Here is a 102,742-nt window from a genome sequence, read left to right on the forward strand (position 1 = left end):
AGAGATTTCTCCACTACCTTATTGCCATCTTCCGCCTGGTTTAAAACTTGACGTGCGCCTGTGGCTCCTTCCTCCGCCTGGTTTAAAACTTGACGTGCGCCTGTGGCTCCTTCCTCCGCTAGGTTTAAAACTTGACGTGCATTATCCAGTGCTGATTCTGCTTGCTCTGCTGATTGGCGCGATGATGCTCCCAATTCATCCATTGTGGAAGTAGTTTCATTCACCGCCGTTGCTTGCTGATTGACGATCCGTTCTTGCTGCTCAACTGTAGCGGCAATTTGGCTGGAAGAACTGACTATCATATTGACAATGCCTTTGAGGGCTTTGTCGATGGGCTTGGCGATCGTAATGCTCAAGAATATTCCCAAAATAATCGCTGTCACCGGACCTAGAATCATCCCCACAACAACCCAGAATCCAGTCTGATGTAGATCCAGATCGGCTGATTGCTTAGTCTTGTCTGCAATTTCTTGATTGAAGGCTATAACTGATTTAATTGAATCTGTAGCTCTCTTAAATAAAGGCTCCTCTGTACTTGAGCCATAGTCATCCATCTTGGTACGGAGTTCCAGGGCTGTTTTAACTGCCGCGATTTCTGGTGAATTTCCCTTACCCTGACTGATTAGCTGAACCTGCCTTTTCCAGGGATTGCGGATGCCAAGTTGGTTGTAGTCTTGTTCTATATTCAGCAATTTTTCATGGGCTTTCTTCCAAGCATCCCAGTTTTGTTGAAATTCTTTGTAGTTTTTATCTTCCTCTGAGGTATTCGGGATCTTTTCGTATTTTTGAAAGTTTTCGTTGATTTGTTTCCAGGCATTCTGAATTCTAGCTAATGCCTCTTGCCTTTCTGGATTAGTCATTTCGGGATCGAAGAGTAATTGCTCTGATGCCTGAATTTGGGTCTTTCCTTCGTTGATATTCCACAATGCAGTCACACTTGGCAGGCTATCCTCACCGAGGGTATTGATGTGTACACTTAGCTTGGAAACCCCGCTCCACCCTACCGCAGCAAACACGAAGACGATCAACCCCATTAATATAAAAGCGCTGATTAGTTTTGTTTGTAAGTTCATGTTGCGAAACATAGTTGTTCTCCTGGCTGTGGCTGGCTATAGCTGAATTAAATTATAAGCTTAAGCACAATGATCGTATTAATATCCATAATTTATCTTTACAGATTAGAGATTAGAGGAAAAAAAATATTTTTTCCGTACATTCCTGCTCCCATAATCTCTCTATTTAGCACTCAATGCTTTAAGATTTTGAGCCGCACCGTCTAGTAGTTGAGTACCTATCTTAGTTTGATTAATGCCACTAGCAGTTTGTTTAGCTCCAGAATTGATAGTATTCATTGCTTCAACTACTTGTTGGACGGCTAATGCTTGTTGCATGGCATTGAGGTAAATTTGTTGATTCTTCAAAACGATATTGTTGATAGCAGTTATCGTCATTTCCTGATTTTTCAAAACGATATCATTGATCGACTGTGTTACCTCTTTAAAAGCTTGGGCTGTATCTTGAGAAAGTTTGATACCTTCTTTGACAGTTTTCGTGCCTTCATCTGTAGCAATGACTGTGGAATTGATCGCGTTCTGGATATCAGTAATGATGGTATTAATTTTCTCGGCAGATTTTTTACTCTGATCTGCGAGCCGGCGAATTTCATTAGCTACAACTCCAAATCCTTTACCGTGTTCTCCAGCTCGAACAGCTTCGACTGAGGCATTCAAAGCTAACATATTCGTCTGATTAGCTAAATCTGTTACAGTGCTTGTAATGCTGCCAATCTGAGTAGTCTGCTCGCTCAATTTCATAATCTGTGCGGCGATCGCCACCACTTTTTCTCTCAACTCAGACATTCCCTCTAGAGATTTCTCCACTACCTTATTGCCATCTTCCGCCTGGTTTAAAACTTGACGTGCGCCTGTGGCTCCTTCCTCCGCTAGGTTTAACACCGCACGGGCATTGTTAGATGCTGATTCTGCTTGCTCTGCTGATTGGCGCGATGATGCTCCCAATTCATCCATTGTGGAAGTAGTTTCATTCACCGCCGTTGCTTGCTGATTGACGATCCGTTCTTGCTGCTCAACTGTAGCGGCAATTTGGCTGGAAGAACTGACTATCATATTGACAATGCCTTTGAGGGCTTTGTCGATGGGCTTAGCGATCGCCACAAAGAATATTCCCAAAATAATCGCTGTCACCGGACCTAGAATCATTCCCACAACAACCCAGAATCCAATCTGATTTATATCCCGATCGGCTGATTGCTTAGTCTTGTCTGCAATTTCTTGATTGAAGGCTATAACTGATATAACTGAATTTGTAGCTCTCTTAAATAAAGGCTCCTCTGTACTTGAGCCATAGTCATCCATCTTGGTACGGAGTTCCAGTGCTGTTTTAACTGCCGCGATTTCTGGTGAATTTCTCTTACCCTGACTAATTAGCTGAACCTGCCTTTTCCAGGGATTGCGGATGCCAATTTGGTTATAGTCTTGTTCTATATTCAGCAATTTTTCATGGGCTTTCTTCCAAGCATCCCAATTTTGTTGAAATTCTTTGTAGTTTTTATCTTCCTCTGGGGTATTCGGGATCTTTTCGTATTTTTGAAAGTTTTCGTTGATTTGTTTCCAGGCATTCTGAATTCTAGCTAATGCCTCTTGCCTTTGTGCATTAGTCATTTCTGGATCGAAGAGTAATCGCTCTGATGCCTGAATTTGGGTCTGTCCTTCGTTGATATTCCACAATGCAGTCACACTTGGCAAGCTATCCTCACCGAGGGTATTGATGTGTACACTTAGCCTGGAAACCCCGCTCCACCCTACCCCAGCAAACACGAAGACGAGCAACCCCATCAATATAAAAGCGGTAATTAGCTTTGTTTGTAAGTTCGTGTTGCGAAACATAGTTGTTCTCCTGGCTGTGGCTGGCTATAGCTGAATTAAATTATAAGCTTAAGCACAATCATCGTATTAATATCCATAATTTATCTCCATTGTTAGTCATAAACTACGAATCCCACTGACTGCCATTCACGCTGACATCCCACACCTTAAACTTACCCGTTCAGCTACAGCAAGAAGCTGAAAAATTGGTGACACTCCAAGGCATTTCCTTCGATCGGTTTATCCTCTGGGCTGTAGCCGAAAAAGTCGCTACCCTCAACCAGCGGAATGACGATCGCGCTTTTCCTGAAATTATCTATGTGCGCGGCGCTAGCGGCGAATTCGTCCCCGTTTTGCGCGGCACTCGGTTACGGGTGCAAACAGTAGTAGTTGCAGCCAAAAAATGGGTTTTTTCGCCAAACCAAATTGCCGCTGAGTATGATTTAAGTGAACGATGTTCTCGCTTTTTATGCAGTCCACTGTCAGGAAATAGACGCATCTATTGCCGCTGAGCGAATTATCAAAGCTGCCAATGTGTAAACCGCTATTGCATCTGGATATCGATTATGACCATCAAAGAACAACTTCTCCATACCATTGGAACACTGCCTGATGACTTGCTAGCACAAACCCTGCAATTCGTTCAAACCCTTCAACATCCCATTCACAAAACTCCAGGAATTTGTGGCGGTGCAGCGCGAATTCGCGATACCCGCATTCCCGTCTGGACGATTATCGCCTACCAACAACAGGGCGCAACTGAAGCCGAACTTCTCTATAATTATCCAGGACTCACCCTTCAAGATTTGCAAGCGGTTGCGAACTATTACGAACACAACCGAGAAGAAATCGAGCTGTGGCTTGCTGAAAATGAATAACTGCCGATGCTAAAGTTTTACTCAAATGAAAACTTCGCTATGGCGATCGCCCCAACCAACTTATCAATCTCCGCCTCAGTTGTAAAATAGTGAACACAAGCCCGCACACAATCAGGATTAAGAATAGTCCGCACCATAATCCCCTGTTTTTCCAACAAATTAACAAGCTTGTTGTGCGGCATCTTATTCATCAATCGAAACGAAACCAAACCAGCTTCCGGCGCAGATTTTCGCAAACATTCCACATCGGAAAGTTCCGACAAACGCTCCCAGAGATACTTACTCAAACGGCAAATTTCTGCATACCTTTCCTCGATCGTACCCCATTCATGTTGCAGGGCGATCGCACTCCGCAAACCCGCATACAAAGGATAAGCCGAAGTCGCAATTTCATAGCGCTGCGATCCAGGCTTCCAACCAAGGACTTTAGCATTAGCATCCGTCACAATTCCCCGCCAACCGATAAACACCGGATGCAAATCTGCCAAAGCTTCAGCACTCACATAAAGCCCGCCCAAACCTTCCGGGCCGCACCACCATTTGTGACCAGTAAAAGCATAAAAATCAACCCCAGATTCAATCAAATTTAAAGGCAAAACCCCCACAGATTGAGCCGCATCAACTAACACTCTAACTTTGGAATTATTGGCAGGCAATTCCTCTTGTTTCTCCCCTTGAATTAGGGACAATTCCTCTTGCCCCTCCCCTTGAATTAGCGGAAAATCCTCTTGTCCCCCCCCTTGGCAAGGGGGGGTTAGGGGGGGTTCATGACATACTTTAACAATCTCAGCCAGAGGCAAAACTTGGCCGGTATTCCACAAAATGTGACTGATTACCAACAAGCGAGTATTTGGCTGCAAAGCATTAGCAATTACCGCCACCGCATCGCCCTCATTCAAAGTAGCCGCCAACGGACAAACCGAAACCTCTATGTTGAAACGGCGCTGAAGTTCCATTACACTGGCTACAATGCCGGGGTGTTCGCAATCAGAAAGCAGCAAATGGTCGCCTGCTTTCCAGTCAATGCCCCACAGCGCAATATTGCAGCCGACGGTGACATCTTCTGTCAGGGCGATGGTTTCAGGAGGTACCGCCAACTCAGATGCGATCGCACGTCGCGTCAGCATCGCCTCCTGAGCCACCCAAGCCCCCACCTCCCCCGAAAACGGCCCCCCAAGCTGCACCCGTTTGTAAGCCTGATAAATCGCGTCTAAAGCAGGCTCAGGCAGTGGCCCTTGTCCGCCGTAGTTAAAATAAGCTTTATTGGCCAAAGCTGGGAATTGTTGCCGGTGATTGTCCTTTGTCATTTTTTTTGGGGAATTATTGATAGCGTTAATATTGAATAACTAATGCTGTGAATTTTATACCTTTTGCTTGATACTCTATGCCTTGCGAATACTAAATGTTAATAACTGACAAACTACTACTTTCCTATCAGCGATGCCATCTCCGAGCATTTTTAGACACCTGCGGAGACTGGAAACAACTAGATCCCCCCAGCGACTTTTTGCTGAAACTGATGCGCGACAGCGCGACATACCAGCAGCAAGCTTTGGAACACGAGACTTACCAACAACCATATTATCCTAGAGGGGATTGGGAAGCCGGCGCGGCCGCTACATTGAGTTTAATGCAGCAAGGAGTCGATCGTATTTACCGAGGAGTTCTGATCCAGAGCGAATTCGGCCAAACCAACGGCCAAACCAACGGCGCAACAACTTCTCTGGTAGGAATTGACAGTCAATATTTCCCAGAATTTGGCGAACTCCCCGAAACTCCGGTTCATCTTTCATCCTCCAATCTTCACTCTTCAAACATTACCCTGATCGGCCGCCCCCATTTATTAATTAAACAGCCTGGACAATCAAAATTTGGCGATTGGAGTTATATTACTGCGGATATTTGGCTTAGCAAGCGGCCAAAACAAGAGTATCAAATTATCGCAGCTTTTCACGCCCAAGTTTTAGCTTCCGTGCAGGAAACAAGACCCGAGATTGCGTGGCTGATGCTGCGAAAAAAAGGGCTGTGGTCGGTGAATCTAGACCAGCGAACTCCTCAGATGTTCGAGATTTTAGACAACTGCATTCAGATGATAGAAAATCGGGATAAACCAGAGGTGTTCATTTCTCGGCAAAAGTGCAATCTTTGCGGTTGGTATAGTATCTGTCACGCCGAAGCCGAATCTATTAAACATCTTTCGTTATTGCCGGGAGTTACTGCCAGCCGCTATGCTAGACTAAAAACTCTCGAAATTACTGATGTAGAAGCTCTCGCTAATGCTAGTTCCGAACTGCTAGCTGAGTATCCAGAATTTCCGGACAGAGTTGCTTTTGATGTGGTGCAGCAAGCTCAATCGCACTTGCTAAATCAACCGCTGTTGCGGGAAGAAGGAAGAAGGAAGAAGGAAGAAGGAAGAAGGGAAGAAGGAAGGCACGACACGGAGTTTGACACGGATACACTGATTAACGATCGAGAAGAAGGTAGAAGTGAGAATTCAGAAGAACTTAACTCATCTGAAATAGTACCAGATATTGTAGACAATATCTTGAATGACATCGCAGTTGAGGAAGTAAAAATTAGAGAAAATAAACCTGCGACATCTTCTATACCTGGGCCAATTCTCCGCAAGAAACCAATTCCCTATTCCCAATCTGTGTTTTTGCCGATCGCCCCAATCGAACTCTACTTTGATATTGAAGCCGAACCCGAGTTAAACTTGGATTACCTCCACGGAGTCTTAGTTGTTGACAGGTACAACAATACGGAAAAATTCCACGGTTTTTTAGCAGAATCAGCAGCAGAGGAAGGTGCAATCTGGGAGCAATTTTTAGAATTAATGTGGGCTTATCCTATTGCTCCGATTTTCCACTTTTGCGACTACGAAGTCAAGACTTTTAAGCGACTGGCTAAACTTTACAATACTCCAGCTTATTTGTGGAAACCCGTGCTGAAACGGTTTGTAGATATTCACAAACAAGTGACGCAAAAAGCGATTATGCCGGTGGAAAGTTACGCACTCAAACCAATTGCCCGCTGGCTGGGTTTTGACTGGCGAGATGCTAAGGCTAATGGTGCTCAGTGCGTCTGCTGGTACGACGATTGGCTCAAAACCGGCGATCGATCGCTCTTGGAGGCGATCGTCCGCTACAATGAGGACGACTGTCGTGCTACTTATGTAGTTAAAGATTGGTTGACCAATTTTTTGCTAAATCATGAGCCGTGATTTTCAGATTTAACGAACAGCGAAGACGCGAATGGCGCGAAGGAAGAAAGGGAAAAAGTAGATAGGTAATCATGTATTTATTTGTAAAATGCGAAAGCTAGCAAAAGCAACTATATTTATTGTCTGTTTTTTGATGGCAGCAACTGTTGCTATTTGGTTAAACCAGTCAGCCAAATCTTTCGCCGTTACCAAAATAGATTTTATCGGCAGAGCAATATTTCCTACAGGTTCTCCTTTTCAGGGTACGGAAATTGGCGGACTTTCGGGCATTACTTATGATGCCGACAAACAAGTTTATTATGCCATTTCTGATGACCGCAGCAGCAAGGCTCCGGCGCGCTTCTATACTCTCAAAATTAACTTGCAATCTGGTAAACTGGAAAAAGAGCAAATTGCTTTTACTGGTGTCACTACTTTATTAGATGAAAAGGGTAAAAGTTTTTCTGAATTAAGTTTAGATCCGGAAGGGATAGTTTTTACTGGCAATAGCGTATTTGTTTCTTCTGAGGGAGATGTCGATCGCCAAATAAATCCTTTTATCAAAGAGTTCTCCCTTGATGGTAAACTCCTGAAAACGCTGGCAATTCCAGAACTGTTTTTGCCGGATGACAAAGGCAGTAAAGGCATCCGCAACAATCTATCATTTGAAAGTTTAACTTTAACGCCAGATCGCAAATACCTATTCACCGCCACAGAAAATGCGTTGGTTCAAGATGGCGCTGTACCTTCCCTGGAAACCGGGAGCCCGTGCCGGATTTTGCGCTACGATGCGGTGAGCGGCAATCCCGAAGCATCGTTTCTCTACATCACCGAACCGCTACCCGCTGGTGCGAATCCTGTGGGAAAATTAACTAGCAACGGTTTAGTGGATTTGGTGGCGATCGACGATAACCGGTTGCTGAGTTTAGAGCGTGCTTTTTCCCTGGAAACCGGCGTTACTGTTAAACTATTTGAGATTTCCTTGGAAAAGAGCGATCGTATTGAAGCACTCGAAAGCCTCCAAAGCCGTCTCAGCGAGGTTTCTCCCGCTCAAAAACGCCTGCTGCTGGATTTGGAAACCCTGAAAATTCCCCTAGATAACATTGAGGGGTTGACATTTGGCCCGGTGTTAGGCGATGGTAGCAGAGGTCTGATTTTGGTGAGCGACAACAACTTCAGTCCCCTGCAAGAGACTCAAATTTTGGGCTTCCAAATAAAAGTTCAACAAACCTCTTGACAAAAGGTGAAGTTATAGGCATAATAGAAATTGTGCCTGAAAAAACGGCAAAACGAGGGACAGTAGTTCAATTGGTTAGAGCACCGCCCTGTCACGGCGGAAGTTGCGGGTTCGAGCCCCGTCTGTCCCGTTCTCTCGTAAATAGAAAGTTTAAACCTTTCATAAATCTCTTTCTAAATAGAGTGCGTTTGTAGTCAGGACTTCATTGCTTCTGCGGATAAAAAAGGACTAAAGTCCTGACTGCGAATCTTATGCTATTTAGATAGCAGGACATGATTAAGGAGCGGGAAAACATGACCGTTACGAACATTAAGCCCTCACCGGAAGAAAGTACACAACGGGTAGTATTATCTAATATCAGTTGGCAGACTTACGAAAGCTTATTAGCAGAAGCAGGAGACAAGAGATCCTCGCGATTTTCATATTCTCAAGGAGTCTTAGAAATTCTCATGCCATCCGACTTGCATGAAACTATTAACTGTTTGCTCAAACGGATTGTTACAGCTTTGACTGAGGAGTTGGACTTGAAGATTAAGGGATTTGGTTCGACGACTCTCAACCGTGAAGATTTAGAACAAGGTGCAGAACCAGATTCATGTTTTTATATCCAAAATGTCGATCGCATTCTAGGAAGAAGGCTTGACATCTCAACCGATCCTCCCCCAGACTTGGTAATTGAAGTTGATATTACCAGTCCTTCTTCTAATCGATTTGTAGTTTACACACAGCTAGAAATCCCTGAAGTTTGGCGGTATCGGGCACAAACTGTACAAATTTATCAATTGCAAAATCGGGAATATATTACTTGCGATCGCAGTCCGACATTTCCCATCCTTTCTGTAGCAATGCTCAATCAATTCTTGCAGATGGCAGAAACTCAAGATGACAATGCCATAATTCGGTCTTTGCGTCAATGGGCGAACGAGCAGTTGCGATCGCCCGAAAATGAGCAATAATACTAAACTTAATTTAACTAATTCCTTTCTCCCACGGACGATCGACTCCAAGCAGCGCTCAAAGGTGTTGGATAATAAACGGGCGCGCTATCTGATAAGTCAAAACTAGAACGATGGGCACTAGGATCGGAATAGCCACTAACAATCCCCATTTGCCAAAGCTAATTTTTTGACCGTCCGATTTGAATAGGACAATCACAGCGACAATTCCCATAAGTACCCAGAGGCCGCCGAAGCCAATGAAAACTGTATAGCCTGCATCTTGCATTTTCTTTCCCGCTTATGATAGTAGTCGATCTTTAATGTTAGTTGCAGTCTGTTTATGCTGACATCTTCTGATAGACCGATCGAATTTACCAACTATGACTTATTTCGAGTTTTGCCGGCACCGACCTTGACTTTCGCACTCGATCCGCTGAGTTCGATCGCTCATAATTGTTGCTAAATCCGGTCTTCCCGTCAGCATCAGCCGCCAGTCTGCCCAAATTCCGTACAGCCAATTGGCGATCGCCCCGATCGCTGGTAACTTAGTCACAGCATAAACCCATCCCATACCTAAAATCTCGTAAGTGCGGCGAAAAACCTCCACATTTTTAACCGTCGTACCGTCGGGTAATATCGCGTGAATCCGACCCATCGCCGTTTCGTAGTCGATTCCGCCGTGGGCCTCCGGGTTGTAGCCATCCTCCGCAATATCCACAAACGACACTAAACCTCGCCCCGCATCGCGTTTTTTTAAGAAATTAACCTCCCGCACGCACAGAGGACATTCACCGTCGTACAGCAACTCAATCTGCCAAGCAGGGGCAGCAGACTCGGGTGATGGCGCAACAGATTCGGAAAACTCAGTTTTAGCAGCAGACATAGGGAAATATATTTGAATGTCGTCGATCGCACACAAACATTTTACAAGAATTATTTGGGTAGCCCTACGACAGTTATTTGTGCTTTGAAAATAGTCCCAAAGGTGAATCCAGTCTGGGCCGCCCGCAATGCTAATATCATCAAGATGACCTCTGCTGCCTTGCCGGAGACTGTAGCCCGATCGCCTATTATCAAGCAATTCGAGGCAAAACACCTGCCAAGGACAACTTTTAAGTCGGCAACAAAATATAATAAAATTTGAAGTCTTAAACATCAGCTATTCGCCCAACCAGCAAATCGACCCCAATCTAAAAGCAAAAATCTACATGAATGTCAGAGTCCGTCTAGCCCCCAGTCCCACCGGAAACCTACACATCGGTACCGCCAGAACCGCCGTATTCAACTGGCTGTTTGCCCGCAACCAAGGCGGCACATTCATCCTGCGGGTAGAAGACACAGACGTAGAACGTTCTAAGAGCGAATACACCGATAACATCCTCGAAGGACTCACCTGGCTGGGTATGGAGTGGGATGAAGGCCCGAGTTTTCAGTCGCAGCGTCTGGAAATATACCGCCAAGCAGTCCAAACCCTTCTCGACAATGGACTCGCCTACCGCTGCTACACCACGTCGGAAGAACTCGACGAAATGCGGGAAGCACAAAAAGCCAACAAACAAGCCCCCCGCTACGACAACCGCCACCGCAACTTGACAAGCAAACAGCGCGCAGCTTTTGAAGGCGAAGGGCGACAAGCTGTGATTCGGTTTATCATCGACGACGATCGCACAATTTCTTGGAACGACATGGTGCGCGACACCGTAACCTGGAAAGGTAGCGACCTCGGCGGCGACATGGTAATTGCCAGGGCATCCAGCGGCGGCGTCATCGGCCAACCACTCTACAACCTCGCCGTAGTTGTCGATGACATCGACATGGCCATCACCCACGTCATCCGCGGCGAAGATCACATCGGCAATACTCCCAAACAAATATTGCTCTACGAAGCTTTGGGCGCGACAATCCCAGAATTTGCCCACACGCCGCTGATTTTAAACTCCCAAGGGCAAAAGCTTTCTAAACGCGACGGCGTAACCTCGATTTCTGACTTCAAAGATATGGGCTACCTGCCCGAAGCTTTAGTTAATTACATGACTTTGCTCGGTTGGACTCCGCCGGATTCAACGCAGGAAATATTTACACTGTCGGAAGCAGCAGAATTATTTACATTCTATCGAGTCAACAAAGCCGGTGCAAAATTTGATTGGGATAAACTCAATTGGCTGAACAGTCAATATCTGCACAAAATGCCAGTGCCGCAATTGACAGATTTGCTGATACCTTATTGGTGGCAGAAAGGCGGTTATGAGTTTGACTTGGAGGCAGACCGCCCCTGGCTCGAACAAATATCTGCTTTAATCGGCCCGAGTCTCGTTCGCTTAACCGATGCTGTGGATATGTGTAAGGTTTTCTTCTCCACCACGGTGGAATACGAAGAAGAAGCACTCGCACAATTGCAGCAAACAGGGGCTGCACAGGCTTTACAAGCAGTTGTAGAAGCGATGGAAAGTCATTCGTCCCTGACATCAGCGGAAGCTCAGAAAATCACTAAAAAGCTCAGTAAAGAGAAAAATCTTAACAAAGGGCTAATTATGCGATCGCTCAGAGCCGCTTTGACAGGTGCAATGCACGGCCCCGACCTGATAGAATCTTGGGTAATCCTTCACCAGCGAGGAACGGCTAAAACTCGCTTGCTTGATGCCATTAGCAACTTGAATTTGCCGGCTGTTGGTGTCGCGGCCGAAACTCCTACCCCAGAACAGCAAAACGCGGAAACTGCAACCGAAACTTCTGTCGCACAACAGCCGGCAGCGTCCGTTTCACCAGCCGAAATACCGACTTCAGCACCAGAGGTTTCAGCAGTCGAAATATCGGCTCCTGAAGCAGCGGCGGCGCCCGTTTCAGCAGTCGAAATACCGACTTCTGAAACAGGCGAAGTGTCGGCTCTTGAACCAACCGACGGCGAGGTTGCAGCAGTCGAAATACCGGCTCTTGAAACAGCCGCAGCAGCAGTTGAAATACCTGCCGCCAACCAGCAAAAAACTATTGCGAGTGGAGAAATGACTTCATCAAACGAACCAGAAACAACCGTTATCGTCACCGACATTCCTGCCGGAAATGAAGCAGACAGTTCGCTCGGTACAACAAAAGTCATAATTACCGACGAACCGCCAAGTCAGACCCAGCAGATCAAAGAACAAATTATCTCAATTTTGTCCGAGTTTCCCGCTTACATCGGCAGCTTTTACGAGCAATACAAAAGTCCCCTGACTGTGATCGGTGTAATTGTAGCCTCGATTATCTCTTTGAAAGTGCTTTTGGGGATAATAGATGAACTCAACGACATCCCCCTGCTAGCACCCACATTCGAGCTAATTGGTATCGGATACACCGGGTGGTTTATCTACCGCTATTTGCTGCGATCGTCCAACCGGCAACAATTAGGTCAAGAAATTCAAGCCTTGAAAGAACAAATTTTAGGCAAAAAATCCTAAACTTTTGCTGTAATTTGTTGAATTATTACCCGACATTGACAACTTTAAATAAGTTGTTAGTGCCGGGTTTTTAAATGACTAATGACTAATAATTGATAACTAAACCCCAGCCGCAGTAAAAGCCGCCCAATAATAAGGATTGGCAAAAGGATAGGGTTTGCGGTTGCGGATTTGCTGCAAAGAAGCCTCCGCAATCAGGCGAGAACTTTGAGAAAGCCGATCGAACATTTGCGAAATTTGAGGTTGAAAATCCGCCAGCAACACCTCCAATTGCTCGCCAGTCAAATCCCGCAGCCACCTTTGAGCGTCCGCCAGCGCGATCGCCGCATCTCCCACCTGCAACCTAGGAAACCGTCCGAGATTTTCATAAAACTTGCTCGTCAGTAGCAGCGTAGAAACATCGTTCACCTTCCAAAGACTGCTGACCACACTAGACGTGCCAGCATACAACAAACCCGCCGACAAACCGACAAAATCTCCTCCTGCACCGCTAACTCCGCCGGCCGCAATTTCGCAACCCGATAAAGTAACTAAAAAATATTGCCGAAAATCCAAATTAAAAATTTCTTCCAAACTCAGAGACTCATTCCTAAAAAACACGCCAGATTTCAGCGGCAAAGCCAAATTCAGCAAACTCAAACAAGCAAAATGAGCACATTTTTTCTGCTGCCACTGCCCTATTGGCTGGGGGAAATCCTCATTATTCGCAGACATTCCTAGTGAAAAAGCCTTTTTAATTGCCGGCTTCTGGCGCACAACTTCTGCACTAGAAAAATACTGGGAAATATTGCCGATTTCAATGTTGCTGTAGAACGAATCTCTGGTGAAAGTTGGAACTGCCAAAAGGTGCTGCAAACGGGGTCTGTACCGACCAATAGCTGCTTCGCGCGCACTTTGTCTCAACAGCAATAGCTGACAGCTAGGAGCATAGCGAATTCCTCCAGCAAATCGATCGATCAAATAAGCAGCAGGCGCTGGAACCTCGCCAAAAGCCGAACTTTGAGAAAAATCCGAAACGCTGTGAGTCTCCAGATCTAAACCGCTGCGATCGCTCAACCCAGACCTAAAAATTCCCCCACCCTCCTCAAACCCGTCTCTCACCCCCAGAGGCAAAGCGTGGAGCGGCAAAGCGTGCAAAAATCGGTGCGGCACAAAAATCAGCCGATCGCAATTCTCCGGAATCAGCGCCACCACTCGATCGATTTCCAGCAGCGCGGCCAAGCGTTTGAGGCGAGCCGGGAGATGATTGATCCAGCGACCTTTTTGTTCGGAATAAGCGCTGAGGTACTCCTGGGCCCAACTTTCGGCAGCCAAAGCATTTGCCTGCGAACACAGGTGAACGGCCGGATATTGTGCACTCTTGACCACCACAAAAGCAACTAGCACCTCCCCCAAACTCCCCCAGACCACCGCAGCACAATTGGCACCAGGCAACAATTGGCGAATTTGCTCGAAAGCGATCGGTTCAACTTTGCGAGCTAGGCTGAAGAAAGGGTCGTTTGCCTGCACCTCCCTAGCAATCAACCCATCAAACTGCCGCCACAATTGATTTAAGTACACGAAGTCGGAGTTCGGAAGCAGACAAGCGCTGTTTAAACCTTGGCTGTCGCCTTCAGAAATCAAGGTAGTGCTCGGCTCGATCTCTCGCTGTTCTTGGTGCCGCAGTTCCCTGGCTATTTCAAGTTGCAGCGACTCCAATTCGCTTCGCACCGCTGCGGGAATTTCGGCTTTCGGAGTCAATTGGCATTTAACTAGCAGTTCTACCAAATTTCGATTTTTGTGGCGTTCGGTGTATTCCAGGGCCTTAGCGCAATACTCAGGTTGGGTGGCGCCGAGATCCAGGCAAACTTGCACCAGGCATTTATAGAGTCCAGCCCAGGTGCGGGTTAATTTGACTTTTGCGGTGCTCGTCACATCGCCCAAATCGGTCACATCAACCTCTGGTTCGGATCGCAAGAATTCAACAGTATCGACAGCAGCAGTAAAAACGCCGTAGGCGCGAAGCAACTCGCCTCGAACTCGGTAAGCTTGACCCAAATAAAATAAAATTTCAGCCCAGCGGTGAGGATAGGTTTCGCGAGTGTAGACTTCGGCGGCACGGTGATAGCAGCCGATCGCACTTTCCAGGTGGGACGAGTTTTCCGTCTTCGTCAGTTCGGAAAAAGCCCTACCGAGATAAATTTGCAGCATTGCCCAGCGCTTGGGAGATCCCTGTCTGGTGTAGACTTGGCCGGCATTTTGATAGCAGGCGATCGCGCTTTTGAGGTTGCGGTTTTTTTCCCCTTTCAGGTGTTCGCAGAAAGCGCGGCCGAGGTAGGCACACAGCATCGCCCAGCGTTCGGGAGATTTTTGGCGGTTGCAAAACAGCAAAGCATTTTGATAGCAGGCGATCGCCATTTCCATATTTTCGGCTTTTTCCCCTTTGAGCCGGCGACTGTAGATCCTACCGAGGTAAGTTTGGATCGAAGCCCAGGCTTCGGGAAATTTGATGCGGGTGTAGACTTGTAAAGCATTTTGATAGCAGGCGAGCGCCATTTCCACATTTTCCACGGGATCGCCTTTGATGCGATCTATAAACACCCGGCCCAAATTCCTTTGAGTCGTCGCCCACTGCAGCGGAAAAGCTTCCCGAGTCCGCACTTGCAAAGCTCTCTGATAGCAGGTAACCGCGTATTCGAGATTTTCGGCTCGGTTGCCCCGCAGGAACTCGCAGTAAGCATTTGCCAAATTATTTTGAGTCGTCGCCCAGCGCCGGGGAAACAGCTTGCGGTTGTAGACTTGCAAAGCATTGTGGTAGCAAGCGACAGCCAGTTCCAGATTTTGGGCTTTGTCGCCTCGCAGGCGGCGGCTGTAAGCGCGGCCGAGATTGTTTTGAGTGCTCGCCCACTCTTCCCCGAAAGTTTCGCGGGTGCGAACTCGCAGCGCGTTTCGATAGCAGGCGATCGCCTGTTCTAGATTTTCTGCCGGATCTCCCCTGAGGCGCTCGCTGTAAGCGTTGCCCAGATTGTTTTGCAGCGTCGCCCACTGTTCCGGGTACTGTTCGGGAGTGCGCACTTGTAGGGCATTTTCAAAGCAAGCGATCGCCTGTTCGATATTTTGAGCCTTATCACCTTTGGGGCGATCGCTGTAAGCGTTGCCCAGATTGTTTTGCATCACCGCCCATTCTTGGGGAAAGTATTTGCGGGTAAAAACCTTAGCAACTGTTTCGTAACCGGCAATTTCGATTTCCAAGTTATTAGCCTTGCTGCCGAGGGGAAACCGCCCAATTTTGTTGCTCAGATTGCCGATTAAAGCTGCAATGCGCCTTGTCTCGGATTCTTTGGCAGCAGAAAACACCAAAGTAGCCCAGTGGCGCAGCAGTTCTGCAAAATTCTGGTCGAGTTTGTCTAAATTGTTTGTCAGCAGCGAGTACAGGTGCTGCGAATCAGCGCCGCGCGCCACTGCCTGCAATACTTCTGCTAAAAAAGTCAGATATGCTGCCCCGGTTGCGGGCAATTTATAATTGCCCTTTGCAGCTTCTAAGGGTGCGATCGCCTTTTGGAAAAATTTTGCAGCTTTCAGCAAACTTTCTCGCGTCAGTGCCGGCTCTTCCAAATAAAGCGTTTGCACGAACCCAAAGTCGATCGACTTTGGGTTCATGCTCAAAATCAAATCTATTCCTGAGTCCCCAGGATTTTCCAGCAGCGCTTGGAGCATATTAACATCTGTTTTGCGACGCTGTTCGTCCATCGTGCATTCCGCCAAACTATTAACCATAGGAGCGCTGCTTCCGTGCAACCAAGTGAACTACCCACCGCTAAATCGGAATACCGAATATAGTAGGGGCTTATGTACTTATAGGCGAGTGCCTCAGCTTAGACTTTCGTCCCAGCTTTGGTCTTACCTCGCCTTCTAAAGCAGAGACGGCTGCACCTTCCGCCTTTAGTATAGTGATATCTTCTGCTATCATACTTATCGCTGCGTTCGCCTCCCGATCGCGACGATCGGTCGCACAGTTAGGACAAGTCCATTCCCTCGCATCTAAGGGCATCTCGGTCATTTGATGGAAACAATTAGAATATAGTTTAGAACTGGGAAACCATCTATCAATCTCAAGTAAGTTCCCGCCTTTGCGTTCCAACTTGTAGGCTAAGAAGTTGGTAAAAGTTCCCAAATCTTCATCCGATATTGGTTTCGCCAAATTTGGATTGCCAACCATGCCCAAGACACTAAGGTTTTCTACTATGACTGCGAGGCGATCGCTGACAAACTTATAACTAAGTTTATGTATAAAATCTTGCCGCGAACTCTCAACCCGTTCGTATACCTTGGCAACAACTTTTCTATATTTGTACCTAGAATTACTTCTTGTCTGCTGGCGCCTTAACTTTTGCTGCTGGCGCTTCAAGTTCTTCTTGTGCTTGGCAAAGTGCTTGGCATTGTCATATTTAGATACTTTTTTGCCCTCGTTGACAATACCAAAGTGTTTCAATCCTAAATCAATGCCATAAATCCTAGCTTCTTTTGTTGTCTGGTTCTCACCCTCAATTTCACTCTGTATAGATGCCAGATATTTCCCTAAACAATTTTTACTAATAATTAAATTCTGAATTTTCCCCTCAATTAATCTATGTATTTTGGGTTTTGGTATTCCCGCATTGCCGAAAATTTTGACATTTTTATCTCCAAAATAGGATGTTTGACGATACTTAAATAACAGTTTTTTATCCTGAAGATTGAATTTAGTAAGCCCAGCCCATGTATCAAAAAAAATTGTAGGCAGCGGTTAATGTAAGCATTAGCTGGCACAAATTGGCTGTAACACTCATCTAACGATGCACTGCCATCTGATTTTTTGAGAGCAAGAAAAAGTGTGTTGAGCCTGGAGCAGCCAAGTTTTTTACGAGTTGTCTTATCAACTTCAATTGATTTATTTAGACCAGAATTCCACCACCAACGCGCACAACCTAAAGTGGTAACTACTTGTATTTGTTGATTTTGGGTAGGATACAAACGAACTTGGATAGCTTTGTGTAGCAATCAACATCACCTCCTCGGTTCTTCTATTCTCTCACAATATACAGTTGATGAGCAAAGAATTATGGAAAAGTTGGGTGACGGCGATTGCATTTTTCCTCTCTTGAAAGCTGTTCCAATAATTGCTCAAAGATGCAATGGTCGTCACCCGCGCTTCCCACTAAACGGAGTACGGTGATAGTGGGAAGCGCGCAAAATAGTTAAACCAGGATTCACAAGTCCCAACAGACACGCGGATAGCGCAACTAGCACCTAGAATCGCTAATAGTATTATGTTGCGCGCTTCTCTTGAGTAAAATCCCGGTAAAAAGCGCCGTCAGTCTGTCGGGGCGGTTTTCATATCGTTTCCGGTTGCATCAATATTGTTCAAATGTCCAAATGTCCAAACAGTAAACAGTCAATAGTCATGAAGAGTGCAACCGGAATTGATATCCCAGACAGTTCTAAATTTGACAAACCCGCCCCGACAGATTTGCAGCGGGACGGGTTTACTTTTACCTCGATCGGACTTAGGCTAAGAAACCGGGCTTCTGGGAAACTATTTGGTTTGGTAACGAGAAATCTCGAAAGAAACCCGGTTTCTGAGGAAGAGTGTGTCCTGGACTAAGTGAGTTATCTAGGATATTGCGCGAGTTTCAGCGCTACAGCTAACAAAAATCAACTAACTAGATTTACTGTACCGCTTGAGAGCGCAGCGCTGATTCCACAGCCAGCAGAGCTCGATCGACTTCAGCGGCAGTGACAATCAGCGGCGGGACAAACCTCAGCACTTTCGGCCCTGCGGGAACCAACAAAACTCCTGCGGCGATCGCAGATTTGACGATATCAGCGGATGTAAGTTCGATGTCAGCCTGCAATTCCATCCCGACAATCAAACCCCAGCCGCGCACTTCGGCAATTAAATGCGGATATTCGGCCGCCAGCTTGTTGAGCCCTGCTTTCAACTGTTCCCCGCGCTGCTGCACGTTTTCTAGAAGGTTTTCCCGTTCTAAAGTTTGGCAAACGCACAAAGCTACAGCGCAAGCAAAAGGATTGCCGCCGAAAGTGCTGGCGTGACTTCCTGGTTCAAATACATCGCAGTCAGATTTGCACAGCATAGCGCCGATCGGGATACCGCCGCCCAACCCTTTCGCCGACGTAAAGATATCCGGTTCAATGCCGAGGTTTTCGTAGCCCCAGTATTTGCCGCTGCGTCCCATCCCGACTTGCACTTCGTCGAGAATGAGCAAAATGCCTTTTTCGTCGCAAATTTCCCGAATTCGCTGGAAGTAGGCGATATCTCCGGGGCGAACTCCGCCTTCGCCTTGCAGCGCTTCCAGCATAATTGCAGCTACTTGGCGTTCGTCTTTGTCGAGTTGCTCGATCGCACTTTCGATCGCACTAATATCGTTGTAGGGCACGTAGTGAAATCCCGGCACCAACGGGCTAAAACCCTTCTGATATTTAGGCTGTCCCGTTGCCGTAATTGTCGCCAAAGTCCGCCCGTGGAAACTCGCAACAGCGGTAACGATTGTCGGATTCGAGATATTTAATTTTTCGTGGGCGTATTTGCGGGCGAGTTTAATTGCCGCTTCATTAGCTTCCGCGCCGGAGTTGCAAAAGAAGGCTCTGTCCGCGCAAGAATGGTCTACAAGCCACTTCGCTAGCTCGCCCTGTACGGGGATGTAATAAAGGTTAGAAACGTGGTGCAGGGTCTGAATTTGCTGAGTTACCGCTGCAATCATTGCCGGGTGGGCGTGTCCCAGAGTGCAGGTAGCAATGCCCGCCACAAAATCGAGATATTCGCGGCCCTCGGTATCCCAAACGCGGCAGCCCAGGCCCCGTTCTAGGGCGATCGCAAAACGCCCGTAAGTTGTCATTACATAGCTGTCGAAGCTCTCAGAACTGAAGGGACTGGCTTCGGCTTGCACGGTTGGTTCTTTTAGTAAGGTTTCTGGACTCACGAATCGCTCCTTAACACATAATATGCAGACCTCGATTGTACGGTAAAAATCCAGGTTAGCGGTGCAGGCTGTTAGTTTTGTCATAAAATCATAACAGTAACAACAATTAATCCCTCACAAATCTACTGATGAGTTATTACATTTCTCCTAACTTTCTCGATAAAGTTGCGGTGCACGTCACTAAGAACTTTTTAAATTTGCCCGGGGTAAGAGTTCCCCTAATTTTGGGAATTCACGGCCGTAAAGGAGAAGGAAAAACTTTTCAAACCGAACTGGTTTTTCGGCGGATGGGCTTTGAACCGGTGATGATATCAGGTGGGGAATTAGAAAGTCCGGATGCAGGAGATCCGTCGCGTTTAATTCGCTTGCGCTACCGGGAAGCGGCGGAGCAAGTTCGCGTGCGCGGCGAGATGTGCGCCATCTTTATTAACGATTTGGATGCTGGTGCTGGCAGGTTCGATACTACTACTCAATATACTGTCAATACTCAGATGGTCAATGCCACTCTGATGAATATTGCTGATAATCCAACTAACGTGCAGCTACCGGGAAGTTATGACAGCACGCCGCTGCACCGAGTGCCGATTATTGTCACTGGAAATGATTTTTCTACGCTTTACGCGCCGCTGATTCGTGACGGGCGGATGGAAAAGTTTTATTGGGAACCCAGCCGGGATGATAAAATTGGCATTGTTGGGGGAATTTTTGAGTCGGACAAATTGTCAAAAACCGATATTGTGGCGTTAGTGGATAATTTTGCCGATCAGGCGATCGACTTTTTTAGCGCTTTGCGATCGCGCATTTATGACGAACAAATCCGCGAATTCATTCACAAAGTAGGAATCGAGCGAGTTTCCAAGCGTTTGGTAAATACTTTGGAAGCAGCGCCAGATTTCCATAACCCGAATTTCAGTCTCGCTCATTTAATAGAAATGGGCAGTTTGATGGTGGGTCAACAAAAGCGGATTCAGGAAATGCGCTTAGTAGATGAATACAACCAATCGCGGCTTTTTAACGTTAAAGGAACCCCAAATGCTCCTGCTGCTGCGCCAACGCAAAGTCAATTAAACGACCCGTCATCCAAATATTATAAGGCTTACGATGAGCCAAGTTCTGAAGGTGGTAACGGTCATGCGGCGCGGCTGAGTTCCGAGGTATTGGAACAAGTAAAGCAGTTGTTAGCAAGAGGCTGCAAAATTGGTATGGAATATGCAGATAATCGCCGATTTAAAACTGGTTCTTGGCAAAGTTGCGCGACGATTCAAACTGCACAGGAAAAAGATGTGGTTGCATCTTTAGAAACTTGTTTGGCGGAACACGGCGGCGAATACGTGCGGCTGATTGGTATCGATCCAAAAGTCAAGCGCCGGGTAGTTGAAACAATTATTCAGCGGCCGAATGGTTAAAGCTAAAGTAGTCCGCCAGGGAATGAATTCCCTGTCTAATAGCTAAAGTCCTCTGAAGAGGACTAATGAGTTTAAAAGTTTTTCTTCTCAGTCCTCTTGAGAGGACTTTAGCTTTGAGGCAGGGGTTTCAACCCCTGTCGGACTATCGGTTTAACGTTAAGTTGACACAAATGAACACTGTTGTGTCCCTACAGGCAATATCCTCTTACTCTCGCCGTAGACTACTGGACAGACAGAGATGATGCAAACCAGCGGCGAATTAATTCAACTTGGAAACGGTAGCCCTCACTAACTTCCTCAATCAATTCGCGTTGCAGAAGTAAATTGAGAGCATCGGATTTATCGGGAAAGTTTTGCAAAATAGTTAATCGGCTGACTGTTGCCCCTTCTCCTTGTGCGGCCAAAAACTGCAAAATAGCTAATCCTGCTGCATCTACTTGATTGCTTTGAATATCGGCAAAAAAGAAACGACCAACACTTAAAGCGTCTGGTATTGCTGCTTCTACATCGGCTAAAGTTGCCAGTCGGCGGATAGATGGATTTTGCTCGTTTTTTAGTGCGATAATTTCAGCGCAGAGGAGTTGTATTAGGAAAGGGTGACAGCGGGTGAGTTGCAAAACTCGATCGACCGCATTGGGTTCGTAACGCAGGGTAAAATCTTGGACGGGGTGCTCAATTAGTTGACGCGCTTCGGGTTGTTTCAGGTAGCTGATATGAACGACTTGGACATTGATTAAATAGCTAGCCCAACGCTGAAATTCTTCTATTGTATGGGAACCAGCTAGCAGCACCTTGAAGCGGGGACGATGTTGAATCAGGTGACGCAACATTCCCAGAACATCCTCCTGATCAAAGCGTCCTTTTGTGATGGCATTATCTAGCGCCTCGAATTCATCCAAGGTAAGCAGGGCAATATTTTCTTGTAGCACTTCTTCTACTTTGTCCAGCCATTCATCAAAGCGGGTGAAAGGGTCATCTTCCAGTGTTTTGCGGTCAAGAGATGGGAGAGTGAAGGCACTTTGGCGCTTGGCTGAGTCTGCCATACTCCTAGCGATATTGTAGAGAAAACCAGCATAATCAGTCGTTGATGAAACTGGGCCTTGCAAGTCTACAAACATGGGAATGATAGTGCTGGGTAGCAAGCGTCCCAGGTTGTTGAGGAGGGATGTTTTGCCCATGCGCCGCTGACCGTAGAGTAGCAAGGGAGGGCGGCGGCGGTCTAGGAGTAATTGCTCGATACGCGTACCAATGTCAGCACGTCCGGTGAAGATTTCCTGTTGTTCTGTCAGGGGTACGCCGATGATATAAGGGTTGTCGATTTCTTGTCGTAGTTCAACTGCTTTCGCCTGTTCTTGCAAATAGTTGGTGACAATTTCATACCAACTATTTGCAATAGGGCGAAAACGTACTGCATATTTGTCACCACTGCGGGTCAATTCTCGAATTAAACCATTTAATCTTTCTGCTACAGCACTGAGGGCTAAACGCTGGTTGTAAGCACTATTTTGGTTGAGGGCTGCTGCTACATCCTCGCTGATGCTACTAAAACTACTTAGGAGGGAACTAACTGGACTATTCAGTTCTCCAATGGCTAGAGTGCGGTAGGCGTTAGGGATAGCAGCTACATCCGTACAACGTTCTAATTCCCGTGCATCAAGTTCAATTTGTACAGCTTGTGCAGCCCAACGCTGACGACTGGTACTTAAATAGTTGAGTGCAGCTTTGCCCTCTTCTGGGTTACGCTCTATTACGAAGAGAACGTGGTGGTCTAAGCCTTGCAGGGGAAAGCGCTGCCACTCATCCCAAAAAGCAGAATGGCAACGTAAGAAACTGGGTTTAGTAGTTGTGCGTCGTGTGTCTAGTTGGTAAAGCAGAATATTCCATCCCGTGAGGAAAGGATACAGTACCACTGGCAGCCATAAGTTAATAGTTATTCCGACGCCCAACACCACGCCCGACGCCACGCCCCACCCCACGCCCGACGCCACGCCCCACCCCACGCCCCACCCCACGCTCAACACCACGCCCAACACCACGCCCAACCCCACGCTCCGCACGAGATCCCACACGAAGCGCAACCCCACGCGCAACCCCACGCCCAACGCCACGCCCGACGCGACGCCCAACGCCACGCCCAACGCCACGCCCGACGCCACGCCCAACGCCACGCCCGACGCCACGCCCAACGCCACGCCGAACGCCACGCCACGCCGGACGCCGGACGCCACGCCGAACGCCACGCCATAGGCCACGCCCGACGCCACGCCCGACGCCACGCCCGACGCCACGCCCGACGCCACGCCTGACGCAATCTTTTCTACTGGCGCGCCTAGTAGCCAAAGCACTAAGGCAACAACAATTGAATTAGCTAGGACAGGCAAAACCAGGAATGCTTGTATTAGTAGCTTCCACAAAGCTGGATTTTGCCATCTTAAACGTCTTTTAATCTTAGATTCGGTGTCTAAAGCAGGGTCAATACGCTTGAGATGATTTTGCCAAGCCGAGGGACGAAAGAAAAGCCAGAACAGCAGTTGCAGGCTACCCAGAATTAGGTTGGGATGCTGTTCTGGTGAATCGGTGTAGGCGTTGCGCGGCACATTTGGCGAGGTCATCCGATTTTAGATTTTAGATTTTAGATTGAACCCACAGATAAATGCGAGGGCTGGCTATCAAATAGCTTTACGTACTTAATTTTGAGTAGTTTCATAAATATAACGATCGCTAGACAAATTTCTCAAATAAATGAGTGAAGGGCTGCATCTGTTGTAACCCTTCTTCACGCCACTTATCCCCCATTTTCCCCTCTTCCAGACTAAATAATCGTTCTCGACAAAGAATTTGCAGCAGCAGAGGCCAGCATTTACTTTGAGTCAAAATCCACTCGACATCCTCAGCCGGAAAAGGCATGGGCGAACTGGCTATCAACTCGCGCGCTTCAGCTTCAGTCAAAGCACCCAGAGTTGTGGTATATCCAAAAATATTGAAAAAAGGCGAACTATGTCCGGTGCTACGCGCTAATTCGATCGGCGAGTCTGGAGTTGCCAAGACAAAGCCTAAATTCCCATTGGTTTGGTTTGTTGCCAAAGAGCGTAAACTCTCCCAAAACCCATCATCTAATTCGGGACAGCGTTGCAATCCTGCGCCAATTTCATCTAATAGGATGACTGTAGGGTGACGTAAATTACTGCTAACCGCATCCATAAATCTATCTAAGTCGCAAGGGTTAGGTACTGACATTTTTAGGCATTCTAAAATGTAGCGCAGCAGCCCTTCCCGACTCTGCCGTCGCGCATCTTGAAAATCTACGAAAATCCAACGATAGTTTTCTGGAGAGGGCAACCAGTCAGATTTTTGACCGCGGCGCAACTGTTCTGTTGGGGTGGTGGTAATATTTTTCAAGTATTGCAGCAAAGAAGTCTTGCCACTGCGCCTCTTGCCGATAATCGCAGCATTTTGCAGGGGACGGCGTTTCAGTAAGTCGAATAGGCGTTTTAGTTCCTTCTGCCGCCCGAAAAAGTAGCGCGGATGGGTGATGGGAGTGCCAGTGATGAAAGCGGAGGTTTCCTCAAAGATTTGCTTAGGGATAGTTTCGTCTTGATGCGCGATATTTCTCCATTCATACCCCAATCTTTCGCTAATTTCCAGAAAATTTATATAATCAACAGGTTTACCCACAAGAAAGTTCTTGACTGTGGATAGCCCAATGCCCAATTCTTCAGCCAAAGCCTTCTGACTCGGAAAGCCGTTGCGTCCTAAGGCCGATTTGAGTTGTTCGATACACCCTGGAGAAACTTTGAGCGATCGCCCCATGATGCCTCTACAGAAAATTACTCATCCGAATTATAGATTTAATCTCAACTACAAGTCAACCAACAAGTCAACCTCACTCGACTCTGAACTCAACCTTGCTTGATTTTTAATAGAATAGTAGCGTTGAATTTACACCTATGTCGGACAATAAATTACATCCCAAGCAAGCACCATCCTCCGATGATTCTGCCAAGCTCGATCGCAAGATTATTCAAGACGGTCGGCGTCAAGGGCGTTGGATTTCTAACGCAACTCTTGCATTCATCATTGCCAGCAATTTTGTCAATATTTTATGCATCGGATTGTTGTTTTTTGGCAAAGTTCCAGAAGGAACAATTACCGCGACTAGCGGCTTAACAACAAATATTGTTAGCTTGCTGGTCATGTTTGCGAAAGAAAATAACGATCGACTCGATCGCCTAGCCAAAGAATTCAAAGACGACGATTAAATAAAAATCGTTAAAGTAGGGTGCGCCTTCCGCACCTGACAAGTTACAAATTCAACTAATGCGCGCTTTACAAGTCAAAGTAGGGTGCGCCTTCCGCACCTGACAAATTCAACTAATACGCACCTGACAAATTCAAATTAAATTATGCAAAAATTTCTCAAAAGTTGCGCGCTCTGGCATAGCACCTTGAGCACCCACTTTAGTTGTGCACAGAGCGCCCGCTGCTGCGCCCCACCGCACCGCCTCTGACAAGGACAGACCGGCATCTAATGCAGAGGCCAACCCGCCGTTAAAAGCATCGCCAGCAGCCACAGTGTCGATCGCCTCCACAGCAAAAGCGGGTACAAAAAAGGTTTCATCCGCCGTAACAGCCACAGCCCCGCGATCGCCCAATTTGACAATAACATTCTTGACACCGCGCTCCTGCAAGTGTTTGGCAGCTACAATCGCTGTTTCCGTGTCATTCACCCGAAAACCCACTAACTGGCTGGCTTCCACTTCATTCGGCGTGATAATGTCAATTAGCGGATAAAGTTCGATCGGCAAATCCGCCCTAGCCGGTGCTGGATCGAGAATAACTCGCACCCCCGCTTCACGAGCAGCTTTCGCAGCTTTTTGGACAACTTCCAGGGGAATTTCTAACTGTAACAGTAAGGATGTAGCTGCTGTTAAGAGTTTTTTGAGACGTTCTAGATCTGCTTCACCGACATTGTTATTCGCACCCGGAATCACAATAATATTATTTTGACCTGTCTCGTCTACGGCGATAATTGCCACTCCTGAATGAGTGTTTTGGTCGATTAATACATTGTCTGTATTTACCCCATAAGATTGTAAATTTGTCAATAATTCTTCAGCAAATTTATCTTTGCCGACGCGGCCGATGATGTGGGTGGAAATGCCGAGACGGGCGGAGGCGACAGCTTGATTTGCTCCTTTGCCGCCGCCGGCCGTGAAAAAATTGCTACCGATGATTGTTTCGCCCGGCTGCGGCAACCGGGGAGTTTTTGCTGCTAGGTCGATGTTGATACTGCCGAATACGATGATGGTCATAATTTAAATTGGGAATTGGGCATGGGGCATGGGCCATGGGGCCTTATAGAATTGGGAATGGGTAATGGGTAGCAACTCGCAAATAACCCATAACGAATAGACATCTCCCATAATTATCGTGGAACAGGCAGGAGGCCTGTTCAAAATCTGCTTTTTAGGAGAAGTCTAATAACAACAGTCAACGGCCAACAAACAACAGCTAACAGCCAACACTCAACAGCCAACACTCAACAGCCAACAACCAACGGCCATCAAACGTGCTAGAACAGTTATGGTCTCCACCGGTCAATTCAATGGCTGCAATTACTCTCGATCGCAATCCCTGTGTCCTGCTAGTTGAAACAGACGAAGTTCTCGCCGGACACTTGAGTCTCGACTTAAAATCCTCCGGCTACGAACCGGTAGTGGCTTCTAATACCGCCACCGGCCAACATTTAGCCCATGAATTGCAGCCAGCTTTGATTGTAATCGATCGGATACTTGGCCCTGAGTCGGGGCTGTCACTGTGTTCTTACCTCAGAAGTATTGGCAATCGGGTGCCGGTACTGCTATTGGTCGGTCGCGATACAGTTGACGATCGCGTAGCTTGTCTGGAAGCTGGCGCGGATGATTATTTTCTCAAACCTTACCGCACTGAGGAGTTTTTGCAGTTGGTGCGCTTGTATTTGCAGCCGGATAACACCAGCAACGAACAATTGAGGTTTGGCGATTTAGTTTTGGATTTAGCCTCTAGGCGGGCCCTGCGCAACGGACGGGCGATCGACCTGACGATGAAGGAATTTGAGCTGCTAAAGTATTTGATGGAACATCCCCGCGAGGTTTTGACTCGGGAACAAATTCTGGAAAATGTTTGGGGTTACGACTTTTTGGGCGAGTCGAATGTGATTGAGGTTTACATCCGCTATCTGCGCCTCAAGATCGAAGATGAGGGCGAAAAGCGCTTGATTCAGACGGTGCGCGGTGTTGGCTACGTGATGCGCGAATCTTGAAGCAGTCAGTTGACAGTTGACAGTTGAGAGTTGACAGTTGGTTCCTATGTCCAATTGCCAATTCCCAATCTAAAATCTAAAATCTAAAATCTAAAATCATTATGAATTATTTAGGTAATTTGCTGAGTATTGCGGTAATTCTATTTTTGCTGGGATGTTCGCCGACTTTACCTGTTGCGAATACTGGTGCTACTGGTATTTTGGCGTCGCAGTCTCCGACGGCGACAACATCGGGTCAAGTGCTGCCTGTTTCTGCTAGAGCTCGGATAGCCGATCGCCCGTCAGCGGAGCCCTCGAAGAGGATTGAACTCGAAGTGGCGAAAACAGTGGAACAACAGGCTATGGGTTTAATGTACAGAACTTCTTTGCCGGATGACAGAGGAATGCTGTTTGAGTTTAAATCGGCGCGGCAGGTCAATTTTTGGATGAAAAATTGCAAGATTTCTCTGGATATGATTTTTCTGCGGAATGGGGTGGTTGAGGCGATCGAAGTTTCTGCACCTCCTTGTACTGCCGATCCTTGTCCTACCTACGGGCCCAACACTGTTGTCGATCGAGTTATTGAACTCCGGGGCGGGCGAGCTGCTGAACTCGGTGTCAAAGTGGGCGATCGTATTGAAATCGAGTTTTTCCAGTAAAACTACGGATTGTTTCAGTTGGCGATTGTATAGGGGCTAGAAACCTGGTTTCTTGCGATATTTGTCGTTACTCAACCCAAAATTTCCTAGAAACCCGGTTTCTGAGGTCAACCTGCCTCAGCGAACTAAGTTTTGAGGTTGTAGTCTGAAACCCTTATTCTCCGGTTGGCAATCAAAAAATGTCCAAACTGTTGTTCTAGTAAAACCTGCACACAAACACAATCCCCCAGAGATCCGCCTGCCTTCGGAATACCGAATAAAATTTAGAAACTTTACAAAAATTGATTAAATTTGTTAAAACTTTAATGTAAAATTCAATACAAACACCAACAGATTTGCTACGATGTCGATCTCAGCCAGTCTGGAGTTGAGCTTGTTTGCGGAAGCTGTAGATAGTTGGTCGCGGGTATGAGACGAGTCAGCGATTCGTTACCAATCCTGAGAGACGATACTCAGCCTCAAGAGGTAGCAGCACGAAAAGAAATTCTCTGGGACTTCTGAACTTCGAGCTAAATCTACTAAACCTATCGGAAGTAAAATGCTACAAGCCTAGTTATTTGGCAAAGTTAACTTCTGGTAGCAGGTTGGGGTTGGATCGAAATATCTAACCAATGTTTCGGAAGTAGATTTGCGGATTCTGCATTTGGGCAGATGAAGTTAAACTCTGAACCTGGTTTATTAGTTTTAGGTAGCAGAATTTATTCCGATTCGCGCTGCAAAGATGCCGAGGTATTCAGTTTAGATTCGATCGCGCTGGCAGCAGCAAAAGTGCAAAACCTTTAGCTTTTTGGAAAAGGTTGGCTTTATAGTCGCACTCAGCATTACATTTGGCAGTTTCAACTGCCAATACTGTTAAAACAGTTATCTACGGTTACAAGACAGATTTAAAACTGGCTTATTACTAATCACAAAACATCAGGTTCCCATTAGAAAATGGTGTCCTATACTTAGAGGTGAAATCAGATGGCATCCGCTACATACACTCGATTAATTCGATTTTTACAAGAAGATTTGGCAATTTCTCCCGCGTCAATTGCTGTCGCCGAACGTGGCGGTGACAAACAGCGCCAGCGCGATAAAGACCCGAATTCCTTGCCGATGGTTCTGTGGCAATACGGTTTAGTCACTCTCGAACAGTTGGATAAAATCTTTGATTGGTTATCCGAAGCATATTAAAAGGATTTTAGATTTTAGAGACAATCCAAAATCCAAAATCCTTTAACAACTGAGATTAGGATTCAGCCAAGAATTTGGCAGCAGCGGCAACGCCGGCACCAGGAGTATAGCCTTCATGGCCCAATTCTCGCAACACCGCCTCTAAAGAGGAAATTGCTGCTAGGATATCGCGATCGGACACAAAGCCCAAATGGCCGATTCGGAAGATTTTACCTTTCAAATGGTCTTGTCCGTCGGCGAGAGCAATGTCAAATCTTTTTCTCATCAACGTCCGCACTTTTTGAGCATCTACCGATTCTGGTGGCATAACCGAGGTAATCGCAGGGCTGGCGGCATCGTCAGCGGCAAACAAGGGCAAACCTAAAGCTTTTACAGCAGCGCGAGTAATTGTCATCAACCGTTTGTGCCGGGCGAAAACGTTTTCTAATCCTTCGGCTTTCATCATCTGCAATGTTACTTGCAGTGCAAAAAACATATTGACCGGCGGAGTAAAAGGAGTGGTATTTTTGGCAGCTTCTTTGCGGTATTTGCCCAAATCTAAATAATAGCGGGGCAGTTTCGCAGTTTTGTAAGCTTCCCAAGCTTTGGGACTAACGGCCACAAAACCCAAACCCGGGGGAATCATGTAAGCTTTCTGAGAACCCGAAGCAATGACATCGATGCCCCAAGCGTCCATCGGAATATTGACAGCCCCTAAGCTAGTGACAGCATCGACCATAATTAAAGCTTCACCGTGGGCTTTAACGTGGCGGTTGATGGTTTCGAGGTCGTTGAGGACACCGGTGGAGGTTTCCGAGTGGGTGATGATGACAGCTTTGATTTGCTTCTCTGTATCTGCTTCGAGTTTTTCGCGGAAGTGTTCGGGGTTTAAAGGTTGGCCCCACTCAGCTTTAATAATTTCGGCGTTTAAACCGTAAGCTTCGGCAACTTCAGCCCAGCGTTCACCAAATTTGCCGTTAGTACCGACTAAAACTCGATCGCCCCCACTCAGGAAATTAATTATCCCAGCTTCCATCGCCCCGGTACCGGAAACGGTTAAACTCAGCACGTCGCTGCTGGTTTGGTGCAACCATTTGAGATTTTCGGTACAATCTGCAAAAATCGCGTCAAATTCCTTGCTGCGGTGGCCCATCGGGTGTTTTGCCATCGCTAACAATGCCGCTTCCGGCACCGGCGTCGGGCCGGGAATCATCAGCATTAATTTGTTGTCCATGATATTGTCCTAACTTTTCCTGTGGGAGTTATATAGAATAAATCAAATACGATACGTCACGTCGCTACTCTAAGTTTTTTAACTTTTAACTCCCTTGTGGTTAATTTCATTTAGAGACCAGCGGTGTTCTACCGCTAAGTTCGATCGCTCGCAGCTTTGTTCTAATTGCTTTTGAATGGCAAGGGCTTTGCGCAGGGTAATAATAAGTTGGTGAACTTGTTGCTGCTGCGGCGATTGTGGACTGACAGCAAACATTGTTTTGCGTTCTAACAATTGAAGTAGCAATTCATAATGAATGTACGAAGGAAGGGGGATTGGCTCCATGAAAGCTAACATACCTCAGCGAACCGACACCCCATTGCAATTGCATGAGGCATCACAGGTGAACATTAGATGCCCGATTTTTTATTTGTTTTCTCACCGTACAAAAACCCCTGCTTTGCCGATCGAATATTCGGGGCTGGGTGCGTTGGACACGCTAAATCTTGCGATCGACAGGCTTACAGAATAGATTTAATTGCTTTCTGGCAAAATATTTCTATGCCATGTAGCTTTGAGTGCTATTTCTTTTTTACAGTAGCGCTTGAGTCGATGCAGGCTAGAAATTCTCATTATTTACCTACTTAATCACTTTTTATCAGAATTAAGGGGGATTTGTCAAGCGGTCTCGCCTTTCACAGACCCGGATGGGCTTCCACAAGGGAGGCTAAAGCGGCGCCTGGATCGGGCTGTTTGACCAGAGATTCGCCGATGAGGACGGCTTCTGCTCCGGCGCTGGCAAGTTGAGTTAGGTCGTCGGGAGTGTGGATTCCTGACTCGCTGACGATGAGGATGCCTTTTGCTTGGATTTCGGTTTGGCGCGAGGCTAATAGTTGGCTGGTGGTTTCTAGGCTGACGGAAAAGTCTGCTAGGTTGCGGTTGTTGATACCGATCAGGTTGACGCCTTCTAGGGTTAATACTCGATCGAGTTCTTCGAGAGTGTGAACTTCTATTAAAGCTGTCATGCCCAGAGTCTTGACAATTTTGACAAAATATTGTAAGTCTTTGTCAGATAGAATAGCGGCGATTAACAAAACAGCATCAGCGCCGTGAATGCGGGCGAGATAGATTTGGTAGGGATAGATAATAAACTCTTTGCAAAGCAGGGGTAAATCGACGGCGGTACGGATTTTAGCTAGGTTTTCAAAGCTGCCTTGAAAGAACTTTTCATCGGTGAGTACGGAGATGCAGCTAGCGCCGTTTTGTTGGTAAGCTAGGGCGATCGCCACTGGGTCGAAATCTTCGCGAATTACTCCTTTGCTAGGGGAAGCTTTTTTGACTTCGGCGATGATAGCGGGTGTGGTTTTGCCGTTTTTAAGGGCGGCAAGAAAGTCGCGAGTAGGCGGTGCAAAGGGGAGTTTTTTGTGAAGTTCGGATAAGGGAGTGCGATCGCGCTTTTGGGCCACTTCAGCTTCTTTTTGCCAGACGATTTCTTCGAGGATGTGCTGGGGCTCGGCGTCGGGTACGGCGATTTGGTAGCTGAGGTAGAGTACGGAGACTGATGTGCTGGGGGGACGGCGGCGGATTTGAAGCATGATAGGGGGATAAAGGGCGATCGTAACAAGTTTCAACGTATTATATAATGGTTTACAATTAATCAAACAGAAACAAACCCGGATTTACATGAAAAAATTTTCCCAAAGCCTCAGCTTGTTTTTTGCTAATTTCTAGCTGACCGTTAACGAGTTCAGTTACCGTCTCAACTGTGCCAATAATTTCTACTAAATCTGCTAGTTTTAAACTTCTAGCATCCATCAAATGAAGAAGTCTTGAGTGGGGAGTTGAAGCATTCAGTTGATAGTGAGTTTCTTCATAATCCTCAATTAGTTTGACTAAAAGTTCTAACAGAATATCTTCTTCGGAAGTTAGATTTTCCCGAGAGAGCAAGTTTTCAACTATTTCTAAAAAAGTTTCGTTTTCATCTTCATTTTTGATGATTCGAGGTTGATACTGAGAGAGCAGGCTGCTGTACCTGTCGGAGTCAAAAGTAAGGGTCATTTTTCCAGTTGTCTTTGTCATATTCTGCATGAGTCAAAATGTACTTGATATACACAATCTGCTTTTAATAGTTAAGACTTACGATTAAGCGATATTTATTTCCTTTGACATTGAAAATTGTAAAATTTCCAACTGCTTCAGCTTGAGGATACATAGTTTGAACATCAATAAGTTTAGTCCAGTTGGCTTGACTAGCAATCTTGTACCAATCATCGAGGGCTTCGCAGGAATCAGCATGATTTTGGCAGTAGTCTCTTAATTTTTTGCGGCTGATAACGTGCATTTAGCGATCGTTCAGATGTTTTGCAGATACCTAATTCTATCAAACTTAAGTGCGAACGGCTAAAACCCCAATTTTACGAAAAGGGCGATCGGGCTTCTTTTTCTATGTTTGGGCGGGAATAGTTAGTTTTGACATACTCTTTTAGTACCGGTTCAAGGGTAAAAAATGTGCGCTCGCCCTCCTGGATTTTTTCAACTAATGAACGCCGCCCCAAGGATTGCATAACTTTCAAAAATTGCGATCGAGATAATTGCAGATTCTCTGGCACTTTTGAGATGGAAACTGGCGCGGTTTCACTCGCTAGCCATGACATTACCTGTTTCTCCGACTCGGATAAGCGATTAAATGGCTGATGCAGTAAAGATTCTAAATCACCTAAAAATAGTGTATCCTCAGACAAAAATTCCGATAGGCTGCCGTTAAATAAATCTTGAATCATTGTCGCAACTATTTTTAACCACAAGGGATTGCCTCTGTATTGTTCAATTAGTTCTGACAATTTTGCATCTTCAGTTAAACCTTTTTCTCTAAGGATTTCCCCCGCTTCAGCACCTAAACCATTCAGTTGCAATGAGCGAATTGGCTGATTTTTGCCTTCTAATGCGGCGATTTCTCTAGGCTTTTCCGAACTGAGCAACACTAAACAACTATTGTGAGATAATTCTCCTACCTGTTTGAAGAGTGTGCCGTAATCTTCATATCCAGGTTGGTAAATACCAGCGAGTTGTCCGCTGCTATTTATCATTTGTACGTCATCGAGTATCAGCAGACAGCGGTATTTTTGCAAGTAGTTCAGTAGGGGCAATCCCCCCGTGGTTGCCCCATTCTCTGGGACAACCACGCCGTCGGCATTTGAAGCTGGCACGGGGGCGCAGCCCCAACTGAAACATTGAATGATACTTGTTTGAAGTATTGACAGGGGTGGAAATGTGGCGAGACTTCGCCAGATGATGAAATCAAATTCATGTTTGATTTGTTCTACTAGGTGTACGGCGAGTGCGGTTTTGCCAATGCCGATTATGCCGTGTATGGAGAGTAGGCGGGTGTTTTCTTGTAAAATCCACTGTTTGAGGGTGGTGAGTTCGGATGTGCGATCGTAAAAAATGCCAGACTTAGGCATTTCAGCTAAGAATTGACGCAATTTTGGTTCAGTGTTGCCTTTGTTTAGAGGTTCTTCATCGGTTGGTGAATTGGGGACTTTTAGGGACTGTGAATTATTTTCACAGAAGTTGACGTTACCAATGTGTACAAAGTCTTTATTAAAGTTCCAGAGATTTGAGAATTTTACTTCCTCCAATCTGACTCTAAAATTTGCTTTATTGACTTCTTCGCCTAATATTTTGGAAAATAGCTGCCATAATTCCGATGCAACATCCTTGACGTGACCTTCCGTACAGTGAAATTCATCTGCTATTTTTGAGTATTTCTGACCTTGCCAAGCATTACGAAGTATAGAGTGTTGTAGAGGTTCTAAGTGTTTTCCCGTATTGGCAAAAACTAAGTCATCGGCCAAATTTAAGATTTCCTGAGCGTCCATAGGTAGGCTAAATGTCGGATTTGTACTGATTTTATCCTACTTTTTAGGATTTTATCCTACTTTAGTAGGTTGTTTAATTTCCGACTTGACTAATTTGAAATTTTATTATAGAAATAAGGTAACTATAACTGACAGTGACATATAAACTTTGTAGGCAAGCGAAGTGAAATATTTAAACACAGTACGAAGATTCGCAAAAATCTCGACTCTATTTTTCCTGAGTGTATTCTTGACATATAGCTGTTCAATGACGGAAACTTTGTTTGAAAAAAAACTGGAGTTTCCCACCGCCAGATTAGAAATTAAAGTTACTAGCACACCATCTGGACAAGCTGATTTAGGCGCTGGTCAGGTTATGACCTTTGCTGAAGCCAAATCACTTAAATCTAATGGCACAAAGATCAGAATCCCGAACCCATCAGGTCAGTCTACTTCTGTTGTCGCAGCTAAATTTGGTAATGAAATCAGGCTGCTGGATTTTGTGATTCCAGGCGAACGCGAGCAGCCTGAATTGAGCTTTGAGTCAACGGCTAGAAGTTTGGTGTTTATGAACCCTATATTTTCTAGCTTGTCTTTCGAGCAGCGTGTTTCTGTGTTTAAAGCTGTTAGTAAAAATTCTCAATTTCAAGAGCTAGTGAAGCTGGTATCTGAGTCTCTGTCAATTTTAGACGAAAAAGCGATCGATCTATCCTCTGACATTGCTCTGTCAGTAGCAAAATCTCTGTTTGCAAAATCTCCTAGTGTTACAGCCCCTTCAAAGCCCAGTCCTGTAGTAACACCAGTAAAACCAAATAATTCTGCCAACCCTTTTGATCAAGTACAATTTCCGAAACCCGTGTGCGGTGACTCATTACCTGCAGACCCCAAAGCCTATCCTGTCAATCTGTATCCTGTTTTTGTGGATTACAGCGAGAGTAACCTACAAACAGTCACATCTAAATTTTGTCAAGATGCTTTATTAAAAACCATAGAGAAAACAGGTAAGCAGGCAGTACAGGTAGGCTCTTTTTTAACTGTTGACCGTGCTAATGCTTTTAAAGAGTTCATGCTCAAAAACATTGGAAGTGGTGAAGTTGGTGAAGAACCTACTGTAATAGAATTTCAACCTACATCAAAACTTAATAGCGACTTCAAAAATCTAGTTGCTGCTGATAATTCAAAATTGGGGTTGTTTGATTGGTTCGTGCCACCAGCCAATGCTCAATCAGGAACCAGCAAAATTAAATATGAGATTGCCCAGCAATTAGATAGAAATTCGGTACTTCTTGGTCAGGATACACCTCTAGTTTTACACGGGCTAGAATTGGAATCAACCTCAGATGGAATCAAGATTTCTGGGACTACTCCAGTCGCCCAACAGGTATTAGTTCTTCCTGCTGGGAAATTTCCTCCCTTTAAACAGGTAACTTCAGAAGATTACAAAAATGGTGGCATCCGTGAATCTGATATTGTTGCCGAAGAAATATTTTTATCAACTGACATAAACTTACCGTTCATAGACAACCAATTACCGAGTGAACCATTTAGTGAGATTCTCAAGCCTAAAACTGGGAGTTGGAAACCTGGTACTTACGATGTAATTATGTCGCCAGGTATTAAGTATAACAGAAACGGCAAGTATGAATTTGGAGCTTATGGTTGGAATAGGGGGGTAGCAGTGATAAATGCTTTTGCGGCATTTGATACCTGGCTCGATCTTAATCAATTAAAAGTAGGGGGAAATAAAATAGGGGGAAATGCAACTGAAACGCCTAAAGAAAAAATGATTAGAATAGCTACTAAATTAAATAAAGCAAATTTACTTAGAGATGATTGTGACAGAGATTTAATTAAGCAGAAAGAAGGTGATAACTCCTTTATTACTTTAATGAATTGTTTCGGAAAGCGAGCAAATATATTTCAAATTGCAGCGATTGTATATGATGTTGACGGCGATAAAATTGTGAGTGAATTATTCGGTAAATTATTTAATTTGCAGGGTAAACAGCATGAAAGCCTCTTGAAAAAAGTAGGTCAGGGAGGTAATTTATTACTTACCTTGGGTGATGCAGGCAAAAATACTTACACCAGCTTTATGATTGGTGAAAGTATGACTCGCGATATAGTCAAAGGGCCTTACATAGGTCAATTCACTGTTACAGAGATTCCACCAGATCCAGCACTTGTGGCATTATCTAACTCGACAAATATAGGAGAGTTTCAAGAAGTAAAAGTTAACTGCGATGCCAACCCTGCGGCTAAGTTCATAGATTTAGTTATTGAATGCGCCGTAAATGGATTATTATCCGTTAAAAATTATAGTAGTAGTTGGTATGAGATAGTTGAATCTGAAGGAGTATTAAGTCTGACACCTCCGGGTCAAGAAACTCTACTAGGTTCTTTTACTGGCACTCCTGGTAAAATAAATGATTACAATTTGAGAAAGCCTTTCTTCAAAGCTAAACCTGGTGGGGACTTTACTGGATATAGCGCAACTGTTCAAGCTAGAAAATATGCAGGCATACCTACAAGGAAGGTGGTGATTAACTGTGATAGTAATCCGATTGGGGTTTGGGGGACGGGCTTATTTCCTAGATGCACTTCCGAAGGAACATATGTTAAGGTAAGTTTTCAAGGACAACATGGAGTGCAAATCACTCTAGACAACGGGAAAATACTCGAATACGAAGCTGGTTTTTTGGGGCTGCCCTCATCAGGCTGGATTACTTCGGATCGTCGCTCAGTTGAGTTTACTATTACACCTAAGTAGTGAGTAATGCGAGCGCCAATTGGAGATGCCAATCTCCAAGTGATTGATGAAAACTGGCTCAGTGATCGGGAATCCCCTTTTGTTGTTGCCAAAATTCAGCCAGATTTGCAGCAGTTTGCCTAAAGTGCGCCCTTCAATCATTTACCACAAATATGATCGTTAACGATAAACTTAAGAACATACTGATGCAATTACGATCGCACTTCGAGCAACTCTACGGCGATCGCCTCACACAAATGGTGCTCTACGGTTCCCAAGCCAGAGGCGATGCACGCCCCGACTCTGATATTGATATTTTAGTCGTCCTCAAAGGGCAAGTAAACCCAGGCGAAGAAATTAAAATAACCAGCCACATTCGAGCCGATTTGTCGCTCCAAAATGATGAAGTCATTAGCTGTCTGTTTATGGACGAACAGCGATTTATACATTACAACGGGCCTTTATTGAGGAATATTCGCAAAGAGGGAATGTCATTTCTCAATCAGCCTTTGACGGGCGGGCAGGATGCCCACCCCACAAAAAAACTTACTCTTTGTGGAACAGGCATCTTGCCTGTTCAGGAGAATGCTAAAAGATGCAATTGCGAACACTTTCATCTCCTTTAACTTTCTCTACTGCCGCCCTACAACAGAATACTGAAATCCCCGACTTATTGAATAAGTCGGGGATATAAAACAATAAAACTGCCCCTACAGATTAATGACTACCCGCTCCAGCCGCCCGTTTGAAAGCCTCATCCAACACTTCCGAAAGCGTCGGGTGAGTGTGAACTCGGAATGCTAAATTGTTAACAGACTCGCGCTGGGCGATCGCATTTGCCGCCTCCTGAATTAAATCCGAAGCGTGCAAACCGAAAATGTGAACTCCCAACAACTCCCCAGTATCTTTCCGGAAAATCACCTTAGCCGTACCGTCAGTTTCCCCTTCAGCAATAGCTTTAGAATTTCCCTTAAAATAAGTCTTGACAGAAGCTACCTCAAACCCTTCAGTTTTTCCTAACTCCTTCGCCGCAGGTTCAGTCATCCCCACATAGCTAATTTCCGGGTGAGTAAACGCCGCCGCCGGGATACTCAAATAGTCAACTTCGCGGGCACGGCCACAAATATTTTCTACTGCGGCAATTCCCTGAGCAGACGCAGAATGCGCTAACATCATCTTGCCGTTAACATCGCCGATCGCCCACAAATTTTGCACCGGTTCTCCCGCCACCAAAACCTGCATCTTATCGTTAACTGGGATATAACCGCGCATCGTTTCCACGCCAACAGTTTCTAATCCCAAATTCTTGCTCACCGGAACTCTGCCAGTTGCTACCAAACAAGCATCAACTTCCAAAACTTCGACAACTTCCTTAGTTTTGAAATCAGCTAATTCAATAATTACCGGCGAACCTGGAATAATCTTCTTCGCCAACAACCCAACTTTTGTTTCAATATCGCGAGGTGCAATTAACACTCGTTCTGCCAACTTAGCAATATCCGGGTCAAAAGTCGGCATCAATTGGTCTAGAGCTTCAATCATCGTAATTTCGCAGCCCAGGGCCGTGTAAATATCCGAAAACTCCAAACCGATATAACCGCTGCCAATAATTGCAATCCACTTCGGCAGCGATTCCAACCTGACAGCATCGTCACTGGTAAATACAGTTTTGCCGTCAATTTCTATCCCGGGGGGGACAAAGGGAACTGAACCGGGAGCGAGAATAATATCCTTGGCAGTAATAGTTTTCTCGCCTTTATCCGTTTCGACGGTAATTTTTTGAGAACCGGCGATTTTGCCCCAACCTTGGATAGTATCGACGTTCAAACGTTTGAGGCTGTTGGTCAAGTCGCCGCGAAGTTTGCTAACAATGGTATTCGCGTGATTGGCGATCGCCCCGCGATCGAAATCTACACTCCCCAATTGAATTCCCAAAGTCTTCAGGTGGTGGGCATTCCGCAAATCTCGCACCCGCCCGGAAGCTGCCAACAGCGCCTTAGAGGGAATGCAGCCGCGGTTGACGCAAGTCCCGCCCATGTCTCCCGCTTCGATAATTGCCACTTTCAGCCCGCAGCTAACCGCGTGTATGGCCGCGCCGTGTCCGCCCACGCCAGCGCCGATAATTGCTAAATCGTAATCAAATCCCTGAGTCACCTTAAAATCTCCTAATGCCTTTGAAATCTTAGGACTCAAGCAAAAAACACCGTCTGTCCGTCCTTTCGAGCTGGCGCGTTGCCATCGCAACCCTTGAACAGCGGTAATAGTTGCGCAAGTCCTGTTTCCTTATTCTCGACTAGACTAGGGTTAATTAGACAACGAAAGAGCCGTAACTGAGATTTTTTCAGGGTCAATGATTTTGAGCAGGGTCTGCACCGAGTCTCAAATCACTCAGTAGGCGGGTGTAGAGTTAAATATAGTTTGAAGGCTGACAATGCCCGCAGCAGGTTTTATATGGGGCAGCAAGTTCAGCCACAGGCATTCCCATCGCCCGGTTAAATTCTGTCCTCCTGCTTGTTTTAGTCGGTTTTCATGTCTAATATCTGCACGCGCCGGGGCGGACAGACTTTGTTGGCAAATTTTAGACCCTATGGAGTGGCTTATGACGGATGACGACGACCAGAAAGATTTACGCCGGGCCTCGGCTCAATCATTTTTTGAGTCCCTGGATGAATTGTTCGATTCTATAGAATCGAACAGCAGTCAAGCTGCACAACCTAAATCTCCACCGCCTCCGGCTAAGTCTTCGAGTCAATCTTCGAGTTTGCCGAAGAAGACTAGACCTGCGAAAATTAATTTGTCGGATTTTGAAGATGCGATCGCCGATTTGGAACAGTTTCTCCAGAACAAACACCAGAAACGCCCGGAATCCAATCAATAGTGCGATCGACACATTTTCAAGTAATGACTGTTGACTGTTGACAAGCGAAAAATTTTAGACCTAATTTCCAGCTCCCAGATTCATCTGTGGAGTCAAATTTTCAATCTAAAATCTAAAATCGACTGGCTGTTAACGGTGCTTTCGGCTTAAGCTGCTTAGGTTGCAGCCTACAATACATTCACATTTCGTTGAGGATTGCTTTACCAGAATCAAGCCGCATAAATTAGCTCAATTTACTATTAATAGCCTTGTTTTTATGCCTTGACTGCAGCGGTAATTGCCTCGATCGCACTTCGATCGCCCGATCGCCGATCGCACTTAAAGGCAACTCGAATTCTTCAATATCATTGCGGAACTTCACCGCAATATCAGCACCGTTAATAATTGCTCCCAACAGCCGCGGGCCGGATTTATGCGACTCCTCCTCCTCAGATTCCAGCAACTGATCTGCCGCCTCAGACAACATACTAGACAAAGTGTAACCAGGCCGCGCCACCAAAATCATACCGTCCGTGTACGGTTCCAGCGTCAGCGCGTCGTTGCACTCGCTCAACGCCGGAGAATCCACAACCACAAAATCAAAGCGGTTGCGAACATCGTCGAACAATCTCCGCATTTCGCTCGATTCGAGTACGGCAGAGGCCTGCCGCAAAAAGCCCGGACTCGGTACCACATATAGGTTCTCTACCTCGGGAACCAAAAAGACGCACTCGCTAATATTGCCGTAATAGTGCAAAGGTTCCACCGCCGCCAGAGGATCAGCAGCGATTTTCAAAGATTCAACGTTAGAAGCCGATCGCAAATCTGCTTCAATTAACAAAGTCCGCTTACCCGATCGAGCCGACGCAATTGCCAAATTGTAAGCACTAAAACTTTTCCCCTCTAAACCGGCCGCCGAAGTCAGCAGCACCACCTTCACCGGTTTGTCCCCGATCCGCCGCAAATTAGTGCGCAACCGCTCGTAAAATTCCAAATAGGGAGAATTTGCCGCCAGGGCGAGCGGCATTTCATCGCCGTAGGAATAATCAAACATCGTCACTTCAGGCAAAACTGCCAGTATCGGCACCTCTTTTTCCACCAAAGCCGCCCGCACTTCTTCCCAACTGTAAAACTTGCCGTTGAGCATCCCCAACAAAAATATCAACCCGCCGCCCAGCAGCAATCCCACAAATCCTCCCACCGCCAGCATCACGGGCAAACCTCTCTTGTTTGACTCAACGTCATCCGTTTTGGGAAGTTGGGCGATTGTCAAACTCCCCGTTGTCTCAGCTACCGCCGCCGAAGCATCTACCAAAGCCGACTGCATCTTATCGTAGAGAGCTTTTTTCAGCGCCACTTGCTGGGCCAACCGCGCTTGTTCTAACTGCTTGTTGGGGATTGTCGCGTGTTCCCGGCGTAATAGCTGTTCAGTTTTCTCCATTCCTTTGAGTTGCTGTTGCGCCATATCCTGCTGCGTTTGCAAAGCAATCAAACTTTGAGCTAACTGCTGTCTCGCCGGGTCTAAAGAAGAGTCTACCCGAATTCGATCGGCACTTCTGAGCGGAGCCGCCACCCCGTTACCGCCGAGCACCTCAGACTGTCGCTGCTGCAACTGCTGCTCAAAAACAAGTTTTTGTTTGACCAATTCTACAATCTTTGGGTGTTCCTCCTGCAAGTCGCTGCGGAGAATTTTGAGCTGAGATTCGAGCGAAAACAATTGCACTCGCAGTTGCGCAATAATTGGATCGGCAGAGAGTGCTTGAGCGACGTAAGCTTGCTCCACATTCAATCCCAAGCGATCCTGCAAGCTTTTCATTTGAGCTTCAATTCCTCCCAACTGCGCGCGGAGCGATCGCTGCTGCTGTTGGCTGCTGGTAATCGCTTGCGGCAGTACACCGCTCTGAGCTGCTAAAATTGAAGTTCCTTCTCGTTTTTCGTAGGCTTCAAGTTTTGCTTCCGTCTCTCTGAGCTCCTGAGTTACTTTCGGCAAGCGCTGGTTAATTTGGGCGATCGTTTCTCGCAATCTAGAAGTATTAATAGTTTGGCTGCGAGCGACCATTTCCTTCATCATCGCCTCTACTACCGCTTCTGCTTTTTTGCGATCGACATTTTTGTACAATACTTGAATCAAAGCGCTGGGGTCATTATTCTTACTCGGCATCTTTACCTGCACGCTGTCTGCCAGCTTTTTAGCAGAAACATTTACTTTTTTCGCTGCTGCTTCAACCACCCTTCTATCCAGCAGCATATCTTTAGTTATTTCTTGTCCTTCCTGTTGAATTTTAGTAGTAGTCGATGAAAAAATCACGCTCGGTCTACGGTAGGCCAGCGTACCTGCAGCAACGTAAACTGGCGGCGGAGTTGGCTGCAAAGCCACTACTCCCGACACGCCCACAGTCACCGCGAGAGTAGCCAGTCCCACCCACTTGTATTGGTCAAAAGCAATTAAATAACGTTTAACAACGGATAAAGTCATGACGATTTTAGATTTTAGATTTTAGATTTTAGATTGCTAATTGTTAACGATAACTAATGATTGCTGACAAATGATACCCATTCCCAAAAACCTTAGAACTTTCGGCCTGCGATCTAAACCCATATCGCATAAGTCATTCCCATCTCAAATCGAAAATCGAAAATCGAAAACAGTCTGACTACCTATCATTATTACGTGACGGTCCGAACAGATCTGTTACACCATTTCTCAACTGCTCAAAGAACAGAATAAATCCCAAAGTATCGCGGAATGGTCGAGTAAAAGTATTGATTACATAACCAATGCGCTCTACCAAATTCCTACCAATCACAATCACATCATTATCTTCGAGCATCGGGTTCTGAGAAACATTGCCCTCCAAAGCAGCTTTAGCATCTATCGAACGGTTGATTGCTCTACCTTGCTTTTCGTCGAACCGAATCAGGGCTATTTTCCGCAAGTCAGCAAGATTAACAGGCAAGTTGTTGAGAGCGTCCAAAAACCTGCTGCCATTTTCTACGTAGAACGAGGTCAAACCACCACTAGCGTAACTCAAAACTCGAACGTAGATCCTCGGCTTAATCAGAGTAGACCGCGAAACAAGAGCTTTGTCGTAGTCTAGGTTTTTGGTACTAGCGTCCAATTCCGGGATGACAATCACATCTCCCGATGCTAAAGGAAAATCGAACAAATCGTTAGCGTTTGCTAGGGGAGTGTAGAGGTCGATTGGTTCCTCCACCGACGAGCCGTCCATCAGCGTCCGCCGCACTCGCACCTCCCGCAAATCGGCTTTTCCCGTGACTCCCCCCGCAATCACCAAAGCAGCCGAAATTCGACCAGAACCCGCCGGAAGCGTGTAAAAACCGGGTTTGCTGACTTCTCCGGTGACAGTGATTTGGATGGGGACAGCGGCAGCAGCTAGGCTGTACCTGGATGCTAAATCTTGATCCGATTTGCGATCGGGCGTAACCTGTTTATACGGTACGACGATCGCATCTCCATCTTCCAAACGCAAATCCGGCGGAGCAATACCAGTTTGCAGCGGTGTCAAAATATCAACAACTTGCTCCGCGACAGCACCTCCAGGCAGAGTCCGCCGCACCCGCACCGCCCGCAGTTCCGCCGTAGGAGTAGTCCCAGCAGCAGCCGCCAGAGCCGCAGGAAGCTGGGGGGTTTGCAGCGGATAAAAACCCGGTCTGGCAACTTCCCCCGTCACCGTTACCACTACGGGGCGCTGAACCAGCAAAGCAGCCGAGACTTGAGGATTTTTGATAAATTGGCCAAAGCGCTCCCGGAGGCGCTGCTGTGATTCTTCGACGGTAAGACCGCGCACATTTACTGTTCCGATTAGCGGCAGTACAATTACCCCTTCAGGGCTGATTGCACCCGTAAAACCTAGCTCTGGGAAGCGCTGAACTTGAACAGAAATCTGGTCTCCCGGGCCCAGGCGGTAGGGCCGATTCCGAAAAGCTGGGTTAATATCCCGGTTGAAATTCGCAGGCGGCGGTGGCGGTACGCGCAATGGCGGTGGCGGCACGAGTCGCGGGGAACTAGGAACAACAGATTGAGCTAAAGCAGTTTCCGAAAAAATTTTGTTGTTAAATCCCCATAATACAGCAGCAAAAGATAGAGTCCAAGCAGTTGAATACAAGCCTGCCAAGGAAACAGCGACGCGATTTTTAATTGTGGATTTTACTGGCATTTTGAGAGGATTAAAAACATAAATATTTTGAATAATTAGCTGAGTTTTAAGTTTCATCTAAATAGAGCGACGAGAAAAAACAATAAGATATTTTAGGGGCGGGTTGAAGCCGGATATTTACTACGAAGCAGTTTATTGTGGCAAAACCCGCCCACCCCGTATACCGATTTATTTGCACCTAGCTACTTACTCAAACCGAAAAGTTTCTGCCATTAATTTAGCCTGTACAATTTCGCCGAGAGATTCGAGCAAGGGTTGAGCTCTGTTAATGTCGCCCTGCGGTTGAATGGGAAGGATGATACTGACAGCAACCCAAGAGGCGCGGCGGTTTGACAGTCTAGCAATGCTGTCTTCCCAAAACCAGCGGCTGGTTGTTGGAGAACCTCCGTTAGGCCAAGCGTACCACTGCATGACAGCAAAAGTTTGTTGGGGAGTCCAGCTTCGGAAAAACCGGGTCTCGACATTAGGCGGTGGCTGGTCGTGTATTGGCGCTACTTTAACTGTAAACCTCAGAGTGCGATGAGAATCTGTTTGCCACCGGTGAAATCCATCAAGGTCTAGCCATTCTACTTGAGGCTGGTTTTTGGGGCTATTTTGAGGCAACAGCAATAAAATAGCAATTGTTCGATCGTTTTTAATTTCTTCAACTAACCATCTGTGACCGCCAATTTGGACGTTATTCTGGACGCGGATCACCTGCCACCCCGGAATTGTCATCCCATTTTGGCGCAAACTTTTCAATTGATTGAGGTTGGCAACTGGTGGCGGGTTTGTCCAAGGCCACCTTCCTGTCCCGTAGCCCGGAATTGCTACTGCCCCAACTAATACCAGCAAAAACACCAGTACCATAATTTTAGATAATTGATACCGCCGCAGTAGTTTCCGTGCTGAAATCATCTGTTTCATTAATTACCAGACTTGCTTGGGAAATACTTTTCTACCCCGTTGAGGAGAAGTACCAATAAGCCTAGTATACAAGCAGAATACAAGTCTCCGCCCCATCCGGCGTGCAGCCAAGTAAAAAGCCCCTCTCTCTCGGTTCCGTGGAAGTAAGTTAGCAAAGTGTTGCGGAAAATGTTGGAAGTGATGCTAATGATAGATGTACTAACTAAAAACAAAAGGCTTCTTTTGTAGGAACTCCAAACTCCTGTCCAATCCAGCAGCATTAGGCTGACGTAAAGACTGGTAAACAGCATTTTCAAGCCTGCACAGTGGGGAGCAACTTCTACAATGCGATCGTTTACGTAGAGATAAATTGTTTCCACTCTCACGTTGAGACCAACCTTAATTAATATCAAGCCTGATGTTTCAGCAATGAATTGCTGTAAGGGCAAGGCGTAGGGTTCTATGAGGTAAGGAATGTGGTTTGGTGAGGCGAGAAATACGAATAAAAGCGGCATCCCCTGCAATTGCAAGCCGGGAATTCCTTTTAAGGATAAGCAAATGCTGACTAGCATTACGGGAAAGGATAAATTTACTAAATCGCTCAAGCGACTCAGATAAAAAAGGGTGGCTAGTACCAGCAAAAAGCCTCCCAAAGGATGGGGTGAGTTGGGCAACCGGCGCCAGCACTTTCGGTTCGTCCAAGCAATATAAGCTGCGTAGGGCAAACCAATTAGTCCGTGGCTGAAATATTCGTGTTCGATGCTGATATTTTTGTTGAGCCAGCCGTCGTACCAGTGTAATAGCAGGGGGGCGTACAGCAGCACTAGGAGTACCGCGATACCTTCTCCCAGGAGGTATCGCTTGAAAACAATGCGAATTCGGCGCTGGATGTGCATGGTTTGAGAAGTTTTGAGGTTGCCGCGCTGGATTCGCAACGGTGTGGGGTTTTGAACTGTCAGTTAAAGAATTGTTAATTTCCCACAAAAACGCTTTGAGAACCGCAACTTACTGCTTGAAACACCTGCAGCATAAGTTTTACGAACAATTAGCAATTCAATGATAGTACGATCGCCCGAACAACTTGCTCGATCTGAGTATTGCTCAATCCGGGATACATTGGCAATGATAAAATTTGTTGGCACAGGGTTTCGGCGCGGGGGAAGTCGCCCCGATTGCCTAAGTTTTGGTAGGCGGGTTGCAGGTGACAAGGTACGGGATAGTGTATACCTGTTTGAATGCCGTTTTGGGCGAGTTTTTCCTGAAGGGTGTTGCGGTCGATCGAGCTTTCCTCAGTAATTTGGATAACATATAGGTGATAAATGTGACCGCTGCTGCTGTGGTTGGCGATCGGTACAATGCCTTTATGTTTCAGGGGTTCTAATAGAGTATTGTAGTGTTGGGCGGCGTCGGTGCGATCGCGATTCCATTTTTCTAAGTAAGGCAATTTAACATTGAGCACGGCCGCTTGCAAATTGTCGAGGCGGCTGTTGGTGCCAATTTCTGTGTGTAAATATTTGCTTTGTGCTCCGTAATTGCGGAGAGTTCGCATTTTTTCTGCGAGCTCTGCATCGTTAGTAATTAACATCCCGCCATCGCCAAAAGCACCGAGGTTTTTGCTGGGATAAAAGCTGAATGCTGCTGCTTTCCCAATGGAACCCGCGCGGTATCCTTCTCTTTCGGCTAAGTGCGCTTGAGCGGCATCTTCAAATACGATCAAATCGTGGCGCTTCGCAAAATCTAAAAGCTGCCGGGGCGATACCATTTGACCGTAAAGGTGTACGGGGATAATTGCTTTAGTTTTTGAGGTAACTGCTGTTTCGGCTGCTGTGAGGTCAATCAGGGCGGTTTCCGGGTCGCAATCTACAAGAATAGGTATAGCTTTGGCTTGGAGCACGGCGATCGCGGTGGCGATAAAAGTGTTAGCGGGTATGATAATTTCGTCGCCCGGATTAATGCCGCAAGCTTGGAGTCCCAGAGCGATCGCATCAGTTCCGCAGGCCACTCCTACGCCGTATTTTACTCCAGAAGCTGCTGCAAATGCTGTTTCAAATTCCGCGAGTGCTTGACCTAAAATAAACTCTCCTTTCTGGATTATTTTTCCAATTTCTGCTGCTATTTGCGATTGGATTGGTTGGTGTTGCAAGAAAAAGTTTACAAACGGAACTTTTGGCGGGCGGTTACTCATAAACTATCGAGGCATAATTCTTTATATTAACATTTTCGTGCGGATACCATTGAAAATGTTTTAACCGCAGAGGGCGCAGAGTAAAACAGGGAAAGTGGATTTTTTTTACGGAATAGCTGCGCCTCAGGTACTTTTTTGTGAGTCATCAAATAAATGAAACAGGACTTACGCAAAAACCCGGTTTTGTCACGTTATTTGGTCATCCGATATGGAATGTGACAACGATAAACCGGGTTTTTTTGCTCTCTTGCGTAAGTCATGTGAAAGTTTTTCGGTAAGATAGAAACAGATAATTGTGCAGCAAGCAATCGCAATCATGGAATACAAAAAACTCGGCGACAGCGACTTATCAGTATCTGAAATCTGTTTGGGTACGATGACTTACGGCCAGCAGAACACCGTTGCTGAAGCGGCCCAACAGCTCGATTTTGCGATCGATAAAGGCATCAACTTTATCGATACGGCAGAAATGTATCCCGTCCCTGGAAAACCGGAAACTTAGGGAAAAACAGAGGAATATATCGGCGAATGGTTGGCGAAGCAGCAGCGAGATAAAGTCATTATAGCGACTAAAGTGGCGGGCAGAAGCACTCGCTTAAAGTGGATTCGGGAAGGGAAAAATCAGATCGATCGCCCAAATGTCGAAAAAGCCCTGAATGACAGCCTGAAGCGCTTGCAAACTGACTACATCGACCTCTATCAGATCCACTGGCCCGATCGCTACGTGCCGCTATTTGGTGCGCCGGATTACGACATCGCGCAAGAGCACGAAACAGTCCCGATTTTGGAACAGTTAGAGGTATTTTCTGACTTGATTAAAGCTGGCAAAATCCGCTATTTAGGTTTGAGCAATGAGACGCCTTGGGGAGTTTGCGAGTTTTGCACGTTGGCTGAAAAACACGGCTTGCCGAAAGTTGTTTCGATTCAAAATGCTTTCAGTTTGAGCAATCGCACATTTCACCTAAATTTAGCAGAAACTTGCCGTTTTAAAAATGTGGGATTGATGGCTTATAGTCCTTTGGGATTTGGGCTGTTAACGGGGAAATACTTGAATGGAATTCCCGAAAATTCTAGGTTGGCTTTATTTGCTGGATTCGGTCAGCGTTACGATAAAACTAATCTGAATGATGCGGTGAAAGCGTATGTTGAGATTGCGGGGAAACATGGGATAAGTCCGGCGCAGATGGCTTTGGCGTATGTGCGATCGCGCTGGTTTGTAACTAGCACAATTATCGGTGCAACAAGCCTCGAACAATTGGAGGAAAATATCGGTAGTTTGGAGGTGAATTTGGATAAGGATATCATAGCGGAAATCAATGCGGTGCACGCTAAGTATCCGAATCCGACACCGTAAGTTTATTAGTAGGTTGGGTTGAGGTAACAAAACCCAACTTACCACTTTAATATGCGAAAATTACATAGACAGAACTTAGGCACTCCGCCAAAGAAACCGGGTTTTTTACTGCATCTGCAGGCTGTTACGAAGTATTAGCGCAAAAAACCCGGTTTCTGAGTTCCCCTGCGTAACTTCTATTTGAGGAAGTTTGAAACTTCTGGTTGGGAAAAGGTTTTTGAATGCGATCGCACTCAAGTATTAGATGTGCTGAGACGTTTTCTTCAGGAAGTGATGCAGCTAGCTGTAGATAAGGGTTACATCACGCTGAAAGAGAAGGAGGAGTTTATTAGTCAGGCTTTTGCTAGCAGTACCGATGCTGCGGTATTGAGCAAGTAGTTGGTTTGGGTGGTGTTTTGGGCGATCGACCTGCCAATTCATCCATAAAATAGGAGAATGGTAAAAGGGGATCGCCCTGTTGCTGAGGTGTTACGAGTTGTTACAGCTTCCTCCAGTCATGCAGAAAAGTGAGATACTGCTAATTGTTGAAAGTGAGCGATACTTTTTAAAATTTTACTCTATGGAAGAAACAGTCCACGACAACTTTTTTAAAAATTTTACTGTAGTAACAGCAACTATATCCGCAGCAGATGATCTTCCTGAAAAATCAGGAATTTATGCTTTTTATCACGCTTTTGATTTTTTAGAAAATAACTTGTCGGATGGTGTAGATAATCGTTTAAAAAATACAGTATTTAAAACAAAGTTTTCCGAAAAAGATAATAGAAGTAAGTTTATTGTCGATACTTGTGGAGAGTCAGTTGGTTTGTCTCAAAAAATGGGGCAATTTATCCAAGCGGTTTCTCAGCCTAAAGAACGAAGAATTTTAAAAAGTCTTCTAATCTCATGTAGCATTTTCCAACGCCCCGATTACATCGGCACAGCAACCAACTTAAGAGATAGATTTATCCAACATTTGGATCGAGACGATGGTTTTTTATCAAGGTACGGAAACTCCAGAGCCCATGATGAATTTTTATTCGTTTGCTTACCTTGCCCAAAAAACATTTCTAGAGAGTTGGAAAGCCTGTTAATTCAATTATGTCAGCCTAAGTTTAATACACAGAGGAGTTAGAAAATGGAATTAGATGATCAGTCTCCAGAGACTATTGAATATAAAGCAATTAGTGGGACGTTTGGTGAAGTTAGGTACTTCATAACAACTCTCGATCAAAGTGATGCAGTTGAAAATATTAGATTTGCTGATGAAATTCAAGGCAGTTGGAGCTTTTCTGAAAGAGTTCAGAGAAAACTAGATGCAAAGAGAGCAAATACAGAAATATTTTCTTACCTAGCGCAGGGAGGAATTCGCTTTTTTAATTCAATTGTAGTCGTACTTCTGCCAAACTCGAATGACCAAAGAGAGTTTTGGGACTTCTCTACAGTTAGTAGTAAGGGAAAAATTGTCGAAAAATGGGTAAATTTAAAGCTATATAAGAACGTAGCTAGAATTGTAATTGATGGTCAACATAGACTTCTTTCATTAAGGAGATATTGGAACGCTCATACTGGAAAAGAACCTTTAAATACTAAAGAAATCAATGAAAGTTTCAGTTGCTTAGAAACTTTTGACATACCAGTAGTTTATCTGGTGTTTGGTAATCTTGGTAGGGTTGGTCATGCAGACTTAAGCGAAACTGTAAGAGATGAGATAATTAAAGCAACTCGCAATATCTTTACAGTTATAAACAAGACTGCAAAATCAATTGATAAACAAACTCAACTATTGCTTGATGACACTAAAATATCAGCATTGATTCCTAGAAAGCTTTTAGAGGAAGGAGTGCTTGAAGATAGATTCGTTAAATGGTCTTCCACAGCAAGAAGCTTGAACCAATCAGAACCTTACTTAACGACTCTAGATTTGGTTAGCCAATGTACTATTGAAATATTAAAAGATTATCCGAAGCAAGCTTTAAAGAAATCATTTAATTCACCAACTGAGCGGAATATTGCTCTAGAAACTTATTATGAGTCTCATCCTAAACTTCCAAAAATAGGTACAAAAGCATTGCTTAAGTGGTTTTTTACTGAACTTCAGCCATTCAAGGATTGGGTATCTCAGATTAGCTATGTAGGTATAAATATTCCTATTCAACCGGAGCAACCTCGATTAAGTGCAAGTCAAAAAGCAAGTATAAAGCAATTACGAGATTCCAGCATTCTTTATACTCTTCTAGGACAAAAAATTCTTTTTTTCGCTATTTCAAAGTTCTTGCTTGGAAAGTTAAGAGTAGAGTACCATATTCCAGCGATTCTTGATGCCATCTCGCTTAGTATTACTAAAATGGATAAAGAGGGTTTTTTCAGCCGAAATCAATCTCATTGGTCTAATGTTCTAGTGCGCCCAAATCAAAACCTAACCATTATCACTACAGGTTCTGGATTTGAAAGATGTACAGAACTTGTCAAAATGATATTGCTTGATTCCTCTGAGGGCGTCAGAGAATTGATAAAACGTACTAAAGATGAGGTAAGTAATGACGTAAACTGGAATGAAACTTTGATTTCCAATTGGAGAAAAGATTTTCATGTGATATTACCTGAAGTTGATTTTATTGATGAAGAGATCAAGGAATCTTCTCAATCAGATGACTCCTTTGCTGAAGTCCGAGATTTGCTTGACTCTTATGGGGAGGACGAAGAGGAATCTGATGAAATTGAAGATGATGAGGATATTTTCAAAGAAACGGAAGAAGTAAAAGATTAAACTATCAACTAGACAACGTGTTCACATATAGCGATCTAACAAAACTTTTTTCGACACTTGCCAAAAAAGCCGGAGATGCCGGATGTTAGTCGCGCAAAATTTACGGCATTACCTCATCAGGGCGTGATCGCGAATATGCAGCATATAGACTAGGAATCTAATAGAAAGCGCGATCGCCCTTCCCATCCAAAAAATAGGACAATGGTAAAGGGCGATCACACTTCACCTAAATGCTTAATACGCTCGCACTTTTTCCTATTTTTCCTGCAAAAACTCTGCAAAGTCGCAGACTTCAGCAATTCATCAGCGTTTATCTGCGTGCATCTGCGGTTAAAAACTCCCCTCAAATCCCTGACAACAAGCTTAATGTCCCAATAGCTTATCCCGCAAATGCTTAATCCGATCGCGCAATTTACCAGCCTCCTCAAACTCCAACTTCTTAGCCGCCGCCTTCATTTGCGCTTCCAACCGCCCGATTAACTGAGGAATCTCATCCAAAGATAACTCGTTTACCTGTTCGTAAACCTCCTCCAACTGCTGAGAATTCAGCTTGCGCGACACGTCCAAAAATGCCAAAATCGCATTACTCGATCGCTTTTTCGCGATCGGCTGCGGCGTAATCCCGTGCATCTTATTGTACGCTAGCTGAATCCCCCGGCGTCGATCGGTTTCGTCGATCGCCTTAACCATACTATCCGTCAAATTATCCGCGTACAAAATAGCCTGTCCCTGAACGTGCCGCGCCGCCCTTCCAATCGTTTGAATCAACGAACGTCCCGATCGCAAAAACCCCTCTTTATCCGCATCCAAAATTACCACCAGCGAAACTTCCGGCAAATCCAAACCTTCCCGCAGCAAGTTAACACCAATCAATACATCAAACTTACCATCCTGCAAATCTTGGATAATTTCGATGCGTTGAATAGACTGAATTTCCGAGTGCAAATACCGAACTCTAATCGCCCTTTCCTGCAAATATTCGGTTAAATCCTCCGCCATCCGCTTGGTTAAAGTCGTCACCAAAACTCGCTCGTCCCGACTTACTCTCTCCTTAATTTCGCCCAACAAATCGTCAATTTGTCCTTCCGTCGGGCGCACAAAAATTGTCGGATCTACTACTCCGGTAGGGCGAATTACTTGCTCTGCAACTCTGCCTTCAGATATTTCCATTTCCCAATCCCCAGGCGTAGCAGAAACAAAGATGCACTGATTCTCTTTTGCCCAGAATTCCTCTGCTTTTAAAGGGCGGTTATCTGCCGCGCTGGGCAAGCGGAAACCGTGTTCGATCAATACTTTTTTCCGCGCTTGGTCGCCGTTGTACATCCCCCGAATTTGCGGCACTGTCACGTGAGATTCATCTATCACCAACATCCAATCTTTCGGAAAATAATCAATCAAACATTCTGGCGGTTCCCCGGCATTTCTCCCTGCTAAATGTCGCGAATAATTCTCGACTCCGTTGCAGTAACCTACCTCGCGCAGCATTTCTAAATCGTAGCGCGTGCGCTGTTCCAACCGCTGAGCTTCTAATAGTTTACCCTGTTTTTCAAATTCTGCCAGCCGGTCTTCTAATTCGAGTTCTATCCCTTGACAAGCTGCCTCTAATTTATCTTCTGCCGTGACAAAGTGGCGCGCTGGATAAATACTTAAAGCGGTTGTACTTTGCAGGATTTTACCTGTTACGGGGTCAACGTAGCGAATGGCATCGATTTCGTCGCCGAAGAATTCGACGCGAATAATTCTATCTTCGTAAGCGGGGCCAATTTCCAAAACATCGCCTTTGACGCGAAATTTGCCTCTGCCTAAATCTATATCGTTGCGGGTGTATTGGACGTTGACTAAATCGCGCAAAACTTGCCGCTGGTTCACTTCCATTCCTACTTGCAAAGGAATAGCAGCTTTTAGGTATTCTGCGGGCATTCCCAAACCGTAGATGCAGCTAATTGAAGCAACTACAATTACGTCGCGGCGTTCAAAGAGCGATCGCGTGGCGGAGTGCCGCAGCATATCTATCTCGTCGTTAATTGCTGCCGTTTTCTCAATGAAAGTATCGGTGACAGCGATGTATGCTTCAGGTTGGTAGTAGTCGTAATAACTGACAAAGTATTCGACTGCATTGTTGGGGAAAAAATTTCGCAGTTCGTTGCACAGTTGAGCTGCCAGGGTTTTGTTGTGTGCTAAGACTAAGGTGGGTCTGCCAACTTTTTCAATCACCGAGGCAATGGAGAAGGTTTTGCCCGTACCTGTGGCACCGAGTAAGGTTTGAAATCGATCGCCCGCTTCGATGCCTTTGACAAGTTGCTCGATCGCTAGCGGTTGGTCGCCTGTGGGCTGGAAGGGCGCTTGCAATTGAAAAGATGCTGCCGCAGTTACCATAGGAAAATGTAGCTATTACCCATAAATCTTAACAAAAATGCAGAGAGCCTGCAATTCTTTCAGAAAATAGTTAGACTTTGTAATATTATTTTAATCATCGGCCGAAATAGAAAGCAGAAAGCCCACAAAAGCAGTTGTCCGAACCCAGCAATCAACAGCAATAAGCGAGGAAAAGAATTATGGATACGAGCAGTACAGGTACAGGCAAAGGCAAAGCGATCGTCCGCCGCGGCAAAGGCGGTTCCAAAAGCCAAGCGACAGAGCCCACTGATGCCAAAGCAACAGGAATTCAACTTTATCGGCCGCAACTCATGCATGACAACCGTCCCGTCGGCCCAGACGATTTTACCATCAGCGAGACCGTCTCGATTTCGGGGAACCGCCCGATCGGCACTAGCACCCTGCACCTCAGCGAAACCTACGGCACTGTAGGCAATCGCCCGGTCGAATCCAGCGACTTTGAAGTGGTTGCTACACTCGGCAATCGCCCGATCGGTTCCAGCGCCATGCAAGTCAGCGAAATGTTCAGTATGTCCGGTGCCCGCCCTATTGGCATCAGCACTCTGCACATTGATGAAGTTTACTCCACAATGGGAGGAAACCGCCCTATTGCCTCAAACGAAATTGACGATAGCTCGGCATTAATGGGCTTCTTAGATTAATTAGTCAGTTGTTAGTTGTTAGTTGTTAGTTGTTAGTTATTATCTGCTACCAATAACTAATAACTAATAACTAATAACCACTGCCAACAGTCAACAGTCAACAGTCAACTAACTACTTCCCCACACCCTGATATTTGCTCAATAAAGCAGCAAAGCGCTTGTAATCTAAAGGCTTCTCCAAATATTCCGCCGCTCCCAATTCCAAACCCTGATTTTTGTCGTCCAAAAAAGTTATCATAATCACCGGAATATCAGCCAAATCCGGATCGCCTTTCAACGCCGACAGCACCGCCCAGCCGTCCATACTCGGCATCATCACGTCCAGAATAATCGCGTCCGGCAACAACTCCTTAGCCAACAGAAGCCCCCCTTGGCCGCTAGCCGACGATCGCACCCGAAATCCTTCTTTCGACAAGCAGCGGGTCATCAAATCCCGCGCGTCCGGATCGTCGTCAATCACTAGGACAGTAGCAGCATCGGGCAGCTCCAGCGCTGGCGATCGCACTTCTTTTTGCTTGGCTTCTGTCCCCGCAGCACTCGTCTCTAACTCTTTGGAAGACACGGCCTCCATTTCTGCGATTTCTCGATCGGGCGACGCTTCTTGCTGGCTTTTTACCACAACCGGCAACCCGATCGTAAAAGTGGAACCGCAACCAAACTCGGTCTCAAGCGTAATATCCCCGCCCATCATCTGGCAAAACTTCCGGCTAATTGTCAGCCCCAAACCGGTGCCGCCGTATCTGCGGGTAGTAGAATCGTCCGCTTGGGTGAAAGCTCCGAACAGCCTCGACACCTGATCCTCAGTCATGCCAATGCCGGTATCGCTGACTTGAAACACGATCGAAGGCTTTTGACACACAGAAGGATCTGGCGAGAGTTCTTCGGAATTGTCGATCGGCAAAACTTCCCCTTTTTCCTTCCAGACATTAATAGTAATTTTGCCTCGATCGGTAAACTTAGCAGCATTGCTCACCAAATTCAACAGCGCTTGCCGCAGCTTCGACGAATCGGAGTAGATCGTGCCAATATTGGGATCGCAATTGACGATCAAAGTGTTGCCATTTTTCCCTAGCAGGGGTTGAACAGTAGTCACAACCTGCTCGATCAAATTCAACACCTCAAAAGTCTCCAAGAAAAGAGTCATCTTTCCTGCTTCAATTTTAGAAATATCCAGAATGTCACTAATAATGCTGAGCAACTGCTTGCCTGCCATATTAATGCTTGCCAAATCCATCACAAACTCTTCTTCGCCGAGCTCCAGAGCCTCTTCTTGCAGCAGCTCGCTGTAGCCGATAATCGCATTCAATGGCGTCCGCAACTCGTGAGTCATATTTGCCAAAAATGTGCTTTTGGCCCGGTTGGCAGCTTCTGCAGCATTCTTAGCGACTTCCAATTCGCCCGATCGTTCTTCTAGCTGCTGCTGCCGCAGTTCCAAACCGTTGAGCAAATTGCTAATTTGCTGAGCCATTGTATTGAGAGTAGAAGATAGCACCCCGATCGCGTCATTAGAAACAACTGGCGATCGAGCCGTCAAATCACCGCTCGCCATCTGTTCAGCAGTTTGCCGCAGCAAGCCGAGATTCCGAATAATTGCCGACACCGACACAAAACCGACTATCCCCGCGATCGAACTCAAAACCAAAGCCCCCAGCAGCCAGTGCTGAGTGCGGCTCACCAAAGCCAGAGTTTGCTGCACCAGCACCGCCATTGCTGCCTCAGGAACCCCCGCCGCCGGAGCTGAGGCAGCCTCTATTGTCAGCAAATAGTTCTTCATCTCCACAGAACCCATCCACCCGACTCCCACCGCCATCCAAGTTATCAGTACCAAGATGACAAACAGCCCGATCAAAGAAGCCCGAGTTCCCAAAGAAATCTGCTTCGGAGCCAGTGCCGCCGCCCAAGGATAGCCCTTGAGAAAAGGATCTGGCTGCACCGGTACGCCCGAATTCCAAATCTCTTCAATTTGACCGTCCAACCTCACCTGACCAATCCGCACTGTTTTCCAGGTATGTTGCGTTTGGGCATCTATTTTTATCTTGCCCGAAGGCGCTGCAAACTCAATATGTTTAGCAGCGGCCCTGACTTTAACCACATTTGTCGAACCAGCTTTTTCTACTGCTTGCTTCCAGAGGTAAACGCCGAAATAAGCTGCTTCGATCGGGTCATCCGTGACTCGATTTTCCCCGTATCGGGCTTTATAAGCCTTGACAAATTTACGATTTTCCGGTGTATCCACCGTTTGAAAATAGTTCCAAACCACCAAATGTCCGGCAATATTGGACGGCCCGATCGCCCGCACTTCCTCTTCTGCTACGCTGACCGACATCACCGGCAAATCCTCAGGTTTCACGCCAGCTTCCCGCAACTTTTGGAAAAAAGCCACATTGCTGTCGCCGTTGAGAGTGTTGAGAATAGCATCTGGTTTCACTGCTAAGATATGTGCGATCGCCTCGCCCACTTCCCTAGAACCCAGGGGCAGATACACTTCCCCCGCCAACTCTCCCCCGAGTGCCGCCAGTTGAGCTTTCACAATCAGATTTGCCGTCCAGGGAAAGATATAATCCGAACCCAACAGAAAAATTTTCCGCTTCCCCTGTGCCAGCAAGTAATTCACCCCAGGCACAATCTGTTGGTTAGGAGCAGCACCCGTGTAGAAAATATTCGGACACTGTTCTAGCCCTTCATACTGCACCGGATAGAACAGCAATCCTTTGCCCTGCTCGAAAGCCGGCTGTACAGCTTTCCGGCTCGCCGAAGTCCAACAGCCAAATACCACCGCCACCCGCGCTTCTAGGAGCAATTGCTTAGCTTTTTGAGCAAAAGTCTGCAAATCGCTGGCTCCATCTTCTATCACCACTTCCAATGGGCGTCCGAGTACCCCTCCCGCCGCATTAATTTCCTCAACAGCCAACAGCGTTGCGTCTTTAACAGAAATTTCGCTGATGGACATCGTGCCCGTCAGCGAATGCAAAACGCCTATTTTGATCGGCTCACGAGTCGGGCCGACTGCTTCGAGGGGGTTACTGCTCCTTGCTCCCATAGGGTTTTAGATAATTTTTACTAATAACAGAAATTTTAGTTCCATCCGGCAGGAAGTTAGCCTTGACGCTAACTCTTGTTTAGCAGATTATTTAACCCGATCGCCACACAACTTGCGAATTGCTGTACCTGGTGGATTTTAACGGTCAAACTCTCAGCATAGACTTAAGTCTGCACTAACCTGTCCCCTATTTCTCTCTTCATCTTTTACGGATGTCGAAACAGCCTCATCCAACAACATTTGCCACTTAAGGCGCGCGCCGCAGAAAAATTCTCCCCATCTCCCGCCCTCCCCTCTCCCCAACTCATTCAGGGGATAGCCTTGTGAGTCATCAAGAATTTCACGCACTCACGCACTCATCCCTTTCCCATATCTTTCTTCCGGCAGATGGAAGTCTCCCTAATTTTTCTTACTGTAAAACTACCAAATACTATCTATTCCCTATCTATCTTCAGGCAGAGGGAAGGCTTCGCGATTAGCGTTATTATAAATATAAGGTTAATGTAACTAGCCTTGTTAAAAATAAATTTTACCAACAATAGGGTCAAGACAAATGAATATTGAAGAAAACGCGACCCATACTGACAGCGCCACTCAAGTAACGCTACCAAAATCCAGGGAAACATTGCTCGCAGAGGAAACAGAAAAATCCCTCGGCGATCACAAACAAAAAGATGCTCAAACTATGCACGCTGTGGAACAGTTGAAAGAAGAACTTCAGCAAAAAATAGATGAAGAATGTCCTCACAAGGTAGATTAAAACTCATAGGGATTTTTGTAGGTGTGGGTAAGATGCGGTCTTGCCCACACTCGCTTTTTGAAGGTACAAAGCAGAATTCAATAAAAACATTATAATTTTAAATTTTTTTTTAATTGTCTTGGACGCACGGGTGACGACCGACGAGTTTTTTCACAGAAATACTTCATTGCAGCCACCAGAAACGGTAAAAACAACTGGTAAATATGAAAGTGGCAGTCTGTCCAAGACGGAAAAATAACTTTTTTATCTTCCCTCTTCATTTTTTCTTCATTCTTTCTTCCTAGAGGTAGAGTGCAACGCAGCTCCTAGTTACCTATGATGAGTTTATTAAGTAAAAAACGTCTGATTAGATACAGACAGGGAGAAACCAATGAGCGTTGAAGATAGAGCAAAGGCAACTGGCAAAAACATCGAAGGCGCTGCTCAAGAAGCCTTAGGCAATGTTACTGGAGATCCGAAGGATAAAGCAGAAGGCAAAGCCAAGCAGGCAGAAGCTCAAGCTGGTCACGCGGTCGAAGATGTAAAAGATGAGCTCAAGAAGAAACTAGACTAAGCCTAATACTAATTGAAAGGGTCGAGCAACCTGACCCTTTCAATTATTCACAATCTTTTCGGAATGGAGGAAAAAAGGTGAGTTTATTGCAGCAGAGTCGCAAAATAATTGCGGGCCTACTCTTGGTATTAATGCTGGCTGTTACTACTGCCTGCGCGCCCAGCGTTTCAGCCCAAAAACCGACTAATGTACCTGTAGCAATTGGCGGCAGCCAGGGTAACTACGCGCAGCTAGAACGCGGCAATACCGCTTCCGGTCAAGATTTTGGTCAATGGGTAACAAAGACGGCTAAGGGTCTGGTTCAGGATGCTTACGTGCGCGACAATAACAAATTGGGAGTGGTAATTACCTCCCAAGTCCGCCCTACTGAAGTGAAAGATTTGGCCAAATCTTTAGCACAAGGTTTTCACCGCAATTTCCCAAATCAGGATGTAAGTGTTTTGGTTTACGCTCCTGACAAAAAACTGATTTTGACGGCTAAGTACGACCAGCAATCAAATCAAATTGAATACAAGTCTTGACCTGGTTAGAAAGCTTAAATAAAAGCCGCGCGACGGTTTAATATTCCGCAGTTTTTTGAATGCGAAACAATCTCAAATAAAGACAAAAGTGTTGTCTAGAGAGGAAAAGATTTACCATGAGTAGCAGCGATAATTACAAGAGTCAAATCATGAAAGATTTGGCTCAGGGAAATCGAGAAACGATGCCGGAGACAACCGGTGAAGAGTACGAAAATTTTGACGATTTTGCTCAGAGAACTTCGCCCGATCAGCGCAAACAATTATTCGGGCGTTCTCTGAATCACGACTCCCTCCCGCCGGCTCAGTTGGAACCGGAATTGCAAAAGGCGATCGCCCAAATTAAGCCAAACGAACTCGACGACGTGGCGCGGGAATTCTTCAAGCATTTGGGCAAGAGAGGATTGGACGATCGCCAATTAGAAAAGCAGCTAGGACTTTCTACTCACCACGCCAGCCGCATGAATGCTGACGATGTTACCAAGCTTGCCTCGTTTACCTATCACAATCACCCGGATATTTTCCGAGAAGTGCTGGCAGAACAGCCAAGTTTGATGAAGTTTTTGGGAAATCCAATTGTGGCGGGTATTTTGGGAATAGTTGCGGCTAAATGGCTCAACAACCGCAAATAGTCTCGGATTCACACAAGTTTCAAAGGTGATACTACGTGCAGCAAATAAAAGGACGATCGCCCGGGCGATCGTCCTTTTATTTTTTATATCTAGTCCTGTAAAATAACCGCGATCGCATTTCTAGTGAGGACTTGAGTCCTCATAAGATTCTGTTGACTGTTGACTGTTGACTGTTGACTGTTGACAAGCGAAAATTTTTACGAAAAATTTTACAGCTAATTTCCAGCTCCCAGATTCATCTGTGGAGTCAATTTTTAAATCTAAAATCTAAAATCTAAAATCTAAAATCGACTGGCTGTTGGAGGACTCAAGTCCTCATTACAAACCTTTTTGATTGCGGTGGTTCCAGGGGAAATAATATTATAATAAATCCCGAAGATTTAAATCTTAATTATTGGGTTTTTAGCTGTTCGGGTGATTAACATCCATTGCCAATTACCGACTACGAATTACCGATTGCCAATGACTAATTATTGGTCACAGCTAAAAATAGCTGCACAGCAGTCAACAGCGGTACACCTGACACTCCGCAAAATTAAATGTAGGATTAAGTGTTGCCGTGAATGAGAAATAAAAGATGAACCTATCCACTATTTGGCGAAAACTCCGCAGCCAGCAAGCCTTCTGCTTTGCTGCACTCCTCGCAGGTTGCCTGGTATTTATCGGTTGTTCCCCCGCGCAGTCAGCGGCTGGAAATTCAGTCGATCCCAAGTTGAAAGAGCAAGTCTTGCAGATTATCCGCGAAAACCCGCAAGTAATTTTAGATTCGGTACAAGCGTACCAGCAACAGCAGCAGCAGTCTCTCAAAGCAGCGCAGGAATCATTTTTGCAGGAGATGAAAACTAATCCCAAATCTGCGATCGGGGATGCTCCTAGCACGGGATCAGCTTCGCAGCAGATTGTACTTTTAGAATTCTCTGACTTTCAATGTCCGTTTTGCGCGCGCGCTCACGATACTGTCAAGCAGTTTATGGCAAAACACCAGGACAAAGTTACTTTAGCTTACAAGCATTTTCCCTTGACTTCAATTCACCCTCAAGCGCTGCCAGCAGCTAAAGCAGCTTGGGCAGCCCAACAGCAGGGCAAATTCTGGGAATACTACAGCGCTTTGTTTGAAGGGCAGAAAGAGTTAGGCGAGCCATTGTACGCATCGATCGCCCAAAAGCTCAATCTAAAATTAGATAAATTCAACACCGATCGCAACAGCCCCGCTGCCGAAGCCGCCATTGCCAAAGACGTGCAACTCGCTCAACAACTGGGCATTCAAGGGACTCCCTTCTTTATTATGAACGGTCAAACTTTCTCGGGGGCGGTCGAGCTTTCTGAGATGGAAACCATTCTCGCTAGTATCTCCAAATAAGTAAGCCCACCTGAATAAACAGAACAGATCCCCGACTTCTTTAAGAAATCGGGGATCGAATGCGCGATCGAGTCGATCGCTATATTTACTGACTAATTTTTACGCTTGGGAACAAATTTGCTCTAGGTGTTGTCTTAGTAAGACTCTAAGCTGCTTATGACTTAAGCATTATATCTTGCCTTTTACCAGCTTTCCCAAACCTAGCTAGTGGATTCAAATAATTATTAGTCAATACTAATTTGAATTCTTTTGGCAAGAGGATCGCCGCTTTTAAGCTCCATTTCCCTTGCATCTACGAGGAAAATTTATCATGGAAAAAATTACGCAAATAGTTGTCATTGACCCAACGGTTGAAGATTATCAAAGCCTTGCACCAAGCGCCGAACCAAGGAAAGAGATATTTATACTCGATCGGGCGGGGGATGGAGTCGAGCAAATTACAGAGTTATTAGCTAGCTACAGCGATCTGGACGCTGTTCACATTGTTTCTCACGGCGGGCCAGGAAATTTGCAACTGGGGTCAATTCAGCTAAATTCTGACAACCTAGACGAATACGGCGATCGACTTCAGCAGTGGAAAAAGGCCTTAGCCCCTAACGCCGATATCCTCCTGTACGGTTGCAACGTGGCGGCAGAAATCGCCCCACCTATAGCGGGGCGATCGTTTTTGCAACGCCTCAATCAACTCACAGGTGCAGACATCGCCGCTTCCAAAAACCTGACAGGAAGTGCTGCATTAGGCGGTGACTGGGATTTAGAAGTAACAATTGGTTCGATTGAGACACCTTTGGCATTCACCCAAGAGGCGATCGCAGCTTACGATCGCGTTTTAGTTTTTTTTGGAGTCACCAGCACCAACGACTCCGGCTCAGGCTCGCTGCGAGATGCGATTAACCAAGCCAATGCTACCGCAGGCGTAGATACTATTGACCTGACTGGCATTACTGGCACAATTACCCTCGCTACAACGCTGCCAACTATTAATGAAAGCGTCAGTCTGAACGGCCCTGTTGCAGCTAACTTGACAGTTAGTGGCAACAGCTTAGTGCAGATACTTAACACTAATACCGGCCCTGTTAGCATCTCTAACCTCACTTTTGCTAACGGCACTGGGGGCATTCTTAACGGCTTCGGTGTCACCCTGAACCTCACCAACGTTACCTTTTCAGGCAACACCGCTGGAGGAGGCGGTGCCCTGTTCAATAACGGCGGTACTGTAACAATCACGAGTTCCACTTTTACTGCCAATACAGTCAACGGTTTCGGCGGCGGCGCGATCAGGCAGGGTGGCGGTATTGTAAACATTGTTGGCAGCACTTTCACCGAAAACACAGCGACGGCAGCTAGCCAAGGCGGAGGTGCCATCCTGATCGATAGCGGTACAGTAAACATTACTGGCAGCACGTTTAGTGGCAATAGTTCCCAAAATACCGACGGTGGCGGCGCGATTTACCACCGAGGCGGAGGCGAACTGTTAAGCATTGCTGACAGCACTTTCACTAACAACATTTCGGCGGCTGATGGCGGTGCGATCAGAAACGATGCCCAGCCATTAAGTGTCACCAGCAGCACGTTCAATGGCAACCAGGCCGCACAAAACGGCGGTGGCATTGTCAACAGCGGCGCGGCAACCATTACCAACAGTACGTTTTCTGCGAACACGGCAACTAACTTTGGCGCGATCAGAAATGGCGGTACGCTGGATCTGAGAAGTAGCACTCTTACTCTCAATAGTGCCACAAACCAAGGCGGGGGCATCTTCAATACCTTGACAGCAAACGTCCGCAACACCATCATTGCTGGGAATACGGCTCCGTTAAACCCCGATGTAGACGGCACATTTACAAGTGAGGGCAATAACTTAATTGGCAACGGTGCTGGTGCTGGCTTCACAAACGGTCTTAATGGCGATCTAGTAGGCACTGCTGGCACTCCCATCAATCCGAATCTAGCACCACTGGCAAATAACGGCGGCCTGACGCAGACGCACGCACTGAATGCAGGTAGCCCCGCGATCGAGGCGGGTAACAGCGCGATCGCACCTGCTACGGATCAGCGTGGCTTAACTCGGCCTTCTGGCATTGCTGTTGACATCGGCGCTGTTGAAGTACAGCAGATTGTCAGCATTGCAGCCCCAACCAATACAGCTATTGAAGGTGGAAGCGCAGGTACTTTTCGCATTAGCCGCACTGGTAGCACATTAGGCAACCTGACAGTTAATCTCGCTATTGATAACAGCAGTACCGCTGTCCCCGCTGATTACAGCCTTGCGGGTGGCAGCGTAGCGGTTGCGGCTTCTAACGTGACGGTGACGATTCCCAACGGACAAGCTTTTGTTGATGTCACCCTCACTGCTGTTGACGATACCATTCCTGAACTGGCAGAACCGCTGCGCCTGAATTTGGCTGCTGGCAATAATTACACGATTGATGCTGTCAACACTAACGCTACCGTTACTATTCCTGCGAATGACTCGATTGCTTATGCGATCGCACTCACAACTCCAGCCACAGGTTCCTTAATTGAAGGCAACTCCGGCACTCAACCCGTCACTTTCACCGTCACTCGCAGCGGCGGCACGGGGGTAGCGAGTACAGTAAATTATGCGATCGCTGGTACCGCGATCAACGGCCCAGACTACAATAATATCAATGCTGCCGGGGCTACTAGCGCCACAGGGACGATCGCCTTTGCCGCCAACGAAATAACTAAAACTATTGCTGTGGATGTCTTGGGCGAAACTGCAGTTGAACCTGACGAGACAATTACCGTCACTCTCAGCAACCCAAATCCGATCGCAGCGCCGGAAAGTTCGACTGTCACCACCAGCACCGCCACTGCTACGATCGCCAATGATGATATTCCTAGTATCTCGATCGATAATGTAGTTGTTACCGAGGGCAATACGGGTACTGCTAGCGCCACCTTTACCGCCTCTCTCTCAGCAGCTTATAGCTTGCCCGTCACCGTCAATTACGCCACGTCAGACGGTACTGCTAACACTGCTGATAGCGATTACACGGCGGCAACAGGCAGCGTCACCTTCAATGCCGGGGAAACGACAAAAACTATTACTGTTGCTGTCAACGGCGATTCTAAGTTTGAAACTGACGAAACATTTAACGTCAAACTCAGCACCGCTGTCAATGCGACTATTACTAAAGCGACGGGCATAGGCACGATCGCAAATGACGACTTGGAGTCACCAACTCCGACACCGACGCCAACTCCGACACCGACGCCGACTCCACCGACGCCGACGCCGACGCCAACTCCGACTCCCACGGAAACTCCGACTCCGACTCCGACTCCAACTCCAACGGAAACTCCAACGGAAACTCCGACTCCGACTCCGACTCCGACTCCAACTCCAACGGAAACTCCGACTCCGACTCCGACTCCAACTCCAACGCCAACGGAAACTCCGACTCCGACTCCGACTCCTACGGAAACTCCGACTCCGACTCCAACTCCCACGGAAACTCCGACTCCGACTCCGACTCCGACTCCGACTCCGACTCCCACGGAAACTCCGACTCCGACTCCGACTCCGACTCCCACGGAAACTCCGACTCCGACTCCGACTCCGACTCCAACTCCAACAGAAACTCCGACTCCAACTCCAACGGAAACTCCGACTCCGACTCCACCGACGCCGACGCCGACGCCAACTCCGACTCCGACTCCAACTCCAACGGAAACTCCGACTCCGACTCCGACTCCAACGGAAACGCCAACTCCAACTCCAACGGAAACTCCGACTCCGACTCCAACGGAAACGCCAACTCCAACTCCAACGGAAACTCCGACTCCGACTCCGACTCCAACGGAAACTCCCACACCAACGCCACAAACTCAAGACGAAGATTGCATTTGCAAGCAGATAACCTTTCCCAGCCCGACTGCTATTCGCGGCCCCAACCAAACAAATAGCACCACCAACGGTACAGAAAGCGACGACTTTCTGGAGGGTTCGATTACCAATGACAATATCAACGGCTTAAATGGTAACGACTTGGAGGTTGGCTTCACTGGCAATGACAATATTTACGGCGGATCTTACCTCAGCATTGATCTAGGAAATATAACCATTCTTCCCTCTGCCAAAGATAGCGACGTGCTGTTTGGCAATGAGGGCGATGATTACCTCAACGGGGGTGCTAAAGATGATTTAATTTTTGGGGGGAAGAACGAAGATGTTGCTTACGGTGGCAAAGATGACGACATAATTTTTGGAGACAAACAGAGCGATACTTTAATTGGCGATGAGGGTAACGACACATTATACGGTGGTACTCTTAACCCTTTAGACATCGATTCTACAGGTCGCGATTTGCTATTTGGCCTCAGTGGCGATGATTACCTCAACGGGCAAGAAGCCGAAGATTCCCTTTCAGGCGGTAATGGAAACGATACAGTGCGTGGCGGCAAGGGTGATGATTTGGCATTAGGAGACTTGGGCAACGACGTGCTGTTTGGGGATGAGGGCAGCGATACTCTCTGTGGTGGCGACGGAGAAGATACTATGTACGGGGATATTGGCAGCCCTCTGGCGATCGGCTCCGCTGGCGATCAAGACCAGATGTGTGGTGATTTGGGCAACGATTTGTTGTTTGGCAATGAAGGTCAGGATACCGTTAACGGTGATGCTGGAAACGATACTCTTTATGGCGGCAAGGACGAAGACAGTTTACTGGGTAGTGCTGGGGACGATTGGTTATTTGGAGATGAGGGGAATGATACTTTGATTGGAGGTACTGGGGACGATCGATTTATCTTAGGTATCGACAGCGGCCGCGAGACTATTTTAGACTTTCAAGATGGTCGCGATGCGATCGGCTTGACAGGCAGTTTAAGTTTCTCGCAACTGAGCATTACTGTAGAAAATAATTCTACTTTGCTCCGAGTTACCAGTTCCGGTCAACTGTTAGCAACTCTCAGCAATGTGTCAACAGGGCTGATTAATGTTGCAGATTTTGTAGCGGTCTAAATCGATACCCCTGGGGACACGGCATTGCCGTGTCCTTTTGGTCGATCGTATACAAAAAATCGGCTCTCCCGGATCTGTGGTGATAACTCGATCTAAGAACTGGTAATAGGTAATGGGTAATGGGTTAGTCATTTGGAGCAAGTTACCTATTACCTATTACCCATTACCCTGTAACACAGGATACATTTTCCCCAGCTCACTATGAGATCCAAAAAGGGGACTTTGACCCTCTTGCTCCCCTCTTTTTAATGGGTACTGGGAGGTTCTAAGACGCAAGAAAACACGCTCTAGAGAACCAAAAAACCTGGTTTATGCGTCAATATTTCTCGGAAAAAGCGACAATTTTTCCCAAAAACCGATTTTTTTGCATAATTCCTGTTCTCTAAGCCGATTATTTAATAGGACAGATCGATACCTACTGGAATCCGTTGTTTTTCTCGATCGATCGTTCCCGCTTCCCTTTCTAATCTTTATCCAAAGCAAACAAAACAAAATAAAACAAAATAAAATAAAATAAAATCAAGCGCTGAAACCCAAACGAAATCGCTAGAATGAAGGCAGTCGAGACGATGCGTGTTGCAGTTCCTTTTGATGTATCATTTATGGAGGACTACTTTTATGCCATCCTTGAAATCTCCAACCGAGCGAACCAGTGGATTATACGTGCGTTCCCCAGAGGGAGAACTACTTATTTTTCCCCTGAAACATACAGAAGTCCGAGCAAAAATTGCCGGAAATTTATCGCGAGTTGAAGTCTCGCAGCAATTTGAAAATCCTTTCACAAAGCCATTAGAAGCAGTCTATATTTTCCCGCTACCTGCGGAAGCAGCGGTAGATGAGATGGAAATTAAAATTGGCGATCGCACCATTAAAGGCAGCATCAAAAAACGCGAAGAAGCCCAACAAATTTACGAAAAAGCCAAACAAGAAGGGCGGACTGCGGGTTTGCTGGAACAGGAGCGAGATAATATTTTCACCCAGTCCCTCGCCAACATCAAACCGGGTGAATCAATCGATGTCACGATTCGCTACACTGACAGTTTGAAATTTTTAGCTGGCGATTACGAATTCATTTTTCCGATGGTTGTCGGGCCGCGATATATTCCCGGTACGCCGCTGGATGAAACGGCTGCTAGCGGTAGCGCCCCTGCCCCAATGACAGTCAATTCCGATACCGATATTGTCCCCGATGCGTCGCGCCTCAATGCCCCGATTTTGCCACCGGGAATGCGATCGGGACACGATATCGGCGTGACGCTAGAAATTGAGGCGGGCGTACCGATTCGTAATGTCAATTCCCCATCCCACCAACTGGAAATAGAATATTTCGACTCCCCCCAAACTGCTTTAGCAAACGAGCCGAAAAATGGGCTAATGGTGCGCGTTAAATTGGGGAATCAAGATACAATTTCCAACAAAGATTTGATTGTTCGCTATCAAATTGCGGGTCGAGAAACTCAATCTACGGTATTAACTCAAGCGGACGATCGCGGCGGGCATTTTGCAGTTTACTTGATTCCGGCGATCGAGTACAAAACCGATGAAATCGTGCCGAAAGATGTCGTTTTTTTAGTCGATACTTCCGGTTCGCAATCCGGTGCGCCTTTGCAGCAATGTCAGGCATTGTTGCGGCAATTTATTAACGGGCTGAATCCAGCGGATACTTTCTCGATTTTGGATTTTTCCGACAAAGTGCGACAACTGTCAAAACAACCGCTACCGAATACAGCAGAAAATCGACAACAGGCGATCGAATATATCAACAAACTCAGCGCTTCAGGCGCTACGGAAATGTTGGGCGGGATTCGGGCGGCGATCGATTTTCCCGCACCATCCGGGCGCTTGCGAACTGTGGTATTCCTCAGCGACGGTTACATCGGCAACGAAAACCAAGTTCTCGCCGAAGTGCAGCAACATCTCAAATCGGGGAATCGCCTGTACAGTTTCGGTGCGGGGAGTTCCGTCAATCGCTTTTTGCTCGATCGCATTGCGGAAATCGGGCGGGGAATCTCCCGGATTATCCGGCATGACGAACCAGTTAAGGAATTTGTCGAAAAGTTTTTCCGGCAAATCAACAATCCGGTGTTGGTAAATCTGGAAATTACTTGGCAGGGAGAGGGCGAAAATCCGGTAATTTATCCGTCAGTTGCGCCGGATTTATTTGCTGAACAACCGCTGGTTCTGTTTGGGAAAAAGGGCGATCGCCAAGCTGGAATATTGCAGATTAAAGGGGTTAGCGCAGGCGGACACCAGTACGTCCAAACCTACCAACTCGACTTTACCGATCCTGGAAATCCGGCAGTTGCCCAGCTTTGGGGGCGGCACCGCATCAAAGATTTGATGAATCAGATGGTGCAGTACGAAACCAAGGTGGGGGTGGAAACAGTGACAGAAACGGCGCTAACGTATCAGCTTCTGTCGCAGTACACGGCTTTTGTGGCTGTCAGCGATGATGTGCGCGTCGAACCGGGTACGGAATCCATCTCGATGAACGTTCCTGTAGAAATGCCGGAAGCGGTGGAATATCTGGGCGTATTGGGCGGCACAGGCTATGTAGAAGATAATGGCTGCACAGACTGGATGGAACAAAAACAAGAACGCGGCATCACATTTAATCGCTCACAGAAGCGGGTGTATCCATTGCCCGCACTAGCCAGCGCCCCCAGCGCAAAGTCAAAGCGGCACAGGCGGAGTACATCACCTGTAGAAGTCGTTAGCGCTACGGGGTTGGATGAAGTGGCGATCGATAGTTTAAACGAACACTTGGCAACTCTGACTGTGCCGCCCGGTACAAATGGCGAATTGGTGTTAGAAATTGTCTTCACTAAAGTGCGCGCCAGCCGCATAGTTGTGGATGCTGATGCTTCGACTTTGGCGGATGTGGAGTTGCTGAAAACTATCAAAAAATGCCTCTTTAGCTGGCGCATTCCTCACTTTATTGGGGATACAGTGCGCCTGACATTGCGGGTGCGATCGTAAAACGGCTTGAGTTAACAATCCGGGCAATACTTTTGCTCGATCGCCCACAAAAAAATGGAAGAATTTGCTCTTCCATTTTTTAATAATGACTATTCGTCCTCACTGCAAACCACTTTTTTTATTAGAATTCTCCCATAATTATCGTGGAACAGGCCCTCGTTGCCTGTTCAAAATCTGCTTTGAGAGGAGAAGTCTATTGGTAACTTGACGGACACGATCGCATTTTCAACTAAACAGCAGCTAACTCAGGAGTCGGGCGCTTGCTGTGGCGGATACCCTCGATCGCCGCTGCGTAATCATTCGCCTTAAACACAGCAGAACCAGCGACGATCGCATTTGCGCCCGCTTCCAGAACCTGCCAAGTATTGTTCCCCTTCAAACCGCCATCCACCTCAATCCAAGGATCGAGGCCCTTGTCGTCGCACATTTTACGCAACTGGCGAATTTTTGGCAAAACAGCCGGGATAAAACTTTGACCGCCAAAGCCGGGATTGACGCTCATAATCAGCACCAAATCGCAAAGTTCCAGCACGTACTCGATAAACTCCAAAGGCGTTGAAGGATTCAGAACCACACCAGCCATTTTGCCCAATTCCCGAATTTGGCCGAGGGTGCGGTGCAAGTGAGGCGAAGCATTGTGTTCCGCGTGAACGGAAATAATGTCAGCACCAGCCTTAGCGAAGTCCTCGACGTACTTCTCCGGCTCCACAATCATCAAGTGGACATCGATCACCTTGGTAGTAACGGGGCGAATTGCCTCAACAATCAGCGGCCCGATAGTAATATTAGGAACAAAGCGACCGTCCATCACATCTACGTGAATCCAGTCAGCCCCTGCTCGATCGACAGCCTGAATCTCTTCTCCGAGACGGCTAAAATCGGCTGATAATATGGATGGAGCAATAACGATTGATTTTTGGGATTGGGTCATGGCTAAGTCTGTTCTCCTGTCTGCTGTGCTGTATCCAGTTTATCAAAATACGGGTCTCCGGGTCGAAAAGTTGCCAACGATCGGTCGCGGGTTCGGGAGTGCCGAAAAATTTTGCCTTTGACAGACAAGTTTGGCGATCGCACCAGCCCTGCTCTGGGAATTTTGGTTTAGGATATTAATTTTCCCTCTAACAAATAACTCTTGTGCAAAATCTGACCTTCTGCAAATTTTGAGTAGCAAATGATGAAAAATACAGATCCCTTAGAAAATCCTGAACTCGATCGTGCAAGTCTGTTTGTATTAATGATCCCAGTCATCGGCTTTTTCCCCGCCCTGTGGACTCTTTACCGCCGTCAGGGCAGCCCCGAACGCAAAGCCATCAGCCGCTTGGCAATTGCCCTTGCTTTTAGTTGGCTATTAGGACATATTCTTTTAGAAGCTGGAGCGATTTCTGCGGAATCTCCGACACTTCCCATGTTATTAATGAGTAGCCTGCTGACAACCAGCTATTTCATCGTTGCTCTGGGACTGATGGTTCGCCTCTGGAAGCGTCAACCGCTATGGTTGCCCGGAATTAGCCGCGTAGCGGAGCAAGTGGTGGGCAAACATTTATCATAATTTAGGGTTCTTTTAAGCCCCTACCGTATTGATTGATTGCGTCTTCAGCTTGATACTACATATTGCCATTATCTTTTTTATTTTTGTTGTGTGTGAGGAAGCCAGTGCCAGCTCAAAAAATTCCTAATCAAGACCCTATCCAACAATCAACTGCTCAACCTGCAACCAAAAAATCTTCCCAGCAGCCCCATCGAGGCCGTTGGCTGGGTTTTGGTTTTGGTTTGGCGGGAGTAGCCATGCTCTCAGCCACAGCCGGAGCGTTGCTAGCCGTCTCCCTTTCCACAACGCCGCTTCAGCAACAAAAGTTGAGCCCTGAAGAAGCGGCGGTGTTTTCTCAAGGCGACATGGCAAAGCTCAACATGAAGATGCCGGAGCTGACTCGCCCAGTTAATATTTTAGTTTTAGGACTTAAAGTTCTGAGTTCAGACATCGACGGCCATGCCGATAGGGAGCAGGGATACGAGGTCTGGCAAAACTCTTTCAAGGGGTTAACCGATACTATGCTGTTGGTTAGGTTTGACCCTCAAAATAAAAAGTTAAGCGTGCTTTCCATTCCGCGAGACACTCGCACCTATGTTGAAGGTAGAGGGGAGGTGAAAATAAACGAAGCTAATTACTACGGAGGCCCAGCTTCGTCAGCGAAGGCAGTCAGCGGACTCTTGGGCGGCGTGGGAATTGACCGTTATGTCACGGTCAATATTCAAGGCATCAAAAGTTTGGTAGATGCACTTGGTGGCATTACTATTAATGTCCCTAAGGACATGAAGTATACCGATGAAAGCCAGCATTTATATATAAATTTAAAGGCTGGCAAGCAGAAACTCAACGGCGAACAAATCGTGCAATATTTGCTTTACCGGCACGACGATTTGGGCGATATCGGGCGGGTGCAGCGCCAGCAATTGTTGATGCGGGCTTTTGTAGAACAGGAAGTCAATGTAGGTTTGCTGTCTCGGCTACCGAAGATTTTGTCGGTGATTCAGTCTCACCTTGACACGAATTTGAGTATAGAAGAATTGGTGGCTTTGGCTGGTTTTGCTACTCAAACCGATCGCGCTGGCGTGCAGATGTTGATGGTTCCCGGCAAATTTAGCGATGCTAAGGACTACAAGGCGAGTTTTTGGTTGCCCGATCAAAGTGGCATCGAAACTCTGGTGTCAGAACATTTTGACTTCGGTCAGAATAGTTGGACAATTGAGAATGCTGATGCAACTTTTCTGAAAGTGGCGATTCAAGATAGTACCGGAGATGAATCTGCTGTTGAAGATTTTGTCAATACTCTGACTCAAGCAGGTTATCGGAATGTTCAGGTTTATAAAGCTTGGCCCGAACCGTTGGAGGTAACTACTGTAGTAGCTCAACAGGGCGATATTAAAGGTGCTCAAGCGATTCGCCAGTTTTTGGGTTTTGGAGACGTGCTGGTTGAGAGTACCGGTTCTTTGCAGTCGGACGTGACAATCAGATTGGGTCAGGATTGGTTGCAGAAAAAGGCTCAGTCCGGCGGTGCGGCTAAGTCTTTTTAAACTGGGTTTTAACCGCGGTATTTGTAGGGACACAGCATTGCTGTGTCCTCTTCTTTTCTGTTGGTAGAGATGAAGGCGATCGCTTTTTTGCCGATTTACTAACTAATAAAGCCCTGGAGGCACTAATCCTCAGAAACCCCCTTGATTCGTAGATTCCTAATTACCAAACCAAGATTTTTTTGTATAAACCGGGTTTGTAAGCTAGGACTTGCGCACTCGGATTGCTGGAAGGTTGTTTACCCAGATTAAAGGCTATAACACAGTTTTTTTATGAAAAAACCCGGTTTCAGCGCAATTCCTATGATACTATCTTTTTTGGTAATGATGAATCACGATCGCAATACCGATACTTTCCTCCGCAATCAGAAGTGAAACAATAATTTACCAGGGAAAGCTTAAGATATTTTATAAAGGTAGGGTTGATGAACAAGGGTGCTAAAATAGACCGACAGCGGGAACATCAGGCAAATGAACGCACGTTTCTTGCATGGTTACGAACTTCAATCGGTTTAATTGGTTTTGGGTTGGCGATCGCTCGGTTCAGTTTATTTCTGCGTCAATTTCAAGCTACAGTGACTCAGCAAGAAGTTTCCTCCCCTCCCTTCTTCAACTCCGAAACTTTAGGGCTGAGTATGGTCGTTTTTGGGATTGCGGTCATTGCCTTGGCAGCATGGCGTTATAATCGAGTTTTCTGGCAAATTGAGCGAGGTGATTATCGCCCAAATCGTGTCCTAGTTTGGATTATGACTGGAACAGTGATGATTTTAGGAACGTTAACCATTCCGTTGTTGCTGTGGCGAGATCGCGGAAATATAGCTCCCACTTCAACTCCTAAAAACTCTCAATTCTAAGTTAACCCGATCGCTTAGAATTGAGTGAAAATAACCGCAACCATATCATTAAGCTTTTGTGCATCTAGATTGTCTAGGATCTTAAAGGAGCTGATGGGGAGAGGATTTGACGATTTTGGCTCTGATCATGGAAATATACAATTTAAATGCAGTACAAGTTACAAGCGGAAGCAAGTGAAATGAAGCCATCGCACCCACAACCAACCTAAAAAACTCCCTACAAAATAAGAGATAAAATCTGACAAACTAAAGTGATTTCCCAAAATCAGCCTTCCGGGTAAAGTAGCTCGCATTGCTTGTAAAAACGGAGGTGTCCACAGTTGGAGAAACTCTACTCCGCAGGTAGCTAGACACACAGCTAAAGCCGCCCTAATTGGGGAAAATCGCGGCCAGATCAGAACTACCAGCAAAATCCAAAATACCTCATAAGCTATGCTCCCAAAAGAGTCGTTGAACCATTCCGGTGCAGGGCCGCGAGAAAATCTCACCGCATAACCTAAAGGGATAATCACGATTATACTGATGAGCAGGGCAATTCTATATTTTAAAAAACGGCGATCGGGAGAAATTGGGGAAGTCATTGATTCTGGGCACAATCACGCATTTGTTGTCACAGGTTGAAGTGGATAAACCTCAGAATTAAGTGCGATCTTCAATACTGCATTGGCTTGCAACGGCTCATGGAACCAATATTCTCTGTACCACCTATCCTCTTCTATCGATTCTGAAATCATCATCATAGGACAGCCGGAAAATCGACCGCCCGGCTCTAAATTGACGCTCCAGGGCTGGCGCCCCTGTCCTTCCAAAACCACTATGCAATCTGGGTTGCTGGGTTGTGATTTGAGGAAATCATCACTAAGCTGAACCCAACTTGGGCGATGAACGCTGAGTCTTATAGCCATCTCAAGCCGCTCCAAGTCACGATGCTCTATGGATTTTTCTAGGAAGCTTGTAACTTCAATCTCGATATTTTCCGTGATGTGTTCAAGCAGTACCCGGAAATCAGTGACCAAACAAGCCAGTTCATCATCGGCTGTGAACCCCCAATAACTGGCATAGCTACCATCCCCGTATCCACTTCCAAATGCGATCGTATTGCCCCCAGTATCAGGGTCTAGGGTAAGATTGAAAGTGTGCATATCGGGGTCTAGGGTGAGATTGAAGCCACTCTGATCCACAATTTGCTGAGATGGGTAGGTTAATAGAGTTACCAGCTCCTGAGCTGCTAGCCAGTCATCCAATTGAATCCTTTGGTCAATGGCACGCTCGACTAGACACTGCAATTCTTCATCAGAACGTCGCTCAACTACCTGAGCATCGACAAAACATCCCAGTCCCGCATCAACACCATAGGCAAAAAACTGATTCCGTCTTAACTCGGCCAAATCCTCACCTCGACGCAGAGCCATCTCCCAACGGACAGGGGATTCAGAGCAAAACTTAACCATCGCACAGGCAGTGCGCCCACTGTCAACCACACTTAGCAACACAGGATAGCGCCCTGGTGGAACGGTTCTGCTAAACGGGTCAACGTCTTTGCACCACAGCCAACCGGGGTCGCAAGCAATAATACGCCCTGAAGGTAAAACTAAGTCACCCGCCTGAAAAACATCACTGGTTATGGGACCCTCTGTGAGCGATTCGTAGACTTGATTGGGCTCGAATGCTGCGATGAAGTTGGTATGAGTCTTTGGGGACATGAGGCGATCGCAGTTAGATAGAACTTTTTTACTACTCTAATATATGATTTGTGGTTCAATATCAAAGATTGCTTGGGTAAGCCATATCTATTTAACCGGACTTGATATGACTGGCATAAAATCTTAACCTGTATCGGATTGAGTGTCTGGTACCACTTGCAAAAGAATTACATTGCTGTGGCGATCGCGACTGAGCAAAAACTTAACTTCCCCAGTCGCACCGTTAACTTTAAAATCAGAATTAGCCAAAGTCTTAGCTAAGATAACTCGTCCTGCTTCACTGCTATAAGGTTAATCGCGATCGCCCACAGGTAAACTCAGTATAAACCCTGTTTGACCAAGTATGGCAGCATCTAGTTGGATATCGCCGCCGTGCGCCCGTGCGATTTCCCTTGCTAAGCTTAGCCCCAATCCCGATCCTTCGATTTTTTGGATCTGTGTGGAGTCGCCGCGATGGAAGCGCTCGAAAATGCGATCGCGCTCCCTCAAAGAAATATCTTGAGAGCTATTGACAATTTTGACAATTACTCTCTTTCCCTGACAGTTAGCCTGTAACCTGAGCCAACCCTTCGGTAAATTATATTTAATCGCATTACCAACTAGATTTTGCAAAACCTGCACCAGCAAATCGCGATCGCCCTTGATATATAAATTAGGATCAATTGCCATTTGCACATCTAAATGCGGTGCTAGCAGTTCCATATCTTCGGCAATTTCCGATAGTAAAGCCGACATATTCACCTCAACCAAATGTAAACCCATACGTCCGGCATCGGCTAGAGAAAGTAAGAGAAGTTTACGGGTAATTTCACTCAAACGGCGCACTTCATCCAATAAATTACTCAGGGTTTGCTGTACCTCAGAACCCGATTCAACTTGATGCAAAGCCCGTTCTAGTTGGCCTTGCAAAATTGCCAGCGGAGTCTTCAGTTCATGGGCAGCATCTCCACTAAAACGAGAAGCTTGTTTAAAACTTCGCTCCAGACGTTCTAACATCTGATTGAACACAAAAATTAATTCTACAAACTCTATATCCGTTGAACCGACAGGGACGCGCCGATCGAGCCCTTGTACGGTAACATTGCGAATAGCCATCGTGAGTCGCCCAATGGGATATAGAATACTCCGCGATATCAACCACGCTCCACCCGCTACGAATAACAGCACTACGGGAATAGAAATTAGAAAGATATTGCGAATCGATGCCATTTCCCGATCGATCGCTTGTAAGTTAACAGCGATCGCTATTTGAGTCTGAGGAGAATGAATCGCGCCCACACGCCAAACTGCCCTGCTAGTACGCTGGGTTGCTAGTTTAGCTTTGAAAACTCGAGGAAAATTCGGTCGATCGAATTGAGGAGGCCGATCGCGCGCGGGTCTTCTTTCTCTCGGTGAAAATGAATCCGGTCGATCGGGAGGTGGCGGATAGGGTGGAGGTGGTGGATAGGGTGGAGGGGGAGGTTCTAATTGAAAAGGTATTCTAGCAGGATCGGGAGGGGGTTGGGGCAGCGATCGCCATAATGAATTAGCATCAAGTTCATCTTGCCACTGGCTCGATCGGTAGAGCAAATTACCATCTCTATCAGTCACCAGCAAAGCCGCGGTTGTTTCCCCATCATTCATGCCCAAAACTGAGGGCAAAGAATCACTATAAACATCCCATTGCGCCGATTGCGGGCGGGTAGATTGGATTAACTGATTCTTGATTTCAGCATCAAGACGCTTGACCTTAGCATCGTAAATCAACCACCACGAAACAATACTAAAGCCAATCAGAGCAACACTTGCCAGAACAGCAGATAATAGAGTAATCCGAAAGCGAAAAGATTGCAGTTTCACGATGGGGAATCTGGTTTGCGAAACCGATAGCCAACGCCCCGCACGCTCTCAACCCATCCTGTACCGCCGATCGGTTCAATTTTCTTGCGAATGCGTTGAATACATACATCTACCACATTCGTATTCGGATTAAAATCATAACCCCAGATATGTTCGAGGATTTGCGTGCGAGTGAGTACCCGGCCAGGCGATCGCATCAGATATTCCAACAGATTAAACTCGCGGGTTGTAAGTTCTACCGCATGGCGATCGCAGGTAACTTCTCGCAGAATGCGATCGAGCTTAACTGGGCCAACACTCAGAATATTTTGGCGATCGCCAGAAGCACGCCGCACCACAGCATAAATCCGAGCAACTAACTCCTCAACAAAAAACGGTTTAGCTAAATAGTCATCAGCACCGAGATGTAACCCTTCAATGCGATCGTCTAGTTCATTGCGAGCAGTTAATAAAATCACGGGTACGTTGCGTCCAGCCTTTCGCAGATGTTTGAGAATAGATAATCCGTCTTTTCCCGGCAATACAATATCCAGGACGATCGCATCGTACTCATTATCCATCGCCCGATCGTAGCCATCATTGCCATTATCGCAATAATCCACAACAAAACCTTGTTCTTTCAAGCCGATACAAACAAAATTGGCAATTTTTTCTTCATCTTCAACGTATAGAACATTCATAGATTTACCTATTCGGTTGCGATTATACCGCCATCAGGGATTTACTTAAATTACAAAACTGTAATCCATCCGCAGTGTTGCAGGTAATGTTTGGGGATTTTGATGTAGCTATAAACATTTCTGGATCGGCGATCGTAACTCTCATGAAAATTGCTTCACTGCTCGCGTTACCTGCTACAGCCTTGCTGCTGGGATTTAGCAGCTTGAGTTTCCCCGATCGGACTACAGCTAATTCTAATACTGTACTAGCCCAGAGCCAGCCCGAACCCAGTCAAGAGCGCAGACATCCGCCCCGTATAGATTTTCCTGCTGCTGCCAAACAATTAGGAGTCACCGAAGCCGAGTTAATCGAAGCTTTGGGCCTACCCGCCAAACCGCCGGAACCGCCAAGCGAAAATAATCGCCCGCCCAGCCCACCGCCCCGTCCTCGTTTAGATATTCCCGGTGCAGCGAAAAAGTTGAGAGTCACCGAAGCAGAGTTGATTAAAATTCTGGGCATTCCACCGCGTCCACCGGGCGATCGTAACTTACCTCAAAATTCGGAAAAACCCTAATTTCTCCAGATTACAAAACTGTAATCCTAGGACAGGGATAAATGTCATATTCAACCAACTTAATGATTGTAGAGACTAACTCAAAGGCCGATCGAGAATTCTCTTTTTTAGCCTGAAAGCTTCTTCAAACTTAGAAAACTAATCCGGGTAATTACATCATGCCACAACTATTTCCTAATTCAATCAATGCACCGGGCAACCAACCTCCCCAAAATCAAGGCGCACCGGGCAACCAACCTCCCCAAAATCAAGGCGCACCGGGCAACCAACCACCTCAAAATCAAGGCGCACAAATTATCAATTCTGCTCTACCTCCCCAAAATCTAACTCCACCCCCTCCGCCAGCTAACAGTATTACCACCACAGCAGGAAACGACAATATTACCGGAGATAGTTTAGATAACTTCATCCTAGGTAATAGCGGCACTGATAGCATAATTGGAGGATTAGGCACGGATACAATGAGCTATCTTTCCCTTACCAGCAGCATTAGCCTTGAGGCGAAAGGCATAGTAGATAAAGGCGCAGCAGGTACAGATACCCTGCAAAATATAGAACAAATAATTGCTCCTTTAGGACAGAGTAATACCATCGATGCTTCTACAGGTAGCGGCACAGCTTCTATTAATGTGGATTTGTCGCAAAATCGCTTGGCGGTTAACAATCTACCCGGTATCGGCACTCTGAATTTTACGGTAGAGAATTTCGTTAATGTCACAGGTACTCCGAATGTAGATGTCCTTACCGGAAACATCCAAAACAATTCTTTAGTAGGAGGAGATGGTAACGATACACTCTCAGGTTTGCGCGGCAATGATACCCTGATTGGAGTCAACCCATCAAGTGCTGCACCGGGAAGCAATGAAACGGATGTGCTGATTGGTGGTCGGGGTAGAGATGTTTTTGTTCTCGGTGATGCGGCGATTAGCTACTATCAGGGAACAGGAGTTGCGCTGATTCAGGATTTCCAACAGGGAATCGATCGCATTCAGTTAAGTGGGAATCTTTCCAACTACAATATAGTTGGTAACTCCATCAATTTGGCTGGTACATCTGACCAAATTGCTGTCATTCAAGGCGGCTTTACTCTTGATAGTTTCATATTCGTATAATATCAATTCCGGCTGCACTCCTCATAATACCTAGGAAACGGCAGTGCCGTTTCCCTACCCAAAATAACATTGTAGGGAAACGGCACTGCCGTTTCCTAATTTCTTCTTCCTACTTCTTCCTTCGTGTCCTTTGCCTCTTCGCGGTTCAATAATCTAATTCTTCCAGCATCAAAAGAGCAAAAGCACTAATTTTCTGCAAACGCCGATCGCTCTTTAATCCAATCGAGTAAAATAGGATTGACCAATTCCGGCGCTTCATCCTGGGGACAATGACCTACGCCTTCCAAAGGAATAAACTTTTCAACAGCCGGAAACTTTGCCAATTCTTGCCCCAATGCGATCGGCTCCCAAGGGTCGTCCGTACCCCACAAAATCAAAGCCGGACAGCTCAAACGCGGCAACAAATCCTCCGGTAGCGGCCCTTGAGAATAACTGATAAATGCTACAAATACTTCGACTGCACCGCTATCTCGGGCAGGTTTCAGCAGCATATTTACCAGTTCGTCGCTGACAGCTTCAGGACGGCGATATGCTTGTAAAAGCACTTTTTTTACTGTTTTTGGCGTAGCTAATTGTTTAAAAAATAATTGACTTATCCACTTGACATTTAAAACTTTTTGTGCAATTGGCGCTCCAAAACTGCGATACCAAGGCAATTCGGCGCGTTTGCGATCGTGCAGCAACCGCAGGGAACAATTGATTAAAATTACGCCAGAAGCAATATCGGGAAAATCCACTGCGGCTTGCATTATTGCCACACAGCCGATCGAATTTCCCACCAAGAAAGCCGGCCCGCCCGCAACTTCCCGACAAAAATCAGCAATTAGCTGTCCCCAAGTTTCAAAAGTATAGTCAATCTCAAGTTTGGGCGCAGGTTTAGCAGAACCGCCAAAACCGATGAGGTCGATCGCATAACAGCGGCAATCAGCAGCCAGCGCCGGCAAATTCTTGCGCCAGTGGCCCCAAGACGCGCCGAAACCGTGGACAAACACCACCGCAGGTCCCTGCGAACCCGCAGCCTGGTAGCAAATCGGAAAGCCTTTCCACAGCCAAGTTTGAGGTGCAACAGCAGTTGACGAAGTGGGAGTAGAAGATGTCATGCGATTTTAGATTTTAGATTTTAGATTTTAGATTTTAGATTTTAGATGAATGCAAGGCTGCAAAGGACTCAAGTCATTACTACAAACCCTATCGCAATTCGAGGCAACCGCTAGGACATAAATCCCAAACCCTCATCCCTCTTCCTTCAGCGTCCTCAGCGCTCTCTGCGGTTAATACCTCTTCCCTCTACCCTCTTCCCTCTTTCCTCTTCCTTCTTCCTTCTTCCCTCTTCCTTCTTCCCTCTTCCTTCTTCCCTCTTCCTTCTTCCCTCTTCCTTCTTCCCTCTTCCTTCTTCCTTCTTCCTTCTTCCTTCTTCCTTCTTCCTTCTTCCTTCTTCCTTCTTCCTTCTTCCTTTGCAGTTAGAGCCGATATTATGTCAGGATTAAAGATGCTGACTTGTTTGCCTTATTGAAATTTCCCTTATGCCAACGATCATTTCCACTGCTGTCGTACCGTTTTTGGGGTCAGAAATTGTACCAGACTACGACACCGCCAAAGTAGTAATTTTACCAATTCCCTACGAAGCTACCACCACTTACCGCCGGGGGTGCGAAAACGGGCCGGCGAAACTTCTAGAAGCTTCTCATCAACTCGAGTGCTACGACGAAGAATTGGATTCCGAAGTTTGCTACGATGTCGGAATTTATACAAAAGAGCCGATCGCCGACACTCGCAACAGACAACTGGTTTCATCCTCAGAAATGCTGCAAGTCACCCAAGCCGCAGTCCACCAGCTAGTTACCGAAAATAAATTTGTCATCTCCCTCGGAGGCGAACACAGCATCACCGCCGGTGTAGTCGAAGGTTATCGCCAAGCATACCCGGATGAACCTTTCACAGTCGTGCAAATCGACGCCCACGGCGACTTGCGGCACGAGTACGAAGGCTCGATTCACAACCACGCCTGCGTGATGCGGCGCGTTGTCGATATGGGCTTACCGACACTGCAAATCGGGATTCGCGCTATCTGCAAGGAAGAAGCCGACTTGATTAAAGCAAAACACCTAAACGTGATTCGAGCCAGAGAAATTGCTACTCAACCGGATTGGGCAGATCGGGCAATTGCCAGCATCACAACTAAGCGAGTATTTTTGACGATCGACTTAGACGGCATCGATCCGACTTTAATTCCAGGGGTGGGCACACCGGAACCGGGCGGGTTAAATTGGTATTCCCTCACCGGATTTTTGCGTCGCGTCTTCGAGTCATATGAAGTAATCGGGTGTGACATTATGGAATTAGCACCTGTTGTAGATTCTGTAGTCTCAGAATTTACCGCAGCCAAATTAGCATACAAACTTATTGGATATCAAGCTCTGGCTCAAGGTTGGCTAAAACAGGGCGAGGAATAAACGGGTAAGTATGAGTTAAAATTGGCTGCGGGCAAGGCTAGAATTAAGACAAAGCCCAAAAACAGCCAATTTTATAGATACCAGGAGTTTCATCTTTCTTTCGTTGCAAATACCGATCTTCATACCCTCAAAAAATGAGTTTACTAATGGAAACAACCGGCACTCCGATTAACGGCTACGCTCCCGATTTTGAACTGCCGGGAGTAGACGAAGATGTTCACCATTTAGCTCGCTATTTAGAAAAATATCGAGCTATTGGGGTGATATTTATGTGCAATCACTGTCCTTACGTGAAGTTGTATCTAGATCGCCTGAAAGAAATTCAAGCAGAGTTTCAAGATCGAGATGTTACTTTAATCGGGATTAATGCTAATGATGCAAACCAGCATCCCGACGACAGTTTTGAGAACATGAAAATTTTTGCAGCCGACAATCAACTCAACTTCCCGTACATCCGAGATGTTGCTCAAGATGTGGCTGAAAGTTTTGGGGCTTCTAAAACGCCGGAGGTTTTTTTGTTAGACCAAGACGGCAAACTGCGCTATAAAGGTTTAATTGACGACAGCGCCGACGATTCGGCGGCGGTGCAAGTTTCTTATTTGCGGAGTGCGATCGACCAATTGCTCAACAGCCAACCCGTGGAGCCTTCAACTACAGAGGCGATAGGCTGTTCTGTCAAATGGCGAGAATAGGGAGGTTTTAAATTAAAAATCCTGGATGCAGAACCTAATAATGTAGGGGTGCGCACTGCGCACCTTATCGCTTTAAGTAGCGTCTAACTTCTGTTAACGAACCCCGAAGAACGCGAAGCAAGAAAGAGAAGAAGATACTTTTATAGTGGTTTCCGAGTAACTTAAAATTAAAATTCAAAACTATTTTCGGTGAACTTAAAAAATACACGCATTCTCAGTTTGATTGTCGCAGCCCTCGCGGCGGTAGCACTGCTGATTAGTTGGAACTTATTTCAGAGTGTTTCTCCAGTCGCAACAGCGCAACAGCGCACGTCTTTAACCGTATCTGCGGCTATCAGTCTGTCGCAAGCCTTCGCAGAAATCAAGACTGTTTATCAAGGCAGCAATCCCAATGTTACTATCACTTATAATTTCGGTGCTTCCGGCGCCCTCGCACAGCAGATCCAGCAGGGAGCCCCGGTAGATGTATTCTTGAGCGCTGCTACCAAACAAATGGATGCTTTGCAGCAAGCTAATTTGCTGATTAACGACACGCGGCGCAATTTGCTGACAAATCGCCTGGTTTTGATTACTCCTAAAAATGGCATAGTTTTGAGCGATTTCAAACAGTTAACAGATGCTAGAATCAAGAAAATTGCGATCGGCGAACCGAAAAGCGTACCTGTGGGCCAGTACGCTCAGGAAATGCTAACTAAGCTTGGATTGTGGCAGCAACTCCAGCAAAAATTAGTGCTAGGAAATAACGTCCGCCAAGTGCTGACATTTGTCGAAAGCGGTAACGTTGACGCTGGCATAGTTTACACGACTGATGCCAAAGCATCGGACAAAGTAACTGTGCGGCTAACGGCTGCGGAAAATTTGCACTCGCCCATTGTTTATCCGCTGGCAGTTATCAGAAACAGGCGCAATCCCGCTGCTGCAAAAGCGTTTGTTGACTTTTTAGCGGGCGAACGAGCTAAAATAGTATTTCAGAAATATGGATTTGGCATAGTTCGATAACTAACTAATTAGGGATTTTTTACCGCTGATGAAAGCAGATAAGCGCTGATTAACGCGGATTTATTTATAGATGGAATTTGATATTTCTCCGCTCTGGATATCTCTAAAATCCTCCGCTATTGCGACATTTCTCACCTTTTTCCTGGGAATAGCCGCCGCCCGGTGGATGCTTTCAACTCGCATCAGAGGTAAAGCTTTGATTGAAGGCATTTTCATTTCTCCCTTAGTTTTGCCGCCGACAGTAGTCGGATTTTTGCTGCTGATTCTGTTTGGGAGAAATGGGGCGATCGGTCAATTATTGCTACAATTCGACTTTACTATAATTTTCACTTGGCAAGCCGCCGCCATTACTGCCACAGTTGTATCATTTCCCCTCATGTACAAAACTGCTTTGGGAGCTTTTGAGCAAATTGATGCCAATCTTCTCAACGCTGCTCGCACTTTGGGAGCCTCCGAGTGGCAAGTCTTTTGCCGGATTATGTTGCCGCTAGCATGGCCGGGAATTTTAGCAGGAACTATTCTCGCATTTGCCCGCGCTTTGGGTGAATTCGGCGCGACGCTGATGTTAGCGGGAAATATTCCCGGACAAACTCAAACTATGCCGATGGCAATTTATTTTGCTGTGGAAGCAGGGGATATGAGGCAAGCTGCTATTTGGGTTTTGATTATTCTTAGTCTTTCTTTGAGCGTGCTAACTGCTGTTAATTTTTGGACTGATTTACAAAGGAGATCGCCCAAACCGAATTCGAGCCAAAGACTGCACTCAAATCTTCCCAAAGTCGCGTCTACTTGTAACACAAAACCCCAAAAACAACAACCGGAAAGCGGACTTTGTTTAAACATTTTTAAACCTCTCTCTGGCTTTGCCTTAGATGTCGGTTTTGATATCGGCTCGGAAGTGCTGGGAATTTTGGGCGCGTCGGGTTCTGGTAAGAGCATGACTCTCCGCTGCATCGCTGGTTTGGAAACTCCCAGCAGCGGTAAAATAGCCGTCAACGGCAGGGTTTTATTTGACTCCGCACAGGGCATTAATGTACCTTCTAAAGACCGCCGCATCGGTTTTTTGTTTCAAAATTATGCTTTATTTCCTCACCTGACTGTTGCTGAAAATATTGCCTTTGGCTTGCAGGATTTATCGGAAAGCGAGCAAAAACTTCGGGTAAAAGAACAACTAATTTCGGTGCAAATGTCGGGAATGGAAAACCGCTACCCGCAGGAACTTTCGGGGGGTCAGCAGCAGCGGGTGGCTTTGGCAAGGGCGATCGCCCCTTCTCCAGAATTGCTGCTGTTAGATGAACCGTTTTCTGCTTTGGATACTCACTTGCGGAGTCAACTGGAACGCGAGTTAATGCAGACTCTGGCTAATTATCGGGGCATTACTTTGTTTGTCAGCCACAATTTAGAGGAAGTTTACCGGGTGTGCAAAAATCTGTTGGTATTGGCCGAGGGAAGACCGATCGCCTTTGATACCAAAGAGAACATTTTCGATCGCCCTGGCAATTTCACTGTCGCCCAGTTGACTGGCTGCAAGAATTTCTCAGCAGCTAAACCGATCGCAGAAACTGTCGTGGAGGCGATCGACTGGGGCTGTACTCTGACTGTAGTCGAACCAATTCCCAAATCTCTAGTTTCTGTGGGAATTCGGGCTCATCAACTGAGTTTTGTTAGCGGGTGCGATCGTGAAAATACTTTTGCTTGTTGGATCGCCTCGACTGTGGAAACTCCGCACCGGGTGACATTATATCTCAAATTGCACTCGCCTCCCAATGATTCCCAAGATTATCACTTGCAAGCCGAAGTTTTCAAAGAAAAGTGGAGGGCTATTAAGGACAATCCTTTTCCCTGGTATGTTCATTTCGAGCCAATTAGGTTAATATTAATGGAGGCATGAGTTAACTAGCAATATACCGTTAACCGTCAACACTCAACAGTTAACAGCTAACCGTCAACACTCAACAGCTAAATACATCTTAACCCAACATCAAATCATGACTGAAAAAGTTCAAAAAACCGACGCAGAATGGCAACAACAACTCACGCCAGAACAGTTTAAAGTCGCCCGAAAGAAGGGAACGGAAAGAGCTTTTAGCGGCGAATATCACGACAACAAAAAAACCGGAACTTATAAGTGTATTTGCTGCGGCACTGAGCTATTTAAATCAGAAACAAAGTTCGATTCCGGTACCGGTTGGCCGAGTTTCTACGCTCCCGTTAGCGAAGAAAATGTCAAGTGCGAGTCGGATAACAGCTTGTTCATGCGCCGAACAGAGGTACTGTGCGCTGTTTGCGACGCTCATCTCGGTCACGTATTTAACGACGGGCCGAAACCTACCGGTCAGCGTTACTGCATGAATTCTGCTGCTCTTAATTTTGTCCCCAAGGATTAAATTTAGTCAACCGTTCTCAGTCAACAGTTCTGGAACAGGCTTTTGGGTCTGTTCTGGGTAATTGATGTTCAAAATGCACCCATGCTGCTATCTTATGGTGGAGGCAAACAGAGTAAAAAAATAGTGGCGGCATGGGGATGGTTTATCAGCGGGTTTTGCTGAAGCTCAGCGGTGAAGCGCTGATGGGCAGCTTGGGCTACGGCATCGATCCGATAGTCGTTCAGTCGATCGCCCAGGAAGTGGCCAAAGTCGTGTCCGAAGGGATTCAAATCGCGATTGTTGTCGGTGGCGGCAACATTTTTCGCGGGGTGAAAGCTGCTTCGGCAGGGATGGATCGGGCAACGGCTGATTATGTGGGCATGATTGCTACGGTGATGAATGCTATCACTTTGCAGGATGCCCTAGAACAAGTAGGAGTGCCAACGAGGGTGCAATCGGCGATCGCCATGCAAGAAGTAGCTGAACCCTACATCCGGCGGCGGGCGATTCGCCACCTCGAAAAAAAACGAGTAGTTATTTTTGGTGCCGGTTCTGGCAACCCTTTTTTTACTACTGATACTACAGCAGCTTTGCGGGCGGCTGAAATTGATGCAGAGGTGATTTTTAAAGCTACTAAGGTAGATGGGGTGTACGATTCCGACCCCCACCTCAACCCCAACGCGCGCAGGTATCAAACCCTCACCTATGCCCACGTCTTGAATCAAGATTTGCGGGTGATGGACAGTACGGCGATCGCCCTTTGCAAAGAAAATAATATTCCTATTATGGTATTTGACCTCTCGGTGTCGGGCAACATCTACCGAGCTGTAATGGGAGAATCTATTGGAACTCTTGTCGGAGGTTTTTGTGAAGTTAGCTGAAGCAGAAGATCATATGCAAAAGGCAGTTGAGGCTACTCAACGGTCTTTTAATACTATTCGGACGGGACGGGCCAACGCCTCCCTCCTCGATCGAGTCATGGTAGACTATTACGGCTCTCCAACTCCGATCAAATCCCTTGCCAATATTGGCACGCCGGATGCGACTACGATCAACATTCAACCGTTCGATCGCACAGCGCTCAACTCGATCGAAAAAGCGATTTCCCTGTCAGATGTAGGACTCGTTCCCAACAACGACGGTTCAGTTATTCGCTTGAACATTCCGCCGCTGACGAGCGACAGACGCCAAGAATTTGTCAAAATGGCCAGTAAGTTTGCTGAAGAAGGTAAAGTTGCAATTCGCAATATCCGCCGCGATGCCGTTGACTCGATTCGCAAGCAGGAAAAAAGCAGCGATATCTCTAAAGATGAATCGCGGGACTTGCAAGATAAAATTCAAAAGCTGACGGACAAGTACATTGCCAAAATAGAAGAAGTTCTAGCAGCGAAAGAGAAAGATATCACGACAGTTTAGGGAATGGGAAATTGGGCCTGGGGAATAGGAATAGTTTTGAGATTGCCGAGAGCCGGTCGCGAACAACGCCCAGACTCTCGATGAGTTGTGATTTGTGAGTTAAAAACTCAAGATTTAACACTCATAAGTTAGCAATTACCAGTTACTAATTCCCTGTTCCCCACAACCAATTACCAATAACCAATTACCCATAACCAAAAATGTTTGATGGCATTATTGTCGGTGCAAGCCCGGCAGGTAGCACAGCAGGTTATCACCACGCAAAGCAGGAACCTTCTGTTTTGGAAAGAACCAAAACTCTGTTCGATCGCAAGTTTAGAAACTCGCTCAATCAAAGGCGATTCGCTCAATTTCGATTTTGGTACTATTAAAAAAGGTTTTATCTGGAGCTTTCTCAAAGCTGACGGCTACTGTTTGAGTATTGCTGCGATGCGCGGCGACAAGCCAAAAGATATCAAGAAAATTTTGGCCGACTGCGCCACTAAGTGCGGTGCGGATGTTAGTGTCAGCAACGTGCGGGAACACCCCATGAGTCTGCGGGATGCCGATCGTAAATTGCACTCGCAAAATACTCTGCTTGTAGGAGACGCCACCCGTCTTGCCTACTCCCTCTCCGGCGAGGGGATTCGACCTGCCCTATTTAGCCGATTTAAGGCTGCTCAGGCGATATATCGAACTCTTGGAGGTGCCTGCGACGCTAAGGAGCAGTATACTCAAACGATCGCCCAAAAAAGGGGAACTGATATGGTTTGGGCCGGTCGCTTGGCTAGAGCATTCTATCAGTTTACAGGAGCTGCTTGCAGAGCGGGCGTCAAATTGCCGATCGCTACTCAGTTGACGAGCTAAATTTTGTGCGGTGAACTGGGTTATGCTGATATCGCTAACCGCGCTCTTAAAAAGCTGATGCCGTTTTAGGACGAAGAAAGAAGGAAAAAGGAAGATTCTTAAATCCCAATTCCTTATTCTTCATTCCCAATTCTTAATCGTTAATTTAAAAATAGGAATTACGCACTATTCCTCAGAAAGCCAGTTGATTCCTAGATTTTTTGTGGCCAAGCCCAATTTTTTCCAATAAACGGGGTTCAAAAGCGTAACTTCTATTTTAAATAAAGTCGATGCGAGGATTTTTTAATACAAGCCCCGCGCTGCTTGTAGAATCTAATCTCAAATACTCTTGACAAAAAGTGGTTTGATACGTTAATAAGAGTGCGGTGAGGTGCTTTAGGCGCACCATGAATAATTACATTCTACCTAAATCCTGTAAAATATAAAATCTCAAATCTAATGATAATTTATTTTTATAAAGTAGAGGAGCCTTACGGCTGCTTTTCTAATTTTTCACTACACGACATTAGTCTGCACGGTCAACATTGGTTGACTGTGGAACATTACTATCAAGCGCAAAAATTTGTCAGCACAGATGAAAGATTAGTGGCGACGATTCAAGCCGTAGCAACTCCCCAGGAAGCCGCCAAATTAGGTCGCGATCCAAACCACCGAATTCGCGCTGATTGGGAAGCGGTGAAAATTCCTATTATGCGCGAAGCAGTTTTAACTAAGTTTCTCGTTCATACAGACATTCAAGCTATTCTCCTCGCCACAGGGGATCGAATGATTGTCGAGGATTCGCCAACGGATTACTACTGGGGGTGTGGCTGCGACCGAACCGGTCAAAATCATTTGGGTAAAATTCTGATGAGCGTGCGCAAGGAAATTAGTCAGCGCCTTGCGGGCTGATAAAAATTCAAATTCTTTCGTTCGTTATCATTGTATAAAGTTTTACAACAAATGTCAAACTATCCTAACAATCAATAGTTTTGATAGTAAGAGTTTAATATTGCGAGAAATTTATAAGAGGATTAAAATAATAATAATTATTATTTGCTTAAGTCGCTCAGCAGGTTGAAGGCAGGGACTCAACCGGCGCGATCGCAGATTTTTATGATCCCAAGGCGCCAAAGGCGATAGACCGTCGCCTCTCACCAGTGCGCCACCGATTAAGTGTACAGATCGGTTGAATCAAAAACTCAAGGTGGTGCATTTGAGTTTGAGCGCTCCAACAGCACATCAAAACTTTTTATTATCATTGTATAATTACAAAAGGAGATTTATTATGCAATTCACAGAAAATACGCAAGAATTACATCATAAACTAGACAGAGAAGTTTTGGTACGCCGGATAACTGAACGCATCCGCCAATCTTTAGAATTAGAAGATATTTTAACCAGTACGGTAGTAGAAGTGCGGTCTTTTTTGAAAACAGATCGCATTATGATTTACAGATTTAGTGTTGACGGGAGTGGAGAAGTTGTTGCTGAGTCAATTAATAACAACCGTCTCCCTTCCTTGAAAGGACTGCACTTTCCAGCAGACGACATTCCCCCACACGCCCGGGAGATGTATGTGAGTATGCGCCTGCGGACAATCATAGATGTTAACTCCGGGACGATCGTCCTGAGTCCCCTTGATGCTGCAGACACCGGTCAACCTTTAGTAAATGAAGAGATGCACTACCGAGCGCTCGATCCTTGCCACACAGCTTACCTGATGGCAATGGGAGTGCAATCTTCCTTAGTCGTCCCGATTTTGCACCGCACGATCGCGTCGGAAAACAGCAACACACATATCAGCGATGCCCGGACCTGGTTGACTCGATACGAGCCAGGAAACAATCAAAAAATTCACATCGAACTGTGGGGACTTTTAGTGTCTCACCAGTGTGCCCCCCTCAATATTTCACCAGCAGATTTAGAAGTAGTTCAGCTCGTATCAGATCAATTGTCTAGCGCTATCGCCCACGCGCTCCTCCTCCAGCAAACCCGCTCTCAAGCCACCCGGGAAGCTACGGTGAGCCGCATAGCAGCCCTGTTGTACGGTCACGCTAACATTCAACTGCAACAAGGTTTAGAAGCCACCGTCACCGCTTTGGGCGGCAGTGGCGGCAGACTCTATCTCAACCCCCCCAACATCAAGGGTGAAAAGTTATCGGTTCCCAAGATCGATCGAGCATTTCCCATTACCCCTGTGCAAAGTGATGCTACCTTTGAACTGTTCGCCACAGGAGAACAACCCACACTTCCCGACTGGGAAATAGTCAAGGCGATCGAAGCTCATCCTCTCTGGCAGCAATGGCTAACCAAAGGATTCAAAAATACCGAAGAACTTCCCAAATTCCCAATTATTACTAATGCTCAATTTCCAGTTTGGATAATTACAGACTTATACAAAGAACCTTTATTTAGAGTTTTAGTTCCCGCTTTCCAAACTACTAAAATTCGGGGTTTGCTGGTAATTCCGCTCCACTACCAACAAAAAATAGTCGGCTGTTTGACCATTTTTCGCAATGAAATTGATACCGAAAAAATGTGGGCGGGGCGCTTTGATAGCAGCGCTGCACAAAGGCTTCCCAGACAATCCTTTGAACTCTGGCGAGAAATTAAAAAAGGTCAGTCACCAGAGTGGAAGTTGGAGGATATAGAGCAAGCTTTAGCTATAGGCAGCCAATTTTGTGCGGCAATTGGGCAGTACGTTCTTTATAAAGAAGTGCAAGCCCTAAATGCCAACTTGGAGCGTCAAGTTCAAGAACGCACCGCCCAATTGCAAAAATCCTTGGACTTTGCCCAAGTATTGACGCGAGTTAGAGACCAGATTCGCAGCACCTTAGATTTAAAAACCATACTGCAAACTATTGTGCGAGAAGTCAGACTTTTGTTGGATACCGATCGCACGGTAATCTACCAGTTTGCAGAAGACAAACAGGGCGAGGTAGTTGTCGAAGCTGTTTGCGGCCAGTGGCGGTCAATTTTAGGTATCACATCTCCACAAGAATGCTTTACCGAAGCCTCAGACTGCTTTTCTCAAACCGGGCGGGTGCGAGCAATTAATGATATTTATACTGAGGATTTAACAGCCTGTCACCGCGAATTTTTGGAAGATTTGCAGGTGAGAGGAAGTTTAATTGTGCCCATGAGGGGCAAAGATTCCCAATTGTGGGGGTTGCTGATTGCCCATGAGTGTTCGGGGCCCAGAGTTTGGCAAACAGCAGAACAGGAATTGGTGCAACATTTAGCGGCTCAAGCTGCGATCGCCATTCACCAAGCAGAACTTTATCAAGAAAGTCTCAATGCAGCAACTGCCGATCGATTAAAAGCCGAACAGCTAGCTAAAACCCTCACAGAATTGCACAATACCCAAGCCCAACTGATTCAAACCGAAAAAATGTCCAGTCTCGGACAACTGCTGGCGGGAGTCGCCCACGAAATCAATAACCCCGTTAACTTTATCTACGGCAATCTGTCCCACGCCAGCGAATACACCAAAGATTTGCTCTGCTTGGTGGCACTCTACCGCCAGCACTACCCCAATCCCAACCAAGAAATTAGCGAGTGCTCCGAAGCAATCGACATCGAATTTCTTGCCGAAGATTTGCCAAAAATTTTGGGTTCCATGACAGTCGGAGTTGACCGCATCCGCCAGTTAGTTGTATCTTTGCGCAATTTTTCTAGGAGCGATCAAGCCGAGAAAAAAGCCGTTGACATTCACGAGGGCATCGACAGTACCCTGTTGATTTTGCAGCACCGGATTAAAGCCAATTCCGATCGCAACACCGTAGAAATTATTAAAGAATACGGCAATTTGCCCTTAGTAGAATGCTATGCCAGCTCGCTCAATCAGGTATTTATGAATCTGATCGGCAATGCCCTTGACGCCCTAGAAATGAGACAAAGAGAGCGAGTTATCAATCTTCCCTTTCCAGTGGCAAGTGGAGCGGCGACACATTTAAGCTCGCAAAAACTGGCTGTCGAGCCACTAGATATAAATGCCAGCCCCCAATGTTTGATTCCTGATTTCCCATCCCCTTGCATTCGGATTCGCACCGAATTAATCGATGAAAAAAGGGTAGGAATTTATATTGCCGACAACGGTCACGGCATCCCCAAAGAGTTAATCTCTCACATCTTTAATCCGTTTTTTACTACTAAACCCGTCGGTCGGGGCACGGGTTTAGGACTGTCTATCAGTTACCAAATAGTAGTTGAGAAACACCAAGGCGTACTCAAGTGTGTTTCTATACCTGGTCAGGGTACAGAATTCAGGATCGAGATTCCACAGAATTAGGTAACTGTTAAGGCAAGATCAACTTCACCAGAACAGAACCGATCGAACCTAGAAGACTCATAAAGTTGCCACCGCCGCCCGTGCGGGGTTCCGTAGGCTTTTGGCGCGCCACAATGGCTTCGGCTAACTGCTTTGACAATTCCTGACCTTGGGGATTTCCTTGAGCTGCAAAGAGTTCCTTAGCTCGATCGGCGTCTAGAGTCGCGCCGGCGAAGTCTCCCAAGTCAGCGCGAGACATACTCCGCGCAAAATAAACGGCTGCTAAATCCGATTTCAGATTCAGGGCTTGATTGTAATAATCAATGGCGTTTCTGTAGTTTCCTGCTTGAGCTTCCAGCACTCCCAACCGATAGAAGTCTTCAGCGGTGCCGATATTGGTTGGCATTCCTCTAACTCCGAGCAGTTGCGCGTTAGTTAAATTGGCGTTGAGCAAATTGGCGTCGCTGAGATAGGCACTTCTCAAGTCAGCACCGCTGAGGTTGGCACCGCTGAGGTTGGCCCCCGTCAGATTGACGCCAAACAGGCTGGTGCCGCTGAGGTTGGCACCGCTGAGGTCAGCCCCGGTGAGGTTGGCTCGGCTGAGGTTAGCCAACCTCAAGTCAGCACCTTTGAGATTGGCTCCTGTTAAATTCGCTAAGACCAAGCCCGCACTGCTGAGGTCGCAGTTGGGGCACTCTCTGGTGGCTAGTAATTGTTGCGTGTGTTGGATGTTCTCGGCGGGTGCAGGAGCGATCGGGGCGATCGCGCTCAGCAGCGTTGCAGCAGCGAGGATTCTGAGTTTCATTTTAACCGTCCAAAATCCAAAATATTAAATCTAAAATAGCTTTTATCGAAGCAATTGAAAATCACCATAACACGAGTTAACCAACAAATCCTTTGGCTCGCCGTATGTAGGAGTTCTGTGCGCCATCAGCACCCTACATTGAAGTTATCCGCCTACCTTAGTGTCAAATAAACACTTCCCTGCCAATAAATTAGGGTAATGAATTACTCATTACCCTTTAGCCGCGGTTCTCGGCAAGCATAAAAATTAACAAATAAATTACTCGTGAATCGTGCCGTCGGGCATCGTCGTACCCTTAAGATATACTCCGCTCAGGTTGACTTTTGTAAGGTTTGCTCCCAACAGGTTTGCGCCGCTTAAGTCTGACGCACTTAAAATCGCTTCAGTCAAGTCTGCCCTAATTAGATTCGCCCCCATTAAGTCGGCGCCGCTGAGGTCTACTTTGCTCAGGTTTGCGCCAATTAAATCGCATTCTGTGAGCACTGCCCTGCGCAAGTTTACTCCGTAAAGATTTACTCCGTGCAAGTCTGCACGGCTGAGTGTTGCCCGAGATATGTTGGCTCCAATTAAAGTTGCTTGTATCAGGGAAGCTCCGCTCAAGTCTGCTTTGCTGAGGTTCGCTCCCATCAACTCAGCTCGATTCAGGTTAGCTTCAGCTAAAAGTGCTTCTGTGAGGTCGGCTCCACCTAAGTCTGCTCTGCTCAAATTAATCTTGCACAAATTGGCTTTGCCAAAGTTGACTCTGTTGAGTTTGGCTTTGCTGAGATTGGCTCCAATCAAGTCGGCTTCATACAGATTGGCTCCAATCAATTCGGCTTCGTAGAGGTACACCTCGTGCAGGTAGACCCCGCTAAAATTTCTTTCTCCTATTGCGTATAGCTTGAGCAGTTCGTCAACGTTCATTGTGGCTTCTCTACACCTTTTAAATGAAGAATACTGTCAGCAAGCTGGTTACACCGGATGTTCTGCTATTTTAGATTTTAGGTTCTGAAAGATTCAGACTCATGGTGAGACTTCCCTCAATCTGCAAGGTTTTAGGTGGAAAGTCCGATCGAACCCATAACTTTTTGTGGCTAGTTGAGCTTACTGAGTATTAACGTGATTTAGATCACTAATTGGTGTTAGTAGTATCACATAGGAACCACAATTTCGATCACAGCAGGCTGGAAAAAATAGCCGATACTTATACAAGAATGCTGAGAAATTGACAATGCCACCCTCGTCGTGTTTTACTCAACTGGCGATCGAGCAAGTAGTTTCACAGATAATTGTCCGCTTGCTGTGAAAGTCGGTTGCAACGTCACTCGGCGCTAGCCGCTCCGGGCGATCGGAGAGTAGATATATCAGGATTTCTCGCACAGCGAAAGTCAGAAATGCACTTCTGGTAGTAGGAGAATCTGTGTATAAAAATGCGATCGCTAATGTACAGACAAAGCCTGTTTGCTATCATCTAATGACTAACAATCACCCATACGTTCGCAAAAAATACCAATCAATAAATACAAAAAAACCATGATATAAATATTTAACAATAAGAGCAAAAATGGTATTCCTTAAAAGTCACCTATTCAGCTAATGTTACAGTCGCTCGGTTAACGGCTGCTATCAGTATTAGCAATGATGCTTGTCTATCAAATACAAAACTGACCCAGAAACCCGGTTTTTTACCGAAAAACTTCGTTGCAATCCTTGCTCCAGGTTAAAAAGAATCCGCTTTCTGAGCGTTTCAGTGCGTCCAGGAATCAAAAACTTTAATGAGAGCGCTTTTTTTTGTATTGCTTGATGGCAAACAAAAGGCGAGCATTTAGGAGCGAATTTTGCTCCCTTGTCAAACAAAGGTATTGTATAACGCTAATCGTGAGGTAATTGATATGGCTGGAGTATGTAAACTTAGCATCACAGAGACAAGTGAAGAACTAAAAAACTTGTTAAATGAACAAAAAACGGCAAGTGGCTTTCAAAAAATTCAAGCACTTTACCTGTTCAAAATTTCTCATGTTAAGACAGTTAAAGAATTGGCAATGACGATCGGGGTAAACCGAATTACAGTGCAGCGGTGGCTGAGAAAGTACCGATCTGACGGACTCGAAGGACTCCTCGAAACAAAGCACAGCGGCGGCCGCAAGCCGGCCATTCCTCATTTGGCCCGCGCTAGTTTGGCAATGCGCCTCAGCGACCCTCAGAAAGGCTTTAAAAGCTATGGAGAAATTCAAGAGTGGTTGCAGGAGGAATACAGCATTGAAGCTTCCTATAAAGCGGTTTACGCAACAGTCAGATACCACCTAAAAGCCAAGCTGACAAAAGTCTAGAGACTTCATACCAAGTCCGATTAATCACCGATTATCTAATGGTTTGCAGTCAGCTTTTGAAGCTTTTGAGGAGTTCCGTTGTCACGACAAACCTGACTAATTCTTTTTTAACAAAACGCGCTCTCATACACTGCGGGGCATAGAAATTATATGCGGCGGCGATTGGGGTGAGGGGGAGAAAATTTGACGCTTTTCCCGCGTTTGTGAAAAATGTTTAAAAAATGCGCCATAAATCATAACTTGCAAGTTTTGTCTAATTTGCAGGTTTTGTTATATAAATGTAAAAATTGGCAGTGGCTAAGGCAAAAATCGATCCAAAGCCGCTTTCAACTCTTCTATTTCGGTATCAATATTGCCTTCTTTCGCTGCTCTGGCGATGCACTCAGTTAAATGTTCGTCGAGAATGATTCTCGCTACGCGATCGAGCGCTCCTCGAACTGCAGCAACTTGGACGAGAACTTCGGGACAGGGACGGTTTTCTTGCACCATAGTTTTGATGCCGCGGACGTGTCCCTCAATCCGAGACAAGCGATTGACCAGCCGTCGCATGGATTCTTCATTGTGAAGGTGAGGGTGGGCTGATTTATCGTCGTGATGGTGGTGGGAATTTGAGGCTACGGATTTGTCAGTAGAAGTATCAGATATAATCATCGGGGTTACAAGGGCAATTTTAAAAGTTAGAAAAAGTTAGAATTGAGAATATGTTGAGTTTGTACTGGCTCCTGGCTCATGTATTGTAACTGTTGTATTGTAACTGTCAAAATATATTTAGGATCTTCATAGCGACAGATTATTGATTCCGCACGATCGAATACCTTTACTAGACTAACCCAGAGTAACCAAGATTGACGCTATGCCACTATTTAAGTTTTTTCGCCCCGCGCCCCGAACCGTTGCTCCTTGGTTCGCACTAATTTTAGGAATGACCCTCGCGCTGAGTGCTTTAGCAATCAATGCTGCACCCGCTACCGCCGCTGACGGCAAAAATCCGCCCAACTTACAGTCCCAGAGTTTCCCAGCCACCGCCGCGAATCCGCAACTGTTAGCGCTGCGGAGTCCGGAACTCCCGGGGGATACCGGCAGCTTTGTCACGGCCGCCGTCGATCGAGTCGGGCCGGCAGTTGTCCGCATTGATACTGAGCGCACTGTCAGCCGCAACCTCGACCCCTTAATGGAAGACCCCTTCTTCCGCAGATTTTTGGGAGAAGACTTGCGCAGCATGACCCCCAGGCAAGAACGCTTGCGCGGTCAAGGTTCCGGCTTCATCATTGACAAAAGCGGGATTGTTTTAACCAACGCTCACGTAGTTGACAAAGCCGATCGAGTGACTGTCACCTTAAACGACGGCAGGACATTTCCAGGTGAAGTGCAAGGTACTGACGAAGTAACAGATTTGGCTGTTGTCAAAATTAATACTAAGCAATTAGACTTGCCGACTGCCACCTTGGGAGATTCCGACGCGGTGAAAGTGGGAGATTGGGCGATCGCCGTGGGCAACCCCCTGGGATTTGACAACACCGTCACCTTAGGCATTATCAGCACCCTCAAACGCTCCAGTGCAGCGGTCGGCATTCCCGACAAGCGGCTCGATTTCATTCAAACCGACGCCGCCATCAATCCCGGCAATTCCGGCGGCCCCCTGTTAAACAGCAGAGGAGAAGTGATTGGCATCAACACCGCGATTCGAGCTGACGCAATGGGTATTGGCTTTGCGATTCCGATCGCCAAAGCCAAGGCCATCTACGCGCAGTTAGCCAAGGGAGAACAAGTCAGCCATCCGTTTTTGGGGATTCAGATGATTGCTTTGACTCCTGAAATGGCCAGAGAGAATAACGCTGACCCCAATGCTCCTTTGATTGTCCCGGAAGTTAACGGAGTGTTAGTGATGCGAGTTGTGCCAAATACGCCTGCTGAGAAAGCGGGGGTTCGCAAGGGGGATGTCATCGTTCAAATTGACGGTGAGGGAGTGACTGAGCCCGAACAGTTGCAAAGTTTGGTGGACAACAGCAAAATCGGTCAAATTCTGGAACTGAAGGTGCGGCGCGGTTCCCAGATTAAAGAACTTGCCGTTCAAACTGCTCAACTGAGAGATTTTTAGGGAAGAAGGGGAAGGGGGAAACTGTTAAAAACCCTTTCGTTCTTCCCTCTTCCTTCTTCCTTCTTCCTTCTTCCTTCTTCCTTCCTCTATATGACACGAATTCAACTTGCCTATCCCAAAATTCCAGATAGTAAAAATTGCCCTAATGAACAGTGTATAGCTTTTGAGAAGTACGATGGTACTAATTTGCATTGGGTTTGGGAAGTAGAACTCGGTTGGTATGCTTTTGGTACGCGCCGCAGTAGATTTGATTTGGATGAGATGGGAATTGCAGAATTTAACGCTGCACATCCAGGTTTAGAAGCAGCACCTGAAATATTTAAGATAGATTTTGCTAGTCCGTTAGAGTCTATATTTCGAGAGAACGAACAGTATCACTGCGCTGAAATTACTGTGTTTACAGAGTTTTTTGGTGCTAATTCGTTTGCGGGAATGCACCAAAAGGACGATCGCAAACAATTGGTGCTTTTTGATGTGGAAACAGATCGCGGTATGGTTGTTCCCGATCGGTTTATTCAGGATTTTGGTAAATTAAATATTGCGCGAGTGATTTATCGCGGCAAACTGACAGGCAAGTTTATGGACGATCTTCGCCAGGGGAAATACGGTGTGGATGAAGGTGTTGTGTGCAAGGGAGGCCGCAATGCTAATAATCTGTGGATGGTGAAGATTAAGACTGATGCGTATATGCAGAGATTGCAGCAAGCTTTTAAGGATGATTGGGAAAATTACTGGGAGTAATATCAAACTGATAGATCGACTGTCACAAGCCAAAGTGGGAGATATCGGCAATCCCCTTGGATTTGACAATACCGTTGCGTAACTCATCAGGAATTAAAGTATATTGGTCGTAATCAATAGACAGCCAATAAAAAAATCAGGGAAGATTTAGTTATGACATCTGTGGAGATTGAAAAAAAAGCCATGACTGAAGAAGATGTGGCAAAGTTATGGGAAGCCTTCAAAGTATTTGACGCGGACGGGAGCGGTGGTATTTCATCAGAAGAACTGGGTCAAGTGATGCGATCGCTAGGCCAGAGTCCTAACGAAACCGAGCTGCGCGACATGATCAAGGAAGTAGACGTAGACTTGTCGGGCAGTATCGATTTTGAGGAATTCAAAATGCTGATGGTGTCCCAGCAAGGCGATCGCCAGAGTCGTCTCAAAATGGCATTTAGTGTATTTGATGAGGATGGCAGCGGTCAAATCACTAAAAACGAGATGCAGGGTGTGATGAGCCAGTTTGGACTCACAGAGCAAGAGCTCGATGAGATCGTCAAAGAGGTAGACCATGACGGCGATGCCTCAATTGACTTTAAGGAATTCTGCAAACTGGTACCGGATGAGTCAGAGCTCACAACCGGATATCAAGACTCACCCGTTCCGATTGTCAGCACACAGACAACCGAGATTTCAGACAGTACAGCGGCTGCGATCGCAAGTACAGCAACTGCTATCAACGAGGCAGCTTCTGCCACTATTGAACCTAATTTAGAAGAAGCACCCACCGATAGCAATCCAGAAATAGCGCGGCTAAAAGAACTACTCGCGCAACACCCACAAGCTGAGAACAAGCGCGGTACGTCCCGCTTGCAGATGCAGATTGGTTTGTTTCGTCTGATCCAGGGAGCAGCCTACCGCAGCTTCCGCGAGAGTTTTTCCGCCAACCACGAGACTCACCTGCGCGTGAGAAACTTGCCATACAGAATCGCTGATTTTGTGCAATTTGTCAGGAGTGCGATCGCGCTTTATAAAGGATTGGGTGTAGTAGAGTCTGCGTGCAACCCTGTACTGGATGCAGTAGTGAAATCGATCGAAGATGAATATGCCCGACTGCAAGATCGCATCAAGAACTGGAAGACTATAGAAAAAACTCCAGAAATGTTGGCAGAACAAAAAGCCATGTTGGAGGCGCGGGGTAAGTCTGCCAGCGCCAAGGAAAAGTTTGCGGCGGGAGTGGAGTTTGCAATCACCATCAAGAAGAAGAGTCTTAACTTGCGGGACATCGCCGAGGGTGTGCTTGCCGTCAACGAACTCAACCGACTGCGGAAAATGGAGTTGAGTGAGGAAATGGCACCGCCACCAGCCCAATCCGAGGGAGATCCCAAAGAGTACCTGAAGAAGTGGAACCGAGTCATCCTCTCGGATGCCTCAGAGGAAATCGATGGTGCGATGATGCCAGTCGCCTATTGGTATGAAGACTTTATGCCGAAGCTGCTGGCTGCTTTCAGCGTCAGCACAGCAGCAGACATCCCCTTGAACACGGTGGCTGACGAAACAGCTTTAAACCAGTGGTACGAAGCCACTAAAACGTCAGGGGAATTCGGGCGCTATGGGGCGGATGTTGTAGAAAGCTTTCCCAAATGCGCTGCAAAACAAAAGCTAATGCTCAAACAGGCATGGCGCTTGACGCACAACTACCTGAACGGGGTACAGAAACGGCGGGAACGCTTGGAGTTTGGGCGCGAGTCTGGCGAACTCTCGCAATATGTATCGTTCATTGACGTTTATATCGATCGCAGTGAAATAAAGAATTCACAAATGCGCGTCAGCTTCCCTTACTATATTGGCCCTGCGGTGTGGCGTTTCTTCCACACTACGGCTGAAATCGTCTCTACCAAGACCCCCAAACAGCAAAAAACTCTGGTGGCAATCTTCAAGGACTTCTTCAAGCTGTTTGCCACTATGTATCCCTGCCCCTACTGCCGCCACCACCTCAACGCCTACGTCGTGCAGAATAAAGAGGTGGAAATGTACCCTGTGGAGTACCTCGTGCTTGGGCGCGACCCGCGTCTGAATGACTTTGAGGTATCAATGGAGGCGAAGCTGTCCACCGTAGTAGATGGCGATTCCCTGCGCTTATTCTTCTGGAAGCTGCACAATACTGTCTCCTCATCAATTGCGCGATCGGAGGAGTGGTACCACAAGGATGAGAAAGCATTCTACACCACCCGTTATTGGCCCAGCATTGACTCTGAGCTAGCACGAGCCAACGCCCTCAAACACATTAGCATTGCCACCGATCGGATGTACCGCCTCTACGGTATGCTCAAGCCCGCGGCACGACTGACAGGTGTGAGAGCAACATTGCAAAAGCTGTTGGATAAGCGGGATGAGGAAGGCATCAAGGAGGCCTGCTTAGTTGCCCAAGATTACATCAAGGAGTTGGAGGAGGCGATCGTCACCGGACAATTCTTACAAGAGACATATTACTTTGACCCTGACCTTGTGGATCGAGCTCCAGTCTTTAGTCCTGAAGAAGAGCAGTTTGCTCGAAGCGGTGTGTTCGTAGAGGTTGCTTAGATATCAGCCAGTAAAAAGTTAAGTTTTTAAGCTTAACTTTTTACCCCTTCAACATTTCGAGAGAACGAACAGTATCACTGCGCTGAAATTACTGTGTTTGCAGAGTTTTTTGGTGCTAACTCGTTTGCGGGAATGCACCAAAAGGACGATCGCAAACAATTGGTGCTTTTTGATGTGGAAACCGAGGGCGGTATGGTTGTTCCCGATCGGTTTATTCAGGATTTTGGTAAATTAAATATTGCGCGAGTGATTTATCGCGGCAAACTGACGGGCAAGTTTATGGACGATCTTCGCCAGGGGAAATACGGTGTGGATGAAGGTGTTGTGTGCAAGGGAGGCCGCAATGCTAATAATCTGTGGATGGTGAAGATTAAGACAGATGCGTATATGCAGAGATTGCAGGAAGCTTTTAAGGATGATTGGGAAAATTACTGGGAGTAATATCAAATCTGAAGACTAACTTTTATCGGCTAGTTTTGTAATAGGGTGTGTTGCAGCCAGGTAAGTATAGATTGGATCGGGGGGGGTCTTGAGGTGAGAAAGTGGGAATGATGGGATGGGATGAATCGGTGATGAGGCAGATTGTAGCGTCAAAGGGTGTGAGGACATCCAGAAAAGTTTGGCTAAAACCTTGGGTAGGGGCGATCGCATCTTCGTAGAAAATAAAGTATTGGAAAAGCTATGGTCTTTCCGATCAAGAAGTTGAAAACTTGCCGACGCTTTACCAGCAGTATATGAATAAAAACGAGGAATAAACCTGATGAGCAAAGATAAAAAAGTGATGAATGAGTTAAAAAGTTTTATATATACTCAACTCAAAAAAAAATATAATAAATGCTTATGGCCTAAGTCTGATTGTACTGAAAACTGCATCAAAGCACACTCAATTCAGAATGGTCAGATTTTAGACCAACTAGCCAGCAATAATCATGTCGTTATGGCTGTACCCACACAAAATCTTAATACAGGGCCAGAGATAGAATTTCAGCAGGTTGGACGCAATCTAGCAACAACTTTTACAGGATTATGTCAAAAACATGATAGCGAACTATTTCGTCCAATAGACATTAATGAGTTTGACGTTAGTAATCAACAGCAAAAATTCTTGATCGCTTACAGATCAGTTCTCCGGGAATTACATACAAGAATAAAAGCTGCCATTGATTTACAAACTCCTTATCAAAAAATTGTTGAGCTAGGAAAGTGCGATCCTAACAATCGTGATATATCGGAGCTTGTAACTAATACATTAGCAAATGCTTGTGATTTTTATTTATACAAACAGGAGTACGATAAGATATACAATACTAATTCATTCACGAAAATTGAACACAAGTGTATTCGGATTGAGAGAAATTGTCCTTTGGCTGTAAGCTCCCTATTTGATCCAATTAAAAGCATCATCGGGCGGAAAAGACTTAAACCAAAACTTATTGTTCTCAATGTTTTTCCACAAAAACAAGATACAATTATTTTGCTTTCTTATTTGAGAGATCATCAAGAAGATTTAAGACCTTACGCTAATGAAATTATAAATGCCTCTGTTGAAGATCAACTCTATCTTCTTTCTAAGACTATACTGAGATATTGCGAAAATTTTGTCATATCTCCACAACACTTCAATCTTTTTTCCCAAGAAAAAATAGATACTATCAAAAACTTTTACTTGGCAACACTCACTCTAATTGATCTTGACCATAATGACAAAAACCTAATGCTTTTCTAGTTGCTCATCTAAAAAGCAGTCATGGGTGATATCTCCACAGTCAAAAGAATTACCTACAAGTCAGTATCTACGGGATTGATATCTTTCGGGGGAGGATGACGACCCCGTAATTCCTCTTCTGCCCGAATTGCCAACATAGTTGACCGATTGAAATCAAGGGCTTGCACCCTTGCTCGATTGCCGTTAACCCGATGGCTTCCACACCATTCCAAGCAAAGTGAGTATTCCATCTCTGTTGACGAGGATTAAAAATATAGACAACCTCATCTTCAAGAGCGATCGCCAACTCCACCAGCCCAGTATCCTCCTCTTCAAACAGAACCGGATAAAAAATCACATCAACTGGAACATCCAAAGTGATGGGTAGAACTGTGACGCAAGCTGCCTTGATTAAAAGCAGTTCCTGAAATAATTACCGCCATCCACTCTTGCGGATTTCTGTACCCACTGAGGGATCGAAATTCACAATCCAGATGCTTCCCACTCGGTAATCGCTGCTTGCTGCCATGCTTCATCCTCCTCGGTTAATTGATCGCTCAGTTCATCCAGCAATAAACAGGCTTCTACCATTGCCTGCTGTTCTTGTTGTTTGCGCCACGCTTGCAATAAAAGCTCAATTAGCCGACTGGGATTTTCTACACGATCGTCAATGTAACGCACTAGGGCGTCGGTTCAGTATTAGGAGTTGACAAAAAAGACTGAAAATGATATGTGAATTGAGAAGCCTGTTAAATTC

Annotated in this window: 88 protein-coding genes, 1 tRNA gene and 2 pseudogenes; 52 read left to right on the top strand and 39 right to left on the bottom strand. The window is 46.2% G+C overall.

The annotated features are described in order from the left end of the window. The coding region (locus tag QUA54_RS13030; protein ID WP_333414966.1) for an MCP four helix bundle domain-containing protein at positions 1-1,085 on the bottom strand (1,085 nt) is incomplete at its 3' end. 150 nt (positions 1,086-1,235) lie between these two features. Beyond that, the gene (locus QUA54_RS13035; protein ID WP_333414967.1) at positions 1,236-2,906 is read right to left on the bottom strand and encodes a methyl-accepting chemotaxis protein; all 1,671 of its coding nucleotides are present in this window, start codon (positions 2,904-2,906) and stop codon (positions 1,236-1,238) included. Positions 2,907-3,094: 188 nt separating this feature from the next. Between QUA54_RS13035 and QUA54_RS13040 the strand changes: the two genes are divergently transcribed. Together QUA54_RS13040 and QUA54_RS13045 are read left to right on the top strand one after the other, a co-directional pair. After that, positions 3,095-3,397 (top strand): hypothetical protein, encoded by a 303-nt coding sequence (locus tag QUA54_RS13040; RefSeq protein WP_333414968.1) that lies wholly within the window; start codon positions 3,095-3,097, stop codon positions 3,395-3,397. A 54-nt stretch (positions 3,398-3,451) separates the two neighbouring features. Beyond that, positions 3,452-3,763 carry a DUF433 domain-containing protein gene (locus QUA54_RS13045; RefSeq protein WP_333414969.1) on the top strand — a complete coding sequence of 104 codons (312 nt, stop codon included), beginning with the start codon at positions 3,452-3,454 and terminating at the stop codon, positions 3,761-3,763. A gap of 17 nt (positions 3,764-3,780) precedes the next feature. On the opposite strand, the gene QUA54_RS13050 is transcribed toward QUA54_RS13045, so the two are convergent. Beyond that, on the bottom strand, positions 3,781-5,070 hold the full coding sequence (locus QUA54_RS13050) for an aminotransferase class V-fold PLP-dependent enzyme (protein WP_333414970.1): 1,290 nt from the start codon (positions 5,068-5,070) through the stop codon (positions 3,781-3,783). A gap of 95 nt (positions 5,071-5,165) precedes the next feature. Between QUA54_RS13050 and QUA54_RS13055 the strand changes: the two genes are divergently transcribed. The 4 genes from QUA54_RS13055 (at position 5,166) to QUA54_RS13070 (ending at position 9,158) form a co-directional block, all read left to right on the top strand. Then, on the top strand, positions 5,166-6,986 hold the full coding sequence (locus QUA54_RS13055; protein WP_333414971.1) for a TM0106 family RecB-like putative nuclease: 1,821 nt from the start codon (positions 5,166-5,168) through the stop codon (positions 6,984-6,986). Between the two features lie 88 nt (positions 6,987-7,074). Continuing rightward, positions 7,075-8,202, top strand: coding sequence for an esterase-like activity of phytase family protein (locus tag QUA54_RS13060; protein ID WP_333414972.1), 1,128 nt, complete (start codon positions 7,075-7,077; stop codon positions 8,200-8,202). Positions 8,203-8,258: 56 nt separating this feature from the next. After that, a tRNA-Asp gene (locus tag QUA54_RS13065) sits at positions 8,259-8,332 on the top strand. A 163-nt stretch (positions 8,333-8,495) separates the two neighbouring features. Then, on the top strand, positions 8,496-9,158 hold the full coding sequence (locus QUA54_RS13070; protein WP_333414973.1) for a Uma2 family endonuclease: 663 nt from the start codon (positions 8,496-8,498) through the stop codon (positions 9,156-9,158). Between the two features lie 58 nt (positions 9,159-9,216). Here QUA54_RS13070 and QUA54_RS13075 read toward each other — a convergent pair whose 3' ends face one another. After that, positions 9,217-9,426 carry a hypothetical protein gene (locus tag QUA54_RS13075; protein WP_333190310.1) on the bottom strand — a complete coding sequence of 70 codons (210 nt, stop codon included), beginning with the start codon at positions 9,424-9,426 and terminating at the stop codon, positions 9,217-9,219. Positions 9,427-9,525: 99 nt separating this feature from the next. Next, on the bottom strand, positions 9,526-10,296 hold the full coding sequence (locus QUA54_RS13080; protein WP_333414974.1) for a DUF393 domain-containing protein: 771 nt from the start codon (positions 10,294-10,296) through the stop codon (positions 9,526-9,528). A 52-nt stretch (positions 10,297-10,348) separates the two neighbouring features. On the opposite strand from QUA54_RS13080, the pseudogene gltX reads away from it, so the two are divergent. Next, positions 10,349-11,791: pseudogene (gene gltX, locus QUA54_RS13085) on the top strand (glutamate--tRNA ligase); the annotation flags it as partial. Positions 11,792-12,139: 348 nt separating this feature from the next. Continuing rightward, a complete protein-coding gene (locus tag QUA54_RS13090) occupies positions 12,140-12,574 on the top strand; it encodes a CAAD domain-containing protein (protein ID WP_333190380.1) in 435 nt (144 codons plus the stop codon). A gap of 99 nt (positions 12,575-12,673) precedes the next feature. Here QUA54_RS13090 and QUA54_RS13095 read toward each other — a convergent pair whose 3' ends face one another. From QUA54_RS13095 to QUA54_RS13105, 3 genes are all read right to left on the bottom strand, one after another. Beyond that, positions 12,674-16,330, bottom strand: a complete 3,657-nt coding sequence (locus QUA54_RS13095; protein WP_333414975.1) for a CHAT domain-containing tetratricopeptide repeat protein — start codon at positions 16,328-16,330, stop codon at positions 12,674-12,676. 70 nt (positions 16,331-16,400) lie between these two features. Next, complete coding sequence (locus tag QUA54_RS13100) at positions 16,401-17,273, bottom strand: RNA-guided endonuclease TnpB family protein (protein WP_333415030.1); 873 nt, start codon at positions 17,271-17,273, stop codon at positions 16,401-16,403. Further along, complete coding sequence (locus QUA54_RS13105) at positions 17,177-17,593, bottom strand: helix-turn-helix domain-containing protein (protein WP_333414976.1); 417 nt, start codon at positions 17,591-17,593, stop codon at positions 17,177-17,179. The genes QUA54_RS13100 and QUA54_RS13105 overlap by 97 nt, the downstream gene beginning before the upstream one ends. A 403-nt stretch (positions 17,594-17,996) precedes the next feature. On the opposite strand from QUA54_RS13105, the gene QUA54_RS13110 reads away from it, so the two are divergent. Beyond that, positions 17,997-18,197: a hypothetical protein gene (locus tag QUA54_RS13110; RefSeq protein WP_333414977.1), complete on the top strand. Its 201-nt coding sequence runs from the start codon at positions 17,997-17,999 to the stop codon at positions 18,195-18,197. A gap of 64 nt (positions 18,198-18,261) precedes the next feature. On the opposite strand, the gene QUA54_RS13115 is transcribed toward QUA54_RS13110, so the two are convergent. Then, positions 18,262-19,533 carry an aspartate aminotransferase family protein gene (locus QUA54_RS13115; RefSeq protein WP_333414978.1) on the bottom strand — a complete coding sequence of 424 codons (1,272 nt, stop codon included), beginning with the start codon at positions 19,531-19,533 and terminating at the stop codon, positions 18,262-18,264. Positions 19,534-19,661: 128 nt separating this feature from the next. Here QUA54_RS13115 and QUA54_RS13120 point away from each other — a divergent pair, with 128 nt between their 5' ends. Further along, a complete protein-coding gene (locus QUA54_RS13120) occupies positions 19,662-20,939 on the top strand; it encodes a ribulose bisphosphate carboxylase small subunit (RefSeq protein ID WP_333414979.1) in 1,278 nt (425 codons plus the stop codon). A 221-nt stretch (positions 20,940-21,160) separates the two neighbouring features. On the opposite strand, the gene QUA54_RS13125 is transcribed toward QUA54_RS13120, so the two are convergent. Next, a complete protein-coding gene (locus QUA54_RS13125; RefSeq protein WP_333414980.1) occupies positions 21,161-23,551 on the bottom strand; it encodes an AAA family ATPase in 2,391 nt (796 codons plus the stop codon). A 109-nt stretch (positions 23,552-23,660) separates the two neighbouring features. After that, on the bottom strand, positions 23,661-24,749 hold the full coding sequence (locus QUA54_RS13130; RefSeq protein ID WP_333414981.1) for an ATP-binding protein: 1,089 nt from the start codon (positions 24,747-24,749) through the stop codon (positions 23,661-23,663). A 137-nt stretch (positions 24,750-24,886) separates the two neighbouring features. On the opposite strand from QUA54_RS13130, the gene QUA54_RS13135 reads away from it, so the two are divergent. Next, positions 24,887-25,198 carry a TRADD-N-associated membrane domain-containing protein gene (locus QUA54_RS13135; protein ID WP_333414982.1) on the top strand — a complete coding sequence of 104 codons (312 nt, stop codon included), beginning with the start codon at positions 24,887-24,889 and terminating at the stop codon, positions 25,196-25,198. 132 nt (positions 25,199-25,330) lie between these two features. Here QUA54_RS13135 and rbsK read toward each other — a convergent pair whose 3' ends face one another. Beyond that, positions 25,331-26,251, bottom strand: coding sequence for a ribokinase (rbsK, locus tag QUA54_RS13140; RefSeq protein ID WP_333414983.1), 921 nt, complete (start codon positions 26,249-26,251; stop codon positions 25,331-25,333). A 293-nt stretch (positions 26,252-26,544) separates the two neighbouring features. Between rbsK and nblR the strand changes: the two genes are divergently transcribed. The 4 genes from nblR (at position 26,545) to QUA54_RS13160 (ending at position 29,054) form a co-directional block, all read left to right on the top strand. Continuing rightward, complete coding sequence (gene nblR / locus QUA54_RS13145; RefSeq protein ID WP_172189432.1) at positions 26,545-27,240, top strand: response regulator transcription factor NblR; 696 nt, start codon at positions 26,545-26,547, stop codon at positions 27,238-27,240. A gap of 101 nt (positions 27,241-27,341) precedes the next feature. Continuing rightward, complete coding sequence (locus QUA54_RS13150; protein ID WP_333414984.1) at positions 27,342-27,878, top strand: DUF192 domain-containing protein; 537 nt, start codon at positions 27,342-27,344, stop codon at positions 27,876-27,878. A gap of 651 nt (positions 27,879-28,529) precedes the next feature. After that, entirely contained in the window at positions 28,530-28,661 is a 132-nt protein-coding gene (locus tag QUA54_RS13155) for a hypothetical protein (protein WP_281363550.1), read from the top strand. Positions 28,662-28,841: 180 nt separating this feature from the next. Next, entirely contained in the window at positions 28,842-29,054 is a 213-nt protein-coding gene (locus QUA54_RS13160) for a DUF2949 domain-containing protein (RefSeq protein WP_172189436.1), read from the top strand. 55 nt (positions 29,055-29,109) lie between these two features. Here QUA54_RS13160 and QUA54_RS13165 read toward each other — a convergent pair whose 3' ends face one another. Both QUA54_RS13165 and QUA54_RS13170 read right to left on the bottom strand, forming a co-directional pair. Beyond that, positions 29,110-30,267, bottom strand: coding sequence for an alanine--glyoxylate aminotransferase family protein (locus tag QUA54_RS13165; RefSeq protein WP_333414985.1), 1,158 nt, complete (start codon positions 30,265-30,267; stop codon positions 29,110-29,112). A gap of 78 nt (positions 30,268-30,345) precedes the next feature. Continuing rightward, positions 30,346-30,591 (bottom strand): DUF5340 domain-containing protein, encoded by a 246-nt coding sequence (locus tag QUA54_RS13170; protein WP_041623669.1) that lies wholly within the window; start codon positions 30,589-30,591, stop codon positions 30,346-30,348. On the opposite strand from QUA54_RS13170, the gene QUA54_RS13175 reads away from it, so the two are divergent. Next, positions 30,590-30,778 carry a hypothetical protein gene (locus QUA54_RS13175; protein WP_333414986.1) on the top strand — a complete coding sequence of 63 codons (189 nt, stop codon included), beginning with the start codon at positions 30,590-30,592 and terminating at the stop codon, positions 30,776-30,778. The genes QUA54_RS13170 and QUA54_RS13175 overlap by 2 nt on opposite strands. Positions 30,779-30,941: 163 nt before the next feature. On the opposite strand, the gene trpC is transcribed toward QUA54_RS13175, so the two are convergent. The 4 genes from trpC to QUA54_RS13195 form a co-directional block, all read right to left on the bottom strand. After that, positions 30,942-31,841: an indole-3-glycerol phosphate synthase TrpC gene (trpC, locus tag QUA54_RS13180; protein WP_333415031.1), complete on the bottom strand. Its 900-nt coding sequence runs from the start codon at positions 31,839-31,841 to the stop codon at positions 30,942-30,944. A gap of 58 nt (positions 31,842-31,899) precedes the next feature. After that, positions 31,900-32,325, bottom strand: a complete 426-nt coding sequence (locus QUA54_RS13185; protein WP_333414987.1) for a transcriptional regulator — start codon at positions 32,323-32,325, stop codon at positions 31,900-31,902. Between the two features lie 43 nt (positions 32,326-32,368). Further along, positions 32,369-32,587, bottom strand: a complete 219-nt coding sequence (locus QUA54_RS13190; protein ID WP_333414988.1) for a type II toxin-antitoxin system HigB family toxin — start codon at positions 32,585-32,587, stop codon at positions 32,369-32,371. Positions 32,588-32,660: 73 nt separating this feature from the next. Further along, positions 32,661-34,124 (bottom strand): NB-ARC domain-containing protein, encoded by a 1,464-nt coding sequence (locus tag QUA54_RS13195; RefSeq protein WP_333414989.1) that lies wholly within the window; start codon positions 34,122-34,124, stop codon positions 32,661-32,663. A 247-nt stretch (positions 34,125-34,371) separates the two neighbouring features. Between QUA54_RS13195 and QUA54_RS13200 the strand changes: the two genes are divergently transcribed. Further along, the gene (locus tag QUA54_RS13200; protein ID WP_333414990.1) at positions 34,372-36,873 is read left to right on the top strand and encodes a hypothetical protein; all 2,502 of its coding nucleotides are present in this window, start codon (positions 34,372-34,374) and stop codon (positions 36,871-36,873) included. A gap of 152 nt (positions 36,874-37,025) precedes the next feature. After that, positions 37,026-37,478 carry a nucleotidyltransferase domain-containing protein gene (locus tag QUA54_RS13205; protein ID WP_333414991.1) on the top strand — a complete coding sequence of 151 codons (453 nt, stop codon included), beginning with the start codon at positions 37,026-37,028 and terminating at the stop codon, positions 37,476-37,478. A 91-nt stretch (positions 37,479-37,569) separates the two neighbouring features. On the opposite strand, the gene lpdA is transcribed toward QUA54_RS13205, so the two are convergent. Continuing rightward, positions 37,570-39,006 carry a dihydrolipoyl dehydrogenase gene (gene lpdA, locus QUA54_RS13210; RefSeq protein ID WP_333414992.1) on the bottom strand — a complete coding sequence of 479 codons (1,437 nt, stop codon included), beginning with the start codon at positions 39,004-39,006 and terminating at the stop codon, positions 37,570-37,572. 445 nt (positions 39,007-39,451) lie between these two features. Between lpdA and QUA54_RS13215 the strand changes: the two genes are divergently transcribed. Next, positions 39,452-39,730, top strand: coding sequence for a hypothetical protein (locus QUA54_RS13215; RefSeq protein ID WP_333414993.1), 279 nt, complete (start codon positions 39,452-39,454; stop codon positions 39,728-39,730). Positions 39,731-39,953: 223 nt separating this feature from the next. On the opposite strand, the gene QUA54_RS13220 is transcribed toward QUA54_RS13215, so the two are convergent. From QUA54_RS13220 to QUA54_RS13240, 5 genes are all read right to left on the bottom strand, one after another. Further along, a complete protein-coding gene (locus tag QUA54_RS13220; RefSeq protein ID WP_333414994.1) occupies positions 39,954-42,185 on the bottom strand; it encodes an AAA family ATPase in 2,232 nt (743 codons plus the stop codon). 178 nt (positions 42,186-42,363) lie between these two features. Next, entirely contained in the window at positions 42,364-43,944 is a 1,581-nt protein-coding gene (locus QUA54_RS13225; protein ID WP_333414995.1) for a polysaccharide biosynthesis/export family protein, read from the bottom strand. A gap of 129 nt (positions 43,945-44,073) precedes the next feature. After that, entirely contained in the window at positions 44,074-44,793 is a 720-nt protein-coding gene (locus QUA54_RS13230; protein ID WP_333414996.1) for a cyanoexosortase B system-associated protein, read from the bottom strand. Next, positions 44,793-45,668 (bottom strand): cyanoexosortase B, encoded by an 876-nt coding sequence (gene crtB, locus QUA54_RS13235; RefSeq protein ID WP_333415032.1) that lies wholly within the window; start codon positions 45,666-45,668, stop codon positions 44,793-44,795. The genes QUA54_RS13230 and crtB overlap by 1 nt, the downstream gene beginning before the upstream one ends. A gap of 149 nt (positions 45,669-45,817) precedes the next feature. After that, positions 45,818-46,957 (bottom strand): DegT/DnrJ/EryC1/StrS family aminotransferase, encoded by a 1,140-nt coding sequence (locus tag QUA54_RS13240; protein WP_333414997.1) that lies wholly within the window; start codon positions 46,955-46,957, stop codon positions 45,818-45,820. A 376-nt stretch (positions 46,958-47,333) separates the two neighbouring features. Between QUA54_RS13240 and QUA54_RS13245 the strand changes: the two are divergent. The 4 genes and pseudogenes from QUA54_RS13245 (at position 47,334) to QUA54_RS13260 (ending at position 51,060) form a co-directional block, all read left to right on the top strand. After that, positions 47,334-48,311, top strand: a pseudogene (locus tag QUA54_RS13245) (aldo/keto reductase). A 180-nt stretch (positions 48,312-48,491) separates the two neighbouring features. Beyond that, complete coding sequence (locus QUA54_RS13250; protein WP_333414998.1) at positions 48,492-48,689, top strand: hypothetical protein; 198 nt, start codon at positions 48,492-48,494, stop codon at positions 48,687-48,689. 181 nt (positions 48,690-48,870) lie between these two features. After that, positions 48,871-49,425 (top strand): GIY-YIG nuclease family protein, encoded by a 555-nt coding sequence (locus QUA54_RS13255; protein WP_333414999.1) that lies wholly within the window; start codon positions 48,871-48,873, stop codon positions 49,423-49,425. Positions 49,426-49,428: 3 nt separating this feature from the next. Further along, complete coding sequence (locus tag QUA54_RS13260; RefSeq protein ID WP_333415000.1) at positions 49,429-51,060, top strand: DNA sulfur modification protein DndB; 1,632 nt, start codon at positions 49,429-49,431, stop codon at positions 51,058-51,060. Between the two features lie 363 nt (positions 51,061-51,423). On the opposite strand, the gene uvrB is transcribed toward QUA54_RS13260, so the two are convergent. After that, positions 51,424-53,436, bottom strand: coding sequence for an excinuclease ABC subunit UvrB (gene uvrB / locus QUA54_RS13265; protein WP_333415001.1), 2,013 nt, complete (start codon positions 53,434-53,436; stop codon positions 51,424-51,426). A 179-nt stretch (positions 53,437-53,615) separates the two neighbouring features. On the opposite strand from uvrB, the gene QUA54_RS13270 reads away from it, so the two are divergent. Further along, entirely contained in the window at positions 53,616-54,098 is a 483-nt protein-coding gene (locus tag QUA54_RS13270; RefSeq protein WP_333196374.1) for a hypothetical protein, read from the top strand. Positions 54,099-54,210: 112 nt separating this feature from the next. Here QUA54_RS13270 and urtA read toward each other — a convergent pair whose 3' ends face one another. Next, complete coding sequence (urtA, locus tag QUA54_RS13275; RefSeq protein ID WP_333415002.1) at positions 54,211-57,138, bottom strand: urea ABC transporter substrate-binding protein; 2,928 nt, start codon at positions 57,136-57,138, stop codon at positions 54,211-54,213. A 553-nt stretch (positions 57,139-57,691) separates the two neighbouring features. Here urtA and QUA54_RS13280 point away from each other — a divergent pair. The 7 genes from QUA54_RS13280 to QUA54_RS13310 all read left to right on the top strand — a co-directional run bounded on the left by QUA54_RS13280 (position 57,692) and on the right by QUA54_RS13310 (position 68,930). Further along, entirely contained in the window at positions 57,692-57,898 is a 207-nt protein-coding gene (locus tag QUA54_RS13280) for a hypothetical protein (RefSeq protein ID WP_333415003.1), read from the top strand. Positions 57,899-58,268: 370 nt separating this feature from the next. After that, a complete protein-coding gene (locus QUA54_RS13285) occupies positions 58,269-58,451 on the top strand; it encodes a CsbD family protein (protein ID WP_333196364.1) in 183 nt (60 codons plus the stop codon). Positions 58,452-58,528: 77 nt separating this feature from the next. Further along, on the top strand, positions 58,529-58,972 hold the full coding sequence (locus tag QUA54_RS13290) for a hypothetical protein (RefSeq protein WP_333196362.1): 444 nt from the start codon (positions 58,529-58,531) through the stop codon (positions 58,970-58,972). A gap of 116 nt (positions 58,973-59,088) precedes the next feature. Next, positions 59,089-59,601, top strand: coding sequence for a hypothetical protein (locus QUA54_RS13295; protein WP_333415004.1), 513 nt, complete (start codon positions 59,089-59,091; stop codon positions 59,599-59,601). Positions 59,602-60,178: 577 nt separating this feature from the next. After that, positions 60,179-60,961 (top strand): DsbA family protein, encoded by a 783-nt coding sequence (locus tag QUA54_RS13300; RefSeq protein ID WP_333415005.1) that lies wholly within the window; start codon positions 60,179-60,181, stop codon positions 60,959-60,961. 310 nt (positions 60,962-61,271) lie between these two features. Then, entirely contained in the window at positions 61,272-65,951 is a 4,680-nt protein-coding gene (locus QUA54_RS13305) for a DUF4347 domain-containing protein (protein WP_333415006.1), read from the top strand. A 618-nt stretch (positions 65,952-66,569) separates the two neighbouring features. Then, complete coding sequence (locus QUA54_RS13310; protein ID WP_333415007.1) at positions 66,570-68,930, top strand: VIT domain-containing protein; 2,361 nt, start codon at positions 66,570-66,572, stop codon at positions 68,928-68,930. Positions 68,931-69,159: 229 nt separating this feature from the next. Here QUA54_RS13310 and rpe read toward each other — a convergent pair whose 3' ends face one another. Then, positions 69,160-69,861, bottom strand: coding sequence for a ribulose-phosphate 3-epimerase (gene rpe / locus QUA54_RS13315; protein ID WP_333415008.1), 702 nt, complete (start codon positions 69,859-69,861; stop codon positions 69,160-69,162). A 243-nt stretch (positions 69,862-70,104) separates the two neighbouring features. On the opposite strand from rpe, the gene QUA54_RS13320 reads away from it, so the two are divergent. The 3 genes from QUA54_RS13320 (at position 70,105) to QUA54_RS13330 (ending at position 72,853) form a co-directional block, all read left to right on the top strand. Continuing rightward, positions 70,105-70,479, top strand: a complete 375-nt coding sequence (locus tag QUA54_RS13320) for a hypothetical protein (RefSeq protein ID WP_172192965.1) — start codon at positions 70,105-70,107, stop codon at positions 70,477-70,479. A 104-nt stretch (positions 70,480-70,583) separates the two neighbouring features. Continuing rightward, on the top strand, positions 70,584-72,002 hold the full coding sequence (locus QUA54_RS13325) for an LCP family protein (RefSeq protein ID WP_333196355.1): 1,419 nt from the start codon (positions 70,584-70,586) through the stop codon (positions 72,000-72,002). A gap of 422 nt (positions 72,003-72,424) precedes the next feature. Continuing rightward, positions 72,425-72,853: a DUF202 domain-containing protein gene (locus QUA54_RS13330; protein WP_333415009.1), complete on the top strand. Its 429-nt coding sequence runs from the start codon at positions 72,425-72,427 to the stop codon at positions 72,851-72,853. Between the two features lie 158 nt (positions 72,854-73,011). Here the strand turns inward: QUA54_RS13330 and QUA54_RS13335 are convergent, their stop codons facing one another. From QUA54_RS13335 to QUA54_RS13355, 5 genes are all read right to left on the bottom strand, one after another. After that, positions 73,012-73,434: a DUF2809 domain-containing protein gene (locus QUA54_RS13335; RefSeq protein ID WP_333415010.1), complete on the bottom strand. Its 423-nt coding sequence runs from the start codon at positions 73,432-73,434 to the stop codon at positions 73,012-73,014. Positions 73,435-73,449: 15 nt separating this feature from the next. After that, a complete protein-coding gene (locus tag QUA54_RS13340; RefSeq protein ID WP_333415011.1) occupies positions 73,450-74,556 on the bottom strand; it encodes a DUF4241 domain-containing protein in 1,107 nt (368 codons plus the stop codon). Positions 74,557-74,679: 123 nt separating this feature from the next. Then, on the bottom strand, positions 74,680-74,805 hold the full coding sequence (locus QUA54_RS13345) for a hypothetical protein (RefSeq protein WP_333190926.1): 126 nt from the start codon (positions 74,803-74,805) through the stop codon (positions 74,680-74,682). A gap of 42 nt (positions 74,806-74,847) precedes the next feature. Beyond that, on the bottom strand, positions 74,848-76,395 hold the full coding sequence (locus QUA54_RS13350; RefSeq protein ID WP_333415012.1) for an ATP-binding protein: 1,548 nt from the start codon (positions 76,393-76,395) through the stop codon (positions 74,848-74,850). Beyond that, positions 76,392-77,075: a response regulator transcription factor gene (locus QUA54_RS13355; protein WP_333190924.1), complete on the bottom strand. Its 684-nt coding sequence runs from the start codon at positions 77,073-77,075 to the stop codon at positions 76,392-76,394. The genes QUA54_RS13350 and QUA54_RS13355 overlap by 4 nt, the downstream gene beginning before the upstream one ends. A 143-nt stretch (positions 77,076-77,218) precedes the next feature. Between QUA54_RS13355 and QUA54_RS13360 the strand changes: the two genes are divergently transcribed. Next, complete coding sequence (locus QUA54_RS13360; protein WP_333415013.1) at positions 77,219-77,629, top strand: hypothetical protein; 411 nt, start codon at positions 77,219-77,221, stop codon at positions 77,627-77,629. 158 nt (positions 77,630-77,787) lie between these two features. After that, positions 77,788-78,741 (top strand): M10 family metallopeptidase C-terminal domain-containing protein, encoded by a 954-nt coding sequence (locus tag QUA54_RS13365; protein WP_333415014.1) that lies wholly within the window; start codon positions 77,788-77,790, stop codon positions 78,739-78,741. Positions 78,742-78,926: 185 nt separating this feature from the next. On the opposite strand, the gene QUA54_RS13370 is transcribed toward QUA54_RS13365, so the two are convergent. Further along, the gene (locus QUA54_RS13370; protein ID WP_333415015.1) at positions 78,927-79,841 is read right to left on the bottom strand and encodes an alpha/beta fold hydrolase; all 915 of its coding nucleotides are present in this window, start codon (positions 79,839-79,841) and stop codon (positions 78,927-78,929) included. 423 nt (positions 79,842-80,264) lie between these two features. Between QUA54_RS13370 and speB the strand changes: the two genes are divergently transcribed. The 10 genes from speB (at position 80,265) to QUA54_RS13420 (ending at position 91,786) form a co-directional block, all read left to right on the top strand. After that, the gene (gene speB / locus QUA54_RS13375; RefSeq protein WP_333415016.1) at positions 80,265-81,194 is read left to right on the top strand and encodes an agmatinase; all 930 of its coding nucleotides are present in this window, start codon (positions 80,265-80,267) and stop codon (positions 81,192-81,194) included. A gap of 134 nt (positions 81,195-81,328) precedes the next feature. After that, positions 81,329-81,886: a thioredoxin family protein gene (locus QUA54_RS13380; protein ID WP_333196341.1), complete on the top strand. Its 558-nt coding sequence runs from the start codon at positions 81,329-81,331 to the stop codon at positions 81,884-81,886. A gap of 189 nt (positions 81,887-82,075) precedes the next feature. Then, positions 82,076-82,885 carry a molybdate ABC transporter substrate-binding protein gene (gene modA, locus QUA54_RS13385; RefSeq protein WP_333415017.1) on the top strand — a complete coding sequence of 270 codons (810 nt, stop codon included), beginning with the start codon at positions 82,076-82,078 and terminating at the stop codon, positions 82,883-82,885. A gap of 70 nt (positions 82,886-82,955) precedes the next feature. Then, the gene (modB, locus tag QUA54_RS13390; protein WP_333415018.1) at positions 82,956-84,776 is read left to right on the top strand and encodes a molybdate ABC transporter permease subunit; all 1,821 of its coding nucleotides are present in this window, start codon (positions 82,956-82,958) and stop codon (positions 84,774-84,776) included. A gap of 97 nt (positions 84,777-84,873) precedes the next feature. Continuing rightward, complete coding sequence (gene msrB, locus QUA54_RS13395; protein WP_172190869.1) at positions 84,874-85,272, top strand: peptide-methionine (R)-S-oxide reductase MsrB; 399 nt, start codon at positions 84,874-84,876, stop codon at positions 85,270-85,272. Between the two features lie 131 nt (positions 85,273-85,403). Then, the gene (pyrH, locus tag QUA54_RS13400; RefSeq protein ID WP_333196335.1) at positions 85,404-86,132 is read left to right on the top strand and encodes a UMP kinase; all 729 of its coding nucleotides are present in this window, start codon (positions 85,404-85,406) and stop codon (positions 86,130-86,132) included. Next, entirely contained in the window at positions 86,119-86,667 is a 549-nt protein-coding gene (gene frr / locus QUA54_RS13405; RefSeq protein WP_172190871.1) for a ribosome recycling factor, read from the top strand. The genes pyrH and frr overlap by 14 nt, the downstream gene beginning before the upstream one ends. A gap of 207 nt (positions 86,668-86,874) precedes the next feature. Continuing rightward, entirely contained in the window at positions 86,875-87,513 is a 639-nt protein-coding gene (locus QUA54_RS13410) for a hypothetical protein (RefSeq protein WP_333415019.1), read from the top strand. A 438-nt stretch (positions 87,514-87,951) separates the two neighbouring features. After that, on the top strand, positions 87,952-88,404 hold the full coding sequence (locus QUA54_RS13415; protein WP_333415020.1) for an NADAR family protein: 453 nt from the start codon (positions 87,952-87,954) through the stop codon (positions 88,402-88,404). A 376-nt stretch (positions 88,405-88,780) separates the two neighbouring features. Then, a complete protein-coding gene (locus QUA54_RS13420) occupies positions 88,781-91,786 on the top strand; it encodes a GAF domain-containing protein (protein ID WP_333415021.1) in 3,006 nt (1,001 codons plus the stop codon). Positions 91,787-91,793: 7 nt separating this feature from the next. On the opposite strand, the gene QUA54_RS13425 is transcribed toward QUA54_RS13420, so the two are convergent. Both QUA54_RS13425 and QUA54_RS13430 read right to left on the bottom strand, forming a co-directional pair. Continuing rightward, positions 91,794-92,570 (bottom strand): pentapeptide repeat-containing protein, encoded by a 777-nt coding sequence (locus QUA54_RS13425; RefSeq protein WP_333415022.1) that lies wholly within the window; start codon positions 92,568-92,570, stop codon positions 91,794-91,796. 258 nt (positions 92,571-92,828) lie between these two features. Next, on the bottom strand, positions 92,829-93,473 hold the full coding sequence (locus tag QUA54_RS13430) for a pentapeptide repeat-containing protein (RefSeq protein ID WP_172190875.1): 645 nt from the start codon (positions 93,471-93,473) through the stop codon (positions 92,829-92,831). A 968-nt stretch (positions 93,474-94,441) separates the two neighbouring features. Between QUA54_RS13430 and QUA54_RS13435 the strand changes: the two genes are divergently transcribed. Next, positions 94,442-94,879 (top strand): helix-turn-helix domain-containing protein, encoded by a 438-nt coding sequence (locus QUA54_RS13435; protein WP_333190912.1) that lies wholly within the window; start codon positions 94,442-94,444, stop codon positions 94,877-94,879. 297 nt (positions 94,880-95,176) lie between these two features. Here QUA54_RS13435 and QUA54_RS13440 read toward each other — a convergent pair whose 3' ends face one another. Beyond that, positions 95,177-95,530, bottom strand: a complete 354-nt coding sequence (locus QUA54_RS13440; RefSeq protein ID WP_172190877.1) for a metal-sensing transcriptional repressor — start codon at positions 95,528-95,530, stop codon at positions 95,177-95,179. 202 nt (positions 95,531-95,732) lie between these two features. Between QUA54_RS13440 and QUA54_RS13445 the strand changes: the two genes are divergently transcribed. The 4 genes from QUA54_RS13445 (at position 95,733) to QUA54_RS13460 (ending at position 100,721) form a co-directional block, all read left to right on the top strand. Then, positions 95,733-96,977: an HhoA/HhoB/HtrA family serine endopeptidase gene (locus tag QUA54_RS13445; RefSeq protein ID WP_333415023.1), complete on the top strand. Its 1,245-nt coding sequence runs from the start codon at positions 95,733-95,735 to the stop codon at positions 96,975-96,977. A gap of 90 nt (positions 96,978-97,067) precedes the next feature. Continuing rightward, positions 97,068-97,718 (top strand): RNA ligase family protein, encoded by a 651-nt coding sequence (locus tag QUA54_RS13450; protein WP_333415024.1) that lies wholly within the window; start codon positions 97,068-97,070, stop codon positions 97,716-97,718. Between the two features lie 153 nt (positions 97,719-97,871). Next, the gene (locus QUA54_RS13455) at positions 97,872-100,280 is read left to right on the top strand and encodes an EF-hand domain-containing protein (protein WP_333415025.1); all 2,409 of its coding nucleotides are present in this window, start codon (positions 97,872-97,874) and stop codon (positions 100,278-100,280) included. Between the two features lie 93 nt (positions 100,281-100,373). Then, positions 100,374-100,721: a hypothetical protein gene (locus QUA54_RS13460; protein ID WP_333415026.1), complete on the top strand. Its 348-nt coding sequence runs from the start codon at positions 100,374-100,376 to the stop codon at positions 100,719-100,721. A gap of 22 nt (positions 100,722-100,743) precedes the next feature. Here QUA54_RS13460 and QUA54_RS34470 read toward each other — a convergent pair whose 3' ends face one another. Continuing rightward, a complete protein-coding gene (locus QUA54_RS34470) occupies positions 100,744-100,944 on the bottom strand; it encodes an NACHT C-terminal alpha/beta 1 domain-containing protein (protein ID WP_445301554.1) in 201 nt (66 codons plus the stop codon). Positions 100,945-101,040: 96 nt separating this feature from the next. Here QUA54_RS34470 and QUA54_RS13465 point away from each other — a divergent pair, with 96 nt between their 5' ends. Continuing rightward, positions 101,041-102,006, top strand: coding sequence for a hypothetical protein (locus tag QUA54_RS13465; RefSeq protein ID WP_333415027.1), 966 nt, complete (start codon positions 101,041-101,043; stop codon positions 102,004-102,006). A 67-nt stretch (positions 102,007-102,073) separates the two neighbouring features. Here QUA54_RS13465 and QUA54_RS13470 read toward each other — a convergent pair whose 3' ends face one another. Both QUA54_RS13470 and QUA54_RS13475 read right to left on the bottom strand, forming a co-directional pair. Continuing rightward, positions 102,074-102,361: a hypothetical protein gene (locus tag QUA54_RS13470; protein ID WP_333415028.1), complete on the bottom strand. Its 288-nt coding sequence runs from the start codon at positions 102,359-102,361 to the stop codon at positions 102,074-102,076. Between the two features lie 107 nt (positions 102,362-102,468). After that, on the bottom strand, positions 102,469-102,666 hold the full coding sequence (locus QUA54_RS13475; protein ID WP_333415029.1) for a hypothetical protein: 198 nt from the start codon (positions 102,664-102,666) through the stop codon (positions 102,469-102,471). Between the last annotated feature and the right edge of the window lie 76 nt (positions 102,667-102,742).

The organism is Microcoleus sp. MOSTC5 (genome assembly GCF_036701825.1).
Taxonomy (GTDB): Bacteria; Cyanobacteriota; Cyanobacteriia; order Cyanobacteriales; family Microcoleaceae; genus Microcoleus; species Microcoleus asticus.

Excerpts from the sequence above, each read along its gene's own strand:
- QUA54_RS13035 (WP_333414967.1), bottom strand. The coding sequence starts at position 2,906 with ATGTTTCGCAACACGAACTTACAAACAAAGCTAATTACCGCTTTTATA.
- QUA54_RS13045 (WP_333414969.1), top strand. The coding sequence starts at position 3,452 with ATGACCATCAAAGAACAACTTCTCCATACCATTGGAACACTGCCTGAT.
- QUA54_RS13050 (WP_333414970.1), bottom strand. The coding sequence starts at position 5,070 with ATGACAAAGGACAATCACCGGCAACAATTCCCAGCTTTGGCCAATAAA.
- QUA54_RS13055 (WP_333414971.1), top strand. The coding sequence starts at position 5,166 with ATGTTAATAACTGACAAACTACTACTTTCCTATCAGCGATGCCATCTC.
- QUA54_RS13060 (WP_333414972.1), top strand. The coding sequence starts at position 7,075 with ATGCGAAAGCTAGCAAAAGCAACTATATTTATTGTCTGTTTTTTGATG.
- QUA54_RS13070 (WP_333414973.1), top strand. The coding sequence starts at position 8,496 with ATGACCGTTACGAACATTAAGCCCTCACCGGAAGAAAGTACACAACGG.
- QUA54_RS13075 (WP_333190310.1), bottom strand. The coding sequence starts at position 9,426 with ATGCAAGATGCAGGCTATACAGTTTTCATTGGCTTCGGCGGCCTCTGG.
- QUA54_RS13080 (WP_333414974.1), bottom strand. The coding sequence starts at position 10,296 with ATGTTTAAGACTTCAAATTTTATTATATTTTGTTGCCGACTTAAAAGT.
- QUA54_RS13090 (WP_333190380.1), top strand. The coding sequence starts at position 12,140 with ATGACTTCATCAAACGAACCAGAAACAACCGTTATCGTCACCGACATT.
- QUA54_RS13095 (WP_333414975.1), bottom strand. The coding sequence starts at position 16,330 with ATGGTTAATAGTTTGGCGGAATGCACGATGGACGAACAGCGTCGCAAA.
- QUA54_RS13110 (WP_333414977.1), top strand. The coding sequence starts at position 17,997 with ATGAAGAGTGCAACCGGAATTGATATCCCAGACAGTTCTAAATTTGAC.
- QUA54_RS13120 (WP_333414979.1), top strand. The coding sequence starts at position 19,662 with ATGAGTTATTACATTTCTCCTAACTTTCTCGATAAAGTTGCGGTGCAC.
- QUA54_RS13125 (WP_333414980.1), bottom strand. The coding sequence starts at position 23,551 with ATGACCTCGCCAAATGTGCCGCGCAACGCCTACACCGATTCACCAGAA.
- QUA54_RS13130 (WP_333414981.1), bottom strand. The coding sequence starts at position 24,749 with ATGGGGCGATCGCTCAAAGTTTCTCCAGGGTGTATCGAACAACTCAAA.
- QUA54_RS13135 (WP_333414982.1), top strand. The coding sequence starts at position 24,887 with ATGTCGGACAATAAATTACATCCCAAGCAAGCACCATCCTCCGATGAT.
- rbsK (WP_333414983.1), bottom strand. The coding sequence starts at position 26,251 with ATGACCATCATCGTATTCGGCAGTATCAACATCGACCTAGCAGCAAAA.
- nblR (WP_172189432.1), top strand. The coding sequence starts at position 26,545 with ATGGCTGCAATTACTCTCGATCGCAATCCCTGTGTCCTGCTAGTTGAA.
- QUA54_RS13150 (WP_333414984.1), top strand. The coding sequence starts at position 27,342 with ATGAATTATTTAGGTAATTTGCTGAGTATTGCGGTAATTCTATTTTTG.
- QUA54_RS13155 (WP_281363550.1), top strand. The coding sequence starts at position 28,530 with ATGAAGTTAAACTCTGAACCTGGTTTATTAGTTTTAGGTAGCAGAATT.
- QUA54_RS13160 (WP_172189436.1), top strand. The coding sequence starts at position 28,842 with ATGGCATCCGCTACATACACTCGATTAATTCGATTTTTACAAGAAGAT.
- QUA54_RS13165 (WP_333414985.1), bottom strand. The coding sequence starts at position 30,267 with ATGGACAACAAATTAATGCTGATGATTCCCGGCCCGACGCCGGTGCCG.
- QUA54_RS13175 (WP_333414986.1), top strand. The coding sequence starts at position 30,590 with ATGAAAGCTAACATACCTCAGCGAACCGACACCCCATTGCAATTGCAT.
- QUA54_RS13170 (WP_041623669.1), bottom strand. The coding sequence starts at position 30,591 with ATGGAGCCAATCCCCCTTCCTTCGTACATTCATTATGAATTGCTACTT.
- trpC (WP_333415031.1), bottom strand. The coding sequence starts at position 31,841 with ATGCTTCAAATCCGCCGCCGTCCCCCCAGCACATCAGTCTCCGTACTC.
- QUA54_RS13185 (WP_333414987.1), bottom strand. The coding sequence starts at position 32,325 with ATGACAAAGACAACTGGAAAAATGACCCTTACTTTTGACTCCGACAGG.
- QUA54_RS13190 (WP_333414988.1), bottom strand. The coding sequence starts at position 32,587 with ATGCACGTTATCAGCCGCAAAAAATTAAGAGACTACTGCCAAAATCAT.
- QUA54_RS13195 (WP_333414989.1), bottom strand. The coding sequence starts at position 34,124 with ATGGACGCTCAGGAAATCTTAAATTTGGCCGATGACTTAGTTTTTGCC.
- QUA54_RS13200 (WP_333414990.1), top strand. The coding sequence starts at position 34,372 with ATGACGGAAACTTTGTTTGAAAAAAAACTGGAGTTTCCCACCGCCAGA.
- QUA54_RS13205 (WP_333414991.1), top strand. The coding sequence starts at position 37,026 with ATGATCGTTAACGATAAACTTAAGAACATACTGATGCAATTACGATCG.
- QUA54_RS13215 (WP_333414993.1), top strand. The coding sequence starts at position 39,452 with ATGACGGATGACGACGACCAGAAAGATTTACGCCGGGCCTCGGCTCAA.
- QUA54_RS13220 (WP_333414994.1), bottom strand. The coding sequence starts at position 42,185 with ATGACTTTATCCGTTGTTAAACGTTATTTAATTGCTTTTGACCAATAC.
- QUA54_RS13225 (WP_333414995.1), bottom strand. The coding sequence starts at position 43,944 with ATGAAACTTAAAACTCAGCTAATTATTCAAAATATTTATGTTTTTAAT.
- QUA54_RS13230 (WP_333414996.1), bottom strand. The coding sequence starts at position 44,793 with ATGAAACAGATGATTTCAGCACGGAAACTACTGCGGCGGTATCAATTA.
- crtB (WP_333415032.1), bottom strand. The coding sequence starts at position 45,668 with ATGCACATCCAGCGCCGAATTCGCATTGTTTTCAAGCGATACCTCCTG.
- QUA54_RS13240 (WP_333414997.1), bottom strand. The coding sequence starts at position 46,957 with ATGAGTAACCGCCCGCCAAAAGTTCCGTTTGTAAACTTTTTCTTGCAA.
- QUA54_RS13255 (WP_333414999.1), top strand. The coding sequence starts at position 48,871 with ATGGAAGAAACAGTCCACGACAACTTTTTTAAAAATTTTACTGTAGTA.
- QUA54_RS13260 (WP_333415000.1), top strand. The coding sequence starts at position 49,429 with ATGGAATTAGATGATCAGTCTCCAGAGACTATTGAATATAAAGCAATT.
- uvrB (WP_333415001.1), bottom strand. The coding sequence starts at position 53,436 with ATGGTAACTGCGGCAGCATCTTTTCAATTGCAAGCGCCCTTCCAGCCC.
- QUA54_RS13270 (WP_333196374.1), top strand. The coding sequence starts at position 53,616 with ATGGATACGAGCAGTACAGGTACAGGCAAAGGCAAAGCGATCGTCCGC.
- urtA (WP_333415002.1), bottom strand. The coding sequence starts at position 57,138 with ATGGGAGCAAGGAGCAGTAACCCCCTCGAAGCAGTCGGCCCGACTCGT.
- QUA54_RS13280 (WP_333415003.1), top strand. The coding sequence starts at position 57,692 with ATGAATATTGAAGAAAACGCGACCCATACTGACAGCGCCACTCAAGTA.
- QUA54_RS13285 (WP_333196364.1), top strand. The coding sequence starts at position 58,269 with ATGAGCGTTGAAGATAGAGCAAAGGCAACTGGCAAAAACATCGAAGGC.
- QUA54_RS13295 (WP_333415004.1), top strand. The coding sequence starts at position 59,089 with ATGAGTAGCAGCGATAATTACAAGAGTCAAATCATGAAAGATTTGGCT.
- QUA54_RS13300 (WP_333415005.1), top strand. The coding sequence starts at position 60,179 with ATGAACCTATCCACTATTTGGCGAAAACTCCGCAGCCAGCAAGCCTTC.
- QUA54_RS13305 (WP_333415006.1), top strand. The coding sequence starts at position 61,272 with ATGGAAAAAATTACGCAAATAGTTGTCATTGACCCAACGGTTGAAGAT.
- QUA54_RS13310 (WP_333415007.1), top strand. The coding sequence starts at position 66,570 with ATGCCATCCTTGAAATCTCCAACCGAGCGAACCAGTGGATTATACGTG.
- rpe (WP_333415008.1), bottom strand. The coding sequence starts at position 69,861 with ATGACCCAATCCCAAAAATCAATCGTTATTGCTCCATCCATATTATCA.
- QUA54_RS13320 (WP_172192965.1), top strand. The coding sequence starts at position 70,105 with ATGAAAAATACAGATCCCTTAGAAAATCCTGAACTCGATCGTGCAAGT.
- QUA54_RS13330 (WP_333415009.1), top strand. The coding sequence starts at position 72,425 with ATGAACAAGGGTGCTAAAATAGACCGACAGCGGGAACATCAGGCAAAT.
- QUA54_RS13335 (WP_333415010.1), bottom strand. The coding sequence starts at position 73,434 with ATGACTTCCCCAATTTCTCCCGATCGCCGTTTTTTAAAATATAGAATT.
- QUA54_RS13340 (WP_333415011.1), bottom strand. The coding sequence starts at position 74,556 with ATGTCCCCAAAGACTCATACCAACTTCATCGCAGCATTCGAGCCCAAT.
- QUA54_RS13355 (WP_333190924.1), bottom strand. The coding sequence starts at position 77,075 with ATGAATGTTCTATACGTTGAAGATGAAGAAAAAATTGCCAATTTTGTT.
- QUA54_RS13360 (WP_333415013.1), top strand. The coding sequence starts at position 77,219 with ATGAAAATTGCTTCACTGCTCGCGTTACCTGCTACAGCCTTGCTGCTG.
- QUA54_RS13365 (WP_333415014.1), top strand. The coding sequence starts at position 77,788 with ATGCCACAACTATTTCCTAATTCAATCAATGCACCGGGCAACCAACCT.
- QUA54_RS13370 (WP_333415015.1), bottom strand. The coding sequence starts at position 79,841 with ATGACATCTTCTACTCCCACTTCGTCAACTGCTGTTGCACCTCAAACT.
- speB (WP_333415016.1), top strand. The coding sequence starts at position 80,265 with ATGCCAACGATCATTTCCACTGCTGTCGTACCGTTTTTGGGGTCAGAA.
- QUA54_RS13380 (WP_333196341.1), top strand. The coding sequence starts at position 81,329 with ATGAGTTTACTAATGGAAACAACCGGCACTCCGATTAACGGCTACGCT.
- modB (WP_333415018.1), top strand. The coding sequence starts at position 82,956 with ATGGAATTTGATATTTCTCCGCTCTGGATATCTCTAAAATCCTCCGCT.
- msrB (WP_172190869.1), top strand. The coding sequence starts at position 84,874 with ATGACTGAAAAAGTTCAAAAAACCGACGCAGAATGGCAACAACAACTC.
- pyrH (WP_333196335.1), top strand. The coding sequence starts at position 85,404 with ATGGGGATGGTTTATCAGCGGGTTTTGCTGAAGCTCAGCGGTGAAGCG.
- QUA54_RS13410 (WP_333415019.1), top strand. The coding sequence starts at position 86,875 with ATGGCATTATTGTCGGTGCAAGCCCGGCAGGTAGCACAGCAGGTTATC.
- QUA54_RS13415 (WP_333415020.1), top strand. The coding sequence starts at position 87,952 with ATGATAATTTATTTTTATAAAGTAGAGGAGCCTTACGGCTGCTTTTCT.
- QUA54_RS13420 (WP_333415021.1), top strand. The coding sequence starts at position 88,781 with ATGCAATTCACAGAAAATACGCAAGAATTACATCATAAACTAGACAGA.
- QUA54_RS13425 (WP_333415022.1), bottom strand. The coding sequence starts at position 92,570 with ATGAAACTCAGAATCCTCGCTGCTGCAACGCTGCTGAGCGCGATCGCC.
- QUA54_RS13430 (WP_172190875.1), bottom strand. The coding sequence starts at position 93,473 with ATGAACGTTGACGAACTGCTCAAGCTATACGCAATAGGAGAAAGAAAT.
- QUA54_RS13435 (WP_333190912.1), top strand. The coding sequence starts at position 94,442 with ATGGCTGGAGTATGTAAACTTAGCATCACAGAGACAAGTGAAGAACTA.
- QUA54_RS13440 (WP_172190877.1), bottom strand. The coding sequence starts at position 95,530 with ATGATTATATCTGATACTTCTACTGACAAATCCGTAGCCTCAAATTCC.
- QUA54_RS13445 (WP_333415023.1), top strand. The coding sequence starts at position 95,733 with ATGCCACTATTTAAGTTTTTTCGCCCCGCGCCCCGAACCGTTGCTCCT.
- QUA54_RS13450 (WP_333415024.1), top strand. The coding sequence starts at position 97,068 with ATGACACGAATTCAACTTGCCTATCCCAAAATTCCAGATAGTAAAAAT.
- QUA54_RS13455 (WP_333415025.1), top strand. The coding sequence starts at position 97,872 with ATGACATCTGTGGAGATTGAAAAAAAAGCCATGACTGAAGAAGATGTG.
- QUA54_RS13465 (WP_333415027.1), top strand. The coding sequence starts at position 101,041 with ATGAGCAAAGATAAAAAAGTGATGAATGAGTTAAAAAGTTTTATATAT.